Raw genomic sequence first — 103,193 nt, forward strand, 5'->3', positions numbered from 1 at the left:
CATATTTTTCCAGATAACGCATGGCAGAAAAATCTTCCAGCGCAAATCCGACAGAATCAAATACCGTGACTTGCTCAGCATGGCTGCGGCCTGTGGCATTACCTGCCAGAATAGTCCACAGCTCGGTCACCTTGAAGTCTGCCGGCATCTGCTGCAATTCACCTTCTATGCGCGATTGCGGTTCATATTCCACTACCACATGCGCGTTATTCAAAATATCGGCATGCAACTCTGTCTTGCCTGGGCAATCACCACCTACGCCATTGATATGCATGCCGGGTTCTATCATGTCCGGGGTCAGTATGATGGCATTGGTTTTGTCTGCTGTCACCGTGGTCACGATGTCCGCACCTTTGACTGCCTCTGCAGTGGAACTGGCACGTATCACCCTTAATTCTGGATACATGCGCAAATTATGAATTAATTTGTCGGTTGCTGCAGGGTCTATGTCATATACGCGCAACTCTTTGATGCCCAGCATGGCATGAAAAGCCACGGCCTGGAATTCACTTTGCGCACCATTGCCTATCAGGGCCATGACGCGGCTGTCTGGCCTGGCCATGTAAGTCGCTGCCAGGGCCGAGGTGGCGGCGGTGCGTATTGCAGTTGTCAGTGTCAGTTCTGACAGCAGGCGGGGGTAACCGGTATTTACATCAGCCAGTACGCCAAAGGCAGTCACGGTCAGCAAACCAGCCTGGGTGTTTTTGGGATGACCATTGACGTATTTGAATGAATATTGGCTACCGTCAGAGATAGGCATCAGCTCTATGACGCCCACGTCAGAGTGATTCGCTACCCGTGCTGATTTGTCGAATGACTGCCAGCGCAAATAATCTTCCTTGATCATGCCAGCCAGACGCGCAATGGCATCTTCAAGCCTGGTCTTCTTCAAATGGTTTTGCAGTTCTTTTGTGCCGATGAAGGTCACCATAATGTTCTCCGTATGTTTTTAAATATGGACTCTGGCAAAACTGCATAGCCATGTTGCAGCGACAATTTTGCTCAAATCCAAAAGGACTTGCGGGAACACATTTCAGAGGCTATTGCGAAATCACCCTGGTTTTCCTGATGTTGCGAGACTTCCATTCACTCTTTCAAAGAAGAATGATGTTTTGAAAATCCACCAGACCCATTTCGCATCAGGCTCTTGCGCACCTGTTGTGCTATGTATTCTGTTTACCATTGTAGCCAGCCGGGCAAAGAATTAGATTGCTAAATAAGATGTAAATTTCATGTAAATAGAAATTAAGTTTCATATGTATGAAAATTATGTGTTTTAATTTCTTATTTAATGAAAATGACAAAATATCCTGAAAATCAGGGTAAAGCCGGAGGAACAAAATGGATGTGTATGACCGCAGTATCTTGCGATATTTGCAACAAGATGGGCGCATGAGTAATTTGAGCCTGGCTGAACGCATACATTTGTCGGCACCGCAGACCCTGCGCAGGGTCAGGACGCTGGAAGAGAAAGGGGTGATACGTGCTTATGTAGCGCAGGTTGCGCCCGAGGCACTGGGACTGGGCGTAATGGCATTTGTGAATCTGTCGCTGGACCGCGAACAGTTTCGCAATGTGCGCGAGGTTGAGCGGCAGTTGAAGGCTTTCCCGGAAATCATAGAATGCCACACCATCTCTGGCGACTTTGATTACATCCTGAAGGTGGTCGCCAGTGATTTGAAAAGCCTGTCGCAATTCCTGACCGATACCCTGATGCAGGTGCCTGGAGTTGCCTCCTTGAGGTCTATGATCTGCATGGAAGAAATCAAGCCTGTCAGCGGACTGCCGATAGATTGATGAATTTAAACTTGCTTATCTCTGCTTGCGCAGATTGCGATAACGTTCTGCCCTGCTGGCGATAGTCGATATCAGTTTTTCCGGGTCTATGGGTTTGCCAAGAAAATCGTCTGCTCCGGTTTCTATGGCGGTCATTTCTTTTTGTATCTCTGTAGATAGAAAGACGATGGGAATGTCGATGTAGCGATTGTTTTGCCTGATGATTTGCGCCATCTCCAGGCCATTGCAGATGGGCATGTTCAAGTCTGTCAGCACCAGTTCAGGTTTGAATTTTTTCAGGGATTCAAGAATTTCACTAGGGTCGTTGATGGCTTTCACATGCATGCCAGCGCTGCTGAGTATGGCATCATAATAGGCGGCCAGCATTTCATCGTCATCAACCACCAGTATGCGGTAGGCCAGTACTTCATTCCTGGCGATTTTTTCATCTATCTTGGCGCTCAATGCTTCCACGTCCAGGGGTTTGAGAAAATAACCGGCTGCACCTTCCCTGACGGCGGTCAGGCGTTGCGTGAAATCATCTGTGGCTGAGATGTAAATGATGGGGAAATTGCTGATGACCCGGTTGCCCATTTTTTTCCGGGCAAGCATTCCTGCCGGACTATCCACGTCTATGACCAGGGCCTGCGGCATCCTGACCATGATGGCAGATTGCAGTTCATCCGCCTGATCAAAACAGATGACTTCATGATGATACATTTCCAGGGTTGTGGCCAGTTGCTGGCCCACATCAATATCAGAAAAGTACAAATACACCAGACTGCGATAGTCAGGGTTGTTCAATTCTTCAAAACTTTCTTCGCTGCTGATTTTTGCAGACTCAGGGAGATCATTATTCATGATAGTGGTTACTTAAATTCCGGTGAATGAAGCAATCGTCATTTGGCTTGCGCAAGCAGGGCTGGTGTATTCATAAGCGGGCGATATCGCCCCATAAATGACGCATGGTAAATTTGACTGATACCTGGTCGCGATGCAGGACTTCACGTATTGCCATCAGGGGTTTTTGCGTGTCGCGTCTGAGTGGTATGGATAGTGGTGTGCCGCGTGGCCCAAGCAGTGCATGTACATAAGGTGTTGTCGTGGTTTCACCCTTGCCAGTCACTACGGCGGTTTCACCACTCTCCAGTCTGACGAAAGTGCCTATAGGGTAGGTGCCCAGTTCCTTGATAAAAACCGTGACCAGCATGGGATCAATCTTGGATTTACCTTCTACCAGAATATCGCGCAACGCTGCATTCGGCAGCATGGATTTGCGGTAACTGCGTGCACATACGCGGGCGCAGTAACGGTCAGCGAGTGAAATGATCTTGGCATTTTGCGGGATATCTGCGCTGGTTTTTTTTGCCGGGTAACCTGTGCCGTCTTCACTCTCATGGTGATGCAAAACCCAGGATAACCAGTCTTCATTATCCACCCCGGCGGCACGCAGCATGGCGACCCCGGCTTCAGGGTGCTGGGAAATCAATTCCTGTTCTGCCGCATTCAGTGTTTCACTTTTCTCTTGCAGTTTCTCTTGCTGCCTCAGCATGGCGACATTCATGGTCAGTGCGGCAGCGGCCAGCAAGAGCATTTCATCGGCGGGTTTTTTGAGTGTACGGGCAATCAGCAGAGATACTACGGCAGTATCGACAGAATGCCGTGGGCCATAGTTGTCGTCCTGATTCAGCAAGATGCAACCCAGCGCCACATCGGGTGCCATGAAGACTGCTGCACCCATTTTTTTGGTCAGCGAGATAATCTGGGCTTGTACATCTGCTTCTGTACTGAGGTTATAAACCAGTCTGCGCAATTCTGTACGCACAGTATTGATGGTGCGCACTACGGAGGGGGCTTCGCTGGCTTTTTCTGCAGGTTTACCATCACGCAAACCACCTTCAGATTTGCCGGTATCGGCGAACAGGCCTCGTTCTATCAGCGACGATACCTGATTGGCACTGGTGACAATAAAGCCCTTGCGTAGTAACAGGCTACCATCACTGCCATAGACATCCCAGGGCAAGGCCTGGCCTATGACTATGTCAGACATCCCTATACGTCTGGTTGACATGCACACCTCGGACGGTGAATGATGCTGGGAATTAAGTTTGCAGGAGTACCCGATACACGTAATTATCCTAGCAGAAATCTTAGTCTGTACTTGTTATCAAATGTCAAGAATGGATGAATCCGTTGCAGCTTTGCAGCGCCGTACTTGTGTGTTGCAAAGCAATTTTGTGAAAAATGAGGGAATATTGATGGCGCGCTTGTATTTTGCTTATGCTCTGATTACACCGTACGCTTAGCTCCAGCCAGGGCGCAGCCAAAAAATACAAAAGTAGCAGCACCTATTTTATTCATATAAGAGCCTCCTTTGTCCGATGTGAGCCAGGTCTTGGCGCGCCCGGCAAAAATCGCATAGCTGCTATGGATGATGATAATCAGGCCACTGTAAGTCATGACCAGTACGGCAAACTGCAAACCGTAGCTCATGGCTGGGTCTATGAATTGCGGGAATATCGAAAGGAAGAAGAAAATCGCCTTGGGATTGGTCATTTGCAAAGACAGGCCTTCCAGAAAGCGTTTCTTGAAACTTGCTTCATAGGCGTTGCCTTCAGTAAAACGGAAAGCAGGTGCGCGCCAGAGTTTGATACCCAGAAAAATCAGGTAAGCCGCACCCAGCAGTTTAAGCACTGTAAACGCCGTAGCAGACGCAGCCAGAATGACACCCACACTGGTGGCAGAAATTGCCGCAACAATCAATGCCCCAAAAGCGATACCCAGGATGCCGCCAAAAGTGCCGCGCATGCCATAGCGCAAGGCATTTGTCAGTGTCATGACTACACCAGGACCAGGGCTGAACACGGTGGCTGTCGCCATCAACAGGAATAGTGGGTACAGTTTCATGGAATAGATTCCGTTTGTGCGGGGAGAGGAAATTGTACTCCCAAAAAATGCGACAACCAGGATACAGTTTTTTACGCAACAGATGGAAATGAGGGCGGTGACTAGCGATGGGAGATTTGGTATTGCAGGATGCTGCTCAAAGTGAGATTGCACTTAAGGATGAGCAATCTCACCCTCAAGCGCACTCTTCCTGGGCAACAGATACTTAATGTGCCTTGGCGAAACGCAGGGCAAATTTCTTGAAATGGCGATAGCTGGCACCCAGGTCTTGCAGCGAGTCTATGGACTCTGTGATGGATGCGCCTTGTTCGCTGAAATTGCTTTTGAATTCTTCAAATGCAGCTTCGAGAACAGCAGCCAGTTGGTGATTGTACAAGCGTCCAAAATTCAGATGGCGTCTTTTGATGCGCATTTTCATGGTGTTTCCTTTCAGTTGAAGGGCGGATTATAGAGTAATCCTTTTGAGACTGGTATTTACTTAAGGCCGGTATTTGCTTCATCTTGATATTTACTGTTTTTCTGGTCAAAAAAATAACAGATGAGTAATTTACTTAATCCTTTGTTTCTCTAACTTGCGCGCCAGCGTGCGCCTGTGCATGCCTAGCCTGCGTGCTGTTTCGGAAATATTAAAGTCGGTTTCGGCCAGTACTTCGTGGATTCTTTCCCACTCCAGATTCTTGATGGAAGTGGAGCGATTCGTGATTTCGACATCTGCTGTGCCAGCGACATGTCCAAAGGCGGCTTCGATATCATCAGTGTTGGAGGGTTTGGACAGATATTGGCACGCGCCCAGTTTCACCGCTTCCACCGCAGTCGCAATACTCGCGAACCCTGTGAGTACGACAATCAGCATGTCGGGATTGTGTTGATGTAAAAGCTGCACGCAGGCCAGGCCGGATGAGTGTCCATTCAACTTCAGATCAACGACGGCGTAAGCAGGCGTATGATCTGATAATAATTTTTCAGCATCTTCTTTGCTGTTGGCGTGCAAGACGGTGTAACCGCGCCGCTCAAACGAACGGCCCAGTGTACGGGCAAAAGCAGTATCGTCTTCGATAATGAGTAGCAGACGACTCTCTGACATAATAAAAAATTCCTGAAGTTAAACCGGGATGTCGATGAGATAGGGCAGAGCGGCTATTCAAGCTATTGCAGCTCTTGTGACATTGCAAAGTCTTTATTGATTTTCTTATCGGGAAAAAACTGCTTGATCAGAGGCTCCTAAAGCATGATCGCCGAAAGTGGCAAACTCAATTGTACTATGGCACCGCCATCTTCACGGTTGGATGCCGTGAAATGACCGCCCAGTTTACGTGCCACATTGACGACGAAAAATAATCCCAGCCCGCTGCCGGGACGACCCTTGGTCGATTGATACGGTTCTCCTATGCGTGACAAGATGGCTGGATCGAAACCAGGTCCGCGATCGACAACCCTGAATATCAGTGCGTCGCCCTGACGCCTGGCTTCCATGCGCAACCAGTCCGGGGAAGCTTCCAGGGCATTATCAAGCACGTTACAGACCATTTGCTTCAGGGCAGTATCAAAGACGATGGGAATGTCTTCCTGGATCTGGTTGTCGAAACCAAATGAGACTATAGTCCGGGTTGATGTAAATTCTTTGGTGAGATCATTTAAAAAAGTATTGATCGTCGTTTTGACCGCAGATTCTCCACGTGCTTCTCCGGCAGACAACAGGATGCCGCTGACGATGCTTTTGCAGCGTTGTAACTGGGTTTCCATTTCGCTGATTTCTTCGAGCAGCTCGGGATTTTTCTTGAACTCCGGCATCCGTCGCCAGTCACCCAGGATGACCGAGAGCGTCGCCAGTGGCGTACCCAGTTCATGCGCCGCACCAGAAGCCAACAGGCCCATGCGCACGATATGACCTTCTTCAACTGCACGCTGGTGCAGATCAGCCAGTTGAACATCCCGGGCATGCAGGTTGTGGCCGATGCGAGTGATAAAGAAAACCAGCAGGGCAGCATTGAGCATGAAGCAAATGATGAAGCCTGCTACGTACAGGCGCGATAGCCCGCCGGCTTCACTTGGTGGCAGAGGCAAAGGCTCAGAAAACAGTGATAGTCCGGCCAGGCAGGCGCTGGTGATGACGACGATGATCCAGGTAGACCAGGCTTCCAGCAAGACTGCGCTTAAAATCACTTGCAGTAGATAAAGAAAAGCAAACGGGTTTGAGGTTCCTCCGCCGAAGTACAACTGTGCTGTCAGGCTGAATACATCGATCAGCAAGGCAAAAACAAGCTCGCCATTGGTTACATACACGCGCTCATGCCAGCGCAAATGGCTGGCAATATTAAAGCCTATCAAACAAATCAAGACGACCAGCATTTTGACCAGGGGCAACTGTATGCCAAAGCCAAACATGACGATCAAAATGGTTGATAACTGTCCAAACACAGCAAGCCAGCGCAACTGAATAAGTTGCAACATGTTCTTGTGGCCTGCCGAGTTCTCGTACGCTATCGCAATAGCGGACTGTTTTTCTGGTGTTTTGTTTGCAGTTTTGGCCACTATCCCTTGCCCGATACTATGAGAAAGTACTTTTTTTATCATGCTTGCCATGTCCCGTTATTGTGCTTTTTTAGTGCATGCTAACAGATCATGGGCTATATATTAAATTTGCAATGCCAGCCTGGCTTATGCTGTGTTTCCTATGCTGACGGCGCTGACATTTTTCTATCCCGGATGACATATGCCCAGGCTGCGGCCGTCATGGCTGCCAGCGAAAACCAGACCAAGGCATAAATTAAATGGTTGTTGTGAAAATGAATCACGGTCAGGCCTGCGATGGGTTGGTTTGCCGATCCGTTACTTTGCTGCGCATAGTGTTTATCGGTTGTGGGGTTTGCATCGGCATCGATAAAGAAAGGGGCTGGCCTGGTCAAGCCAATTGCAGTAGCAATGGCGTTCACATCGCGTGAATACCAGCGATTGCCAGCAGGGTCATTTTTCCTCAAAAAACCTCCGCCCGGTTCAGTCATGCGCAACAGGCCAGTGACTTGAATGGTGTCAATATCAGATGCAGTGACGCGATCTCTTTTTGATGAAGCTCGATAAGACGCCGCCATTTTTTCCGGGATAAAACCACGGTTGATCAGGATCGTCGTGCCATCTGCTGTCGCCAGAGGCGTCATGACCCAAAAGCCGCCTCCCAATTCTGTCGTGGCTTGCGCCAGTACGGTTTTCTCATGCATAAAAACGCCACTGACCTGCACATGGCGGTACTCATCCGCACTTGTATTGATGTGTGGCCACAATGAAAAACCGGGAATTGGTACAGGTTCTGCGTGTACGCGCTGTTCAACCCGCTCTATCAAATCGAGCTTCCATTGAAGACGCAGCACCTGCCATGTAGCAAGTGAAATGAAGCCTGCAAAAATAACTGCCATGCAGGCCGTGAAGCTCAGTCTGAATAAGCGTGAATGACGAGATCGTGGGCTGAGCTGACCTGTCTTTGGTGTCAGGTCAGCCGCTTTTCCTGCAATTCCTTGTTCAGGTTCGTTCATTGCATGGATGGCATGGACTTGATATTGTCCGCAGCAGGCCGGGACATGGGCGCGGCATTGATCGATTGCGGTTTTGTTTCGGTCTCATGCATCATGCCGGGCATCATATTGTGATTCAGGTGATACATCACCCACAGCGATCCGCTCATCATGATAAACACCAGCATGCCGGTGAACAGCAATGCCAGCATGGTCCAGCCACCTTCGGATTTGCTATTCATGTGCAGGAAATACACCATGTGCACCACGATCTGTATCGCTGCAAATACCAGCAGGACGATGCCTGTCGTGCTCGACTTGTTCATGACTTTGCCCATGACCAGCCAGAAAGGGATGGCGGTCAGGATCACTGCAAGCATGAATCCGGTAGCGTATTCTTTCAGGCTGCCATGGTTGGCATGCGTATGCCCGTGGTGGTCATGGTGGTCGCCATGATGACCATCGTGACCATGCGGCGTGTGTTCTTGGTGTGCGCTCATGGCAAGACTCCCATCAAATAAACAAAGGTAAATACGCCGATCCAGATCACGTCCAGGAAATGCCAGAACATGGACAGGCACATCAGCCTCCTGCCATTCTCTGGTGTCAGGCCATGACGGCCTATCTGGAACATCAGGGTAACCAGCCAGATAATACCGAAACTCACATGCAGGCCGTGCGTACCAACCAGGGCAAAGAAGGAAGTCAAAAAGCCGCTGCGTTGCGGGCCTGCACCTTCGTGTATCAGGTGGGCAAATTCATACAGTTCAAGACTGATAAAACACGCACCCAGCAAGCCCGTAATAGCCAGCCAGATCAAGGTGGCTTTAACACGCTTGCGCTGCATTTCCAACATGGAAAAACCATACGTGATGGAAGAAAGCAGCAGCAAAGACGTATTGACGGCAACCAGTGGCAGGTCAAACAATTCTGCACCTGTAGGGCCACCTGCATAGTTACGGCCAAGTACGGCATAGGTCGCAAACAAACAGGCGAAGATCAGGCAATCGCTCATCAGATAAAGCCAGAAACCGAGCAGAGTGCCGTTTTCCGGATGATGTTCCTTGACATAAAAATCGCTGCTGACAAATTTGCCAGGCTGAGAAGTTGCACTGGTATTCAAGTTCGTGCCTTCATTTGGAAAAGTTGCGGTATTAGACATAGCTGGCACCTGATAAGCGGGTACGTTCATCTTCAGTACGGATGACATCGGCAACAGGAATATAGTAGTCGCGCTTGTAGTTGAAGGTGTGGACGATAATGGCAACCATCATCGCCACGAAACCGAGGACAGCCAGCAACCACATTTGCCAGATCAGGGCGAAGCCACAGACTGCACTCAACAAGGCGATGATGAAGCCAGCGCCGGTATTCTTGGGCATATGGATAGGTACAAAGCCGTCTGTTGGCCTGCTGTATTGCTTGCTCTTCATATCAGCCCAGGCATCGTTGTCATACACTTTCGGTGTAAAGGCAAAGTTATAAGCTGCAGGTGGCGAGGATGTTGACCATTCCAGCGTACGGCCACCCCATGGGTCGCCAGTAACATCACGCAGGGATGCACGACGCTTGAAGCTGACATACAACTGGATGATGAAGGAAGCGATGCCAATGGCAATCAGGACAGCACCGAAAGCCGCGATCTGGAACCAGATTTGCAAGGATGGATCTTCAAAGTGGCTCAAGCGTCTTGTCACACCCATCAGGCCCAGTACGTATAAAGGCATGAAAGCAAAGTAGAAACCGATAGTCCAGAACCAGAAGCAGCATTTGCCCCAGAAATCATCAAGCTTGTAGCCAAAAGCTTTAGGGAACCAGTAGTTGATGCCAGCGAACATGCCGAACAGCACGCCACCGATAATGACGTTATGGAAGTGGGCAATCAGGAACAGGCTGTTGTGCAAAACGAAATCGGCTGGTGGTACTGCCAGCAAGACCCCTGTCATGCCGCCAATAACGAAAGTGATCATGAAACCCATGGTCCACAACATAGGCAATTCAAAACGGATACGGCCACGGTACATCGTGAACAGCCAGTTGAATATCTTCGCTCCGGTAGGAATCGAGATAATCATGGTCGTGATACCGAAGAAGGAATTAACACTCGCGCCAGACCCCATCGTGAAGAAGTGATGCAGCCATACCAGGTAAGACAAGATGGTGATAACCACGGTTGCATACACCATGGAGGTATAGCCAAACAAGCGCTTGCTACAGAATGTCGAGACGATTTCAGAGAAAACACCAAACGCAGGCAAGACCAGAATATACACCTCAGGGTGACCCCAGATCCAGATCAGGTTCACATACATCATGGAATTGCCACCAAGATCATTGGTGAAGAAATTGGTGCCAAACATACGGTCCAGTGACAGCATGCCCAATACCGCAGTCAGTACCGGGAAGGCTGCAACGATCAAAATGTTGGTGCACAGCGCAGTCCAGGTAAATACTGGCATCTTCATCATCGTCATGCCAGGTGCGCGCATTTTAATGATGGTGGCGATCAGGTTGATGCCCGACAGCAGAGTACCCACACCGGCAATCTGCAATGACCAGATATAGTAATCTACCCCCACATCCGGGCTGGCCATGATGCCGGACAGCGGTGGATATGCCAGCCAGCCAGTACGCGCAAATTCACCCACGAACAGCGATACCATGACCAGGCCGCCGCCAAAGGCAGTCATCCAGAAACTGAAATTATTCAGGAAGGGAAATGCCACGTCACGTGCACCGATTTGCAGTGGTACAACATAGTTCATCAAACCAGTGACCAAAGGCATGGCCACGAAGAAAATCATGATCACGCCATGCGCGGTAAAGATCTGGTCGTAGTGATGTGGTGGCAGGAAACCTGCTGCATCACCAAAGGCGATTGCCTGTTGCAAGCGCATCATGAGGGCGTCAGCAAAGCCGCGCAGCAACATGACAATGGCAAAAATCACATACATGATGCCTATCTTTTTGTGATCGATGCTGGTAAACCAGTCGCGCCACAAAGTGCCCCATACACGGAAATACGTCAAAGCGCCAAGAAGGCCTATGCCACCGAGGGCGACAGCGATAAAGGTCGCCAGCAGGATGGGTTCATGAAAGGGAATCACGTCCCATGAGAGACGGCCGAAGATGAGCTTCGTCAAATCGAGTTGGTCTTGCATCATTTATTTCCGATGATAATGGGGGACACTTCGGGGAGCACTTTGGGGAACGCTTCCGGGAACGCTTTAGAGGACGCTTCGGGGGATGCTTTACAAAGGTCAGCGTCCAGATAGGCCAGCAAGCGTGCTGTGCGTGCGGCGTTATCTTTTTCCAGGCTTTGCGTGAATAGCCTGGTGAAATCCATTTTCGCGTCAGATGCTGCATAGGCTCTGGCATTTGCCTTTGCGTCACTCATCATCATTTTGTCCATGCACACTTCACCTGCACTGACGCAACGGTTCAGGATGGCGTGAAACAAACTTGCATCGACGCTGGCGTAGTGGCGCACCGGCTCACGCTCACTAGGCTTTTCCAGTTTCAGATAAGTTGCACGATCCAACGTTTGTTGCTTGCCTTTGGTCGCCTGTACCCACTGTTCAAAATTCTGCGCGCTCATGCCATGGAACTTGAAGCGCATGTCAGAGAAACCTGCACCGCTATAGTTGGCCGAAAAGCCATCGAACTGACCTGGCTTGTTGATGATGGCATTCAACGTAGTCTGCATGCCTGGCATCGCATAGATCTGGCCAGCCAGTGCAGGGATGAAGAAAGAGTTCATGACATTGGATGCCGTAATCTTGAAGCGCACAGGCACATCAATAGGGGCAGCCAGTTCATTGACTGTAGCAATACCAAGGTCCGGGTAAATGAACAGCCATTTCCAGTCCAGTGCCACAACCTCGACATTCAAGACTTTCGCATCAGTAGGAAGAGGGCGGTTTTCATCCAGGCGCGACAGTTTGCGATAAGGGTCCAGCGTATGCGTGCTGATCCAGGTGATCAGGCCCAGGGCGATGATGATCAGCAGCGGCGCACCCCAGATCACGAGTTCAAGCTGGGTGGAATGGTCCCAGTCTGGTTCATATTTTGCTGAAGTGTTATTTTTACGGTAACGCCAGGCAAAAAGAATGGTCAAAAAGATCACTGGTACAATGATCAGCAACATCAACAGCGTGGATACCCATATCAAATGGCTTTGTTGAGAGGCAATATCACCCGATGGATTCATTACTACCGTGTTGCAAGCCGTCAACAAAATTGCAGGAAAAACAGCAAGTCCGCGTCGTGCAAATAAGGGAATCATATTGAGATAGGTCAATGATTATAGAAATTTGTGCTAATGTACCTTTACAAAAAGGCCTTGGCGATTGGACGTTTTGTCCTAGTTTTCAAATAAGCATCAAAAATAAAGATCGCACAGGTGCCAGACTATAAATTTAGAGACAAGATTTGAGGGGCCATTATGACCAGCATCAGTACCAACGAGAATGAAATGCCTTCCAGCTATCTGACAGCTTCTGAAAGCAGGAATGTCAGAAACACTAATTCCGATCATTCTTCGATTGCCCCTGGTGAAATCGCGATTGGTGTAGTCATCGGCAGAGCGTCGGAATATTTTGATTTCTTTGTCTATGCACTTGCCTCGGTACTGGTTTTCCCCCAGGTTTTCTTTCCATTTGAACAAAGACTGGAAGGCACTCTGTATGCATTCGTGATCTTCTCGTTTGCATTTTTGGCACGCCCGTTTGGCACAGTAGCCTTTATGGAAATCCAGAAGCATCTGGGACGTGAAGCCAAGCTCACCATAGCCCTGGTTTTATTGGGGGCATCTACCGCTGGTATTGCATTCCTGCCAACTTATTCGCATCTGGGCGTAACTTCCATCATCTTTTTGTCCTTGCTGCGTATAGGGCAGGGTTTTGCGCTGGGTGGTTCCTGGGATGGTTTGCCCTCTTTGCTGGCTTTGAATGCACCGGAGAACAAGCGCGGCTGGTATGCCATGCTCGGTCAACTCGGTGCGCCGGTAGGTTTCATGATTGCTGCGGGCCTGTTTGCCTATATGCTCGCCAATTTGTCGACTGAAGACTTCCTGGAGTGGGGATGGCGCTATCCCTTCTATGTCGCGTTTGCGATCAACGTGGTTGCCTTGTTTGCCCGCTTGCGCCTGGTTTCTACTAACGAATACAAGCATTTGCTTGATGAACGCGAACTGGAACCAACCAGTATTGTCGAGATGACCCGCTCACAAGGCCGTAACTTGCTTATAGGCGCACTGGCGGCCTTGGCCAGCTATGCACTGTTCCATCTGGTCACTGTGTTCCCATTGTCATGGATCACGATTTATTCCAAACGCTCACTGAGCGAATTTCTGGAAATACAAATGTTTGGTGCCGTTTTCATGATCCTGGGAATCATTATTTCTGGTGTGATCGCTGACCGTATTGGCCGTCGCAAAATGCTATTTGCGCTGGCACTGATGATCGCCGTGCTGAGTGGTTTCGTACCAGCCTTGTTGGGTGGCAGTGAGTTTGGGCAGGATCTCTTTATCCTGTTGGGCTTTGGTGTACTGGGATTGTCTTATGGCCAGGCATCAGGTGCTGTAACTTCCAATTTTGCGCCTAAATACCGCTATACCGGCGCTGCCCTGACATCTGATCTGGCATGGCTGGTCGGTGCGGGCTTTGCCCCTCTGGTGGCGCTGGGCTTGTCGGCACATTTCGGGCTGGAATATGTCAGCCTGTACCTGCTATCCGGCGCAGCCTGTTCAATAGCGGCGCTGAGCCTGAATCGTGCTTTGGAGATCAGGAACTAGTTAGTGAGTTGATGATATTGAGCGCGCTGTTGTGCGCGCTCAGCGCCAACCAAACATCATCTGTTCTGCCAGCATCCGCTTTGCTGGCTTCACCATATCCAGTGCACCCAGCCCCAGGCCCAGCAAGGTCTGGCTGAATGAACCATCAGGGCTGCTGGCAAATACCCGGGCCATGCTGTCGGTGATGCGTATGGTCAGCTTCCTGTCAGCCTTGCGCTCTGCCAGATAGGCTTGCAAGGCGGTTGCAGTATCGCTGCTGGCAGCGTCATGTAAATGTCGTGTCAGTGCGCGTGCCAATACCATGCTGTCGCGCAAGCCAAGGTTCAGGCCTTGCCCTGCGACCGGATGCAGGGTTTGCGCGGCGTTGCCGATGGCGACTGTGCGTGCAGTGGCATGCGCCTGTGCATTCAAGCCCAATGGATAAGACAGGCGTGCCGATGTCTTGATGAATTTGCCCAGGCGGTCGCCAAAGGCGGTTTGCAAGGCTTGTTTGAATTGCTGATCATCCAGTGTCAGCAAGTGCTCAGCCTGCTCAGGTCGCACGCACCAGACCAGGGCATAGCCATCTTCTTGCGGCAACAAGGCCAGTGGCCCTTGTTCGGTGAAGCGTTCAAAGGCGCGTCCGGCTATCTGGGCATCGGTATTCACATGGGCGATGATGGCGGTTTGCTGGTAATCATGGCGCTGGCTACGCTGTTCCTGGTCGCCAAAAGTGCCGCCTTCTGCCTGTATGACGATGCTGGCGCTGACATGGCTGGTTTCTCCAGTGTCTGCATGGATCAGTGTCAGGCGTACATGGTCTGCAGTTTCTTCGATATTGCTGACACTTACCGGCCTCTGTATGCGTATGCTGCTATTGCCGATGGCCACTTGCAGTGGCCGTATGATGTCACCATAGCGGGCTACATATCCCAGGTCAGGCACTGCATAGTCATTCGCCCGCATCAGACTGCGGCCAAGGTGACCACGGCGTGACACATGGATTTCCTGTATGGCTGTTGCCTTGACCGGCCAGGCACCAGCCGCCTGCAGGATTTGCCTGCTGCCATAGGAGATGGCGATGGAACGGGCATCCTGTTCTGCCTGCCCGGCCGTCTTGGCATCAAACAGGGCTATGCGTTCAGCTGCATAACCCTGTTGCTGGAGCAGCAGGGCGAGAGCCTGGCCTACCGGGCCCGCGCCACAGATCGCGATATCGACATCATTGATGGTATGAGTCATTTTATTTTGCACCTTCAGCGCGTACGCATTTCGGCTTCAATCTCTGCTACGGTTTTTGGTGTGTCGCGGCTCAGATTCAAATGGCCACTAGCTGTGATCAGGATATCGTCTTCTATGCGTATACCGATGTTCCAGTATTCTTGCGGCACACCTTCAGCAGGCCGCACATAGATACCGGGTTCTATGGTGATGACCATGCCAGCCTGTAATTTGCGATAAGGTCTTATATCGCTATCGCCGGTTTTTTCTGCAGTCCGGTAATCACCAACATCATGTACATCCAGCCCCAGCCAGTGACCTGTGCCATGCATGTAAAACTGGCGGAAGGCTGCGCTGGTGATGGCATCATCAAGGCTGCCTACCTTGTTTTTATCGAGCAAACCGGTATCGAGCATGCCCTGGGTCAGCACGCGTACAGCCGCGTTGTGGCCATCCATATATTGTGAGCCCGGGCTGGCATATTCCAGAGCAGCCTGTTGTGACACCAGCACGATTTCATACAGACGTTTTTGAGCAGGGCTGAACTTGCCATTGGCAGGGAAAGTGCGGGTGATGTCGGATGCATAGCTATCGAATTCACAACCGGCGTCGATCAGTACCAGATCACCATCTCTGATCTGAGCCTGATTGCTCTGGTAATGCAGGATGCAGGCATTCGCACCAGTAGCGACGATGGATCCATAAGCAGGTGCCTGCGCACCATTACGGCGGAATTCATATAATAATTCCGCTTCCAGCTCATATTCAAATTTTCCAGGTTTGGTGCTGCGCATGGCGCGTGCATGCGCTTCAGCAGAAATGCTGGCAGCACGCTGCATCAGCGCGATTTCTGTCTCATCCTTGAACAGGCGCATTTCATCAATCAGCTCACGGACATCGACCGTGATGCCGGGTGCCTTGATGCCACTGCGGCTCTTGTCTCGCAGGGCTTGCAGGCTTTGTTGCACCTGACTGTCGATATGCGGCTCCTGTGTGGCGCTGTAAAACAGCGTGCGGGCATCACTGAGCAATTCAGGCAATTTTTCTGCCAGATTTGCGATGGGATAAGCAGCATCGAAAGCAAATTCTTTTGCTGCTGCCTCAGGCCCAAAACGAAAGCCATCCCAGATTTCACGTTCTGGATTTTTTTCGCGACAAAATAAAATCGATTGCTGTTTGTCTGTAGTGGCGACCAGCACGACGACCGCTTCCGGTTCTGTGAAGCCGGATAAATAATAGAAATGGCTGTCGTGGCGGAAAGGGAAATGATTGTCGCTATTGCGTATCCATTCGCGTGCAGTTGGTATGACTGCTACACCACCACCTTGCGCCTGCATTTGTGACATCAGTTGCTGGCGACGTGCAGAATAGCTAGTGGTGTTGATGCTCATGCTTATCCTTTGAAATTCAATGGCGCGTTCAGCGCTTCAAGTTGATCAGGTGTGCCCAGATTATGCCATTCACCGCGGTACAGCTCGCCGCCTATGCGGCCTGCATCTATGTATTCGCGTAGCAGGGGACCTAGCTTGGCATGGTCACCTGGTCGTATCGATGCAAACATTTCCGGGCGATACACGCCGATGTTGCCAAAAGTATGACGCGGCGTGCCTTCATTCGACAAACCCATCAGTGTCAGGGCAAAATCACCAGTCGGGTGGAAGCTGGGGTTCTTCACCATATACAGCCAGGCGATATCGCGTTTGTCTGCCGGATGTGGATTACCCCATGGGTCATTTTCTTCCAGGGTATTGAGGCATTCTGCAAAATTGAAGTGGGGGATATAGATGTCACCAGACACCACAATGAACGGGTCATCCCCCAGCAAGTGCAGGGCTTTGGCAATACCACCTGCGGTTTCCAGCGCCTGCTCTTCGGCTGAGTACTGTATCTTTGCGCCAAAGCGTGAACCATCACCCAGAGCATCTTCTATCATATGACCCAGGTGGGCATGATTGATGACCATCTCGGTGATACCGGCTTTCACCAGGTTCAGGATATGCCAGACGATCAGCGGCCTGCCGCGCACTTTCAATAAAGGTTTGGGGCAGGCATCGGTTAATGGGCGCATACGTTCGCCGCGCCCGGCGGCAAGTAACATGGCTTTCATGATTGTTATTACTCCGCCTCAGAAGGTATAGCCAACTTGCGGCGCATTGTCTTCCAGTTCATCGAGCAAACGGAGCAGCGGGATCAGTTCCTTGTAGCGGTGCGAAGTCTTGCGCACATATTCCATGACAGTAGGGATATCGCCTATGTAATGGTGCTTGCCGTCGCGGTGAGACAGGCGGGCGAATATGCCGAGGATTTTCAGATGGCGCTGCAAGCCCATCCATTCAAAATCGCGGTAGAAACTGTCTATGTCCGGTGCTACGGGCAAGCCGGCACGTCTGGCTTTTTCCCAGTAACGTATGGCCCAGTCGAGCACGATTTCTTCATCCCACTGTACATAGGCGTCGCGTAACAGCGACACCAGATCGTAAGTGATGGGGCCATACACAGCATCCTGGAAATCGATGATGCCGGGATTGCCCTTGTCCATCCACATCAGGTTGCGGGAATGATAGTCGCGGTGCACATACACTTGCGGCTGTGCCAGTGCGCTGGCCAGCAAATGATCAAACACCTTATCCAGCGTGGCAGTTTGCGCATCAGTCAGGGTGACACCCAGATGCTTGCCCACATACCATTCCTTGAAAATATTCAATTCACGCAGCAGGAAGGGGCGGTCATATTCAGGCAAGACATCGGCCTGGCTTTGCGCCTGGAACAGGATCAGGCTGTCTATCGCATCCAGATATAGTTTGTGGGCATTGTCGCTGTTCAAAATCTGGCCATAGGTATGCATGCCCATATCCGTCACCAGCATGAAGCCCTGCTCAAGGTCGTGTGCCAGTACTTCAGGCACAGTCAGGTTGATACTTTTCAAGAGATTCGCCATCTTGATAAAGGCTGCGGTATTCTCTGTTGCGGGTGGTGCATCAACTGCAATCAGGGTGCTACCATCTTCAGTGTCAATTCTATAATATTGGCGAAAACTGGCATCGGCAGATGCTGCACGCATGCTATCGAGCTTCATGGCATGACTGTTGATGCCCGCAAGCCAGTTTTGCAGCGCTTGCTTGCGGTGTTCTTTTTCGATGGAGATCGCTGCAGATGTTGCAGAATTCGCTGGGATTGCTGTGGAGGACATGTATAAAATTTAATGGAAGTTAGTTTGTCTGCATACTTCAAGTGGTTTTGCCAGCATTTAACCTATAATAGGCGACTGATTTCTGGCATATTGTCTGTATGACATCGTCCAGCATTGTTGGCAAAACGTTTATTGACCACTGAATTCATGCGCAGGAAACCCGTATTATCTCACTCACCGCTGTTGTTTCCTACTATCCCGGCAATTCTGGTGTCGGTTTTGGTGCCTGCCTACTTTTCTCAGGCGATGGCCCAGAACGTGATTACTGCCAAGCCGGAAGAAGTTCAGGCTCCAACTCAGCTGGTAACCCCGCTGGCAACTCCCCTACAGTCCGATGACAAGTCGTCCAAAGATTCCTTGCCCAGCCCGAAGCAACTTGAAAAACTGAGCGAAAAGCAAAAGCAGGACGACAAGAATGCACCAGTCACGGTTCGTGCTGAAAAGTTTACCGGCAGGCCAGAGCGCTTTATCAAGTTTGAACATGATGTTGAGGTCGTCAAAGGTGGCACCCGCATCACCGCAGACGAAGCCATGTACCGTAATCTGGAAGATGAAGTAGAAGCCAGTGGCAAGATACGCATGAATCGCTATGGTGATTGCTATACAGGTGACGCTTTGCGCATGCAGCTTGATGCCAGTTCCGGTTACGTTGCCAATCCCGTCTATAAACTCTTGCGCAATAACGCCCAGGGACATGCGGCACGTATTGATTTTCAGGACGAAGAGCGTTCCCTGATCACGCGTGGCACCTATAGCACTTGCGAAGGCCTCAACCCTGACTGGTATTTGCAATCTGATACCCTGAGCCTTGATACCGGCCTCGACAGAGGCGTGGCTGGCAAGTCTGTCCTGTATTTCATGGGCATGCCTATCCTGGCGACGCCTTCCCTGACCTTTCCATTGTCGGGCGCGCGTCACTCTGGCTTGTTGCCGCCCATATTTGGCGCTTCGTCCAAGGGCGGTCCTGAAGTGACGATGCCCTATTATTTTAATATTGCGCCCAACCGTGATTTGACTATCTATCCCAAAATGATCGCCAGGCGTGGTCTGCAACTGGGGATAGAGGGACGCTACCTGGGTGAAACCTATGCAGGTGAAACCAGTGTTGAAGGTTTGCTTAATGACCGTGTGACTGGCACTAACCGCTATGCGGTGGCCTCCATACACACACAGAAGTTATTACCGCAACTGGAATTGACCTGGAATATCAATTCAGCCTCGGATGATGATTATCCTGCCGATTTCTCGCGCACTATTACCAAAACAGCGCAACGCCTGTTATTGCGCGAAGCCAATCTGACGTATTACGGGTCATTCTGGAACCTGGCTCTCAGGACTTCAAATTATCAGGTTTTGCAAGATCTGGCGGCACCGATAGCGCGCCCGTATGACAGGCTGCCGCAATTGCAGTTGCATGCTGAGCAACATGATGTCGCTGGCCTGGACTGGTCCATGGATAGCATATTGACGCGCTTCTGGCATCCGACTCTGGTGCGGGGTGACCGGGCGGTGTTCAATCCTCAGGTTTCTTTGCCTCTGGTGCAGGCCGGGTTATTCGTTATTCCCAAAGTGTCGTTCCACGCGACTAATTATCATCTGGTCAATCCTGAGCCAGGCAAGGAATCTGATTTCCATCGCGTAGTGCCGACTTTCTCGGTAGATAGTGGTCTGGTGTTTGAACGCAAAACAGAGATGTTTGGCAAGGCGTTGACACAGACACTGGAACCCAGACTGTTCTATGTGAATACACCTTACCGCGATCAGTCGCGCATGCCTAACTTTGACAGTGCCGTTGCCGATTTTAATTTTGCCCAGATTTTCAGTGAAAACCGCTTTACCGGCCAGGACAGGATAGGTGATTCGAACCAGATTACCGCTGCCCTGATTTCGCGTTTTATCGAAGGTAATGGCGATGAAAGCCTGAAGCTGGCCATAGGTCAGCGTTTCTATTTTAATACGCAAAAAGTCACGCTTGATAACACCGTCAGCCCCAGCCGTTCGGATCTGTTGCTGGCAGCAACCGGGAAGCTGTCTTCTACCCTCAGTGGTGAAATGGCTTTGCAACTGAGCCAGACTGACAGGCAATCGGTACGTGCCAACTACGGCATACACTGGCAGCCTTCACCGAAAAAGGTATTGAACCTGGAATACCGTTATCAGCGCAACAGCCTCGAGCAGGTCGATGTATCTGCTCAATGGCCGATGGCAGATCGCTGGTATATGGTGGGTAGAAGCAATTACTCCATGATGGATAAAAAGATGGTGGATGGTTTGCTGGGCTTTGAATACAAGGCAGATTGCTGGTCTTTGCGCTTCCTGGCACAAAGGTTTGCGACGAACAGCGTCAACAATACATCCGGCTTTTCCATACAACTGGAGTTGAATGGACTGGCCAGGCTGGGCTTTGGTGCTAACCCCATCGATGCACTGAGAAAAAATATTTCAGGCTACCAGTCTGGCAACGAGCGCTAGCACGTTGCCGTAGGTAAATAATTTGCTGTACTAACAATAGACATGCTTTCCTCCGCAGTTTGTGAAACCGGAACGAACGTGTATATTGCAACTTTTGCCCGCTTTGATGCTCTCACGGGAATGGCTTAACAGGATTTTGGACCAATATGCGACATTTATTGCAAATGAAACAAAGTAACTTATTCACGGTACTGGCAGTGTCTGCTGGCCTGCTTGTCAGCTCGACAGCATGGTCACAAGTCAAACTCAGCCCTATCGTTACACCCAAGACGCAAAGCAGCAGAGCGCAACAAGTCAACAGTATCGTGGTCGTGGTCAATGACGAGGTGATTACTCGTCAGGAATTGAATGCACGCATGCTGGAAATAGAAATGCAGTTGAAAAAGCAGGGCACTCCCTTGCCAGATCGTGCCGTCCTGCAAAAGCAATTGCTGGAACGGATGATCACTGACCGTGCACAAATGCAACTGGCCAAAGAAAATGGCATGCGTGTTGATGATGTCATGCTGGATCGCACCATGTTGCGCCTGGCTGAACAAAACAAGATGACTCTGCAAGAATTCCGCAACCAGATCGAGCGTGAGGGTACTTCCTATGCGAAGTTCCGTGAACAAATTCGTGACGATATTCTCATGCAGCGCATACGTGAGCGTGAAGTCGATAGCAAGATACAAGTATCTGAAACTGAAATCGACAACTACCTGGCAGCAGAAGCCAACAACAAGGCAGCGGCCAAGCAGGAATTGAATCTGGCGCATATCCTCATCAGCATTCCTGAAAAAGCCTCTGCCGAGCAAATCGCAGCACGCCGTGCACGCGCTGAAGAAGTCTTGAAAAAATTGCGTGAAGGTGCAGACTTTGCCAAGACCGCCGTTACCTATTCAGATAGTTCAGAAGCATTGAAAGGCGGCGACATAGGCTGGCGTGAACAAGACCGCTTGCCACAATTGTTTGTCGACGCCATCAGCAAGGTCAAGGTCGGTGAATTTTCTGACATCGTGCGTAGTCCGAATGGCTTCCATATCGTCAAAGTGAATGGCAAACGTGCCGCCAATGACACCAAGGCTGCTGCAGCCGAGCAGCAAAGCCATGTGCGCCATATTCTCATCAAAGTCAGCCAGATCGTGACTGCAGATGAAGCACGCAAGAAATTGCTGGAATTCAAGCGCAAGATAGAAGCCAAGGAAGCCACTTTTGAAGAGCTGGCCAAAACTCACTCTGCGGATGGTTCTGCCTCCAAAGGTGGTGATCTGGGCTGGTTATTCCCTGGTTCTACTTTGCCAGAATTTGAACAAGCCATGGACAAACTGGCGATTAATCAACTGAGCGAGCCAGTGACCACGCAATTTGGTGTGCACCTGATTCAGGTCACAGAGCGCAAGACAGACGAATTGTCGAAAGACAGACAGCGTATTGCCGCTCGTCAGGCTGTGCGTGAGCGCAAATCGGATGAAGCCTTGCAAGACTGGCTGCGCGAAATCCGTGACCGCGCCTATGTTGATTTCCGTCTGGAAGAAAAATAATGCCGCAGCCCAGTTTGCCGGTCATCGCGGTAACCGTAGGCGAACCGGCTGGCATAGGGCCTGAAATTGCGATACGGGCTGCCTGGCAGTTAAGACATGAAATCCGGTCGGTACTGATAGGCGACACTGCCTATCTGTCCATGCTGGCAGCCGAGCTGGACCCTGCCATCAGCATGATGGGGGTGTCACTGCAAGCCTTGCGCCATCAGGGCCTGCCTGCTTCTGGCAATGAACGCCTGACCATCATCGATTGCCCTTTGAATGCCTTTGTCATTGCCGGTCAGCTAGACCCGCGCAATGGCCGTGCCGTTTTGCAGACCCTGGATGTGGCGATAGAAAGCGTGCAGCGCAAATGGTGTGAGGCTGTTGTCACCGCGCCACTGCAAAAAAGTACGATCAATGATGCCGGTGTTGCTTTCAGCGGTCATACCGAATATTTTGCCGAGAAAACCTATACTGGCCGCGTTGTCATGATGCTGGCCAGTGAAGCCAATGATCACCTGCCGCACGCTTTGCGGGTGGCGCTGGCAACCACGCACTTGCCACTCAGCAAAGTCGCTGCGGCCATACAGTTTGATGACTTGTGGAAGACCCTGGAAATCATCCATGCTGACCTGCGCAGTAAATTCGGCATAGAAAATCCGCGTATCCTGGTAGCTGGCCTGAACCCGCATGCGGGTGAAAATGGTTATCTGGGCATGGAAGAAATTGAAATCATTACGCCCGTCATCAAAAAAGCACAAGAGGCGGGCATGCAAGTCAGCGGCCCGTATCCTGCCGACACCTTGTTTCAGCAAAAATACCTGGAGCAGGCCGATTGCATATTGGCCATGTACCATGACCAGGGTTTGCCGGTACTCAAGTATGCGAGTTTTGGCTTGGGCGTAAATATCACGCTTGGCCTGCCTCTGATACGCACATCTGTTGATCATGGTACAGCCCTGGACCTGGCCGCCAAAGGCACCGGACATGCAGATGTCAGCAGCATGCTGGTCGCGATGCGCGTTGCTGCCAGTATGGTCAACAAGCAAGATAAGCAAAATACGTAAGAAAATAAGTAAAAAAATAAGTAAGAACCATTATGAAACATATCCCTCGTAAACGCTTTGGCCAGAATTTCCTTACCGATGAACTGGTCTTGAGCAATATCACACGCGTCATCAACCCGCGACCTGGTCAGACCATGGTGGAAATTGGTCCAGGCCTGGCTGCAATGACACGTCAGTTGCTGGATGGCTTGACGCAACTGCATGTGGTCGAGCTGGACAGGGACCTGGTGGCACGTCTGAAGAAAAACTTTTCGCCAGAAAAATTGATCATCCACGAGGGTGATGCCCTGCAATTTGATTTTGCCTCCATCCCTGTGCCTGAAGGCCAGAAGCTGCGTGTGGTGGGTAACCTGCCGTACAACATCTCCAGCCCTTTGCTGTTTCACCTGGCCGAGATAGCATCACTGGTAGAAGACCAGCATTTCATGCTGCAAAAAGAAGTCGTGGAACGCATGGTTGCTGAACCAGGCAGCAAGACCTATGGCCGCCTGTCGGTCATGCTGCAGGTACGCTACCACATGGAGTTGATGTTCATCGTGCCGCCAGAGGCCTTTGACCCGCCGCCAAGGGTAGAGTCAGCCATCGTGCGCATGATACCCAACCCGGGTGCCCTGCCTTGCGATATCAAAAAACTGGAAGAAGTCGTCACCAAGGCATTTTCACAAAGACGCAAGGTAGTGCGCAATTGCGTGGCTGGTTTGCTGACAGAAGCTGATTTGTTGGCTTGCGGAGTTGATCCTCAACTGCGCCCGGAAACTATCGCGCTGGAAGCCTATGTCGCCATGGCGAATTTGCTGAGTGCAAGACAAGCCTGATCTTGCTGGATCCTGTTTCATAGCAGCCCGCTGTTACGCCAGGCCTTCCTGCGGTCTATCAGGGTTTTCAACTGCTTGTGGGATTTGCTGACGGAATAATGCATGGATTGCAGCAAGGTCGCAGGGTTGAATGGCTTGACGATAAAACCATTAGCCCCGGCCTTGATGGCCTTGACCACAGTTTCCTTATTATTGCTGCCAGTAACCATGAGCACTACCGTGTCGGGTGATATTTTCTTGATATGTTCAAGAATTTCCAGGCCGCCGATGTCAGGCATCATGACATCCAGACACACTACTTCAGGTATGGTCTTTTCCAGCCAGTCCAGCGCTGCCACACCACTGGATGCCTCCCCTATGACATTGAACGCCTCACTATGCAGGATATGCCGCAGCATGGAGCGACTGATATCATTATCATCCACGATAAAGATGCCTATGTCCTGTCTGTCTAGCATGTCCATCTGTTTCCCCTGATTGTCAAAATTGCATTCAGAACTACATTCAGAGCTACATTAATTTTCTGTTTACGATAATTCGAGATCAGATTTTTGTCTGCAAAAACTTGAATAAGTTAATTAATGTTTATTTTAACAATAAATATGCCTGAAGCATGCATAATTGTCTGGCCTATAATCTGAGGCATACATATCAGGAATAATATGAACATTACGCACACACCCGAATGGCAAGCCCTGCTGGCACACCAACAAAGGCTGGAGCAGCAGCATCTGCGTGAATTGTTTGCCGCCGACAGTGACAGGTTCAGGCATTTTTCGGTGGAGCTCGATGGCTTGCTGGTTGATTACTCCAAGCAGCGCATAGACCAGCCTGCGCTGGATAGCCTGATTGCCCTGGCACGCCTGTCCAAAGTGGAAGGCTGGCGTGACCGCATGTTCGCCGGTGAAAAAATCAATATTAGCGAAGACCGCGCCGTCCTGCATACAGCATTGCGACATACTGACTTTACGCCTTTCCCGAATGAGGCAGAGGATGTCATGCCCAAGGTCAGAGCAGTGCGCAAGCAGATGCGCGACATCGTCGAACGGGTGCGCAGCGGCCTGTGGCGTGGCTTCAAGGGGGATGCGATACAGACTGTGGTGAACATAGGTATAGGTGGCTCTGACCTTGGCCCCAAGCTGGCGACGCGTGCCTTGTCAGCTTTCCAGCATCCCGGCCTGACGTTTTACTATGTCTCAAATCTTGATAGTGCCCACCTGGCCCCTTTGCTGGAAAAGCTGGACCCGCGCACGACTCTGTTCATCGTCGCCTCCAAAACCTTCACTACGCAAGAAACCAGCATCAATGCCCAGACAGCGCGCACCTGGCTGATGGCAGCTGCGATGGAGGAGTGGGCCGTTAGCAAGCACTTCATTGCCGTCACTTCCAGTCCGGGCAAGGCACATGAATTTGGTATCCCGGATGCGAATATCCTGGAAATCTGGGACTGGGTAGGCGGGCGTTATTCGCTGTGGTCGGCAGTCGGCCTGTCAGTGGCACTGGCGATAGGCATGAATGGTTTTGAACGTCTGCTGGCTGGTGCAGAGACCATGGACAAGCATTTCTGCAATGCGCCGCTGGAAAAGAATTTGCCTGTTCTGCTGGCCTTGATCTCGATCTGGAATACCAATTTTCTTGGTGCCGAGACTACGGCCATCCTGCCTTATAACGAATCGATACGCCATTTGCCAGCCTTTCTGCAGCAGCTGGAGATGGAATCGAATGGCAAGACCGTCAGCCGCGATGGCGAAGCTTTGACTTGCCGTGCCAACCCCATCGTCTGGGGCGAGATAGGTGTAAATGGGCAGCATGCCTTCTTCCAGCTTTTGCATCAGGGCGGCTGGCTCATCCCTTGTGATTTTGTGGTGGCGGCATCCAGTGATTACCCTTTGCCAGGCCACCAGGCACCTTTACTGGCAAATTGCCTGGCGCAGAGCGCGGCCCTGGCCTTTGGCAAGACTGAGGTACAGGCGCGTGAAGAATTGTCGCAAGCAGGGCTCAGCGACGCCAATATCGCCAAGCTCTTGCCGCACAAGGTATTTGCCGGTAACCAGCCATCCACCACCATACTCATGCCCAGCCTTGATCCTTTCCAGCTAGGGATGTTGCTGGCGCTGTACGAGCACAAGGTTTTTGTCCAGGGCGTAATCTGGGGTATCAACTCTTTTGATCAATGGGGAGTGGAGCTGGGCAAGCAATTGGCGAACCGCCTCTTGCCGGCGATTCTGGGCAACCAGGAATATGATTCGCATCTGGACACATCGACCAGCGGCCTGATTGCTTACTTCCGCAGGCATGGACATGTCTGAATATGTGTAGTGATTGAAAGGAATGGTTAAAATTCCTCGAAACCAACTTTGCAAAGTTGACGCACAGCATCTTGATTGATATAAAGAAACATCTTAAATCAATTCAGGATGCGTCTATGTGGACAGGAATTTTTGGTGTTGCCTCAATCGTCATCGTACTGAGCATGGTTGTATTGATACGCGCCATGAATAAGGAAGCACGTCGCTCTGATCATCAGAATTGAATAAAAAAACACAGACCAGGGTCTGCGTTTTTTTTATGTGAAGCCGGATTACCAGCTACCTGTATTCGGCATCGAAGCCCAGGGCTCAGCAGGTGCCAGCGGTTCGCCCTGTTGCAGCAACTCTATCGAAATATTGTCGGGCGAGCGTACAAATGCCATGTGGCCATCACGCGGTGGACGGTTGATCGTGACACCGTGATCCGCCAGGCGCTGGCAAAGTTGGTAGATGTCTTCGACACGGTAAGCCAGGTGGCCGAAATTGCGGCCGCCGGTATATTCTTCCGGGTCCCAGTTGTAGGTCAGTTCCACCTGAGCATCATGGTCGCCAGGGGCTGCCAGATACACCAGAGTGAAGCGACCTTTGGGATATTCTTTCTGATGTACCAGTTCCAGACCGAGCGCATCACGATAAAAACGCAGGGAAGCCTCAAGATCGGTGACGCGCACCATGGTGTGCAGATATTTCATGTTTGCTTTCAAAAAAATCCTGCCCGAGCATGCTTGCATTGCTTACCCAAAGCAGTGCAGAAGATAGGTTGGATTTTATCTGATTTTGCAGAAAACTATTTTATGCAGACTATTCTGACCTGCTTCATATCCGTTAGTCCCGAAAGCACTTTTTCTATACCGTCCATTTTCAGGGTCAGCATGCCATCCGCCAGTGCGGCAGTCAGTAATTCAGATACGCGCGCATGGTCTTGTATCAGTTTTTTGACCATGTCATTTGCTACCATCAGTTCATGCAAACCTAGCCTGCCTTTATAACCTTTTGAGCAATGCTCACATCCCACAGCCTTGTATAAAGTGAATTTGCCGGTTTTATCGGCATACTGGCTCTGCCAGGTGGTGAACACTTTTTTCCTGGCTTCCAGGGGGTTTTTGACAAAGTTTTCTGTATTCAGCAATTCCTGACAATACTCATCCAGCAATTCCATCATCTCTTCCTTGCCCGGATGATAAATTTCCTTGCACTTGCCACACAGGCGCTTGGTCAGGCGTTGCGCCAGTATGCCCAGCAAGGCATCGGCAAAATTAAAGGGATCCATGCCCATGTCCAGCAAACGGACAATGGATTCCGGCGCGCTGTTGGTGTGCAGGGTGGCGAATACCAGATGGCCGGTCAGTGAGGCTTCCAGTCCGATGGAAACTGTTTCCTTGTCGCGCATCTCGCCGACCATGATGATGTCAGGATCAGCCCGCAAAAAGGCCCGCATGACAGTCGCAAAGTCCATGCCGGCCTTGCGGTTAACCTGTACCTGGCGCAAGCCTTTCTGGGTGATTTCCACCGGGTCTTCGGCTGTCCAGATCTTGGTTTCCGGCGTGTTCAGATGGCTTAATACCGAGTGCAGGGTGGTCGTCTTGCCTGAACCTGTAGGGCCGCAGACAAAGAACAGGCCATAGGGCTTGCTGACCACATTTTTCAGGCGCTCAAGGTTGTACGGCAAGACACCCAGTTTATCGATAGGGATGGGTTCACCTGCTGCCAGGATACGCATGACCACATCTTCCATACCGCCAGAAGACGGAATGGTAGCAACCCGCAACTCTATGTCATAGGGGCCATATTTCTTGAACTTGATCTTGCCATCTTGCGGCTTGCGGCGTTCCGAAATATCCAGGTCACACATGATCTTGATACGCGCAAGTAAAGCACTGCGGTAGCTGGCTGGTATTTCAATATACGGTGACAGCGAGCCATCCTTGCGAAAACGTATCAAGGTTTTTTCTTTGCCTGGCCGCGGCTCTATGTGGATATCGGATGCGCCTTGCTGATACGCGTCGATGATGATCTTGTTGATCAGCTTGACCAGTTCATTTTCGACTGCAGCGGATACCTCGACGATAGCCTGGCCGCTATGTTCCTCGTCATCATCCTCCATGCCGGATAGCAGATCATCGACCGAACCACTATCAGAAACACCACCAAAAAACTGGTCTATGGTCTGGCGGAATTCTTTCTTGGTGGTGACCCGGTAATGGATCTTTGACGTAGCAAAGACATGGTTGACGACATGGGTGGTATTGGTATGTTCCGGGTCTATCGCCAATACCGTCAGGCCATTCTGGTCCTCCATGATGGGCAGCCAGGAATTCTGTTCTACATACTGGCGTTTGAGGCGCTTGACCAGGTCAACAGGAATAATACGCTCAGCCTTGTATTCTTCATACGGCACATTGAAATACTTGGACAAGGCCTGTCCCAGAATCCCACGTTGCACCTGGAACTCATCAATCAGTACATCTTCCAGGTCCAGCAGGTTGCGACGTGCCGACCTGACGGCCAATTCCATTTCCTGGGCAGACAATATGGCTTCCGACACCAGGAAATCAAATTTGGTGCGTGGTGTATTGGTTGGCAGTACCTTGCTTTTTTGTGCAAATGCCACGGCCAGAGTTTCGCACAGGGCTTGTACACCTTCGGCAGCGATGGCATTGAAAGCATCACCCAAACGATGGTTGATGAATTGCACCACACCCAGTAACTCATTGCTTTGTGCTTCTACTATGGGGGCCACCAGCATTTGCTTGGTGCGGTAACCGGTGCGCTGGTCAACGGCGCGCTGAAATTTCAGGGTCGGGGAGTGCGAGCGCAACTCATTGTCGTCATATACATCGCGCAGGCTGATCATGGTTTTGGTCAGGGCGACGTGACCAGCGATACTCTGGTCAGAAATGGACAGGCGCAAGTCTTTGAAAGAATTCAGGCCGGTCTTGATTTTGGAAATCAGGGTGAGCTTGTCCTGGGCCACGACATAAATGGTCAGGCGATCACATTCAAACAGATTGCAGATGTCGGGTGACACATCAAGCATGATCTGGTCCAAAGCATCTGCACCATGTATCTTGTTGGTCAGGGTTTGCAGGCGTTTAAAGAATTGCAGCCTGTGATCCAGACCATCCTGTGGAGCGTTTGCGACTTGAGCAGTTACCACCATTCGTTTTCCTTTGTTGCATGTCCTGCAGCCTGCTGCCTGAAACTTAAGCCGCAGCTTACTAGCTTAACTTAAAACTGCAGCTTAAACTCATAGCTGAATTATCAGCTTTAACAGGGTAGCCATTGCAAGATACTGTAAATTATTATTCTCTTAAGTCAATTTTTACAAAAATGTATCACGGAAGTCGAATGTCTGACCACAAAGTCAACTCTTTATAGCGTAAAGCGACAAATTAGCCTATCTTCAGGGAAGGAATAGCGTAGAAGATATTCTTGTCTTCAAAGAAAGTGTTAAGCTTGCTCAGAGGCTGGATTGATGCAATGTTGACCTCGGGATAACAAAGCCCTGGATGGACAGAGGCACACTATTTTTGTATTTATGAACTTACAAATTCTCGGCTGTGCAGGTGGTATCGGTGGCAGTGAGCCCTACACGACCAGCTTATTAATTGACGATGATGTCTTGCTGGATGCAGGCACGGGTTTGTCACGGCTCAGCCTGGAGCAATTGGTGGCGATAGACCATGTGTTTATCAGCCATAGCCATCTTGATCATGTCGCTGGCCTGGCATTGCTGATGGATGCCGTATTTGGCAAAAGGAGCAAGCCAGTCACTGTGCATGCCACGGCAGAGGTTTTGCGTGCCTTGAAAACCCATATCTTCAACTGGATTATCTGGCCAGATTTCAGCACTTTGCCAAATACTGAGCAGCCATCCTTGCAATATCAGGAAATGCTGCCTGGCAGTACCCTGACACTGGGTGAGCGCGTGATTACATCACATACGGTAGACCATGTCCCGGGTTCAGTTGCTTACTGGGTGCGTTCTGCAGATAAGGGCTTTTTGTTTACCGGTGATATGGCAAGTACGCCAGCACTCTGGGAAAACCTGGCCGGGCAGGCTGCCTTGAACATGGTGATTGTCGATTGTTCTTTTCCTAATGCAGAAGCTGAGCTGGCGCTGCTTTCCAAGCATTTTTGTCCGGCTGCACTGATCAATGACATTGCAGCAGTACCTGCAGGGATAATGTTTTACATCTATCACCTGAAGCCAGGGCAAGAAGCGCAAATCATGGCAGAACTGGGGCAAAATAAGGACAGGAATTTTAAAGCTTTGAAAATTGGTGATCACTTCAATTTTTGACATGCTATTTGAAATGCGACTGGAAATGAGATGGCTGAAATCATACATTGTTCATATGGCGGAAATAATGAAGTACCAGTATGAGCGAATACGGTTAAGCAAGAATTTGAATACGATCTGGAGAAAGTGTTTATGACTGCACTAAGCAGTAGTGAAATTGCACAGCGCCTGGAAAAATTGACGGAATTAAGCCTGGAGTTGAGCAATAATCACGACACACCATTATTGCTGGAAAATATATTGCGCTCGGCAAAAAGCATTACCTATGCCGACGGTGGCACCCTGTACCGTACCAGTAAAGACAAGCAAAGCCTGTGCTTCAATATATCCCTGAATGACACCCTGAACATGTACCAGGGCGGGGTAAAAGGGCATACGGTGGACATCCCCAACATTCCCCTGATTGATGCCAATGGCAACAGAAACCTGAATGCGGTTGCCGCCTACGCCGCCAACTACAAGCTGTCGGTCAATATTCAGGACGTCTATACCGTTGGGGTCTTCAATTTTTCTGGCACCCGCAATTTTGATCAGCAATTCAACTACAAGACCAAATCCCTGTTGACCGTGCCCATGCATGATCATGAAGGAGAGCTGATAGGTGTACTGCAACTTATCAATGCCAAAGACCCGGAAACCGGGGAACTTTGCCCATTCACCGAGACTGACCAGCGCTTTATCGAGGCCCTGGCTTCGCAGGCTGCCATCGCGCTGACCAACCAGCAATTGATATCGCAACTGGAAAACCTGTTCGTCTCGCTGGTACACCTTATCAATATCGGTATTGACGAAAAATCCCCCCACACGGGCAGACATTGCCAGCATGTACCCGAGCTGACCATGTTGCTGGCCAATGCCGTGCATGAAACGCAAGAAGGGCCGCTGGCACATTTTTCCATGACCGACAAAGACCGCAAGGAATTGTGGATGGCTGGCATCCTGCATGATTGCGGCAAGATTTCAACACCCGTGCATGTCGTTGAAAAATCCACCAAGCTGGAAACTATTTTTGACCGCATACAATTGCTGGATACCCGTTTTGAAATTTTGAAACGTGATGCAGAAATCAGAGTGTTGAAAAGTAAATGCGCCCTATATCAGGCCAGCGTCAATAATGACAACTTGATCGCCGAACTGGAACAGGGCTTGCAGGCCGAGCTGGTCAAAATCGAAGATGCCAGAAACTTTTTACACAAATTAAATATAGGCTCGGAAAGAACCAGCCCCGAAGATTTGCAGCGCGTGACCGACATCGCCGCATGGCAATTTACGGATGCCAACGGCGCAACACAGCCTTTCCTGAATGCCGACGAAGTTGAAAACCTGTCCGTGCGCGCTGGCACCCTGAATGCGCAAGAGCGCGCCATCATCAATAACCATATCTCCACCACCATCAAGATGCTGGAAGCCTTGCCCTGGCCCAAGCATTTGCAAAACGTACCTGAATACGCTGGCGGTCATCATGAACGAATGGATGGCAAAGGCTACCCACGTGGTCTGCGCGGCGAACAAATGTCAGTGCAAGCCAAGATCATGGCGATAGCTGATATTTTTGAAGCCCTGACCGCCAAAGACCGCCCGTACAAAGATGGCAAGACCCTGACAGAATCCCTGCACATCCTCGGTAGCTTTGCACTGAACGGACATATTGACCCAGACTTGTTTAATATCTTCGTCAAGAAAAAAGTCTACCTGACTTATGCTGAGCGATTCATGGACAAGAGTCAGATTGATGAGGTTGATCTGAGCAAGGTGCCTGGATACAAAGTGTAGCGGTACATGATCAAAGCCGCGCTTGATCCCGATGAGGGTTAACCCCATCAATATCTAAACTTGATACAGCTTCACAGGGAGAGGCAACTTGCGTAGACAAGTCAATAAAATGGTGCGGTGGCTGGCCTGTCTGACAGTGACCTTTGTGGCGGTGTTACAGGCAAATGCCATACTCCCCGTGACTCTGGTGGACAGGGTGGATAATTTTATCTACGACATGCGTATGCGGGTGCAGCCTACCAGGTTCAATAATGCCATTGTCATCGTCAATATCGATGAAAAAAGCCTCAAGGAATATGGACAATGGCCATGGAAGCGCAGCGTTATTGCCAGCATGATAGAAAGGCTGACGGATGATTATCATGTAAGAGCTGTTGGCGTCGATGCAGTTTTCCCAGAGTCGGATGGTAGCTCCGGGCTGCAGGTTCTGGAAGAGCTGTCGAAGAAAGAACTGAAGGGCGATCAGGGTTTCGTGACCCAAATGGACAGCCTGAGGACTCAACTTGATTTTGACGACCGTTTGGCCAAGACCTTGACGGGACGGCCGGTTGTCCTTGGTTTTTCTTTATCAAATGAGGTAGACGATCTTTCCAAGGGGCTGCTACCCACCCCGGCTTTTACCGATGAAGAACTGGGTGGGCGTCATCTTGAATCAGCAGTGTTCAGCAAGTACATCAGCAATCTTCCCGTATTACAAAAAGCGGCTATTGCAGGCGGCTTCTTTAATCCTTCGCCTGATTCAGATGGGGTGATCCGCCGAATTCCCCTGTTGGCTAAATTTGGTACAGCTTATTACGAGTCATTGTCCCTGGCCACAGCCAGGGTGGCGCTGAATGCCAGCAAGGTGAAACCAGTTTTCCTGCAGTCAGATGGGGTGAACTCGCAAAATTACCTGAACGAATATGGCAATATCGAAGCCATCAAACTCAATTCTTCCCCCAGGCTGACTGTTCCTTTAGAGCCATTGATGACTGCTTTAATTCAGTACAAGAGCAAAGGCGGTCCTCGAGGAGGAGGCTTTGTGTATGTATCTGCAGCCGATGTCATAAAAAAGCAGCTTCCAGAAAATAAGCTGGCTAATAAAATTGTATTGATAGGTACTACATCAGCGGGCTTGAAAGACTTGCGCACAGCACCTGTGGGCCTGGATTTTCCTGGGGTAGAGATGCATGCAAACGTGATTGCTTCAATACTGGATGGCGACTTCAAGCAGCGGCCAGACACCAGCCGTGCGTTTGAAGTAGTGCAGGTGATCTTGCTGGGATTGCTCTTGACATTTGCACTGAGCAGGTTCAAGGCCCTGGCGGCAATCTTCTTTACTTCGATTACCTTTATCGTCGTGATCGGATTCAATTACTGGATGTATCTATCCTTTGATCTGGTACTGCCACTGGCATCGGCATTGTTGCTGATCTCAGCCCTGTTCGTGTTTAATCTGGCATGGGGATATTTTTACGAATCGCGTAAATTGCGTGGCGTGATTAACCGCTTCGGTGAATATGTGGCCCCAGAACTGGTGGCCGAAATGGCGGAGGCACCCGATAGCTACACCATGGAAGGCGAAAGCAGGGAACTGACTATCATGTTCTCGGACGTGCGTGGCTTTACCACTATCTCAGAAAGCCTGGAAGCTGCCACTCTGCGAGAATTCACGAATATCTACCTGACTGCGATGTCAGAAGATATACGGGGCAATCGTGGCACTCTCGATAAATACATAGGTGATGCTGTCATGGCATTCTGGGGGGCGCCTGTACGCTTCGAAGATCATGCCAGGCTGGCCGTCACAACGGCCTTGAAAATGCAGGTCACAGCACGCAGGTTGAGCCAGGAATTTGTCCAGCGTGGCTGGCCAGAACTGCGCATAGGTATAGGTATCAATACTGGTGAAGTACGTGTCGGTGACATGGGTTCCAATATACGCCGTGCTTACACGGTCATGGGTGATGCAGTAAACCTGTCTTCTCGCCTGGAAGGGATCACTAAAGTGTACGGGGTAGGCATCGTGGTCGGTGAAGCGACAAAAGCTGCCACGCCGGAATTCGCTTATAGAGAGCTGGACAGAGTCAGGGTCAAAGGCAAGACCAAGCCCATATCGATCTTTGAACCGATTGCCGATGTGACCGTGCTTGATGATGCACAGTCTGCCTTGCTGGAACTCTGGCATCAGGCACTCGATGATTTTCGTGCCCAGCAATGGGATGCGGCGGAAAAATCCTTCCGCTCATATCTGGAAGTACGCGGAGAAGACCTGGCTGCCCAGGTCTTTCTTGAGCGTATCGTCTACTGCAGAGAAAATCCGCTGCCTGCTGATTGGGATGGTGTCGCTACCTTTGTCAGCAAATTCAGCGAATAGTGTAACGAATAAGTTCGGTAGCTTATTTGGTTTTTACCCGCAGCAGGTAGTAGCTGATCACGCCAAGAACTATGCCCCAGCAGGCAGAACCCAGTCCCAGCAAGCTGATATTCGATGCAGTAACGATAAAGGTGATCAGTGCAGCTTCACGTTCTGTTGTCTCCTGCATCGCATTCACCAGGCCATTCTGTATTGCACCCAGCAGTGCCAGACCAGCCACCGTGGTCACTAGTGCGTGTGGCAGGTGCAGGAACAGGGCAGTCAGGGAACCGGCAAAGCTGCCTATCAGCAAATAGAAGCCACCGCAGGCTACCCCGGCAACCCAGCGTTTTTCTGGCTGCTGGTGCGCTTCTGGCCCTGTGCAAATCGCCGCAGTAATCGCTGCCAGATTGACACCATGTGAGCCAAATGGTGCCAGCAAGATACTGACAAAACCGGTAGCGCTGACCAGCTTGCTGGTTGGTGCCTGTTCGTAACCTGCTGTGCGCATGACAGCCACACCTGGCACTTGCTGACCAGTCAGACACAGTAACGCTAATGGCAAACCAAGGCTGATGATGGCGCTCAAAGAAAATTCAGGCGCGGTCCACACTGGCATTGTCAAACCCAGATGCACGGCAATAGCCTGACCCTGATTGCTGCCACCCCAGCCAAGAACACTCCAGAGCATGACACCGCTCAGCAAGGTCAGGACGATGGCATAGCGGGCGCTACGGCGCTTGAATATCAGGTAAGCCGCGAACATGGCAGTCACCAGCCAGGGCGCGCCAGCAATGTCGCTGCGGGCATTGGCAAACACATCAACGCCAAAGCGGAACAGGATACCCGCCAGCATGGCAGCACATAGGCTCTTGGGTATTTTTGCCATCAGTTTTTCAAAAATACCGGTAATGCCTATCAGCCATATCGCTGCTGCCGCAACCAGGTAGGCACCTATGGCCTGGTGATAAGGCACCGTCGCCAGACCCGTCACCAGCAAGGCAGCACCGGGCGTGTTCCAGGCACAGATCACCGGGATCTTGTGCCGCCAGCTCATCCATACGCCCACCAGGCCCGAACCTATCGAGATCGCCCATATCCACGAGCTGGTCTGCGCTGTGGTCAGTTTTGCGCTTTGTGCTGCCTGCAAGACCAGCAGCATGGGCCCGGCATACGAGATCAGTACAGCAATCAAACCAGCCAGCACCGCAGGAAAAAAATCTGCCGCCGTAGCGGCAAAACCCGGCTTGATGGCATTTGCCGGGGCAAGGAGAGGGGGAGAGTGTGGTGTATTCATGTATCTAGTCTAGTTCAGTGCAGGCCGGCATTTACTTACAGTGCTTGTCTGTCTTATGCTATACAGATTCACATTTAAGGTATCTGTTATGCAGCACAGTTACAGACAACTGGCAGACGCCATCGGCGCAGACATCCGGGCCAGCCGCTATCAGGTAGGGGAGCGTTTGCCATCGGTACGCCTGATTGCAGAGACGCAGCAAGTCAGTGTTTCTACTGCGATACGCTGTTACCGTTATCTTGAAAGCCAGGGACTGGTCGAGGCGCGCAATAAGTCTGGTATCTATGTCGCTGACTGGAAAGCAAGGCAAACGACAAATACAGGTGTGCAAAAAAAAGCCAGCCAGGCAGCACCGGTAGTCGAGTACGACAAGCTAATGTCGCTGCAGCACAGGATGACTGAACTGTATTCTTTGACAGCGCAACCCCTGCATCTGGGGCTACATCTCGCCAGCGCTGCGCCAGAATGGTATCCCTGTGATGCCCTGGCCAAAATCGCCCAGCGCCTGCTGCGGCAAGATCCCATGCTGATCGGTGTCTATCCCGGCGGCACGGGTTTGCCAGCCCTGAAAACCAGCCTGATACAGTGGCTAAAAAACGCAGGCATGGATTTGCAGGCCAACGATCTGCTCATCACCAATGGCAGTACAGAAGCCTTGAGCGTGGCCTTGCGTGCGGTTGCCCAGCCAGGTGATGCTGTCATTGTTGAGTCGCCCGTGTATTTTGGTTTGCTGCAAATGTTGGAAAACCTGGGTATCAAGGCCATAGAAATCCCCTGTGTGCCAAGCCAGGGCATCAGCCTGGAAGCGCTGGAATATGCGCTCGAACACCAGGGTACGGTACGTGCCATCGTCGCCATGCCGAATTTCCAGAACCCCCTTGGTTGTGCCATGCCGGATAAAAACAAGAAACGCCTGCTACGTCTGGTTGAGCAATATGATTTAGCCCTGATAGAAGACGATGTCTTTGGCGATCTTTCGCATCAGCAGGAAAGGCCGCAAGCCATCAAGGCCTGGGACAAGCAGGGCAGGGTCATCTATTGCGGCTCTTGTAGTAAAAGCCTGGCACCGGCATTTCGCATAGGCTGGATAGCGGGTGGGCGTTATCAGGCCAGGATCAATTCATTGAAGCTCAGCGCTTCCTTGATCACGCCCTTGTTTGAGCAGGCGGTATTGGCTGAGTTTATACAGTCGGGCGCCTTGCCATCTCACCTGCGCAAGTTACGCGAACGTCTCGCTGCCAATATCCCATTGGCGACTGCAGCCATAGCGCGCTATTTCCCATTCGGCACGCAAGTCATCAGCCCTGCAGGTGGTTGGTGGTTATGGCTGGAAATGCCTGAGCATGTAGATAGTCTGGCTCTGCTGCGCCAGGCAGTAGAAAAGGGCATAGCGTTTACGCCGGGCAGCCTGTTTTCTGGTTCGGGCAAATACGCAAATTATCTACGCATGAATATAGGGCGGCCATGGGGCCGTGAGATGGAGCAGGGTATCAAAACCCTGGGCAGGCTGGTTTCAGAAATGTAGATGAAATACAGCTTACTTTTTAAGCCGGTCAAATAAATCCTGAGCTATCTTGTCTGCATCTTGCTCTTCAGTTTTGTTTTCAGATGGTTGCTGGCGTTTGGCAAATCTGGACAAGATGCCCGCTTTCCTCGTGCGGATTTTCAGTAAAACGAAAGGGATGATCCGCCACGCGACCACACCATCCAAAGGTTTCACCGGGATTAAATTGAAGGCGATGATGATCAGATTGGTTTTGGTCAACACATCGAACACCGGGGACAATTGAAACATCCACATGGGTGAGAAATGGAACAACAGATATTGCACGATTACCGTCAACACAAGGAGCAGCAACTGCCCAAGTACGCCTCCCCAGGCAATTAAAATATCCTCTGATTCGTAATACGGTGTCTCATGCGCGCATTCACCATGCATCAAAAATAGCTTGATGGCATAAACTTTGGTGTCTGTATATCTTGCAGCAATCGCATGGCCAAATTCATGGAATAGCAGTATCGTGACGAATGCCAGAAAAGTGGGGAGTAACCAGGTCAACTTCATTCCCTGTATCAAAGCCCAGGGAAACCAAAGCAGGATAGTCCAATGTGCATAAACTGGTATCCTCCTCCAGTGCGCGAGCTTCCAGTAACCTGAGTCCATATAGCCAATTTTTTTGATCGATACACTATTTTACAAGAGCTTGGCAGCGAGCAAGGCCTTATCCCATTCAGGCACAGGCTGATACTCTTCCACCAGAAAATCAATCAGCGCCCGCACCTTGGGGCTGACCTTGCGGGTGGCCGGGTAAAGCGCGGTGAAGTCATTCAGTGGCAAGGTCCAGTCTGGTAAGACTGTGACCAAGTTACCGTCAATTAAATCACGCCATGCCAGAAAAGTCGTGTCATACACTATACCTAGCCCACGCAGGGCTGCCTGGTGCAAGACCTTGCCATTGTTTGAGGCAAAGCCAGGCGTGATATCTACCGCCAGGCTTACGCCGTCACGCTCAAAATGCCAGGTATTGCCCTGGGTAAGGTGGCTGAAGTGCAGACAGCGGTGCCGGTTCAATTCTGTCGGGTGGGCTGGCATGCCGTGCTCTGCCAGATATGCCGGGCTGGCGCACAGCAGGCCGCGGCAGGGGGCCAGCCTGCGTGCGTGCAAGCCGGGGCTGTCAGGTATACCACCTACTCGTATGCTGAGGTCAAAGCCATGCTTGAACGGGTCCAGCAGATTGTCATCCACATGCAGGGTGGGTTGCAGCATGGGGTGTAGCAAGGTAAAGCGGGCCAGGGCATCGGCCAGCCACTCACTGCCAAAGCTATTCGGTGCCTGTATGCGTATGCCTCCAGCCAGCTCATTGCCTGCCTGAGTGACCACCAGCCGCGCCTGCCGTGCATGTTCCACACTGGCGCTGCATGGTTCCAGATAAGCCTGCCCAAGTTCGGTCAGACTGACTTCGCGGGTTGATCTGTGCAGCAGGCGTGCGCCCAGTTCAGTTTCGAGTTGCATGATGTGCTTGCTGACCATGGCCCGGCTGATGCCCAGATGGCGTCCGGCCGCGCTAAAACTGCGCTGCCTTGCTACTTCGACAAAGATTTCCATTGCTTTGAGTTGATCCATCTTCCTATTGTCTTCAGATTGGCGACAATCTGTCAACTATTGTTAGTATTGTGAAAGACAAGCTAATTTAGCTACACTTGACGCATATCAAGCTGAAGCCTAAAAAAAGGGATGGGCTTTTGCTTCCCCCGCATATACAGCCAGGAGTCAGCATGCTCAGCAAAGAACAAATCGTTCAATTTCAACAAGACGGTTACGTCGTTGTCCCCAATTTCAAAAATGCCGATGAAATCGCTGCCCTGCGTGAGCGTGCAGCAAAAATCGTTGATGAATTTGATCCTGCTTCTTCCAAATCCATCTTCACGACCAAGGAGCAGGAAAAGAAGGTCGATCATTACTTCCTTAACTCTGCCAACAGCATCAGTTGTTTTTTTGAAGAAGAAGCCTTTGATGAGCAAGGCAATTTGCGCCAGGCCAAGTCTCTGTCCATCAACAAGATAGGCCATGCGATACATGATCTTGATCCTGTTTTCAGTGCGTTTTCTCGTGGTACTGCGCTGGCGAAAGTGGCAGAACAATTGGGCTTGCAACAGCCACAAATTTACCAGTCCATGTATATCTTCAAGCAACCCGGCATAGGTGGTGAAGTGCGCTGGCACCAGGATGCAACTTATTTTGAAACTGACCCTGTCAGTGTCACCACCTTCTGGTTTGCACTGGAAGATGCGACGCTGGAAAATGGCTGCATGTGGGCAGAACCGGGCGGCCATCGCACGCCCATGCGTGAACGTTTCGTGCGTGAAGGCGATCAGGTGCGGGTAGAAAAACTCGACAGCACGCCCTGGCCAGATGACAGCACGGCTATTCCACTGGAAGTCAAGGCGGGCAGCCTGGTGTGCTTCCATGGCCTGCTGCCACATTACAGCGCACCAAATCGCTCGGCAGTTTCACGCCATGCCTACACCCTGCATGTGACCGATGGAACGACCAATTATTCGCCACAAAACTGGATACAGCGCGATGCCAGTTTCCCTGTCCGTGGTTTTATTTAAGTAGCTAATGATGAGTTCTGAAGTATTGATTTTCGCCCCGCACTGGGGCAGTGCTCACCTGAGCCGTGATGCTTTCATTGGCAAGGTGCTGGAAGCCGGTTTTGATGGAATAGAAATGTCCCTGCCCATGGACGTGGCTGAACGCGATGCGTGGACCAATGCAATTGCTGTAGCAGGTCTTAAGCTCATCGCCCAGCAATGGGAGACGGTTTTCCACAGTGATTTTGCCGCGCACAAGCAAGCGCTGGGTGACTTGTTACGCAATGCCTGCGCCGCAATGCCCCTGTTCGTGAATACCCATACCGGCAAAGATTTTTACAGCCAGGCACAAAACAATGAATTGCTGGATCTGGCTGATGAGATAGCGAATGAAACTGGTGTCGCCATCGTCCATGAAATCCACCGCAGCCGCTTCAGTGGTCATCCCATGTTGCTCTTACCCTATTTGGAACAGCGCCCACAATTGCAACTCAATGCAGACCTCTCACACTGGTGCTGTGCCTGTGAATCGCTACTGGAAGATCAGGCGCAAATACTGGAAAAAGTATTTCCTCATGTGCGCCATATCCACGCCCGCGTAGGCCATAGCCAGGGACCACAAGTCAATGATTTCCGCGCACCTGAACATGCAGCGGCCTTGCAACAGCATCTGCTTTGGTGGGATACCATCATCAGTCAGCAACGCGCTTCGGGCAACCAGCAGATCACATTGACGCCGGAGTTTGGCCCTTCACCTTATACGCCAAGTCTGCCGTATACTAATCAGGTTGTATCAGATGCCTGGCAGTTGAATGTGGCGATGCTGCAATTGCTGCGACAGCGCTATCAGTTGTGAGTAAGAAGTCATTGAATGATCAGGTCTTCTTGTAAAGGAATCAGTTTATACATGACATCCGTACGCAAGACATATTTAATACCGGCATCGATAGCTGTGCCCTGATGCGGTATCAAGTGAGGAAATAGCAGTGCCATACCAGGCTCAGGTTTGATGTCGGCAAAGCGGAATGCAGTATGGCCGCCAACATAATCGGCATTCAGGTAAATCAGCAAGGTAAAGAAGCTACTCTCAGTTTCTGATCTTTTGAAATTGAGATCATGATGCCATTTGAAATACTGACCAGCTTCGTAGCGATAAAAACGGAAACGCTCATTCAGACCTGATAAAGTCCATTCCTTTAATTGAGCTGGCAACACCATGCGGGCACGTTCAAAAATCGAAGCTGCAAGCGCGGTGTCGTCGAAAGTGATGCGGTCATTATTGCGTACCTGATCTTTCCCGCTTATCCCAGTTTCGATCTGTATAGCAGCTTTTTCATATTGCATCTGTTCGCTGCAAGCTATCATGTGCCTGCATTCTTCTTCAGTGAAAAAGCCTTTGATGCTATGCACGCCTGAGCCATGATCATGAATTTCCATGCGACCGCCATTATGCTGCAGGTGCATCTGTAGTCGCAGTGTTACGGTACATGACATCCGTACGCAAGACATATTTGACGCCGCTTTCCACAGGCGCCCCCTGGTGCAACATCATATGCGGGAAAACCAGCGCCATGCCTTTTTCTGGCTGTATGGTTTCCCAGCGAAATGAAGTGCTGCCGCCCGTGTAGTCGCCATTGAGATAGATCAGCAGGGTTAAAAAGCTGACTTCGTCTTTTGTGCGGGCATAGTTTCCATCCTTGTGCCATTTGAAGTATTGGCCTTCTTCATACCGGTAAAAGCGAAAACGTTCATTCAGGCCCAGCAGAGTCCATTCCTTCAATTCTGCAGGCAGGAACAGTTTTGCTCTTTCAAATATGGCAGCTGCCAGGACTTTGTCATCAAAGATAACGCGGTCATTATTGCGCACATCTTTGTACATGCGCATGCCTGTGCCAGTCTGTATCATGGCTTCTTCATAGCCCATCTGTTCACTGGTAAAGATCATGCGTTCGCATTCTTCTTCAGTGATAAAGTTTTTGATGCCAAAGACGCCTGCGCCGTAGTTATTGAGTTCCATGTCGTTCTCGGTTTTGTTTCGCTCTGACAGTAATATAAGATACTTTGTTGTAAATATCAACTAAGTTAGTTTTAAATATTTACGAACTTAGTGACGGATTTGTACTAAATGCTGCTATCGCTTACAATGGTGGTATTGAATACTCAGGGGAAAAGCATGGCGACTGCTAAGCAAAGCGAAAAAGAATTTCTGCTCAATTACAATATCCATGACTATGATGTCCCCCTGACCAGCGTAGATCTGGTAATTTTCACGATCAGGGATCAGGCCTTGCAAGTCTTGCTGGTCAAGCGGGGTGATCATCCTTGCAAGGGGCAATGGAGTTTGCCTGGCGGCTTTATTGATATCCACAATGATATAGACCTGGATGGTGCAGCCCTGCGCAAGCTCAAGGAAAAGACAGGGGTCGAGGCACCATATCTTGAGCAATTGCAGGGTTTCGGCAGCCGCAACCGTGATCCGCGTGGCTGGTCTACTACCTTTGCTTATTTCGCCCTGATTTCTTCTGACCGCATTACACTCAGTCATGGTGGCAATGCAGATGCCGTGCGCTGGTGTCCGGTTGAGTCGGACGAGGGTCTGCCCAAGCTGGCTTTTGACCATGCGCAGATACTGGATGTTGCAGTCCAGCGCCTGCGCAACAAGGTGGAATACACGTCCCTGCCTGCACATTTGTTGCCGGAAGAATTCACCCTGTCAGAACTGCAGCGCGTGTACCAGATTTTGCTCGGGCGCCTGGTAGACAAGAGCGCGTTTCGCAAGCGCATCAGGGAAGGTGACTTCCTCGAAGAGTTACCCGGCAAATGGCGTCTCGGCAGTAATCGCCCGGCGCAATTGTATGGTTTGCGCAAAGGACAGGGTACGGTCTATTTCAATCGTCTGATGACGGGTGAAGTCGGGGCGAAATAGTTTTTCCTGCATCTTTAGTTTGGGGCGTTTTGAGCTAATGCCCCAAACCAACATCGTCAAGTTTTGTCAAAAGTGCACATCTGCGGCCATCTGAACTTGACGAAAATTCAATATTATCAAATAATCATCCTGCATTCCTGATTTTCATGTTTGCTGGACTCGCTTGCTATGTGCGTCCGGCAAATGTCCGTGTCAACGTGCGCACCAGCCAAAGCCAAAGTCCGCATTCAGTACAAAAAGGGAGACAGTGTATGAGCAAAGATCAAGACCCCATTCCGCCATGTTTTGACCAGGCCAATCAGGCACCTGAGCGTTTGACCGAAATGTTCGTCGGGATAGCGCAAGGAAACCGCATCAAACTGGGCCAGCGTCCGGCGGAGCGTGCGGTGTTCCGCAAATTGCATGGGGTTGCCAGCGCCAGACTGGTGATGGAAAAGAAAATACCTGCCAAACTCAAGGTCGGCGTTTTTGCGCATGACAGCCTGGATGCCTGGGTCAGGTTTTCCAGCGACACTACGCCGACTTCACCTGACCTGTATTCAACTCTGGGCATAGGTATCAAACTGTTTGGCGTGCCTGGCCCCAAGGCGCTGGGTGATGATGGCGACACGGCTGACTTCATCATGCAAAACTTCCCGGTCTTCTTTGTCGATAACGCCAAGGAGATGGTGGAGTTTACTTATGCTGGTGTGGTCGCACAGGACTATCCCGGCTATCTGAAAAAACATCCCAAGACTGCAAAAATACTGGACCAGATGGAAAAGGTCGAGGGTAGTACCCTGACCACGACTTACTGGGCCATCCTGCCTTTCCAGGCTGGAAAGAAAGAATACGTCAAATACCGCCTGGAGCCTGTCACGCCGCCAGAGAATGTGCCAAATGATGAGCGCGATTATCTGGCAGTCGACATGTGCAACCGTCTGGCCAAGCGTGAATACCAGTTCCGCTTCATGGTGCAACTGCGTACCAATCCCAAGACCATGCCGCTGGATGAGGCAACGGTGGAATGGCCGGAATCAGAAAGCCCTTTCATCCATGTAGCCACTCTGATCTTGCCGCAGCAGGATATCAGCGTGCGTGGCCAGTCTGAATATGGCCAAGGCCTGGCTTTCAATATCTGGCGTGTGCCGCCAGCACAGGCGCCGGTGGGTTCTATCGCCGAGGCGCGCAAAGTCGTGTATGCAGCAGGCGCAGATGCCAGGCATGAAGCCAATGGACAAAGCCTGCAAGACCCGCGTGAACCGCGCTCCCCGACTGCAGGCTGTCCCTTTCACTCGGTAGCGCAGGCAAAAGCAGAACCAGTCGTCAAAGACACTTGCATCGTCAAGGCAGCGATTTACCCCTCCATAGGTGTGGCGCGTGTAGGCACCAGTGAGAAGGAATGGTTTTTGGGGCCGGAAGTGCCTTATCCAAAACCAGAGGCACCAGGTTACTACCGCGACGCCCACAAAAAACTCAAGCGCCAGGGAGCCAGGTTCCGTGTATATGGTGTGAATGCCAAGGGCGAGATCGTCAAGGAACTCAATGCCGACAATGCCAAGGTAGAGTGGCAGGTGCAACTGGCCAATACCAAGTCTGCCTGGTATGGCTTTCAGCTGGCGCTGGATATACCTGAAGCTGCATCTGCCCCGCAAACTACCTTGCGCAATGCGGCTGTGCCGGACAGAGGCATGCTGTCCATCACGCCCAAGCAAAGAAAAGTCAGCGGCAAAAAAGCCAAGCCGCAGCGTTTTGATGATGGCAAATTCATGGGCAAGCCTGTGTATCTCGGTGAGGCATTTACTGATGAGCAAGGCAGGCTGATTGTGCTGGGTGGACATGGTGTTTCCGCCTCTTACGATAATAGCCGCGCCATCACCTTTGCCAATAATGAAGGCTGGCATGATGATACTTCTGATGGCCCTATCAATGCCAAGGTCGTGTATGAGGGGCTGGAATTGATGGTAGAACCAGGCTGGGTTGTCGTCGCACCACCCAATTATGCGCCACAAAGAAAATCTGTACGCACCATGTGGGACTTGATGCGCGATGTCGCCATCACCGCTGGCACCTTGCCCAAACCAAAACGCCCCAGTTTCACTTTCGACATCCTGCCCCTGTTTGAACGCCTGAATGGCTTGCAATGGGTAAATGCTGGCTTCAATGCAGGCTTTGGCTGGAAGGGGGCTATCGACCTCACCAGTGCAGATGCTTTATCACGTCTGGCCAGCAATAACACCGCCTATGTAGAATTGCGCCGTACCATTGCCAACCAGTTCCGTAACTATGAAGTCGATGCCTGGTCACCCAAGCCCTGGCCTTGGTTGTATGGCGATGCCATGGCTATCCCCGCAGCGCAAACACCAAGGCAAAATGCCTCGCTGACAGCCACCCAACTGGCCATGTTGATGGAATGGGCAGAAGGTAATTTTGTAGAAGATTACGACCCTGATCGCAAGCATGCAGAGCGCATAGACCAGGTGCCGTTGGAGCAGCAAGGTGATACCCTGACGCAGGCAGCACTGGATTTTTGCCTGGCCGATGCCTTCCACCCAGGCTGCGAAATGACATGGCCAGTGCGGGCCAGCACCATGTATATGGCACCTTTCCGCTTTGCCCATGCACTCGATGGCTGGATCGCACCTGGCTTGGGTGAGATACTGACCAGCGATGGTGTCACCATACCTAATGGCCCCTTGTACGGCCAGCAGGCTGGCGGCATCACCCGCTGGATGGCCGTGCCCTGGCAGACAGATACTGCAAGCTGCCGCTCCGGTTACGATAAGTCGTATGATCCTTACGTGCCGAGCTTCTGGCCAGCGCGCGTACCCAATCAGGTCCTGACCAAGCAAAACTATGCTGTCGTCATGGATGAGAAAAAGCCGCTGGGTGAAAGGCTGGCCGCATTTGCCAACCGTGCCTCCTGGATCAACCCACTGGGCAGCACCAGTTATACCGACCAGATCAATAATATGATCCATCATTTTGATCATCTCGGTGTGGTTGAAGTGCATCCTGGCCCGGCAGATCATGCACACTTCCCGGCGGAGTTTGAAGTCGAAGACCAGCATATACCTATTGCCGACATGCCTGCACCAAATGCTCAGCACGTAGCACATGAGGAGCACGCCAGGGTAGGGGCCGCAGAAGTGACGAATGCTGAATCTGTCGATATCATGACGATAGAAAAAGTACGCCGCTTCCCGCGTGGCCTGCATCGTTAGACGTGGGAACTTTGCAGATAGATGCCTTGGTACTGGGGGCAGGGCCTGCGGGCTCTGCCTTTGCCTTGAACCTGGCACCGTTTCAAAAAGTAGTGATGCTGGAAGCAGCACCTCCAGCAGCCATGCGTATAGGTGAATCCCTGCCAGCCGCAGCCGGCAAGCTGCTGGCTGACATGGGTTTGTATGAGGCATTTTTGCAGCAGGGCCATCAGCCTGCGCATTTGAATGTCAGTCACTGGGGCAGTGATCTGGCGACCGAGCAGGACGCCATGCGCAATCTTGATGGCCATGGCTGGTATCTCGACCGTCACCGTTTTGATTGCTGGCTGCAGGATATCGCGCAAGAGCGTGGCGCGGCTTTGCTGAGGCAAAGCAAGCTGCTTTCTTTTGCACCGGCAAAAAGCAATCCTGAATATTGGGATGCTGTCATCGAGGTGCAGGGCAAGACGGTGCAGGTGGAAACCAGAATGCTGATCGATGCCAGCGGTAGAAAATCACTGTTGACGCGGCAGCTGGGCATTGCCCGCAAAGCCATGGACAAGCTGGTTTGCAGCTGGCTGGTCGGCAGGGATACTGAGAATATTGCAGCCTCCAGCCACATTAGTGCCGAGGCGGGCGGCTGGTGGTATAGCTCATCCCTGCCAGGGCAGGGCCGCATTGTAGCGTTCTACACCGATGCCGATTTACCAGCAGCGGCAGCCTGCAATCATCAGCAAGGGCTGTTGCAGCGTTTGCGCCAGAACACGCAATTGTCAACCTGTCTTGATGAATATGGTTTTGTGCCAGGACAGCAGCATGGATATTGTGCTGCCCACACCGCAGTGCTGGAACAATTTGCCGGGTCCAACTGGCTGGCCGTTGGTGATGCCGCTTTGAGTTTTGATCCTCTGTCTTCACAAGGCATATTCAATGCCTTGTACACAGGTCTGGCAGCGGCAGAAGCGGTGTCTCATTATGATGGTGATGCACAAGCTGGCTATGTAGCTGAACTGAACTCCATCCAGGCAGCTTACCTGCATCATCTGCAAGTCTGGTATCAGCAGGAGCAACGCTGGGCAGATCAGCCGTTCTGGCAGCGGCGCAATGCTACTTTCATTGCCGCCTGAATTTCTTTGCTGCAAAATTGTAAGCAGACGTGAAGCGCCTGTATGCATTAAAAACCCTCGGCTAGAATTGTCGCTTTCTTTGCCTGGGATGGTGTCAGTGTCTTATTTCTTGCGATGCATATTCTTGTCCATGCTCTTGTTTGTGGCTGCATGTTCCAAAACAGAGTATGCCGATACTCTTGAACCTGATGCACTAATGAAGCTGGTTTTCAAAGGTTGGCAGAAAGAGGGGGAAAACTCTATCGTCAAACCGCCCATACTGAAAATCCGGGATGGAGACGTCTCAAAGAAAGGTATGGCGCTTGCACCCTTAAGGGTATTTAAGCTGGATGTGGACAGGGCAATGATGTTGGTGAAGGCTACGCCGATCAGTGTCGATCAGGTCAGTCGCGACGTACTGGCGGCCTACTGGTTCAAGCGCGATGGAGAAAAATGGTTGCTTGAAGCCAGGCAAGATGAGATTGATACCCTGCTGTCCAAACATGAAGTCAAGCTGGTCAAACTCGTCGATCTGACGACATCCACGCAAGGGCTACTGCTTGAATATGGTGGCTACCAGCATCAGGAAAAAAGTACGTGGACCAGGTTGTACAAATTGGGACAACATCAGCTCATCAGCATGCTTGCTGAAAATGAAGATTTTTTATCTTCCATGAATGCCTTCAATAATGCAGATTGTCTTGCGCGCATGAAGAAGGACTTAGGTAAACCGGAACGTCTACGTCTGAATGACAGGGACGGGAAGTCCGGGAATTGTCTGGATATCAAAGTCAAATTACAGATCAAGCCAGGCAAAACTACACCTGGTGAAATCGTATTGAGTTCAAATGCAAGGATGGTTGAGTACCGTGAAATTACACCGGAAGAAACCACCAACAATGGTGATGGTGGTGAGTCTTATACAACTTATGAAGTCATCCCCAGTACACCGCGTTCAAGCATGGCGTATCGCTTTGATGAAGCCAAAGGCAAGTATCAGTTAGTCAGCGGTAGCAAGAGCCTTCTGCCGGATTGGTATCGCGAGTAAAACAATACAAGCCCGGTTATTTATGCCGGGCTTGTGAACTACTTTTTAATCAAACCGCATCTAGCGCAGACTGCAAATCCTGCCTCAAATCTTCCACATCTTCTATGCCTACCGACAGGCGTATGAATGAATCGGTGATACCCAGCTTGGCCCTTTGTTCTGCCGGGATCGTTGCATGCGTCATGATGGCTGGATGTTCTATCAGGCTTTCTACGCCACCCAGGCTTTCGGCCAGTGCGAATACTTCGCAACGTTCGAGGAAGCGGCGTGCGCCTGCCAGGTCAGTATCAAGCTCTATGGAAATGATGCCGCCAAAGCCATCCATCTGTTGTTTGGCCAGCTCATGTTGCGGGTGGCTTTCCAGGCCAGGGTAATACACTTTCCTGACCTTGGGCTGCTTTTCCAGCCAGCGTGCCAGGTCCAGGCCATTCGAGTTATGGCGTTCAACACGGATGTTGAGTGTCTTGATGCCGCGCAGGGCGAGGAAGCTGTCGAAGGGACTGGCTATTGCACCAACAGAGTTTTGCAAGAAGCCCAGACGCTCGCGCCAGTCTGCCTGATGGGCTTCGCCACCAACGATAGCGATACCACCGATGATATCGGAGTGACCATTCAGGTATTTGGTCATTGAGTGGACGACGATATCAAAACCCAGTTCTAGCGGACGCTGCACTTTGGGGCTGGCAAAAGTATTGTCAGCTACGGCGATGATATTGTGCTCGCGGCAGATTTTTGCAATCGCCCGCAAATCGGCCAGTTTCAGCATGGGGTTGGTCGGTGTTTCTACCCACAGCATTTTGGTGTCGGGGCGTATCGCAGCCAGTACTTCTTCTGGCTTGGTCATGTCCACATACGTGAACTGCAGGCCAGCGCTGCGTTTGCGTACGCGTTCAAACAGACGATAGCTGCCACCGTACATATCGTCACCGGCGATGATATGGGCGCCGCTGTCGACGATTTCCAGCACTGTGGCAATCGCTGCCAGACCGGAGGCAAAGGCAAATGCCTGCGCGCCGCCTTCAAGGTCAGCTACTGCACGCTCCAGCGCCCAACGGGTGGGATTGTGTGAGCGGCCATAATCGAGGCCCTTGTGTACGCCAGGGCTGTCCTGGACGAAGGTGGATGTCGCATAGATAGGCGGCATGATGGCGCCCGTAACCGGATCGGGGAATTGCCCGGCGTGGATGACACGCGTGCCAAAGGCTTGCGGATGAGTAGGCTTCTTGTATTCGGGATAGCTCATGAAAGTGTCCTGCGCATATGGTTAAGAAGATCAAAGCGGGTAATCAGGCCATAAAACTGCTTTTCCGGTTTGTTGGCTGCAATGATGGCGACCAGACCTCGGTCCAGTGTGCTGCGCAATGCGGCGATGCTGGCATCCGGTGCCAGGGTTTCTATCTGGCTGGTCATGGTGTCTTCTACGGCACTGCGGAACAGGCTGGCATCGGCTGATACTTTCAACAGCAGGTCTGATTCATCAATGATACCGATAATCGCGCCATCGCGTATGACAGGCAATTGCGAGATATCGGCACTGCGCATACGGTTGAACGCCACCATCAGGGTGTCGCTGGCATTGACGCTGATGACGCCACCTTCATCGAAGCGGCGGCTGATGATATCGCGCAGATCGTTGTAGTTTTTACGCTTGAGCAAGCCCTGGTCTGTCATCCAGTTATCGTTATATACCTTGGACAGATAGCGTGTGCCAGTGTCGCAGACAAAGGTGACTACGCGTTTGGGCGTAGTCTGGGCGCGGCAATAGCGCAGTGCTGCGGCCAGCAGGGTGCCGGTGGAAGAACCTGCCAGTATGCCTTCGGCGCGCAGCAGTTCACGTGCCGTGCCAAAGCTTTCAGCATCGTCGATGGTATAGGCGTGCTTTACAGCGCTGAGGTCGGCAATGCCGGGGATGAAGTCTTCACCTATGCCCTCGACTGCCCATGAGCCGCTGACTTCATTGATATTGCCTGTCTCTACGTACTCAGTCAATATCGAGCCTTTTGGATCGGCCAGTACAAATTCCAGCTCGGGCTGGACCTTGTTGAAATAACGCGTCAGGCCCGTCAGCGTACCGCCAGAACCTACGCCGACGACGATGGCATCGACTTTGTGGTCAGTCTGTGCCCAGATTTCTGGTCCTGTCGTGGTTTCATGCGCGAGCGGGTTGGCCGGATTATTGAACTGGTCGGCAAAGTAGGAGCCGGGTATTTCCCTGGCCAGGCGTGCAGCATAGTCCTGGTAATACTCTGGATGCCCTTTACCGACATCAGAGCGTGTGATGTGGACTTCTGCACCCATGGCTTTCAAGTGCAGGATTTTTTCTGTGGACATCTTGTCCGGTACCACCAGCACCACGCGGTAACCCTTGGCACGCGCCACCAGTGCCAGGCCCAGGCCGGTATTACCAGCCGTTGCCTCGATTACGGTACCGCCTGCCTGCAGGCGGCCTTCACGTTCTGCAGTTTCTATCATTGACCTGCCTATGCGGTCCTTGATGGAGCCGCCAGGGTTTTGTGATTCCAGTTTGAGGAATAATTCACATGGCCCTGTGTCAAAGCGGGTAACCTTGACCATGGGCGTATTGCCAATCAACGCAAGTACTGCGGGATCAGTTTGTTTTGTCATCTTAGTGTGCTCCTGGGTGCATACAATAGGGGTGCAACAGGTTTAGCATTTGTTTATGAGGCAGCTATGCTAGCTATTTCATCTCCTGAGGCTAAGGAATTTTTCCAACTAAGCATAGTTGGAAAATGGTTTACTTGCATTTTGGCAAGGCTATTTTGAGGTCAAAGTGGCAAGTATGGGGATAGTATAGCCATAGTTTGGGAAATTGTTGGGGTATATGCGGTTTGCTTATATCAAAGCCTTGTGTATTTATGTTTGGCGTGGATTCTTTATTGAGGCACTGAGGATTTACTGTAGTTTTATGTTATTTGTCAAATCGCTCTGATATGAAGTTGGAGGGTGCCTGGCTTTGGTGGGTAGATTGATCAGTGCATAACGGCAATCTATATAGCGTCATTCCAGCGTGTTTTTGGCTGGAATCCAGTGGCGTTATTAGTGTACCGGGAGGTCTATTAATTTCAGGCTTGAGGGAGTTTATGGATTAGATTTTTAAAATCCGTATACGTAATTTGCGATTGCAGGCCGGTGGTAGACCGGCAGCTACACACCTTTTTGCTTCGCCAAAAAGTTGTGCCAAAAAGGCGACCCAGGCGTCGCTGCCCCTGTGGGGTTCCCTTTGCTGCATGACAAAAAATGGGAAAGTCCGAAAACTCGCTACGCTCGAACATCGGACTTTCTATTTCCATTTTCTGTCATGCAGCAAAGGCATCGACACATGGGAACTGCGAACTTCAAAAGCAACGGCAGCACCAAGATCAACGGCAACACCAACGCGACCTTGATTTATATTTCTTTGATACTGGTGAAGAGTCTATATAAAGTGAATCTGTTCACTTTATCCACAGCCCGCAAAAGTAAATGCCGCACGAGGCGGCATTGAAAGTGGGGGACTTGTTACGTTAAAGCGTGAACGGTTGGGACGAGCCGCTTTTATTTTATTGTGTGCTGATCATTTCAGGATCCTGGTGACTCTTCCTCTTGATGGAAAGGCGCAAACCAGCATACCGCAAAAGAGGGGATAGTAGCCAGCATGACGAAGATGAAATAATTTGTATAACCCAGCAATTGCTGTAAATGGCCGCTGATGACGCCTGTGACCATCATGCACAGGCCCATGAGACCGGTACCGAAGGCATAGTGTGTCGTGGTGTATTTGCCAGGGGCTAACTGCTGCATCAGGTAGATCATGAAGCCGACTGAGCCAAAGCCGAAAAAGAATTTTTCGATGGCAACACCGACGGTGATCAGCCACAGGCTTTCTGGCTGGAAGATGCTCATCACCAGAAAGCTGGCGTTGGGTATGTTCACGGCGCAGCAAAGGATGAACAGGGTAGGTTGCAAGCCACGTTTGGCGACAAACCAGCCACCCAATAAAGAGCCCAGTAACACGGCGATCAGTCCGTAAGTGCCATAGGTCAGACCTAGCATTTCATTCGACAAGCCCAGACCACCTTTGGCGACAGGATCAACCATGAAGAAGGGGCCGATTTTTTCGAGAAATCCTATGCTGAGACGGAACAGGAAGGCAAAGCCTATCATCAGCCAGACATCGCGTTTCTGGAAAAAAGTGACGAAAGAATCGCGCAAGATGAACAGGGCTTCGCTAACATTGGTTGGTGTGTTTTCTGCCTTCGCACCATCAGGCATGGTACGTAAATGCCAGGCTGCCATGAGGGCGATGATGCCTGCCACAATCAGGAAGATGACGCGCCAGGCATCCATCCAGTCAGCGCCGAAAACCTTGGGGTCATGATGAAAGAAATCGGTATGCAGTTTGCCACTTAAATAAACCAGTCCACCTGCCGCAACGATGGGGCCTATATTCCAGCTCAGGCTCTGGATACCGCAATATAGTGACTGCGCCTTACTATCAAGCGAGGTGACGTATACACCATCTGCAGCAATGTCTTGGGTAGCGCCGAGGAATGAAATGATCCAGAACAGGCTCATCAGTATCAGCATGTAGTTGGGCAAGGACATGACCAGGGTGACGCCGACAAAACCGACAGCAATAATCAACTGCGTGCAGATGACAAAGAATTTCTTGGTCTTGTACATTTCTACAAAAGAAGCGAACAAGGGCTTGATGGTATAGGCGAGGATAAGGTAACTCGCATATTCAGCGGCCTTGCCATTGTCCATGCCCATGTTCTTGAACATGATGGCGCTGACATTAGTCAGCATCATATATGCCAGTGCCATCGTAAAGTAGGTCGTTGGCACCCAGAACAACGGGGATTTCCGGACGGGCTTTGTCGGGGGAATATTGATTTCTGTTTCAGTAATCATGGGCTGCACGCTTCTTTTCAAGTGGGCGGCATGCCTGCTGGTCTTAATTATTTCATCGCCCCAATGTATGCGATGCATAGTTTTTTGACGCTCACTCGCAGGTCTGCTTATGCCAAATTATTCTTATAGACGATTTGGCTAAAACTTACTGACAAAGGAGTTGGCAGGCTGTCTCGTTAATTTTGTAATTGAGTTTTAATGGAATCAGTATTCAGTTTTATTTATGAAAACCTTTTCAAACGCAGAATAGCATGAATTTTTAATGTGACACACGCCATAAACAAAAAATTTTATAAGCACATAAAAAACTGTCCCATGATTTGAGCAGCTAATATCCACAAAACATACATGTTTGCAGGGCTTTTCTAGCTATGAGGCTTAAGATTTTTGACTTGAAATCATGTTGTAAGCGAGTCAGCGCAAAAAAGTATCTTTAACTCAGTTTGTGAAATCAGTTGAAACTGATTTCAAAATAAATTGTGAAAAAATAATGGGAATGGCATTTTGAAAATTTCATTTTTCACATTAATCCAAGATATTTTCATAGGAAAAGATATAAATTGAAAGAGCAAGACGTTGACAGGCTAAATATCCGGTGATAAATTCCGGTTTGTGAAAACGTTTTCATTTGATTGGTAAAAAAAATCTTTATTTTGATTATTTTGGTGATCAGGCTGAAATTTGGATTTTGGCCCTGATTGATGATCAAAGAATCAGTTTTTATCTTGATTTGAAAACGTTTTCAGTTTAAATGCATGCTTCGTTGAATTTGGGCGCCTGAGTTTGGCTCAAGCTGCAAAAGAAGAATGGCTGACCAGCAGGTCAGTTCCTCAGCTACGAGGCATAGCGATATATAAAAAGAGCATGAATGCTTAAAGCGAACCTATCCAAAAACCAGACCATGACTAATCTATCAACGATGCCTGAATTTTCCTCCGCTTTTACCTGGGGCGTTGCCACCAGTGCCTATCAGATAGAAGGAGCTGCCAATGTTGATGGTCGTGGACCCTCGATCTGGGATACCTTTACCAATACACCCGGCACTATCATTGATGGCAGCACAGGTGACGTGGCTTGCGATCATTACCACCGCTATGCTGAGGACGTTGGCATCATCGCTGATCTGGGATTAAAGGCTTATCGTTTTTCAGTATCCTGGTCACGTGTGCAACCGTTGGGTTATGGTGACTGGAATGAAAAAGGTTTTGAATTTTATTCTAACTTGCTGGATAAACTGGAAGAACATGGCATTGCTGCCCATTTGACTTTGTATCATTGGGATTTGCCCCAGGGCTTACAAGATCTGGGTGGCTGGTTGAATCGCGATACCTGTTTGCGCTTTGCTGAATATGCGGCAGAAATAGCGCGCCGCTTTGGTCACCGCGTTGCCAGTATCGCTACTCATAATGAACCCTGGTGCACGGCAAATCTTGGTTATGGCAATGCCCAGTTTGCGCCGGGTGTGGCTGACACTGCGCTGGCGATACAGGTGTCGCATCATCTTTTGCTCTCGCATGGTCTGGCCCTGCAAGCCATGCGCGCGATAAATTGCCCGGCGAAACTGGGCATAGTTTTGAATCAGTGGCCAGCCATGCCCGCTACGGATTCGCCAGCAGATATTGCCCAGGCTGAGTGGGAATATGCACGTTCTGTAAAATGGTTCATGGACCCCATATTCAAAGGCTCTTACCCACAAAAAGCACTGGATCGCATGGACATGAGTAAGTTCCATGTGCATGCAGAAGACATGGATATTATCCGTCAGCCCCTGGATTTTCTTGGTGTGAATTATTATTTCCGCGCTTTTGTCAGCACCGATAATCCACCCAAGCAGCCGGACGGCAAGCTGGGCTTTAGCGACATGGGGTGGGAAGTTTACCCATCCGGCATGACAGACTTGTTGCTGAAGCTGCGTGCTGAATATCCTGCCTTGCCACCGATTTATATTACTGAAAATGGCATGGCAGTTGCCGACAAACTTGAGGGGGGCAAAGTTCATGATGAGCAGCGTATCAAGTACCTGCAACTGCATTTTCAGGCCATGCATGATGCGATAGCTGGTGGTGTCGACGTGCAAGCTTATTTTTACTGGAGCCTGCTTGATAATTTTGAATGGAACTCAGGTTATGCCAAGCGCTTTGGCCTGGTCTATCTGGATTATGCGACACAGCAGCGTACCTTGAAAGACAGTGCATATTGGTACCGTGATTTTGTCAGTGTGCAGTTGCAGGATAAATGAGTTCTTGCCTATTTTTCCGGTAAAAAGTAAATAGCCAGATCTGGTTTTTCCTGTTAATTTCTGGTTTTCGAAAACGAATACCTGAATTTCATATGGATGAAGGACTGGAAGAATCAGATGAGCTTGAATGCGCACGGCATGGCAAGGCGCACACGACTTATGTATGTGAGCACTTGATAGCCCAGGCTGTGCAAAAGTGGCATTGTGATTACCCTGATGCTGACAATCCCTGGCCGGATGCCTGGTGTGCAATATGTGACGTACATTACCAGGCCGAGGGTGAATGGAATGAACGTAATGAAGACCTTGTGCCCATCAAATTGCTGTGTCACGGCTGCTATGAAGATGCACGCTCTGCCAGTCTGAACAGGATTGAGGGAGAGGCACTCGCTACATGGAATAATTTTCTTGATACCTGTTATGAAGACTTGCAAAAGAAAACTGAGCAGTTGAATCAAGAATTTGACCTGGGTTCTCATCAGCGTTATGACTGGGATCAGGTAAAAGGGGAGCTGGTCTTTTCCAATGATGGCGTAGCAGCTGTCGTCGCCAAAATAGATTTCATAGGTTCTTATTCCTCCAGGACAGACACATGGCTGTGGGCTTGGGCAAACTTCCATTTGCTTGAAAATGTAAGAGCCCGTGTGCAGGCAGTGCGTGACTTTGGTGAGGTGCATGACTATCCATGCCTGACTACACCGAAATGGACAGCGGAAGAAGTGAATGCCTGGGAAATGGCTGCAGTTGCTGCCCATGTACTCAATGCTAGAGGTATTTACCGCAGTCCACGTGAAGGCGGTGCCAGCTTTTTACTGATACGTGAAATCTCAACAGCCTGAGATAGTTACAGATGAGAATGGCGATGAGATTGCTGAGGCGCATTTATACTTGCGCCTCAGACAGAAACAGTTACTTGTAAATTCCGCAACCGATCAAGACATCACCCACACGTTCAATATAGGTTGATTTGGGTTCCATCATCTTGGTGGTGGGATTTGGCCATTTATAGTCTACCCAGCCGTGTCCGGTTTTGCTGTTGGCAACATCCAGAAAGCTTTTGACGATGGGCATGCCATCGGCATCTTTTAATTCCAGTAAATTCTTACCCACCATCTTGGCATTGGCACCATGTGCACGGTTGATACCGTCGCCATTGGTGTTGTAGACAAATACATATAAATCTTTGACGACAAATTGACCGGTGGGGTTATTGAATTCGGCATAGGCCTTGTCTTTGCCATTTTCTTTCAAATAGGTTGCAGCGCGTTTCACCAGGGCTATAGCTTCATCTGCAGTTCCCTTGTCAGCGGCGACAGAGACTTGGCTCAGTGCCAACATGGAAAACCCGGCAACTGCAAGCAAGGATTTGATAAATATTCTTCGCATCTTGATCTCCTGTTATTAAAAAATACATGGCAAGGGGAAGCTTTGTGGTGCTTGGCCAGAATTCATTCTAATGGTGAATTTACATAATGCAATGTTTGTAATTTGCACTTGTGTTAAACAATGCTAAAACGTCTGTTTTTAGGGTGGATAAAGAAAAACCCCGGCCACTTGCGTGGGTCGGGGGATTTACAGGTTTGAGTTTAGAGTTCGCGATCAGTATTGGTATTTAGAAATCAATACCAACATTGACGCCAAAGGTACGCGGCGGCAGATACTGCGCTTGCCATGGACCATTTGCATTCATGGCGCTGGTCTTGACTTTATTGTCACCAACATTGCGGACAAAGAAGTCTGCATACCAGCTGGATTTGCCTGTGGCTTGATAACGCATGCCAAGATCAGCGCGGGCATAGGCTTCCTGTTTGTCGCCGTCTCCATAATTGAAGACGCTTAACCAGGTTTCTGTCTCATAATGCAGGCTGATGCGTGGTGTCAGTGTGCCTTCATTCAGATGGAAGGTGTGCTGGTACAAGACCTGGGCAGAAAACTTAGGCGTATGCGGCATGGTATTGCCTGATACATCCAGGCAATTGCTGATGCCAGGCACTTTACATGCGGGCAGCGCATAGTCATTCGAGCCGCCTATCAAGTTGCCAAGCGTAGCCTTGGCGATGGCAATAGTGACTTGCAACTTGTCATCCTTGCTGAGTTTCGCTGCCAGCTCGGACTCAAAACCATACACCGTTGCGCCATCGGCATTCGATGTCTGCAAGCCGCGGGTGCCATCCGGTGCGGTGACTGGCGCACTGAACTGGAAGTCCTTGAATTTGCCATAGTACAGCGCGTTATTCCACCTGACTGTGCCACCCAGCAAAGTGCTCTTGGAACCAAGTTCAAAGTTGGTCAGCGTCTCAGGTCCGTAGGTTTTGCCGCCATCTTGCAAGCCACCAGATTTATAGCCAGTGGAAATGCTGCCGTAGACCATATTGTCTTTATCGATGTCGTGTGAGATGCGCAGCAAGCCTGTCACCTTGTTGCCGCTATAGCTGCCATCATTGAAGGAATAGGGTGCAAAGTTGGAGTTGGCAGAAGCAGGATTGACATTCGGTGTAATAGCCGCCTGGCTCAGCTCAGGCTTGCCCGAGAAGCCATAGCCGCGGCCATCGACATTGGTGCGCTTGTCCTGGGTGTAACGCAGGCCGCCAGTGATATGCGTGTCATTGCTGGCATTCCAGGTTGCCTGGCCAAAGGCGGCAGCTGTTTCTACTGTTTCCTTAGGCTGGATAAAGGAACCCTGCCAGCCTACTGTGCCCTGGTAAGTACCATTCAGGATAGGAATATCAAAACGGATATCATTGGTTTCTGAACCATAGTACAAACCCAGTTGCCAATCCACATCACGCGTGCCCATGGATTGCAGTTCTACTTCATGGCTAAAGTTTTTATAGTTGGATGAAACGGTATTGTTTGCCTGCATGCTGCCACCAGAGGTAAAGCTGGTAGGTGCATTGGCACCACCGTCCTGATCAAAGCGGGACGAGCCACTGAACTTGGAATAACCACCGATGTAAGTTAGTTGCATATCCTTGTTTACGGCATATTCTATGCGGCCCCGGATAGCATCGCTGTCGCGTTCAGTGAAAGGGGCTGTATCGATCAATGCTGACCAATGGTTTTGTCCTGCACGTGGCGTTTGCAGCAAGTTCATCGAGGGCGTGCCACGGTCTATGAATTTTTCATATGACAGATCGATCTTGGTGGCAGCGTTAGGCTTCCACAGCATGCTGATACGTGCAGCAGTCTGGTCTTGCGCGCCATATTTGGGGCCATCCTGCACAAACAAGGCGTAGTTGATAGGCTGGAAGGGAACTACCGTGCCGCCGTTTTTCAGATAGGTGGCGAAGGCTGTTTTCTGGCTATCCAGTGACAGCATGGTCGGGGCCTGGTAATCGACATAACCATCATGTTTCTCATGCGCATAGGCAAAGCGCAAGGCCATTTCATTGCTGACCGGGATATTGAAAGTGCCACGGCTGCCAAAACGCTTGTAGCTGCCCAGACCACCTTCTACCGAGCCAGAACTTTCGCCAATTTTTGGTTTGGCAGTTTGCATATTAACTGCACCAACTGTGGCATTACGCCCCCACAAAGTCCCTTGCGGGCCGCGCAAAACTTCTATGCCTTCCAGGTCAAACAGGAGGGACGTCGCTCCTTCCGGGCGGGGTGCATAGATGCCGTCAATAAACAGCGCAACTTCGGGATCGGCGTATTCAGTTTTGGCGCTGTCATTACCAATGCCGCGCATGGTCATGGTAATCACACCATGATCACCCTGGCCAGTGGCCTGAAAGCCTGGTACCAGGTTGACCACGTCCTGTACATTTTGCACGTGTGCGTCTTCCAGTGCGGCAGCGTTGATAGCTGTGATGGCAACCGGGGTTTTTTGCAATGACGTGGCGCGCTTGGTGCCGGTGACGATGACTTCAGAAATGGTCGTGCTTTCGCTATTGGCCTTGGTTTGGCTGGCGGTCGTTGGTGCCGGTGCAGGCGCTTGTGTTTGCGCCTGGGCAGCACCCATGCTGGTGATCAGGGTAATGATCGCCAGTTGTATAGGTGTAGTCGCGACTTTACGAGTCGCAAGATTGCGGATTTTCATATGTCTCCTGTTACAGGTTGGATTGGTTTTTTTGCTCTGATTAAACCATGACGTTTTTGAAAACGTTTTCTTATTGGTGTTTCTTTAATTTTCTTTTGAAACCGTTTTCATAATACATAAAACTTGAATTCTGTGTCAAACAGAAAATGATAACGTTTTCAAAATGTTGTAATATAAGCCGGATTGAGATGAAAACCATTGTGCAATGCGTAGTCTGCATCCCTGATTGATTTGCAATAAACGGGAATTGATTGCCGTCCAGCCAGTTGGTTTTCAAGGTGTTTGCATGTCACTGCCGCTGATATTGCTACTGAAACATACCTGAATGCCATGAAGCTATTTACTCTTGACCGCAGCTAAACTGAGGAGCTTGCTCAAATGAAAGCCATAAAAAGTGTATTGATCGTAGGTGGTGGCACAGCTGGTTGGCTGACTGCATGTTTCATGGCCAGACATCTGTCATCTTCCAAAGAGGGGGAGGGTATACAGATACGCCTGGTCGAGTCAAAAGACATAGGCATTATTGGTGTTGGTGAGGGCAGCTTTCCTTCGATACGAGGTACGCTGGCGGCGATAGGCATAGATGAGGCGCGCTTCATACGGGAGTGTCACGCTACCTTCAAGCAGGGCATACGCTTTGATCACTGGGTCAGGCCAGCTGGTAGCCCGGGTGTTGATCATTACTTCCATCCTTTCAGTCATCCCAGCCAGCGGGGTCCGGAATTATTGCCGTACTGGCTCAAAGGTCTGGCTGCGCGCGATGGTCAACAGCCAGCTTTCGCTGATGCAGTGACCATGCAAAAATGCATAGCAGATGCATCACGCGGCCCCAAGAGATTTGCCGACAAAGACTTTTTGGGACCGATGAATTATGCCTACCATTTCGATGCTGGCCGTCTTGCTGCATTATTGTCTGAGCATGGGCAGTCACTCGGGGTGAAACAAATACTGGGAACAGTAGAGCATGTGCAACTCAATGATGATGGAGCCATTGCTGCCGTGCATACGCAAGATGGCCAGGTGCTGGCGGCAGATTTGTTCATTGACTGCACGGGTTTTAGCGCTGGCCTGATTGGCAAGACCCTGGGGTCGCCATTCAAGTCTTTGAATGATGTGCTGTTTGTAGATCGCGCCCTGGCCTTGCAGGTACCTTATGCAAAGCCCGATGCGCCCATAGCTTCTTACACCATTTCAAGTGCGCAGGAGGCAGGTTGGATATGGGATATAGGTTTGCAGCAAAGACGGGGTATCGGTTATGTGTTTTCCAGCCGTCATACTGACGAGGCGAGGGCAGAACAAGTCTTGCGAAAATATATAGGCCCGGCTGCTGAAGGCATGACGCCAAGATTACTGAAGCTCAATGTTGGTTACCGTGAAACCCAGTGGATAAAGAACTGTGTGGCCATAGGTTTGTCGGGTGGTTTTATAGAGCCGCTGGAATCATCAGGCATAGGCTTGATAGAAACAGCTGCATACTTGCTGACCTATCTGTTCCCATTCAATGGTGAGTTTGATGCTGTGGCAACCCAGTTTAATCAGCATATGAAAGCGCGTTATGAGCGCATCGTTGATTTCGTCAAAATGCATTTCAGCCTGAGCCAAAGAGCAGACTCTGCATTTTGGCGTGATAACAGGGATGTGGCATCCATTCCTGAGAGCCTGCAGGAAAAACTGAAGATGTGGAGTTGCCGACCACCGCACCGTATGGACTTTATCGCAGACCTGGAAATGTATCCGCCATCAAGCTGGCAGTTCGTTTTATATGGAATGGAGTTTCAGACTGACATGGCTAATAACAAATTCGTGTATCCGCAAGAGCAGGAGGCCGCCCAGGAATTTCAGATGATAGCCCAGATGGCGCAGCGCGCCCTGGCTGACTTGCCTGATCACAGAAAACTGGTTGAGCACTTGTGCAAGGCGGCATCTCCGCTTCCTTCTGTACTGGCAAGAAGGGCTTGATGGCGTTCAATACTACGCTTCTATGGCTGGCAAGGTAAAACCAAAGCGCAAGCACAAAAATCCATGATATGCTAATTGTGAAAAGCTTTTCACTGAATTGTGAAGATAAGTTGTCAATACTAAAATAATTACCCTGCTTGGGAAGGCATTGCGTGGTTGAGAGAACGAAAAGAAAAAACGAGCCAGTCACCTTATTGGATGTTGCGCGTGAGGCGGGTGTGTCGCCCAGCACGGTATCGCGCATCCTGAACGGCACGGCCAAGGTCTCTGATGACAAGCGCAAGGCAGTAGAAACTGCCATTGCAGAAATGAAGTTCGAGCCCAATCAATTGGCGCAAGGGCTGAAAAGTGGTCGCTCCATGACCATAGGCATCGTCGTGCAGGATATTTCCAGCCCCTTCTTTGACGAAACCCTGCACGGGGTTGATGATGGCTTGAAAGGCACAGGCTATGCGTCGGTGATCGTCAGTGGGCACTGGAATGCCGATGAAGAAGCTGCACGCATCAAGCTTTTGCTGGCCCGTAAAGTGGATGGCATCATCTTGCTGTCTGGCCGTATCGCTGACAAAAAAGTGCTGGAATTCGCCCTCGACAAACCCATAGTGGCTACTGGCCGCAGCTTGAACAGCAAGACTGCAGTTGGCTTCAAGCTCGATAACGTTCATGGGGCGTACCTGGCAACCCGGCATTTGATAGAACTGGGTCACAGGCGCATCGCTTTTGTTACTGGGCCGGCAAACAATACTGATGCAGCTGAACGACAAGAGGGCTATCAAAAAGCCTTGCGTGAAGCCAATATTCCATTTGAAAAGAACCTTGTGGCTGAAGGTAATTTCCATGAAGCCAGTGGCCTGCTGGCGATTAACCGCTTGCTGGAAACCCAGCAGCAATTCAGCGCCGTTTTTGCAGCTAACGATCTTTCTGCCTATGGCGTCAGGCTGGGTTTGTATCGCAAGGGCATACGTGTGCCGGAAGATATCTCCCTGATAGGCTTCGATGACTTACCTAGCTCACTGTATACCACGCCACCGCTGACCACCATACACCAACCCCTGTATGACATGGGCTTGCTTGCCACCAAGACCCTGCTAGGTCTGATAGCTGGTAATGAAGTCGATACGACTTTGCCGGGTCTGGAACTGATTGCCAGGGAAACCACCAGACGGATACGTTAAGTAGGGAAGGTGTGCTGGACATATCTTTGCGGCAGTAAAACATGTAAAAGATATGTCTGCATGGCTGTTCATCTGTAAATAATGTACAGCCATGTAGAGACAACACGCAGCAATCAGAAATCAACCATGAATCCCGCACCGATTGATTTTTGCGAATAATTATAGTCAATCAGGCTCTGACCATATCCCGAGAACATCTGGAAATAAGCCTTCAGATTGGTAGTAATAGGCATAGCGAGGCTGGCTTGTAATGCACCATGGCCGGTATTGAAATTACGGCGTGCGGTCAGGGAAAATTCGCGCCCGCCTTTTTCGCGATATGTGGCATGTATGTCGCCATGCCCCAAGTAATCAACGATATCGATATTGTCATTATCTGACCTGGCATTATCGAGACGACGCCAGACTCTGGTGCTGATTGAAAAATTGCCGTGTTCAACACCCAGCTCAGCATAGATGCGGTTCCAACTGCGTGATAAAGTCGAGGTCTGACCATTTGACTGATGTACCAGGCCAAAATTAAGGTATCGGATATTGAAATCACCTATGCTTTTATTGACAGGGATCATTGCCATGGCTTCTGGCTGGTAATTGGTCTCGCGGAAAGGGCTGGATGCACTGCGGTTATACGCCTGCCAAAAACTTTGCTGGGTGTAGGCCACCCACACATCAACAGGCGAGCTACCCACTTCTTCAGCCAGTTTCATTTTCATGCTCAGTTGATAAGTCAATTCTACATGCTTGGATTTGACGCCGGCAGGTGTGACGTTCTTGAACGGTTCATCGTTCGAGGCATTGCTGTAATTTGCCACCAGCAGATAATTATCATGATGAGGCCGAAACACGAATTTGCCGCGCTTGGATGCTTCATCGAGTTCCCAGCGTTGCACCATGCGCGACATTTCGGGTGCTGCTTCTGGTGGCTTTTCAGGTGCCACGGTCTCTTTCAAATCTTGCAGAGCTTCTGCCTTGGCAATTGGTTTGTCGGCCTCCACTGGGGTAGAGGCCTTGGCGAGGGCATCAAAGCAACTAAGACGGACACTCGCGTCGCCGAGCACGGAACAACGCAGCATTTGTTGTTCCATCTCGCTAGCCTGTGCCTGGCTAAATAACGCAGGCGAAAGTATAAACAGAGGTAATATTATTTTTTTGAGGTGAGCGAGCATATGCGCTTTAACTGTCAAGTTGCGAGTCGGTAACACATCGCGTGGTTAAGTTAACCAGTCGATATGCTTGTTTTATTAGAACTCATTTCGTAAATAGGGTGAGATGCGTTTGCCCCATAACGTGGGCTGGCAAGGGTAAAGCAGGGGTATCGTGTGGCCCACATTGGGCAACATGTTGCACGTCTGCGTACGATGTGCGCTTACCAGCGCACATGCGTCCTGCAAGGAGACAAGGCAGTGAGGCAAACCCTTCGGGAACTGACGATTTGGGCGCATAGCAGCGTTGCGCCCTTTACTAAGGCAGGAGTTTTAGCTGCACGGGGTACGCACCCGAGGCCTTGCATTGCATCCCAAATCGTCTTGTTCGCACTCACCCTATTTATGAAATGAGTTCTATTGACGAGGATAAGTGGGCTTCGTCAAGTCGTATGTTCGGTAGCAAACATAATTCTGGCTAATTGCTGACTGCATAATTAAATGCACAAAAACAGACGGATGAAAATTTGAATTCGCGATTTATTGTGAGCAGAGTCGTTTCGATGGCTTTCCGCATTAGTTGCCGATTTGAGGAAAAAATCAATGATGGTGACAAGCTTATAGAGGAGTTCTAAGAAACGAGCAATGATGGGAACAAATCCGCAACATGAGCCATCCTGCCTGCTAATGCAAAATAAGTCCTAAAAATAACTGACTGCTTTAAGAAGTTTTGGCTAATAAAATTTCTCGCAAATTGACGGACTTTCTTTGTATTTTCTAAAGGCCGGCTGTTATATATCTGCAGCCTGTTCCGAAATTCTTATGTTTGATCTACTAAATTTTGCATCCTGTCGCATAGCGATTGTAATAAGTGAAGCTGCTAGGCAAAGTAGCTGAAGATCAGTTGGGAATGTAGGTATAGCAAAATTTCAAAGCCAGCTCAATTTGCATGATAGATACAATGGCTTCTAATTTGTGGTTGCTTAATAAGCATCTTCGGATGGTTTCAACTGCAGACTAGCGATTGTTTAAGGTTTTATTGTTTGACTATTGCTTGATATTTAAGAATTTACTGTTTCGTTCAAGACTTTATTCGGACGTAACAAGTGTTTATCTTGACGCTGATCTGGGCGCAGACTATATTACTGACTCAAAAGTAAGTTAATTGAGTTGTTGCTAATATGTCATGCCCTTTTAAGCCCAAGTGGGAGCGCCGCAAGGATGCACGCCCGCAAGAATTACTCGCTGCTGCCCTCGATTTATTTGTTGAGCGCGGTTTCGCGGCAACACGTCTGGACGACGTGGCGCGTGCTGCCGGTGTCTCCAAGGGGACTTTGTACCTGTATTTCTGCAGTAAGGAAGAGTTGTTCAAGGCCGTAGTCAGGGAAAGCATCGTTCCCCTGATAGGTGAGGCTGAGGGTGTCATTGATCAGTTTGAAGGAGGGAGTGAAGAATTATTCCGCCTCATCATGACTACCTGGTGGGGCAGTGTAGGTAAAAACAAATTGTCTGGCTTGCCCAAGCTGATGATGGCAGAAGCCGGCAATTTTCCTGAACTGGCCAGGTTTTACCAGGAAGAGGTCATCGACCGTGGTGAAAACCTGGTCGTGAAGATGCTAAAGCGCGGTATGGCGCGCGGGGATATACGGGAAGTGAATCTGGAAATCGATTCCCGGCTCTTGATTGCGCCGATGATCATGATGATGATCTGGAAACATTCGCAAGGAGTTTGCAAGGTAGATCCAGATCAGCTCGATACCTATATTGAGCACTATATAGAGATGGCCCTGCATAGTTTGTTGAAAAAATAGATTTCTTAGAACGTGTTTACGATCTGTAGCGAGCGGGCGTCAGCGGGGTGAAGAGCAGCGCAAAAAGCGGAATGTACTTCTAGTACATGAGCATTTTGAGCAGCACATGAGCCCCGATCACGCTCGCGCAGTAAGATCGTAGGCAGGTTTTTACTTATTGGAGAGTATGCGCTGCTTGACCCTCACCTTGTGTCAGGCTTTAAAGTCAGGGTTTCTTATGACCTGGACAGTTTATTGACCGTCTTAGCCCCAGGTCCTGAAACAATTACTTTTGGAAAACAATCATGTTAAAGCGCAAGACTTTCTGGATCATTGCTGTCGTGCTGTTGCTGGCTACTGGCATGATAGTCATGAAAAAAAAATCTCAGGGTAATGTCGTTCAGGCATCAGCCACTGCATCGGCAAGTTCAGTAGCGGTGTCTGGGCAAGCAACTCCTGCAGTGCTGGAATTTCTACCTGCCGACATCGTAGAAGTTGGCAACACAGAAGTCAGAAAACTCCTGGCCTTGTCAGGGGCTTTGCGGGCCATCAATCAGGCAGCTGTCAAAGCCAGGGTGGCTGGTGATATTACCGAAGTGCTGGTGCGTGAAGGCGAGGCCGTACAGGCTGGCCAAGTCCTGGTCAAGATGGACAGCAGTGATTATCTGGCGCGACAAGAGCAAGCTAAAGGCGCTTTGTCCGCTGCCCAGGGACAAATGGAAATCGCCCGTCTGGCGCGCGACAACAACAAAGCCTTGCTGGAAAAAAGTTTTATTTCCAAAAATGCCTACGACAATACCAACAGTCAGTATGCCATTGCCCTGGCCAATGTAGACAGTGCCAAAGCTGCGTTGAATGTCGCGCAAAAAGCGCTGGCAGATACTGTCATACGCGCGCCCATTTCAGGGATGATCAGCAACCGCATGGTGCAACCTGGTGAAAAGATTTCGCCAGATAATCGTTTACTGGATGTCGTTGATTTACGCATGCTGGAAATGGAAGCACCGGTGCCAACGCAGGATATTGCCAGCATCAAAATTGGTCAGGCCGTGCAACTGAAAATAGAAGGTGTGCCAGCAGCTGTCGATGGCAAGGTAGTGCGTATCAACCCGGCCACAACAGCAGGTTCACGCTCCATCATGACCTATGTGCAGGTAGCAAATCCAGAGGCTATTTTGCGTGCAGGCATGTTTGGTGAAGCGCAACTGGTGGTTGATAAAAAATCTGAAGTATTGACCGTGCCTGATACTGCCATACAGTACGAAGCTGAACAGGCTTTCGTGTATGCGATAGAAAACAATGTCTTGCAACAAAAGCCGGTGAAGCTGGGCCTGCGTGGCGAAAGCCAGGGCAAGCCTGTGGTTGAGGTAGTTTCTGGCCTTGCACCGCAAGCAAAGATAGTCAAAGCAAATCTGGGTCGCCTGCGTGCAGGCGTGGCTGTGAAGCTGATTACAACGACAGGCAAGGTGTAATCATGTGGTTCACACGTATCAGCATAGGCAACCCGGTGCTGGCGACCATGATGATGGTGGCCTTTGTGGTGCTGGGTTTGTTCTCTTACAAACGTTTGCGGGTAGACCAGTTCCCCGATATTACTTTTCCTGTGGTGGTGATCCAGACCGATTATCCCGGTGCAGCGCCTGAGACCATAGAGTCCGACATCACCCGCAAGGTTGAAGAGACTGTCAATACCATCAACGGTATCAGCGCCCTGACTTCGCGTTCTTACGAAGGCACCTCTGTCGTCATTCTGGAGTTTGACCTGACCGTTGATCCTGCACAGGCAGCACAGGATGTGCGTGAAAAAGTGGCCCTCATCAAGGCAGGCTTTCGCAAAGAAGTCAAAGAACCAAGGGTGACTCGTTATGACCCTTCTGACAAACCCATCTTCTCGGTCTCGGTGACGAATGACGACAAGATCAAGAAGCGCGATTTCCGTGAACTGACCACCATCGGTGATCAACTGGTGAAAAAGCGTCTGGAAAATGTACGTGGAGTAGGCTCGGTTACCCTGGTCGGTGGCGTCAAGCGCGAAATCAAGATTTATCTCAAGCCTGGTGAAATGGAGTCGTTGGGTCTGGGTGTTGATCAGGTCATCAATGCCTTGCGCAATGAAAACCAGGAGTTGCCTACCGGTGCCATCCGTGCACTTGATAATGAAAAAGTCGTGCAGATACAGGGCCGCATCAAGAACCCGCAAGACTTTGCCCGCATCATCGTCGCCCGCCGCGGTGGCCAGCCGGTACTGCTGTCGCAAGTTGCCAGCGTGGTGGATGGTCAGGAAGAGCAAGAGAGCCTGGCCCTGTACAACGGCCAGCGTACCGTGGCACTGGATATTTTGAAGGCGCAAGGGCAGAACACGATTGAGGTTGCGAATGGACTGACCGATGCACTGAAGGCACTGGAACCGCAATTGCAGGCACAGTTTCCTGGCGTCAAAGTACAAGTCATCAAGGATGGTTCACGCCAGATACGTGTAGGTGTTGAGAATGTGCGTCGCACTCTTATCGAAGGTGCAGCACTGACCATCTTGATCGTCTTCCTGTTCCTGAATTCGTGGCGCTCAACGGTCATCACTGGCCTGACCTTGCCGGTGGCCTTGATAGGCACTTTCCTGTTCATGGACATGTTTGGCTTCACCATCAACATGATCACCCTGATGGCTTTGTCGCTGTGCGTGGGTTTGCTGATTGATGATGCCATCGTCGTGCGTGAAAACATCGTGCGTCATGCTGGAATGAAGGTCAACGGCAAGTTCAAGGATCACCATACGGCAGCGCTGGAAGGTACGGCAGAGATAGGTCTGGCGGTATTGGCGACGACTTTCTCCATCGTTGCCGTGTTCTTGCCTGTGGGTTTCATGGGCGGGATTATCGGCCGCTTTTTCCATCAGTTTGGTATTACCGTCACCGCCGCCGTATTGATTTCCATGTTTGTCTCTTTCACGCTGGACCCTATGCTGTCGTCGATCTGGCCTGATCCGGATGCCCATGGCCATCCTACGGTAGATGAAAACGGCAAGTCCATTCGCAAGGGCTGGTATGCAAATAGCATAGGCCGTGTGCTGGAACAGTTTGAACGTGGCGTGCAATGGTTTTCGCGCGGCTATCAGGTGATGCTGCGCTGGTCGCTCAAGCACCGCATCAAAACCTTGCTGATCGCTGTACTGACTTTTTTCCTGGGCCTGGCAATACCGGGCACAGGTCTGATCGGTTCAGAATTTGTACCGCAGGCTGATTATTCTGAAACGGGCGTCAACTACTACACACCAGTAGGCTCGTCACTGGAATTGACTGAGACCAAGGTGCATCAGGTAGAAGCGGTAGTAAAGGAATTCCCTGAAGTGCTGGATACCTATAGCACAGTGAATACCGGCTCGGCACAGGGCAAGAATTATGTGACCACCTTTATCCGCCTGGTACCACGCAAGGACAGGGCGAGGACGACCAGCCAGATGTCAGTACCACTGCGCACCCGCCTGAGCCAGATAGCCGGTATCACGGTCACGCATATCGGTGCGCTGGATGGCGTAGGTGGTGATAACAAGAATTTGCGTTTCAGTTTGCAGGGCAGTGATCTGGCTGAGCTGGCGAAATTGTCGGAGCTGGTGCAGGACAAATTACGCGCTATTCCTGGCCTGGTGGATCTGGATTCCAGCCTGAAAGCGCAAAAGCCGACGATCTCGGTGCAGCCGCGTCGTGATATTGCTGCTGACCTCGGTGTGGGTGTAGCCCAGATAGGTGGCGCCTTGCGGCCTTTGCTGGCAGGTGAAATTGCCACTACCTGGCGTGCACCGGATGATGAAAACTATGATGTTACCGTGCGCCTGTCACCGAATGACAGGAATAATCCTGAAGATCTTTCGCGCCTGATGCTGAGCAGTACGCAAACCAATGCAGACGGTTCACCAAAAATGGTGCCTTTGCGTCAGGTGGCAGACATCAAGCCATCAACAGGAGCGAACCAGATCAACCGCCGTGACCTCAACCGCGAAGTTGAATTGTCAGCCAATGTGGTGGGCCGCTCAGCTGGTGAAGTTAGTGCCGAGGTCAAAAAAGTGTTGGAAGGCATGCAATGGCAACCTGGCTATCGCTACAAGATGGGTGGTGCCACCAAGAATATGACTGAGTCTTTTGGCTATGCCTTGTCTGCCCTGGCCCTGGCGGTGATTTTCATTTATATGATTTTGGCATCGCAATTCGCCAGTTTCTTGCAACCGATAGCCATCATGTCAGCTTTGCCCATGACTTTGATCGGTGTTTTCCTGGCTTTGATGTTCTTCCGCTCTACGCTGAATATGTTTTCCATCATTGGCTTCATCATGTTGATGGGATTAGTTACCAAAAATGCGATTTTGCTGGTAGATTTTGCTAATCAGGCAAGAAAAGAAGGTATGGACCGCATGGAAGCCTTGCTGGAAGCCGCCCATGTGCGCCTGCGCCCCATCCTGATGACGACGCTGGCGATGGTGTTTGGCATGGTGCCACTGGCATTTGCCTTGTCTGAAGGTTCCGAGCAGCGTGCCCCCATGGGCCAGGCTGTGATAGGCGGGATTATCACGTCTTCATTGCTGACTTTGGTGGTGGTGCCAGTGATTTATACGTATTTGGATGATCTTGGTCTATGGATTACGCAAAAATGGCGCGGTAATCGTCAAACTGCCCAAGCGCTTTGATAAAATGCCGTTTCCATCAATTTTGCAATCGAGTATAGAAATGAATATCGAAAAAGCACGCTTCAACATGATAGAGCAACAAATCCGCCCCTGGAATGTGTTGAACCAGGAAGTACTGGATATGCTGATTGTGGTTAAACGCGAAGATTATTTCCCGGCAGAACAAAAAAGCCTGGCGTTCTTTGATACTGAATTACCTTTGCCCGATGGCAGCAAGGCCATGACACCCAAGCTGGAAGCGCGCATCCTGCAAGAGCTGGCGTTGAAGAAACAGGAAAATGTCTTGCTGGTAGGTGCTGGCACTGGTTATCTGGCGGCCTTGCTGGCTTACTCTGCCCGTCACGTGACTGTGCTGGAATCATCCAAAGTTTTGCATGAACTGGCGACCGGCAATCTGCATCGCAATCATGTCAGCAATGTCGATGTGGTTCTGGCGGATGCCTTCAGTGATAAAAATACTGGCAGCTATGATGCCATCGTCATTGCTGGCGGCCTGGAAGAATTGCCCGAACATTTGCAGCAGCAATTGAATGTGGGTGGCCGCTTGCTGGCTTTCGTCGGACAACTGCCGGCATTGACAGCACAGTTATTCACGCGTACTTCCGCGTCTGCGGTGAACAAGCAAAACCTGTTTGAAACCGTGGTTGAGGCAGCACCAGGTGCCAAGCCGGTTTCACATTTCAGCCTGTAATCCTGAGAACAAAACGGGAGACATGTCATGGAAAACATTACTGCAACAGAGTTGGCGCAATGGTTAAACGATAGTAGTAAAAAAGCCCCGGTTTTACTCGATGTACGGGAACCTTGGGAGTATGAAACTTGTCATATCCCGGGTGTGCAATTGATGCCCATGCAGACAGTGCCAACTCGCTTTCATGAGCTGGAACCGGATGACGTGATTGTCTGTATTTGCCATCACGGCGGGCGCAGTATGCAGGTAGCAAATTTTTTAGAGCGTCAGGGCTATACCCAAACAATTAATCTGACTGGTGGTGTGCATGCATGGGCACAACAAGTTGATACGGGTATGCCCACTTATTAATTTACTTTTTTTCGGAGCCTTACATGCGTAATCCTATTCTTGCCACACTGCTGGCCTCTGCTTTCTTGACGATGAATGCAAATGCGACTGATTTGCTGCAAATATACAAGGATGCTTTGGCAAATGATGCGCAGTATGCAAGTGCCCGCGCCAGCCTGACAGCAGGTCAGGAAAAACCTGTGCAAGGTCGTGCAGGTCTGTTGCCCGGTATCGCTCTGAAAGGTAGTGACACCAAGTCGAGTACCGATGCCGAAAACGACGTGGTTTCCGGTTCCCGCACTTTAAAAGGTGTGACCAATATGTGGACCCTGGCCCTGTCCCAACCCTTGTTCAACTGGGGTAACTGGCAGCAATACGAACAGAGCAAGTTATCCCTGCTGGTCAGCGAAGCGCAGTTTGCACAAGCCAGACAGGATTTGATCTTGCGTGTTGCCCAGGCCTATTTTGATGTACTGGCAGCTCAGGATACGCTGGAAACCTTGCGCGCACAAAAAAGCGCGATCTCCGAACAACTGGCTTCTGCCAAACGCAATTTTGAAGTGGGTACCTCGACTATTACTGATACCCACGAAGCGCAGGCTCGTTATGACCTGGTAACGGCGCAGGAATTTGCCGGTCAGAGTGACTTGCAAGTCAAGCGCGCGGCTCTGCAGCAAATTATCGCCAAGGATGCTGGTGAACTGGCTACCCTGAAAGTTGGCGTCAAACTGAGCGAGCCACAACCAGCTGTGATTGATGACTGGGTATCTTCTGCAGAAAAACAAAATTTTGGTGTGGTGGCTTCGCAAGTGGCAGTAGAAATTGCCAAGCGCGAGATACAAAAAAATCGTGCTGGACACTATCCTACAGTTGATCTGGTCGCCAGCACTGGCCGTACTTCAAATGCAGGCGCAACTAATCCTAACGGTACTGGCGTCGTCAAACCGACTACCATAGGTGTGCAGTGGAATATTCCGATTTTCTCTGGCTTTTCTGTTGACAGCCGTGTCAAGGAAGCGATTGCGCTGGAAGACAAGTCACGCAGTGATTATGAAAACGCCCGCCGTACTGCTGCACAGGGTGCACGCCAGGCATTTGTCGGTGTGAATTCTGGTCTGGCACAGGTGAAAGCCTATGAAGCGGCTGAAATTTCCAGCCAATCCGCACTGGATTCCAACAAGCTTGGTTATCAGGTTGGTGTGCGTATCAACATCGACGTACTGAATGCACAGCAACAGTTGTACACCACACGTCAGACGCTGGCGAAAGCGCGTTATGACACTATCCTGAATGGCCTGCGTTTGAAATCTGCGGCAGGTACCTTGAAGGAAGACGATCTGGCAGAAGTGAATACTTTGCTGCAGCATTAAGCTAAGCGGTTTGTCAGGACTAGAACTGCGTTCCTGAATGTAATCTCCAAAGAAAAAGCTCGCCGACGGCGAGCTTTTTCTTTGGGCGCAGGCTTTTCAAGATTCAACAGGTTTGCCGATCTCACGGTAAACAGGCTTTTGTTCTGCCAGCCATTGCTCGGTCAGATACAGATTCTCGCGTTCCCAGGGCTGGAAGCCAGGTTTGAAATAAGCCAGGTAATGTGGCAGTGAAAACCACAGCAAGCCACGTGGACGCAGACAATATTTAAGCGCCTGCCACCAGGTCCTGAGTTTGAATAATTGGTCATCGCGATACAGGCAATGCAAGGTTTGCACCGTGGTATCAAAACTGAACAGCATGGTCACATACAAAAACCAAGCTATGCGTCGCAGATAACCGCCACCTATCGCATGATAAGTGTCAAAGGCCACGGATTTGTGTTCTGTCTCTTCTATGGAATGCCAGGTCCACAAGGTTTTCAACGGTTCTTCTGCATCACCTATCCAGCATGGCTCACTCAATGCACCATCGGCAAAAATGGCGGTGAAGTGCTCATACGCGATCGTGATGGCGAGATTGCTTTTGACGCTGACACTGGCGGCACTGCGTATGCGCCACTTGACGAATGGCTCGATAAAATAGCTCAATCCCTGTGTATTCAAATGCTGATTATATTGTGCATGGATATGGCGGTGACTGGCTTCCTGGCCTATGAAACCCTTGATCTCTTCTTTCAGTTGCTCATCCTTGAGCAAGGGCAGGGCTGCTTTGACGCTGTCGATGAAATATTGCTCACCGAGCGGGAAGCTGAAGGACTGTGCATTGAACAAATGGGTGCGGAAGGCATCACCTCCCAACCAGTGACGTGAGAATCCCTGGGATAAATCGATTTTTAATTGACGCACTTGCAGCGGTTTTCGAATGTTGTTTTTGTCCTGGCTCATATTCATCACGTTTCTCATGTCTGTAATGAAAAACAGTTTAAATAATTAGCCTGATTCTTACTTGTACCAAAGCGTCAAATTTGTACCGACCCGTCAATCTATCATCAGAAAAAGATTATTGAAGTCTTTATCTGAGATCAGATAAATCCAGTAGGCAGGATCACGGGCACTGATTTTTTGCCTGAGCTGCGCCGGTGGTATGCCTGCCAGTTCCAGATATTCGCGGTGCATGTGCGCCTGGTCGTAATAACCGGCATCCTGGGCAATTTGAGTCAGGTCACCCCAGGCGACATCGGGCTTGATGATGTATGGCAGGGAAAAACCAAATCGGACTATGCGCCTGACATCGCGCAGGGTGACACCAAAATTTTCACGCACTCGTCGCTCCAGTTGCCTTTGACCTATGCCAAAATACTCGGATAATTCCAGCAAGGGAAAGAAGATTTTTTTGTGGGCTGCCAGAAATGCCGCACCCATACTGCTTCTGGGCCTGTGATCCAGCACATCAAGTAAAAATTCCTGAAATAGTGCAACGATGGCACTGACATCCCGCAGATCGTCCAGCGTTTGCAAGAAGGCCTGGACACGCTCTGCGCTTACCAGTTCATGAAAGGGCAGGGCATTCCCCGCAATGCTGGCAACATTGATGCCCGTGGCTTGCTGCAACATGCCAGGGCGAAAACATACTGACAATGCCAGAGATTTTGCTTCATATCGAACGTGCGTAGACTCCATCACAGGGCCGCGTAAAAAGAAGCGCTCGGCGACTATCTCGGATTGATCCTCCTGTATCACTACCCCTCCGCCATGGGCAAACAGCATGATGGCAGGACTTAAGCTGGCAGGTAAAAATGCTTCGCAAGCATCCAGTTCCACCACCATGACATGCATGAGTAATGGAGATAATTTGGGGTGGGAAGGAAAAACCTGATAATTGATAGGAGTATGCAAGGTAGTCCGGTTGGTCACTATGTTTCAGAGTCAGGCGCTATTTTACTCAAAGCTTCTGACACTTTGTGATTTCAAACAAGAGTTGGTGAGCACAACTCGTTTTATTTTTGATCGTGAACTGAATTCTGCCTAAACAAACAGGCTTGCCGCTTCGTGCTGCAAAGCTAACGCTCATACATAAAGTGACGATCACATTTTATACATGAGCTGCAGATAAAAACTGCGTTTCGCCAGTGGTATGTCATTCGGGATACTGCCCGGCGCAAAACTGGGTTCACGGGCGTCGGCATTTGTCAGATTGCGTATGCTGCCGGATATTTCCCATGCACCGGCATTGGTGCGCAGACTGAGATCAAGAGTCTTGTAGTCAGCCACTGGTGGGCGCAAGTCGCCAACGGTGCGCTTGCGTCCTGCCACCCAGTTGAATTGCGGGCTCAATAACCAGTTTTGTGCAAGTTGCCAGTCGGCGCGTGCGAAGACATGGTGGTGCGGCGCATAACCGGCATCCTGATTGGTGATCTGGTCTGTATTGACTTGATAGCTGTAATTACCGCTTAATCGCAACTGGCGGCCGGCTTGCCAGTTCAATTCCATTTCCATGCCATGCCCTTCCTGGCTATTGGTATTGGCATAGGAGCTGCCAGTTCCTTTGATCGCATTGGGCACGGTGCGTATCAGGTTTTTCATCTTGAACTGGAAAATATTGAATTTTGCCTGCAAGTCACTGCGCGCCTGCCAGATCAGGGCCGCCTCCAGCGTTTTGATGCTCTCAGGTAGTATGGACGGGTTGCCACGCTGGGCTGGATTATTGATGCTGTACAGCTCGGCAAAAGACGGCGCACGGAAAGCTTCACCATACATGAGTTTGCCGGTCAGGTTATAGGCTGCATCCCACACCAGCGCCAGACGCGGGTTGGTGGTGCTGCCGACATCAGAGTAACGGTCATGCCTGAGCCCTGCGGTCAGGTTCCAGTCGGGAGCGAATTGCCATTCATCCTGAATGTACACATAGTCAATCTTGCGCCGGTGTGGCTCGAGAAATGCCAGCGTGCCGGTATACGTTTGTACTGCCCCTGCTGGTTGGGGTAGCCCAGCCGGGGTAATCAGGAAATTTTTGAATTCATAAGTATCGTACATGTTCAGGTCATCATGCCCGACACCGATACGTAGCTGATGCTCGCGCCAGCCTGAATACATGGCATAAGCCGAAACACGTATTTGCCGTTCTGAAGTATTTGGTGATCCTATGATGCCATTTGGAAAACTGCCCGTGGGGAAAGTAACACCTGCCGGATAAAGCACAAGAGGCATTGGCAGACGCTGCAAGTATTGCACGTAGCTGAGATTGAAGCCCAGGCCCCAGTCCTGTCCTATATGGTTGTCACTCCAGGAGATGTCTGAAGTAAGGCGTTGGCTTTTCAGTTTACCAACCGGGTCGAGGGAAGAAGAAACGCCAGTACCCGTACCTATGTTGTCACGCAAGATGAAATTGCTGCGCCAGCGCCATTTTTCGTAGCTTAAATCAAGATTGGCATCAATTGCATCGTGGCCGTTATTCATGGGGCCAGGTGCCAGGCTGGCATGCGTGCCAAACACGCGGTCCAGCCCGGTTTGTGCATCGGCTTCAATGATGCTGGCACTACCTGTGGTTTTACCTGTCCGCAAATAGGCAGCAAAGTCCATGCTGCCCAATTTTCCGCCATGCTGTATCCAGACATCACGGGTAGAAAATGAACCGGCGGTGACACCAAATTCTGTGCCCTGTATTTCCGTGGAATTTTTGGTGATGATATTGATCACGCCACTATAGGCATCTGCTCCATATAAGGCAGAGCCTGGCCCGCGTATGATTTCAATGCGCGAGATATGCTGCAAGGGGTAGCCACCCCAGAGTCGTGACCTGTTACCGGTTAGCAGCACCGTCATTGGCACACCGTTTTGCAACACCAGGATTTGCGAATTGAGTTCATTGATAATGCCACGCAATACATAGGCGGAAAAATAGTTGGCACCTATTTTTTCGACATGCATGCCAGCCACGGTTTCCAAAACCTGATCCAGATCAGTAGCCCCCATGGCACGGATATCAGCGGCAGTGATGACACTGGTGACGGCGGGAGCCAGTCGCAAGGATTTTTGGCTGCCTGTGGCAATGCTGACGGTCAGCTTGTCGCCATAAATGGCCTTCAGATCATCGTCTTCTTCATTATTGTCTGCACTGGCATGGGCTGCCAGTGAAAATGACAAGAGTATGGCTGTCAGCATGGCTGTATGTGGTGGCAAGTACATCATTCCTCCCGAGGTCAGTCATTGCTTTAATGCATTCATCATAAATCTGCTGGCAAGGACTGTCACCGGTTTCCGCATCCTGCTGCTGAAAGTATCAATGCTTTACAAGTCTCCTGCCATGCAGTGTGGCGGGAATGCCGCATCCTGTCTTGTATTTTTTGTGGAATTACATTTTATACATGACTTGCAGGTAGATGGCTCTGGGTGCCATGGGCAGGTCATTTGGAATGGCCAGTCCGGGAGCGATACTGGGTTCACGTATGTCGGCATTGAAGAGGTTACGGACCGTTGCTGTCCATTCCCATTTACCCCTTCCACGCAGCGAACGCAAACTCAGGTCCAGGCTGGTGTAGTCGGCGATAGCGGGGCGTAGATCACCAGCCGTACGGCGGCGGTCTGCTACCCAGTTTACTTGCGGGCTGACGGCCCAGCCGGAACTGATTTGCCAGTCTGCCCTCGCATACAAGTGATGGTGCGGGGCGTAGCCTGCATCGGTTTGCGTGCTTTCATCGACAGAATGTTGATAAGAATAATTAGCCAGCAATTTCAAGTCTTTATTGACATCCCAGCGCAGCTCTGATTCCAGGCCTTTGCCGTTTTGATTGCCAGTATTGAAGAAAGTCGAACCAGTGCCTGGTGTGGGATTGGCAATTGAGCGAATGATGTCCTGCATGTTGTAGCGGAATACGTTCAGATTCAGCAAGACATCTTTGCTGGCTTGCCAGGAAAGGGCCAGCTCTGTAGTAGCTATGCGCTCAGGTTTTAGGTTCGGATTGCCGTTGGCGACAGGATTGAGTCCACGTGATTCATTGAACGCAGGGGCGCGAAAAGCACGACCATATAAAAACTTGGCGGTCAGATCGTGTCGCGCATCCCAGACAAGAGCCAGGCGGGGATTGGTAGTGCCACCAAAATCGGAATAACGATCATGGCGCAGGCCAACTGTGATGGTCCAGTCCTTGGCCAGGTTCCATTCATCCTGCAGATACAGGTAATCATTTTGCCTGCGCGTTGGCAATATATGAGGTTGTAGCTGGCTGTAGTCCATGACTGGCCCGGTCGGTATCGGGATGCCGGCAGGGCTCAGCAGGAAATTCTTGATTGTTTGTGTGCGGTACAGATTGGTATCATCATGCCCAAGTCCTATGCGCCACTGATGATCGGCCCAGCCTGTGTAGCTGGCAAAGGCAGACAGACGCAATTGTCTTTCCCAACGTGAAGGACCGCCTATCATCCCATCCGGGAAGACGCCAGTAGGTAACCTGGTCCCGGGCGGCAAGAGTTGCAGGCTGCTTTTTTCAGTGTAATACATGAAGCTCAGCGTACTGCCCAGTGCCCAGTCCTGTGCAAAAGCCGGGTCCGTCCAGGACAGGTCAGAAGTCAGTCTTTCTGTCGTCGCCGTATCACCACCAAAATCAAGTGCCGAAGATACTCCTGCGCCAGTCTGCATATTCGTCCTGCTCAATAAACTGGAGCGCCAGCGCCAGTTACCCATGCTGACATCCAGATTCGCATCGACAGGATTGAGGCCGGTATGTACGCTGCCTGGTGCCAGGCTGGCATGGGTAGCAAACAGTTTGTCATTCCTGGACTGGGCATCAGCCAGCAGGACTTCTTTCTGACCATCTGTGGCACCGACGCGCAGGTAAGCGGCGAGCTTGAATGGACCCCATTGCCCGCCATGCAATGCCCAGGCATCACGGGTGCGGAAAGAGCCCAGGCCAGCTCCCGCAAAAGTGCCAGCTATTTCGTCGGCTGTCTTGGTGATGATATTGATGACGCCGGAATAGGCATCTGCGCCATACAAGGCAGAACCTGGACCGCGAATGACTTCAATCCGGGAGACATTTTCAACCGAAATGGCGTGCCACAGCATTTGTCCCTTGTCACCAGTGTACGAGGTAGTCATGGGTATGCCGTTTTGCAATACCAGCATGTGCGGGTTAGTGACACCACCACCACCTATGCCACGCATGATGTACGCCGGAAAATATAAAATGGCAGCATGACTGACATGCATGCCGGGTATGGTCTCCAGCACCTGGTCGATGTCGGTGAAACCCTGTGCGCGTATATCCTCTGCCGTTATAACCGAAGCCACGGCAGGTGCCCGCCGCAGGCTTTGAGGTTTGCCTGTGGCGATGCTGATCATGGATTTGTCACCATATACCAGAGCCAGGTCTTCTTCTTCATTGGAGTCAGCCGCCAATACACTATGGCTTAGCAACAGCAAGGGTAAGATAACGCAAAGAGGCAGGCGTGACAGCGAAGGCAGAAGGGACATGGTTTTATTTTTTATTCTGAAACACATCGAGTCCAGAATAATTCAGTCGAACCGGACTATCAAGCCATGTAAGGTTAAATCTTCAAAAACAACGCGGTTTTACAACGACTGCAAGAAATCACAGAAATCCGGGTGTTATGATGTCCCTTTGATGCCTGACTTTTTGTCAGTATTTGCTTTCTCTTTTCTGGCTTGACAGATCATGTTAATCACTATCTTTGTAGCTGCCAGTTTGCTGGTGTTGGCAGGTTCTTATAGTCTATGTAGCAACCTGTATCTGTTGTTTTCAGGTGCTAGTCCCGGAAACTGGCGAAAACACTTTTACCTCAGCTTATTGGCCGGGGTGTTGTTGGGTTTAGCATCGTGGCTGGGCACTTTCTGGATGCTGTTGCCGTATCCAAATATAGCGGGTGAAGGCTGGTTCGCCGGTTTTCCGTATGTGGCGGTGTATATAGATGATACTGCTTATCACTACCATTTTGGTTTCACCAGAGTCAGTGTGATTGCTAATGGGCTGTTCTGGTTTTTATTGCCCATGACGGGCCTGCATTTATATGCCAGGCACTGGCAACGTCAACAAAAGAAAACTGGCTGAGAATTTGCCTGGTGCCAAAGATTTTTTGCCTATACTGGTGACATGGTTCTGAACTGGAGCTGCCAAGGGAGCAAAAAGTGAAAAAACAAGTTTTCCCATTTACCATGGTGGATGTCTTTGCCAGGCAGACGCTGGCAGGCAATGGCCTGAGTATCTTTGTGCTCGAGCAAACCTTGTCAGCCTATATGATGCAGGCCATGACACGGGAAATGCGCCAGTTCGAAAGCATCTTCCTGCAAAAACTGGAAGGGCAGGACAGGTGGCGCACCCACATTTTTACCATGGAAGAAGAACTGGGTTTTGCAGGCCACCCTATCATCGGTGCAGCAGCCTGCCTGCATCAGCGTTACCAGCCTGAAAGCAAGACTGCAGAATTTGAGTTTGTCTTGAATGAACGCAGTGTATTTGCCAGCAGCAGGCAAGAGAACGGTAATTTTTTTGCTGAAATGAATCAGGGTAAGGCCAGCTTTGGTGAACCCCTGACAAGCAGTATTGCTGAAAATTTCCTGAAAGCCCTGAACCTGCACGCCCATGACCAGGCTGCAGGCTTGCCTTTGCAAGTAGTATCGACGGGCCTGCCTTATCTGATCGTGCCGATCCAGCAACATCTGGACAAGGCACGCATATGCCATGAGAAATTTGAATCCCTGCTGGCAAGCGTGGGTGCAAAATTTGTTTACGTGCTTGATGTACAGCGCCGTGAAGGGCGCACCTGGGACAACGAAGGCAAGGTTGAAGATATCGCCACTGGCAGCGCCGTCGGGCCTGCTGGCGCATATATGGTCAGGCACCAGCGTGCACAGGCTGGCGATGCGCAAATTTTCACTCAGGGTGCATATGTGCACAGATCCAGTGAATTACATGTGAACCTGAATGCCGAAGATGAAACTGTTCTGGTACATGGACAAGTCTGTCTGGTTGCCCAGGGTGAGCTTTACGTATAAAACCTGATTACGAAACCTGGTCGCTTGAATGATGTAAGAGCCGGGGCTTATTGGTCCGGCATGAATGTCTCTGTCTCACCATCTGCAAAAAAACGCAAAAACACAAAATTCCCTACGACCTGCGGCAATAGCGGCACGACTCTTTTGACATGGCAGCAGAACGATACCGTGACAAATCCTGCATGTCTTAAGCCTGCCATCCAGGCCCGAGCATAGCCTTGATACTTCAGTTTTTCCTTGAAGGGATAGCGTTTGCCAGTGTTTTTGCCTGGCCTTGCATATCAAATCTTTTTAATTTAATAAGTAGTCTAATTACATAAAGTAGTCTAACTACATTGATCTATTGCCCGCTTGTGGGGCATACACAACACATTTCAGTGCATAGAGCACGACTTACTATAGTGGGCACATCTGGTGCATGTATTTTCTTTGTAGTATTTTGTAGTCTCCGTTTGACATTGAATCTAGTTTTAGTACAAAATTCATCTCGGAACGTTGGGTTCTGATTGCCAGACTGGAATGTTGGGTTTCTGTCTGGTGACTCAAAGAGTGCAAGTCAAATAAAAGTGTGAGGGGACATTACATGAAACAAGCTACGCAAAAGCGTCGGCAGGGCGAAGCTCTGCACCGTTTTTCTTTTAAGTTGAGTCCGGTTGCAGCTGGATGTGCGGTGTTGATATTTGGTATGACCGACATCGCTACTGCGCAAGAGGCTGCAAACAATACTGTGGTCGTGACAGGCATCCGCAAGGGTATAGAAGAAGCCATCTCGATCAAGAGAAATTCCAATTCCATCGTCGAGGCAATTTCTGCTGAAGACATAGGCAAATTGCCCGATGCCAGCGTGGCAGAATCGATCGCCCGTTTGCCTGGTGTTACTGCACAGCGTAGCCGTTCATCCGGCAAGGCAGCAGATGTCAGCGTGCGTGGCTTGTCCCCAAGTTTCAATGGCTCCTTGCTGAATGGTCGCGAACAGGCTTCCACGGGCAATGCCCGCAGCCCTGAATTTGATCTGTTCCCGGCTGAACTCATGGGTTCCGTATTGATCTATAAAACACCAGACGCAGCACTGGTTGGTCAGGGTCTGGCCGCAACTATTGATCTGAATACACTCAAGCCGCTGGATTTTGGCAAGCGTGTACTGGCAGCCAGCTATCGCAAACAACGCACGGGCGTACAATCAGGCTCCGAAGAGGGCACAGGCGACCGTGCATCTTTCTCTTACGTAGACCAGTTTGCCAATCGCACTATTGGTATTTCACTCGGCTTGACCAAGTTCAAGGAAGATGGCGGTGGCCAGCAGAAATTTGATTCCTGGGGTGGCTGGGTACCAGATGTGGATTACAACGGTAGCCTGGTCAAGGCACCGGGTGGCTTTAAGGCCGATACTGAAACCAGTAAAAACAACCGCGATGGTGCATCTCTGACTTTGCAATATAAGCCAAGCAAGAATTTCAAGTCAGCAGTTGATGTCTTCTATTCTGCCGGTTCTACCAGTCTGAAAAAGACCGGTCTGGAAGGCGCAGTCGCTGGCTCCGCCGGTGGTTATGATCCAAATGGTGTGTTGACCAACGCAACGATAGTTAATGGCGTTGCTACTTCAGGCACTTTCAGCAACTACAAGGGCGTGGTGCGTAATCACAAAGAAAGCGCGGACGACAAGCTGACCTCGGTAGGCTGGAATAATGAATTGAAGCTCGATGAGTGGACGGCAATAGCTGACCTGTCTTATTCCAAAGCTATCAAGCATAGCAAGCGCTATGAAACAACTGCTGGCCAGCCTGGTGATGCAGCATCCCTGGGTTCCATCTCTTATACCGGCTTTAACGGTGGTAATTTTTCTGACGTCAAATACACAACCAGCCTGAACTATGCAGACCGCGCAGTCGCTAAACTGACGGACGTGGATGGCTGGGGTGGTGGTCCCAATACACCTCAGGCAGGTTATGTTGCCCTCCCTGATATCAATGACAAGGTGAATAGCATACGTCTGATCGCCAAACGCGACGTGAGTTTTGGCCCTGTCGTGGCAGCGCAATTTGGCTTTAACTATACTGACCGTGAGAAATCACGCACTGGTCAGGAAGGCCGCCTGGTAGTCAAAGGTGGTGGTGGCTATGCAGCCGCGACCATGCCTGGCAGTGCAACTTCGATAGCTGGCACGGTTGGTTTGCCAGTCGCCTCATTTGATCCTGATGGTTCTTTGGGGTCGATTTATGAGTTGTCGCGCTGGGTTGATGCATCTGTGCTGGCTAAAGACTGGTCTGTCAATGAAAAAGTCACGACAGCCTATGCCATGGGCGATCTCGAAGGCCAGTTGATGGGCTTTAATTACCGCGGTAATTTCGGCGGTCAGTTTATTCATACCAATCAGCAATCTACAGGTAACCAGGTTGATCTGGCCAAGTGTACAGGTATCACTGTTGACACTTGCCCTTACAAGACTGTGGCTGGTGGCAAGTCTTACTCTGATTTCTTGCCTAGCCTGAATGTGTCTTTCGATCTGGGTAAAGAACAATTCCTGCGTCTTGGTATGGCTAAAGTTTTGTCACGCGCAAATATGGATGATCTGCGTGCCAGTCAGGAATTCGGCGTCAAAACCAGTGGTCCATTCCCTATCCTTGGTGGCAGTGGTGGTAATCCGGAGCTGAAACCTTTCAGTGCCAAGGCCTTTGACCTGTCGTACGAAAAATATTTCGGCAAGAAAGGTTATTTCAGTGTTGCCGGTTTCTATAAGCAACTCGATACGTATATTTATCGTGCGCCACGTACTTTCGACTTTAAACCATTCGTCAGTGCGAACACACCTTTGCCTCTGTCTGGCCCATATCAGGGTTCTACCGTTGGTTTGTTGACGACGCCACAAAATGGAAACGGTGGCAATATCCATGGCTTTGAAGTTGCCCTGAATATTCCTTTCTCGCTGATCACTCCAGTTCTGGATGGTTTTGGTGTGATGGTGAATCATTCTGATACTTCCAGCCAGATCACTTTGCCTGCATTCGGTTTTGGTACTTCCAATATCAGTGCCGAGACGATTCCATTGCCAGGTTTGTCCAAGCGCGTCAGTAACCTGCGTTTGTACTACGAAAAAAATGGCTTCCAGGTGGCAATTGCCGGACGCAAGCGTTCTGACTTCCTTGGTCAGATCAGCGACTTCCAGGATAACCAGCAACTGACTTTCATCAAGGGTGAAACCATCGTTGATCTGCAATTGTCGTATGAATTCCAGACTGGCTACCTGAAAGGTTTGTCGATACTGGCGCAAGCGAATAACTGGAACAATGCACCGTTCCAGCAATACAATACTGATCCTAATGTGATCACAGATAAGATAGTGTATGGCAGGACTTATCTGTTTGGTGTGAACTACAAGTTCTAAACCAGATTGCAATACAGCCCCTGTCAGCTTTATGCTCACAGGGGTTTTGTTTTATAAGGCATCGGCCAGTTTCAGTTGGACGTCAATCCTCCTGAAACTGGTCGGTGCTTTTTGGCAGTGTCAGCAGGAGGGGACAAAATGCAAAATACAAATATAAAAAATGTAGTGATTGTTGGTGGTGGTACGGCAGGCTGGATGACGGCAACTGCCCTGGCTACTGTATTGCAGGGGCAATATCAGATACGTGTAGTAGAGTCGGATGAAATTGGTATTGTCGGCGTGGGCGAAGCCACCATACCGATGATACAAAGATTTAACCAGGTCGTCGGCATCGATGAAAATGAATTCCTGCGTGAGACACAAGGTACGTTCAAGCTGGCGATAGAATTCGTCAACTGGGGTAAGCAGGGTGAGCGCTATATGCATGGCTTTGGCACCATAGGCCAGGATTTTGGCAGTGTGCGTTTTGATCAGTATTGGCAAAAAATGCGTAAGCTGGGCAAGGCCGATAACCTGGCCGCATATTCAATTACCCGCATGATGGGCAAGGAAAATAAGTTCATGCCAGCGCGGCAAGATATGCCTGATTCACCGCTGCATCAGATTGCCCACGCCTATCATTTTGATGCCAGTCTGTATGCGCGTTATTTGCGCAAGATAGCAGAGTCCCGTGGAGTGGTACGTACCGAAGGCAAGATAGTCTCGGTCAGTCAGCGCGAAGCTGATGGCTTTGTCGATGCCATCGTCCTGGAAAATGGTGAGTGTATCGTCGGCGATTTATTTATCGACTGTTCCGGCTTCCGTGGCTTGCTGATAGAGCAGACCTTGCAGACAGGGTATGAAGACTGGTCGCACTGGTTGCCCTGCGACCGGGCGCAGGCCGTGCCTTGTGAATCTGCGCCGGAACTCTTGCCTTATACCCGCGCCACCGCGCACCGCGCTGGCTGGCAGTGGCGCATCCCGCTACAACATCGCATAGGTAATGGCCATGTGTATTGCAGCCAGTATGTCAGTGATGATGAAGCTGCTTCTGTCTTGTTGTCCAATCTCGATGGCAGGCCATTGGCTGATCCGCGCGTCATCAAATTCAAGACCGGCATGCGCAATAAAACCTGGAACAAGAATGTGGTGGCAATAGGTTTGTCCAGTGGCTTTCTCGAACCGCTGGAATCCACCAGCATTCACCTCATACAATCGGCCATTGCAAGGCTGATCGACTTCTTCCCTGATCAGAGTTTTAATGCTGTCGATATCGCTGAATACAATCGTCAGTCACGTTTTGAATATGAACGCATCCGCGACTTTGTGATCCTGCATTACAAACTTAATCAGCGCGATGATTCTGCCTTCTGGAAAGCCTGTGCCGATATGCCTGTGCCAGATAGTCTGCAACATAAGATCGACCTGTTCCGTGCAAGCGGGCGCTTGTTGCGCGTTGATACTGAATTGTTTACCGAGGTGGCCTGGTTGCAGGTTTTCGAAGGTCAAAATTTAATTCCTGAAAACCTCAATCCTCTGGTAAATTTGCAGACCGAAGCGGACACGATGGAATATCTCGATAGTGTGCGTGAGGTAGTGCAGAAATGCGTGGCCATCATGCCAGAACATGCTGCCTATATTGCCCGGTATTGCAAAGCCAGAAGCTGATTCAATACTGAGTGGGGGGAGGCGCCACTGCAAGATTTCACCAGCAGTGGGGCATAAAAAATAAACTCAAAAAAATATAAATTATGCATACTGGTATGAGCACTACCGAGATCTTTCTGATCGCGATGTTTGTGATTTTTACGCTGCCTTACCTGATCTGGCGTGTAGGTAAAACCGACTATTACGCACCACTGGTAGTAGTGCAGATTATCACTGGTATTTTACTGGGGCCTGGTGTGTTGGGTGCGATTTATCCCGACTACTACAAGTTTGTCTTTAATCCCCAGGTAATACAATCATTGAATGGCATCGCCTGGTGGGCTGTCATGATTTTTGTCATGATTGCCGGAATAGAACTGGACTTGAAGAAGGCCTGGGAATACAGACGCGAAAGTACCATCACTGCCGGCCTCGCTTTAGGTATGCCTTTGCTGTTTGGTTGTGTAGCTGGTCTGGGTCTGCTCAGCATGGATGGGTGGATGGGGGCCAAGGCCATGAGCTGGCAATTTGTACTTGGCGTGGGCATGTCTTGCGCAGTAACTGCCTTGCCTATCCTGATTTTGTTGATGGAAAAGCTAGATATCCTGCGCCAGCCCATAGGCCAGCGCATATTGCGTTACGCTAGCCTTGACGACATTGCCATCTGGGGTGTGTTGGCGGTGATCTTGCTGGACTGGACCAGGGTAGGCCGACAAGTCGGCTTTTTGGTTGTGTTTGCGGTTGCTACCCTGTTGTTCCGCAAACTCATGGTCTGGCTGGAAGAACGTGACCGCTGGTATGTCGGCCTGATCTGGCTGGCCGCTTGCGCTTTTGCGGCTGACTGGGCTGGCCTGCATTATATGGTGGGTGCTTTCCTGGCGGGTGCTGTGATGGATGCCCACTGGTTTAATCAGGAAAAAATGGACCTCATGCGCCACCATGTCTTGCTGGCCATCATGCCAGTGTTTTTCCTGAGCACGGGTTTGCGCACCAACTGGGCTGTAGGCGGCGCTGCGGTGTTCATAGCTGCTGCTGTGCTGCTGGTCGCATCTGTCACTGGCAAGCTGATAGGCATACAGGTCGCAGGCAAGATACTCAAATGGGAAAAAGGCGAGGCATCCATCATAGGCTGGTTATTGCAAACCAAGGCTTTGATCATGATTATCTTCGTCAATATTTTGCTGGATAAAAATATCATCACCAGCGAAACTTTTACTGCCTTGTTATTGATGGCCATCGCCAGCACCATGATGACCGTGCCTGTGGTGTATCCGAAATTGCAGAAAATGAAGGAACTGATTTTCAGGAGTAAATAAGATTTTTGAATTCCTTTTTTGCAGGTGAAATGCCCGCTGCTTTTGTAAGAGCAGTGGGCATTTTCTTTATGTGCTTGGTACGTCCGGATGTGCCAGTATAAGTCTGGGAAAGCCCAGAGAATGATGGGTAGTATTGCTACAGATTGCTATTTTTAAGTTGAGGTTTTAAACGATATTCCCTTTTTCATCAGACCTGATCGTCGTTTGTAGTTGTCCTTGAAAATTTATGTAGTTTGATTACATTTCGCTGTGGTAGTATTTCAAAATGCGGACATTCTTAATATGGTGACTTTGTTGGGAAGTCGTTTTTAGCCAATAAGTAATACCGCAATAAGTAGTTCATAATAAATTTGGGGACAAAACACCATGCAAGTATCTGCATACAAACCACGTCTGTCGTTCTGGCAGTTGTGGAATATGAGTTTCGGTTTCTTTGGCATACAGTTTGGCTTTGCGCTGCAAAATACCAATACCAGCCGCATATTCTCTACCCTGGGTGCGAATCCGGATGAGCTGGCCCTGTTCTGGCTGGCTGCGCCCATTACTGGCTTGCTGGTGCAACCCGTCATTGGCTACCTGAGTGACAATACCTGGCACCCTTTCTGGGGACGCCGCCGTCCTTTCTTTTTTATCGGCGCGATACTGGCATCGATTGCCATGTTCCTCATGCCTAATTCCAGCGTCTTGTGGATGGCAATAGCGGTGTTGTGGATGATGGATAGCGCCATCAATATTTCCATGGAGCCATTCCGCGCCTTTGTCGGCGACAAGCTTGATGTTTCGCAACAAACGGCGGGCTTTGCCATGCAAACTTTTTTCATCGGTTGCGGTGGGGTGATTGCCTCTTTGTTGCCGACGATATTTACGGATTATCTGGGTGTCAGCAATGTACCAGTGAATGGCGCGATCCCCGACACAGTGCGCTACTCCTTTTATTTTGGTGGTGCCATATTTGCCTTGTCTGTCATGTGGACAGTCTTCACCAGCAAGGAAATTCCTCCGGCCGATCTGGAAAAATTCAAACAGGAGCGTAAAAACAACCAGGGCATAGGCAAGGCCGTTGGCGAAATCCTCGGTGGTTTCCTCAGGATGCCCAAGACCATGGTGCAACTGGCGCTGGTGCAGTTCTTTACCTGGGTAGCCTTGTTTGCCATGTGGGTGTACACCACGCCTTCGATTGCGCAAACTGTTTTCCATAGCAGCGATGCGCAGTCAGCTGCTTTTCAGGAAGGTGGTAACTGGGTAGGCATCATGTTTGCCGTCTATGGTGGTGTGTCGGCACTGGCGGCTTTCTTGTTGCCTGTACTGGCTAAGATCACCAGCCGCAAATTTGTTCATATGCTCTGTCTGGTGATAGGCGGTGTCAGCCTGATGAGTATCTTCCTGATTTCATCGAAGCAAATGTTGCTTTTGCCCATGGTGGGTGTGGGCATTGCCTGGGCCAGTGTGCTGACCATGCCTTATGCCATTCTGGCAGGTGCATTGCCAGCGAACCGTATGGGTTATTACATGGGCTTGTTCAACTTCTTCGTGGTGATACCACAGATCATTGCCGGTGTTGTGCTGGGGGCGATCTTGAAGCATTTCTTTGATAATCAGTCAGTCAAGGTGTTGATGTTGGGTGGGTTTTGCATGATATTGGCTGGCTTGCTGACCTTGCTCGTAAAAGATGAAGCTGCAGAGGAAGCATCCGCTGCATCAAACATGGATAAGACTGCAGCTAATGCTGCTACCGTTTAAGCAATCAGCATTAGCCGGAATCTCATCATGCAAGTAAAAGCAATCAGACTGGGACTGGCAGCACTGCTGGCCGCGTCTTGTAGTTCTATATCGCTGGCTGCACCCAAGCTAAAAACAGCCCAGCCATTTTTATGGGAAAACGCCACTGTCTATTTTTTACTGACAGACCGTTTTCATAACGCCAACCATAAAAACGACCTTGCCTATGGCCGCAAGAATGATGCGGCACCCCAGCGTGGTTACGCTGGCGGCGACCTGGCTGGCATCACAGCCAAGATCAAGTCTGGCTATTTCAAAGACCTGGGTGTCGATGTCATCTGGCTGACGCCGCCGGTTGAGCAAATCCATGCCGGTACCGATGAGGGCACTGGCAAATCATATGGTTTCCACGGTTACTGGGCCAAGGACTTCACTCGTGTCGATGCCAACCTGGGCACAGAAGCTGACATGCGCGAGTTTGTCGATACAGCCCATGCACATGGCATGCGTGTCTTGTTGGACGTGGTCATGAACCACCTGGGGCCAGTGACGGAGCAAGACCCGGTCTGGCCAGATGAATGGGTCAGAACATCGCCCACCTGTACTTATAAAGATACTGAAACCACGGTCAGTTGCACCCTGGTGAAAAACCTGCCGGATATACGAACAGACAGCAAAGCTACAGTCAGCTTGCCGCCAGTGCTGGTAGAAAAATGGAAAGCAGAAGGGCGCTACGATAAAGAAGTCAAAGAGCTGGATGATTTTTTCCAGCGCACGGGTCTGCCACGTGCACCACGCTACTATCTGATGAAATGGCATGTGGACTGGGTGAAGAAATACGGTGTTGATGGTTTTCGCGCAGATACGGCCAAGCATACCGAGCCAGAAATCTGGAAAGAATTGCATGGCCTCGCCAGTGTCGCTTATGAAGACTGGAAGCATGCTAATTCCAAAAAGAAGCTCGGTAGCCAGGCTTTCTTCATGACGGGTGAAGTGTATAACTATGCGATTGGCCATGGTCAGGGCTTTGACATGGGAAGCGGCCAGACCGTCAATTTTTACCAGAATGGTTTTGACAGCCTCATCAATTTTGGTTTCAAGTCAGATGCCAACAAGACTTATGAAACCCTGTTCAGTGATTATGCCACGCGTCTGCATGGGCCTTTGGCTGGGTATTCCGTACTCAATTACATCAGCTCGCATGATGATGGCGGGCCCTTTGATCTCTTGCGTCAGAAGCCATTTGAATCTGCCAATAAACTTTTACTGAGCCCCGGCGCGGTGCAAATTTATTATGGCGATGAAACTGCACGTCCATTGAATGCCGCTGGTGCGCAAGGCGATGCGACACTGCGTTCGTTCATGAACTGGGATGAGCTGGCAAAGAATATCAGCGGTGATGGCTACCGCATTGCCGATGTTCGCCAGCATTGGAGTCGTCTCGGTTTGTTCCGGCGTGCCCATCCCGCCATAGGTGCAGGCGTACATGAAAAACTGGCGGATCAGCCTTATACCTTCAAGCGCACTTATGACAAGAAGGGTATCAGCGACAAGGTGGTGATAGCACTGGATGTACCTGCAAACAGCAATCCTGCCATCAGCGTCGCAGGCGTGTTTGCCGATGGACAAAAACTGCATGACTATTACTCTGGAAAGACGGCCACAGTCGTCAATGGCAAGGTGCAATTCAATAGCGGCTTGAGCGCGATATTGATCGCGCCCTAGTATGCTCTGACAAAAAATAATTAGAGACACATGAAAAAAACATCCATAGTCAAACTGAATATCTTTGTTGCTGCAATCTTGTCACTGGCGACTAACGTGCATGCACAAAATCCTGCGCGCACTATCGTGTCAGTAGTAAAGCTGGCTGATCATCTGGAAATCAAGACCAATGATGGTCGCTATATCCTGAAGCCGTATAGCGACCAGATCATGGAAACCAGTTTTATTCCTGCGACTGAAAAATTCAATCCGGCTTCGCATGCCGTCGCCTTGTCACCTGCGCGCGTCAAGACCAGTTTCAAAGAAACGGCAAGCAGTATGCTATACCTTGCCGGCGACATCAGTGTCAGCATCAGTAAATCACCGTTTCAAATTGCCTATGCTTACAAGGGCAAGCCTTTGTTGTCGGAAAAAAATGGTTATAGCAAAACCAGAGATGCAGACGTGCTGGATTTTAATCTGGATGCAGATGAAGCTTTGTATGGTGGTGGTGCCCGCGCACTGGGTATGAACAGGCGCGGCAATCGCCTGCCTTTGTATAACAAGGCACACTACGGCTACGAAGAGCGTTCAGAGCAAATGAACTTTGCCATGCCGCTGGTATTTTCATCGAAGATGTATGGCCTGCATTTTGATAATGCCGCGATAGGCCAGCTTGATCTCGACAGCAAGAGAAACAATATGCTGGCGTATGAAACCATCAGCGGGCGCAAGACTTACCAGGTCATCGCTGGCGACAGCTGGGCCGACATCGTCAGCAATTACACCAGTCTGACCGGGCGCCAGCCTTTGCCACCGCGCTGGATTTTTGGTAATTTTGCCAGCCGCTTTGGTTATCACAATGAAGCAGAAGCGCGCAGCATACTGGATAAGTTTCGCGCAGAGAAAATTCCTGTCGATGCCATCATCTTTGATCTTTACTGGTTTGGTAAAGACGTCAAGGGCACCATGGGTAATCTGGAATTCGATAAAGACAGCTTCCCCAATCCCAAAGGCATGATTGCTGACTTTGCGCAACAAGGTATCAAGACTATCCTGATTACCGAACCTTTTATTTTAACGACTTCAAAAAAATGGAAGGAAGCCGTCGATAAAAATATACTGGCAACCGACAAACAGGGAAAGCCGTTTACCTATGATTTTTATTTTGGAAATACCGGCCTCATCGATATCTTCAATCCACCTGCGCAAGACTGGTTCTGGGCTATCTATAAAGACCTGAAAAATATGGGCGTCGCTGGCTGGTGGGGTGATCTGGGGGAGCCGGAAGTGCATCCGTCTGACTTGCAACACAAGTCCGGCAGTGCCGATGAATTGCACAATATCTATGGTCATCACTGGGCCAGGCTGATTGCTGATGGCTACAAGAAAGACTACCCCAATCAGCGACCTTTCATCCTCATGCGTTCCGGCTATTCAGGTTCGCAAAGGCTGGGCATGATACCGTGGTCGGGTGATGTTAATCGTACCTGGGGGGGGCTGCGTTCACAGCCTGAAATAGCCTTGCAGATGGGCATGCAGGGCATGGCTTATATGCATTCTGACCTCGGTGGTTTTGCCGGTGCCAATCTGGATGATGAGCTGTACACGCGCTGGTTGCAGTATGGCGTATTCCAGCCCGTATTTCGCCCGCATGCGCAAGAAGAGGTGGCATCTGAGCCGGTCTTGCGCGAGGCTAAGACCAAAGCCCTGGCCAAGGCAGCGATAGAAATGCGTTACCGCATGCTGCCGTATAACTATACCCTGGCATTTGAGAATAACCAGCATGGCCTGCCTTTCATGCGCCCGCTGTTTTATGCTGAGCCGCTGAACCAGAAACTGCAATCTGTGGCTGACACTTATCTGTGGGGCGATAGTTTCCTGGTGCATCCTGTCATGAAGGCAGGAGAAAACGAAGCCAGCGTGTATTTTCCGGCAGGTAGTACCTGGTTTGATTTTTACACTGGTCAGCAGCATCAAGGTGGTGCGACTGACGCAGTAAGCGTGGAGCAAGACCATATCCCGGTGTTTGTGCGTGCCGGTGCTTTTGTCCCCATGAGCCCGCTGGTCCAGAATACCCGAGACTATTCAGCAAAAAAACTGGAACTGCATTACTACCATGATGCCGCTGTCAAAAAGTCTGCAGGCAAATTGTATGATGATGATGGCGAAACCGCGAATGCTTATGAGAAGGGGGCTTATACCCTCATGTATTTCAACAGCCAGGCGAATGCAGCGCTGTTGAAAATCAGCTTACGGACACAGGCAGGCTCACATGCCGAAGCTGTTGACAGGGAAATTGCTCTGCATATACACAATATTGCCAGCAAGCCGACACGGGTCAGCCTGCAAAATAAGGACCTGCCATTTAGCTGGGATGAGGCTAAAAAACAGTTGAATATAGACGTGCACTGGCTGAAAAACAGCAAGGCAGAGCTATCAATAAAGTTGAGTAAATGATATTGTCATGCCCAATCAAAGCCAGGAGCAAGCTGGCTGCTGCGGACTTTTGCCATGGCCGCCACTGATTTCGGGCATGAAATTGCAGGCGTTTGTGGTAAATTGCGGGATTGTATTCTCTGTAAGAACCTGTTTACGATCTGTAGCGAGCGTCAGCGGGGTTAGGGTAACAAAAACGCAGCGCAAAAAGCGGAATGTACTCTGGTACATGAGCATTTTGAGCAGCACATGAGCTCCGATCACGCACGCGCAGTAAGAACGGAAACAGGTTCTGAGAAAATAGGCAGCAAACCGTATATATGAAGACAGCATGACGACAGAACACGCACTTGTAGAACATGGTAACGCGGCGGGCTTTTCCAGTGGCCCGCGCTTGTTGGCAGATATAGGCGCAACCCATGCGCGCTTTACACTTGAGTCTTCGCCGGGTGTGTTTGAATCCGTCAAGGTGTTGAAGTGTGACGAATACACCGACATCATCGCCTTGCTGCGCGCCTATTTGTCCACTGTACCCGCCAGCAAAGTACATCATGCCGCGTTTGCGCTCGCCAATCCTATCGATGGTGACCAGGTCAGGATGACCAACCGTGACTGGGCTTTTTCCATAGAAGATGTACGTCGCGAATTTGGCTTGTACACGCTGCTTATCGTCAATGATTTTACTGCCCTGGCTATGTCCTTGCCGGGTTTGCAGGCTAAAGACCTGATGCAGGTGGGTGGTGGTACACCAGTACCCAAATCCGTTATTGGTGTTTTGGGCCCAGGTACGGGTCTGGGTGTGTCTGGCCTTATCCCTACTTCTGATGGCTTCGTCACTCTCGGCAGTGAAGGCGGCCACGTCAATTTTGCGCCGGTAGATGAGCGCGAATATGCCATCCTGCAATTTGCCTGGAAAGAATGGCCACATGTTTCTACCGAGCGTCTGATTTCTGGTCCTGGCATGGAATTGATTTACCGTGCCCTGGCCGACAGGAATAACAAGAAAGTCCAGACCCTGCCAGCGCAAGACATCATGCGTGGAGCATTGGCGGCTGATGCTGAGGCCGATGCGCTTTGCCTGGAAACCCTGGAGTGCTTTTGCGGCATGCTGGGTAGTTTCAGTGCCAATCTGGCAGTGACCCTGGGCGCTTTTGGTGGTATCTATATCGGTGGTGGCATCGTCCCGTTGATGGGCGATTATTTCGCCACTTCCGCTTTCCGCACACGCTTTGAGGCCAAGGGACGTTTCACCAGTTATCTGGCGCAAATCCCAACCTTTGTGATTACGACGCCCAATCCGGCGTTTTATGGCGTGTCAGCGATTTTGTCTGAGCACTTGCGTGGCCGCAGTGGTGACAGCTCACTGATGGACCGCATACAGCAAATCCAGGCTGAACTGACGCCAGCAGAGCGCCGCGTCGCTACCCTGGTGCTGGAAAACCCGCGCACCGTATTGAATGAAGCCATTGCTGAGATCGCCCGCCTGGCCGATGTCAGTCAGCCTACCGTCATCCGCTTTTGTCGTTCGCTGGGCTTTCTGGGCTTGGCTGATTTCAAACTCAAGTTCGCCAGCAGTCTGACCGGCACTATTCCTGTACGCCATAGCCAGGTACGCATGAGCGACAGCACGCATGATCTGAGTGCCAAGGTGATCGATAATACTGTGTCGGCTATTCTGAATTTCCGTGACCAATTGGATGTACGTTCACTGGATCAGGCGATCGCCCTGTTACGCAAGGCAAACAAGGTCGAGTTTTATGCCATGGGCAATTCACGTGCGGTGGCTCTGGATGGCCAGCATAAGTTCTTCCGTTTCCGCATTCCTACAGCATCCTATGGTGATGCACATTTGTTTTCCATGGCGGCAGAATTGCTGAACCCTGGCGATGTTGTTATCGTCGTTTCCAATTCCGGCAAGCTGCCAGAATTGTTGAAGGCTGTGGATGCCGCCCGCCTGGCAGGAGCGGACGTGATTGCGATTACACCCAACCAGTCACCACTGGCGAAGAAGGCCACGGTTTGTCTGGCAGTCAATCACACCGAAGACAATGCCACCTTCCTGTCCATGATTTCACGCATTCTGCAATTATTGCTCATCGATATTATTGCGGTAGGTTTGTCGGTCGATGCACCTGAAGCCGAGGGAAATGGTGATGACATCAAGCGCAAGGAATTATCGCGTTTCAGTAACTTGCTGATTTCTCACCTGGATAGTTGATTACCTCCTGGTCAATGAAACTTGCCTGATTAGTCTGGCTGCTGTTATTGTTTTGCCTTTCATCTTCATGGACTGGCATGTCAGCTTTTGATCCCTTGGTCTTGCTTGATGCAGCTTTGCGCGGCACGTTGCTGGCTTTGCTGTTACTGCTGTCTGCCATACTTGGGCGTGACCGTCCGCAATTGCTGGTCGTGCGTGCAGGCATCGCACTTTGCCTGGGCCTGGCGGTACAGGTAATCAGTGCCACTCCCTGGTTTGAAGCGATGGCGCCGCGTTTGTGGCAAGCGCCGCTGGTTGCCATTTCTGTTGCAAATGCTGTGCTGTTCTGGGTATTTGTACAGGCGCTGTTTGACGATGATTATCTATTACGGTCCTGGCATGTACTGATCTGGTTTGCGGTCGCCGCCCTGAGTGGGCTGAATTGCGCCGTGGTGGCTGGCAGTGCCACTATCTTTGCTCCGCTGACGATGGGTGCACAGCGTGCCATCCCGCTGTTATTCGCTATCCTGGCAGCACTGGCGGCAGCGAGGAACTGGCGTACAGACCTGGTGGAACAACGCCGCCGCTTGCGTGCTTTTATTGTTATTGCTGGCAGTATTTATACCGTTTTATTATTGGTAGCCCGTTTAAGTTCGCCGCAGGGCAGGCTTGCTGGCGGTACTGCCATGGCTGATGTACTTGTTTTGTTGCTCATTATCGTCATCGTGACATTCAAGATGCTAACGCTCGCACATCAGGATTTGTTTCCACTTGCTGCAGTTGGGCCAAAAAAACAGCCAGTTCTGCCATCTGATCCTTTGCCAGCTGTCGAGATAAACGCAGTCGAAGACAAATTGCTAAGCGCCTTGCAAAAACTCATGCAGGATGAACATCTGTATCGCGGCGAAGACCTGACGTTGGCTGGTCTCGCCAGCAAAATGCAAATCCCTGAATACCGTTTGCGCAAACTCATCAACCAGCAAATGGGATACCGCAATTTCAATGCCTATATCAACGCTTTTCGTCTGGACGAGGCACGCGCTGCCCTGGCTGACCCGGCGCAAAGTGATGTGCCTATTCTGACCATTGCGCTGACTTCTGGCTTCCAGTCCATAGGGCCATTTAACCGTGCCTTCAAGGCGGCCACCGGGCTCACGCCTAGTGAGTACCGTAAAGAAAATATGGCCGATTCCTGAAATCGGCTAACCGAAATCTGCAATTTGCAGTCTGTGGCAAGACATCATTCGATTTTTTACGCATAGTCAGCTTCATCCGGAGCATCGTCTCCGCATTAACTGACTGGAGTTTGAATGATGAAGGCCATACGCATATCTGGTTTTAAACGATTATTGAACTGGTTCAGCTACTTGCTGCTGAGCCTGCTGTTTTTTGCAACTGGAGTAGTGAATGCCTCTGTTGGTTTAACAGAAATAGCGCCCACTGCAACTGACGGAACTATCACCCTGTATTACCCCAGCAATGCACCAGAACAACAAGTACGCCGTGGCCGCTTTTTTTTCAATCTGGCAGAACAGGCTGAGCCCGTACGTGGCAATGGGCACCTGATTATCATTTCTCACGGTTCCGGCGGTTCCCCCTGGGTGCATGCAGACCTGGCGCGTAGCATGGTTGAAGCAGGTTTTATTGTTGCCATGCCTGAACACCACGCTGACAACTATAAGGATGACAGCCACCCCGGCCCGGATAGCTGGACTTTACGGCCCGCCGAAGTATCACGGACCATAGATGCCGTTGGCCGTGACCCGCGCTTTGCACCCTTGCTGACACTGGACAAGGTGGGCATGTATGGCATGTCGGCAGGCGGCCATACCGCGCTCAGCATGGCGGGTGGGCGCTGGTCACCGGCTGGTTTCAAGCAGCATTGTGAAGAAGATCTGGTCAATGATTTTCACTCTTGCGTGGGCCTGATTACCCGCCTTAACGGCGGCTTGCTGGATGGATTAAAAAAATGGCTCGCTCTGACGATCATCCGTAGCCGCTTCAGCGATACCACCATGCGAGAACACCATGACCCCCGCGTGACTGCGATAGTCGCCGGAGTACCGGCAGCGGCTGATTTTGATATGGCATCACTGCAAAATCCACCTGTACCACTGGGCCTGGTCACTGCCGGGCAAGACCGCTGGCTGGTGCCGCGCTTTCACAGTGATAAAGTATTGGCAGCTTGCAAGAGCTGCGAGCATATTGCGAATATGCCAGAAGCTGGTCATGGTTCCTTATTATCACCCCCACCACCAAATCTGACCGGTCTGGTGGGGGACATGCTGAATGACCCGCCTGGCTTTGATCGCAAGCAGATGGGAGCCGTAGATAAAAAAATTACGGTTTTCTTTGAAAAACACTTATTGCATTGATTTGCTGAAGCCTGATCAGAAACCTCAGGTTTTACTCTGATAATATGGCTTCAAATTTCTTTGTTTCTTGCAGCCCTTCCGGGCTGTCACGCATAGAGCGCATCCAAAGGCTCAAGTAAGAGCATTCTGGATTTGAATAAGCTGGTTTGTATTTACCGGCTTCGGACGAAGCTCTATTTTTGTGTTGACTGACTTTGGCAGCATAGTAAGGCGATGCTGTCAGCAATGACATGAGCCTGGTATTGGTTGACGCGAAAAGCGCAAGTTCCGTCTTGTATTCTGCGGCGACAGGCGGGTCCGCCAAAGCACAATCTTCCTTTGCCTCGACTGTAATTTGATACAGACGGGACGCAAGTTTTTTGTGGTCTGCAGCTTTGCGTTCTTCTACACTCTCAGCGCAAGCAAAATTTGTCAGAGACAATAAAATCAGGGAAGAAATAAAACGTAATTTCATGAAGAAGGAGTTCTGATTAATAATGGAGCTGGATAATACCCTATCCATATCCACAATTTATCTGATTAGAACCGGCTCTGAACGCTGGCCCGGACGTTTTAGTGTGCCACTTGTTTGTCGCAAACAACTTCCAGCTCAGGATATTCTGCATGCAATTGATTGAGCAGGGCCCTGGCTATGCCAAGCTCGCGATAGCTGGGTTTGACATACAGAACATGGATGCATACCTGCCCGGCGAGTATGCTGCAATCAAGTGCACCTACATGCTGCTGATCCAGAAATGCCGACAACAGGACATGCCTGCAATTAGTTTGCTCATCTTGCTTGTATATGCGCAGCGCTGCTTTCACGGCTTCGCCGGTAGTGATCTCTGTCATGATTTCACTGCTCCCCATAAGTAGTGGACGCCCAGAGCAAACAGGCCGATGAAAAAGCAGCGCTTGAATAGAATAGGCTGCATTTTATTGCGCAAAATTTGCCCCAATTGCATGCCTGCCAGCGCGGGCAGCAAGGCCAGCAAAGAATCACCGGCAATATCCCATTGCAAAGTGCCACTGCCATACAGATTGATGCCCAGTGCCAGTGTCGATACCGTGAAGGACAAACCCATGGCTTGTATCAATTTGTCCTTGTCGAGACTTAATGCCTGCAGGTAGGGGACCGAGGGCAAGACAAATACACCGGTAGCGGCAGTAACCATGCCAGTCGCAATACCTATGGCAGGGGCGAGTCTGCGTTCTGCCTGGCCGGGCACTTGCCAATGTACCGATGCCAGCCCCATTACGCCATATAGCAGCAGGGCCACGCCCAGGCCTGCACTTGACCAGACCGTATCAAGTTTGCTGAACAAGAGACCGGATACAAAAGTACCAAGGCATATGCCCACCAGCATGGGGCTAAGACGGAGCAACAAGGGCAACAACCTGGAACCACTGCCGAGTTGCCATATATTCGTTAAAAGCGAAGGTAAAAACAATAAGGCAGCGGCTTGCATGGTCGTCATGGACAGACTCAGCAAGGCAATCGCCACGGTAGGCAAGCCCAGGCCTATGACACCTTTTACCATTCCTGCGAGTAGAAAGATAAACGCTATCGCCAGCCACTGTGTGCTGTTGCCATGAGGGATAAATAGGGGGATCAGCGTTTCCATATAGACAGTTTGCCATTGCCAGCATGAACTGAAAATGTGGAATATACTCAGTAAGGCTTCGTATTTTACGTAGTCTAAACTTGTTTGCCTTTATTCTCATGCGCTTTGATCTGGTCGATTTGCAGTTATTTGTCCACGTAGTGGAGGCGGGTAGCATCACTGCCGGGGCTGACCGTTCCCATCTGGCACTGGCGTCGGCCAGTGCACGTCTGCGCGGCATGGAAGATTTGCTGGGCGTACCCCTGTTGCTGCGGCAAAGGCGTGGCGTGGAAGTAACCGATGCTGGCCGCACCTTGCTACACCATGCGCGCATGTTGATGCAGCAAATGGAAAGGATGCGTGGTGACCTGGGGGATTATGCCAAAGGCCTGAAGGGGCATATACGCATGTTGTGCAATACCTCGGCGCTGACTGAATTTTTGCCGCAGGCGCTGGCTATTTACATGCAGGCACATCCACATATCAATATTGAAGTCGAGGAAAAACTCAGCAATGACATCGTGCAAGCCATCATCGCCGAGCAGGCGGATATAGGCATTATTGCCGATACGGTAGATAGTGCAGACTTGCAGACATTTTCATTCCGCCAGGATCAACTGGTGCTGGTGACTGCTGCCCGGCATCCTCTGCAAACCACTGCCACTGTCAACGGCAGCCTGAGCTTTGCTGATACTCTCAGCTATGATTTCGTCGGCCTGGCCGGTGACAGCGCGCTGCAGCAATATCTGAATGAACATGCGGCGCGGCTAGGGCAGCGTTTGCATTACCGCCTGCGCTTGCGCAGCTTTGATGGCATCTGCCGCATGGTGGAAAGTGGGGCGGGCATCGCCATCATCCCTGAGACGGCAGCGTTGCGCTACGAGCAACTGATGAAGATACACAGGCTGTATCTGACAGATACCTGGGCAGTCAGGAACTTGCTGATCTGCGTACGGCAATATGATGAATTGCCAACTTATGCACGTGAACTGATCAATGCCATCAAGGCTTGATTTCTTTTGTGAAACAATGCAATTGTCTTGACCTGCCCGCCTTCTTGTTACAATGCAGGCCTGTCTTCATCTTCACACTCAGTTTCCATGTCAGTCACCACATCCATAGGCAATGCTTTCAAGAGTTTCAGGGATAAGTTTGTATCCGGTTCCGTCAGTCAGCCTGCAAGCACGATATTTACCCATTTGAATATTGATGCAGATTTAACGCTGGCCTTGTTTGAAGTCTTGACGGCAGAAGCAATCAAGCTGAAATGGCAAGACAATTACCTCGCTCTGGATGAGGGCTTGTTACTGGCTGTGGAGCGTGTTGAAACCGTCGTGCTCGCTGAAGATAAGTGTCGTACCTGTACACGTATCTATGCCAGTCACACAGAGTACTTTCCGCAAGGCCTGAGTGAGTATCAACATGCCATGGGGGCGACTGAGTCAGAAGCCGTGCTTGAAGGTTTGCGCACCTGGGCGAAGATGGATTTATTGGTTTTGCTGGATGCCACACGTGAGCAGCCAGTCAATTGCACAGTCATAGAAATGAATACCAGTGCAGAGCCGGACAAGGGGGCCAGTTTCCGCCAGGTGATACTTGGCCCTGTCGCCCATCTGGCCAGCCAGCCTGAGTCCAGGAAAAAAGAAGAGCATCCATTTTGCCCATGCTGCCTGTTCACAGAAAGCATGCCCGCTTTCCATGATTTATTGCAGACCAGCGATTTCCTTGGCATACGCCTGTTTGCCTCCCGCGATAATGAGGGCAAGCTGGCTGCTGATTGTCGCGTCAATGGTGAAGATTTTTTGCCGGCTGTTGAATACCTGAAACAATATGCAGAAAAATGGCCGCAACGCGGGCTGGAGTTCCGCAAGCAATATGTGGTCGTACGAACTAGCAGCCACAGCGTCAATCAGGTGCAGCTAGTGCAAGCGAGGCAAGCGCAGCTTTGATCTGTCTTTATTTGCTGCAATGACGAATGTGATACATTTGAAATTACCGTTTGCGATGCGTCGCCAATTTACTATCAATGAGTGAGGAATATTATGTACCGTAGCTACTTCAAGGGACAATGGAGTGAAGGCAATACGCCACTGTTTGGCGCCATGGATCATGCTGTCTGGCTGGGCTCCTCTGTATTTGATGGCGCGCGTTCTATCCGTGGCCTGACACCAGATCTGCGCCTGCATCTTGCGCGCGTCATACAGTCGGCACAGCGTCTGGGTTTGCAATGCCCTTACAATGTCGATGAGCTGGAAGCACTGTGCCGCGAAGGTATAGCCCTGTTCCCTGCTGATGCCGAGTTATATATACGCCCGCTGGTGTTTGGCACAGACGGTTTGCTGATCCCTGAACCATCAACTACTGGCTTTGCGCTGACCTTGTTTGATGCAGCCATGCCGGCGTTTACCGGTTTCTCTGCCTGCCTGTCCAGCCTGCGCCGTCCTGATCCTTCCATGGCACCGACAGATGCCAAAGCTTCCTGCCTGTATCCAAATACCACCAGGGCTTTGCGCGAAGCCAAAGAGCGAGGTTTTGACAATGGTGTCGTATGTGACGTGCATGGCAATGTGGCGGAGTTTGCCACTGCCAATCTCTTCTTTGTGACTGCAGACGATGAGATAGTCACGCCTGTGGCAAACGGCAGTTTCTTGTCCGGTATCACGCGTGCGCGTGTCATTGGCTTGCTCAAGGAAGATGGCAGGCAAGTGTCGGAGCGCACTGTAAAGCCGGAAGAATTGCTGGCGGCAAAAGAGATTTTCAATACAGGCAATTTTGCCAAGGTGACGCCTTGCACCAGATATGAAAACCGCGAATTGCCTATAGGTGTAGTGGCAACACGCGCCCGTGATTTGTATTTGCAATTCATGCAAAATACCTGATTCAGACTGAACGACAGATCAATGCTCAAGCGCATACATCATGTAGCCATCATTTGCGCTGATTATCAGGTGTCCAGGGATTTCTATACCCGGATTCTGGGGCTAAGCATTATTGCTGAAACCTATAGGGCAGAAAGAGCTTCGTACAAGCTGGATCTGGCCTTGCCAGATGGTTCGCAAATAGAATTGTTTTCATTTCCTGATGCACCGCCCAGGGTATCTCGACCTGAAGCACAGGGTTTGCGTCACCTGGCATTTGAAGTTGATGATGTGTCAGCCTGTAAAGCGATGCTGGAGGCAAAGGGGCTGGAAGTGGAGGATGTCAGGTTAGATGAATTGACCGGGCGGCGCTTTGTCTTTTTTGCTGATCCTGATGGCTTGCCTCTGGAGTTGTATGAGGCGTCGCCTTGATAATTTTACCAAATGATCTGAGAGCATGGGTCGAAAAAAAGCCGGGGAATAAAATCCCCGGCTTTTTTTGACGTACTTTGGTTTACTTCAAGAACTGCTCATTCCCGACCATACCGATCTTGGTGACACCAAGACGCTGAGCCGCCGCCATGACCGCAGCCACAGACTTGTAAGGCACAACAGCAACCGGACGCAGGTGGATCTCTGGCTGGTCACCTGCTGGCATCGCTGCCGATTCAGACAACTTGGCTTCCAATTGCGTATGATCTACTGCCGTACCATTCCAGGACACCGTACCATCAAAGTCCACGTCGATATTCACGACGACTGGCTCTTTCAACGGCGGTGGTGGCGTGCCTGTCGGCATATTCAGGTTCACTGCGTGATTCTGAATAGGAATGGTAATAATCAACATGATGATCAATACCAGCATGACGTCAATCAGCGGCGTCATGTTCATTTCTATCATCACTTCCGGATCGGCTGAACCTCCACCGGAGCCTATTTGCATACCCATAATGCTTCCTTTTTAGGGGCTGGCGAGAAAATCGCCCTGACTGCGTTGCAGCTCCTCGCCGTGCTATTCGCACTGTCTTCGTCGCTACGCCTTGTCAGGACAAT

The 103,193-nt window shown here is 50.5% G+C and carries 80 protein-coding genes (1 of these 80 only partly in view); 42 read left to right on the plus strand and 38 right to left on the minus strand.

What is annotated here, in order from left to right:
* Positions 1-931 carry the 5' portion of an ornithine cyclodeaminase gene (gene ocd / locus AC07OI_RS15175; RefSeq protein ID WP_495257806.1) on the minus strand. It extends 149 nt beyond the left edge of the window, so the window shows 931 of its 1,080 coding nt (coding positions 1-931); its start codon is at positions 929-931; its stop codon lies off the left edge, out of view.
* Positions 932-1,341: 410 nt separating this feature from the next.
* Between ocd and AC07OI_RS15180 the strand changes: the two genes are divergently transcribed.
* Complete coding sequence (locus AC07OI_RS15180; protein WP_495257807.1) at positions 1,342-1,797, plus strand: Lrp/AsnC family transcriptional regulator; 456 nt, start codon at positions 1,342-1,344, stop codon at positions 1,795-1,797.
* 15 nt (positions 1,798-1,812) lie between these two features.
* On the opposite strand, the gene AC07OI_RS15185 is transcribed toward AC07OI_RS15180, so the two are convergent.
* The 11 genes from AC07OI_RS15185 to cyoA form a co-directional block, all read right to left on the minus strand.
* The gene (locus AC07OI_RS15185) at positions 1,813-2,637 is read right to left on the minus strand and encodes a response regulator (RefSeq protein ID WP_492703564.1); all 825 of its coding nucleotides are present in this window, start codon (positions 2,635-2,637) and stop codon (positions 1,813-1,815) included.
* A gap of 70 nt (positions 2,638-2,707) precedes the next feature.
* A complete protein-coding gene (locus AC07OI_RS15190; protein ID WP_492703565.1) occupies positions 2,708-3,847 on the minus strand; it encodes an HD-GYP domain-containing protein in 1,140 nt (379 codons plus the stop codon).
* 218 nt (positions 3,848-4,065) lie between these two features.
* Positions 4,066-4,683: a LysE family translocator gene (locus AC07OI_RS15195; RefSeq protein WP_495257808.1), complete on the minus strand. Its 618-nt coding sequence runs from the start codon at positions 4,681-4,683 to the stop codon at positions 4,066-4,068.
* Between the two features lie 205 nt (positions 4,684-4,888).
* On the minus strand, positions 4,889-5,101 hold the full coding sequence (locus AC07OI_RS15200) for a hypothetical protein (protein WP_422949406.1): 213 nt from the start codon (positions 5,099-5,101) through the stop codon (positions 4,889-4,891).
* A 129-nt stretch (positions 5,102-5,230) separates the two neighbouring features.
* Complete coding sequence (locus AC07OI_RS15205) at positions 5,231-5,767, minus strand: response regulator transcription factor (protein WP_492703567.1); 537 nt, start codon at positions 5,765-5,767, stop codon at positions 5,231-5,233.
* Positions 5,768-5,904: 137 nt separating this feature from the next.
* Positions 5,905-7,257, minus strand: coding sequence for an ATP-binding protein (locus AC07OI_RS15210; protein WP_492703568.1), 1,353 nt, complete (start codon positions 7,255-7,257; stop codon positions 5,905-5,907).
* Positions 7,258-7,355: 98 nt separating this feature from the next.
* Positions 7,356-8,210: an SURF1 family protein gene (locus tag AC07OI_RS15215; protein ID WP_492703569.1), complete on the minus strand. Its 855-nt coding sequence runs from the start codon at positions 8,208-8,210 to the stop codon at positions 7,356-7,358.
* Positions 8,207-8,689 carry a cytochrome o ubiquinol oxidase subunit IV gene (cyoD, locus tag AC07OI_RS15220; RefSeq protein WP_495257809.1) on the minus strand — a complete coding sequence of 161 codons (483 nt, stop codon included), beginning with the start codon at positions 8,687-8,689 and terminating at the stop codon, positions 8,207-8,209. The genes AC07OI_RS15215 and cyoD overlap by 4 nt, the downstream gene beginning before the upstream one ends.
* Positions 8,686-9,351 carry a cytochrome o ubiquinol oxidase subunit III gene (gene cyoC, locus AC07OI_RS15225; RefSeq protein ID WP_495257810.1) on the minus strand — a complete coding sequence of 222 codons (666 nt, stop codon included), beginning with the start codon at positions 9,349-9,351 and terminating at the stop codon, positions 8,686-8,688. The genes cyoD and cyoC overlap by 4 nt, the downstream gene beginning before the upstream one ends.
* Positions 9,344-11,350 (minus strand): cytochrome o ubiquinol oxidase subunit I, encoded by a 2,007-nt coding sequence (gene cyoB / locus AC07OI_RS15230; protein WP_495257858.1) that lies wholly within the window; start codon positions 11,348-11,350, stop codon positions 9,344-9,346. The genes cyoC and cyoB overlap by 8 nt, the downstream gene beginning before the upstream one ends.
* Positions 11,350-12,474: a ubiquinol oxidase subunit II gene (gene cyoA, locus AC07OI_RS15235; RefSeq protein WP_495257811.1), complete on the minus strand. Its 1,125-nt coding sequence runs from the start codon at positions 12,472-12,474 to the stop codon at positions 11,350-11,352. The genes cyoB and cyoA overlap by 1 nt, the downstream gene beginning before the upstream one ends.
* Positions 12,475-12,663: 189 nt before the next feature.
* On the opposite strand from cyoA, the gene AC07OI_RS15240 reads away from it, so the two are divergent.
* Positions 12,664-13,983 carry an MFS transporter gene (locus AC07OI_RS15240; RefSeq protein WP_495257859.1) on the plus strand — a complete coding sequence of 440 codons (1,320 nt, stop codon included), beginning with the start codon at positions 12,664-12,666 and terminating at the stop codon, positions 13,981-13,983.
* A 39-nt stretch (positions 13,984-14,022) separates the two neighbouring features.
* Here AC07OI_RS15240 and AC07OI_RS15245 read toward each other — a convergent pair whose 3' ends face one another.
* The 4 genes from AC07OI_RS15245 to AC07OI_RS15260 are packed head-to-tail and all read right to left on the minus strand — an operon-like array spanning position 14,023 to position 18,259.
* Positions 14,023-15,204, minus strand: a complete 1,182-nt coding sequence (locus tag AC07OI_RS15245) for an FAD-dependent monooxygenase (RefSeq protein ID WP_495257812.1) — start codon at positions 15,202-15,204, stop codon at positions 14,023-14,025.
* Between the two features lie 14 nt (positions 15,205-15,218).
* Positions 15,219-16,574 carry a Xaa-Pro aminopeptidase gene (gene pepP, locus AC07OI_RS15250; RefSeq protein WP_495257813.1) on the minus strand — a complete coding sequence of 452 codons (1,356 nt, stop codon included), beginning with the start codon at positions 16,572-16,574 and terminating at the stop codon, positions 15,219-15,221.
* A 2-nt stretch (positions 16,575-16,576) separates the two neighbouring features.
* Positions 16,577-17,290, minus strand: a complete 714-nt coding sequence (gene murU, locus AC07OI_RS15255; RefSeq protein ID WP_492703576.1) for an N-acetylmuramate alpha-1-phosphate uridylyltransferase MurU — start codon at positions 17,288-17,290, stop codon at positions 16,577-16,579.
* Between the two features lie 18 nt (positions 17,291-17,308).
* Positions 17,309-18,259 (minus strand): aminoglycoside phosphotransferase family protein, encoded by a 951-nt coding sequence (locus AC07OI_RS15260; protein ID WP_495257860.1) that lies wholly within the window; start codon positions 18,257-18,259, stop codon positions 17,309-17,311.
* 261 nt (positions 18,260-18,520) lie between these two features.
* Here AC07OI_RS15260 and AC07OI_RS15265 point away from each other — a divergent pair, with 261 nt between their 5' ends.
* The 4 genes from AC07OI_RS15265 (at position 18,521) to rsmA (ending at position 24,232) form a co-directional block, all read left to right on the plus strand.
* Positions 18,521-20,845: an LPS-assembly protein LptD gene (locus AC07OI_RS15265; protein WP_495257814.1), complete on the plus strand. Its 2,325-nt coding sequence runs from the start codon at positions 18,521-18,523 to the stop codon at positions 20,843-20,845.
* Positions 20,846-21,009: 164 nt separating this feature from the next.
* Complete coding sequence (locus AC07OI_RS15270) at positions 21,010-22,368, plus strand: peptidylprolyl isomerase (protein WP_492703578.1); 1,359 nt, start codon at positions 21,010-21,012, stop codon at positions 22,366-22,368.
* Positions 22,368-23,417 (plus strand): 4-hydroxythreonine-4-phosphate dehydrogenase PdxA, encoded by a 1,050-nt coding sequence (pdxA, locus tag AC07OI_RS15275; protein WP_495257815.1) that lies wholly within the window; start codon positions 22,368-22,370, stop codon positions 23,415-23,417. The genes AC07OI_RS15270 and pdxA overlap by 1 nt, the downstream gene beginning before the upstream one ends.
* Positions 23,418-23,449: 32 nt before the next feature.
* On the plus strand, positions 23,450-24,232 hold the full coding sequence (gene rsmA / locus AC07OI_RS15280) for a 16S rRNA (adenine(1518)-N(6)/adenine(1519)-N(6))-dimethyltransferase RsmA (protein WP_495257816.1): 783 nt from the start codon (positions 23,450-23,452) through the stop codon (positions 24,230-24,232).
* Positions 24,233-24,249: 17 nt separating this feature from the next.
* Here rsmA and AC07OI_RS15285 read toward each other — a convergent pair whose 3' ends face one another.
* Complete coding sequence (locus tag AC07OI_RS15285) at positions 24,250-24,696, minus strand: response regulator (RefSeq protein WP_492703581.1); 447 nt, start codon at positions 24,694-24,696, stop codon at positions 24,250-24,252.
* 198 nt (positions 24,697-24,894) lie between these two features.
* On the opposite strand from AC07OI_RS15285, the gene pgi reads away from it, so the two are divergent.
* On the plus strand, positions 24,895-26,541 hold the full coding sequence (gene pgi / locus AC07OI_RS15290) for a glucose-6-phosphate isomerase (RefSeq protein ID WP_492703582.1): 1,647 nt from the start codon (positions 24,895-24,897) through the stop codon (positions 26,539-26,541).
* 272 nt (positions 26,542-26,813) lie between these two features.
* On the opposite strand, the gene AC07OI_RS15295 is transcribed toward pgi, so the two are convergent.
* Together AC07OI_RS15295 and AC07OI_RS15300 are read right to left on the minus strand one after the other, a co-directional pair.
* Positions 26,814-27,233, minus strand: a complete 420-nt coding sequence (locus AC07OI_RS15295; RefSeq protein WP_492703583.1) for a VOC family protein — start codon at positions 27,231-27,233, stop codon at positions 26,814-26,816.
* 95 nt (positions 27,234-27,328) lie between these two features.
* Entirely contained in the window at positions 27,329-29,701 is a 2,373-nt protein-coding gene (locus AC07OI_RS15300; protein WP_495257817.1) for an ATPase, T2SS/T4P/T4SS family, read from the minus strand.
* A gap of 378 nt (positions 29,702-30,079) precedes the next feature.
* Here AC07OI_RS15300 and AC07OI_RS15305 point away from each other — a divergent pair, with 378 nt between their 5' ends.
* The 3 genes from AC07OI_RS15305 (at position 30,080) to AC07OI_RS15315 (ending at position 34,973) form a co-directional block, all read left to right on the plus strand.
* Positions 30,080-30,844: a 3',5'-cyclic-nucleotide phosphodiesterase gene (locus AC07OI_RS15305; protein WP_495257818.1), complete on the plus strand. Its 765-nt coding sequence runs from the start codon at positions 30,080-30,082 to the stop codon at positions 30,842-30,844.
* 132 nt (positions 30,845-30,976) lie between these two features.
* Positions 30,977-32,617: a GAF and HD-GYP domain-containing protein gene (locus AC07OI_RS15310; protein WP_495257819.1), complete on the plus strand. Its 1,641-nt coding sequence runs from the start codon at positions 30,977-30,979 to the stop codon at positions 32,615-32,617.
* An 88-nt stretch (positions 32,618-32,705) separates the two neighbouring features.
* On the plus strand, positions 32,706-34,973 hold the full coding sequence (locus tag AC07OI_RS15315) for a CHASE2 domain-containing protein (protein ID WP_495257820.1): 2,268 nt from the start codon (positions 32,706-32,708) through the stop codon (positions 34,971-34,973).
* A 22-nt stretch (positions 34,974-34,995) separates the two neighbouring features.
* On the opposite strand, the gene AC07OI_RS15320 is transcribed toward AC07OI_RS15315, so the two are convergent.
* On the minus strand, positions 34,996-36,249 hold the full coding sequence (locus tag AC07OI_RS15320) for a benzoate/H(+) symporter BenE family transporter (protein ID WP_495257821.1): 1,254 nt from the start codon (positions 36,247-36,249) through the stop codon (positions 34,996-34,998).
* Between the two features lie 88 nt (positions 36,250-36,337).
* Here AC07OI_RS15320 and AC07OI_RS15325 point away from each other — a divergent pair, with 88 nt between their 5' ends.
* Entirely contained in the window at positions 36,338-37,774 is a 1,437-nt protein-coding gene (locus AC07OI_RS15325; RefSeq protein WP_495257822.1) for an aminotransferase-like domain-containing protein, read from the plus strand.
* 12 nt (positions 37,775-37,786) lie between these two features.
* Here the strand turns inward: AC07OI_RS15325 and AC07OI_RS15330 are convergent, their stop codons facing one another.
* Both AC07OI_RS15330 and AC07OI_RS15335 read right to left on the minus strand, forming a co-directional pair.
* On the minus strand, positions 37,787-38,314 hold the full coding sequence (locus AC07OI_RS15330) for a hypothetical protein (protein WP_495257823.1): 528 nt from the start codon (positions 38,312-38,314) through the stop codon (positions 37,787-37,789).
* A 129-nt stretch (positions 38,315-38,443) separates the two neighbouring features.
* Positions 38,444-39,373, minus strand: a complete 930-nt coding sequence (locus AC07OI_RS15335; RefSeq protein WP_495257824.1) for a LysR family transcriptional regulator — start codon at positions 39,371-39,373, stop codon at positions 38,444-38,446.
* Positions 39,374-39,525: 152 nt separating this feature from the next.
* Between AC07OI_RS15335 and AC07OI_RS15340 the strand changes: the two genes are divergently transcribed.
* Together AC07OI_RS15340 and AC07OI_RS15345 are read left to right on the plus strand one after the other, a co-directional pair.
* Positions 39,526-40,365: a phytanoyl-CoA dioxygenase family protein gene (locus AC07OI_RS15340; RefSeq protein WP_495257825.1), complete on the plus strand. Its 840-nt coding sequence runs from the start codon at positions 39,526-39,528 to the stop codon at positions 40,363-40,365.
* A 7-nt stretch (positions 40,366-40,372) separates the two neighbouring features.
* On the plus strand, positions 40,373-41,200 hold the full coding sequence (locus AC07OI_RS15345; protein ID WP_495257826.1) for a sugar phosphate isomerase/epimerase family protein: 828 nt from the start codon (positions 40,373-40,375) through the stop codon (positions 41,198-41,200).
* Positions 41,201-41,208: 8 nt separating this feature from the next.
* Here the strand turns inward: AC07OI_RS15345 and AC07OI_RS15350 are convergent, their stop codons facing one another.
* Both AC07OI_RS15350 and AC07OI_RS15355 read right to left on the minus strand, forming a co-directional pair.
* Complete coding sequence (locus AC07OI_RS15350) at positions 41,209-41,781, minus strand: prolyl hydroxylase family protein (protein WP_495257827.1); 573 nt, start codon at positions 41,779-41,781, stop codon at positions 41,209-41,211.
* Positions 41,782-41,791: 10 nt separating this feature from the next.
* Entirely contained in the window at positions 41,792-42,361 is a 570-nt protein-coding gene (locus tag AC07OI_RS15355; RefSeq protein WP_492703595.1) for a 2OG-Fe(II) oxygenase, read from the minus strand.
* A 156-nt stretch (positions 42,362-42,517) separates the two neighbouring features.
* Between AC07OI_RS15355 and AC07OI_RS15360 the strand changes: the two genes are divergently transcribed.
* From AC07OI_RS15360 to AC07OI_RS15375, 4 genes are all read left to right on the plus strand, one after another.
* A complete protein-coding gene (locus AC07OI_RS15360; RefSeq protein WP_492703596.1) occupies positions 42,518-43,270 on the plus strand; it encodes an NUDIX hydrolase in 753 nt (250 codons plus the stop codon).
* 251 nt (positions 43,271-43,521) lie between these two features.
* Entirely contained in the window at positions 43,522-46,473 is a 2,952-nt protein-coding gene (locus AC07OI_RS15365) for a LodA/GoxA family CTQ-dependent oxidase (RefSeq protein WP_495257828.1), read from the plus strand.
* Positions 46,474-46,475: 2 nt separating this feature from the next.
* Entirely contained in the window at positions 46,476-47,579 is a 1,104-nt protein-coding gene (locus AC07OI_RS15370; protein WP_495257829.1) for a tryptophan 7-halogenase, read from the plus strand.
* A gap of 130 nt (positions 47,580-47,709) precedes the next feature.
* On the plus strand, positions 47,710-48,606 hold the full coding sequence (locus AC07OI_RS15375; RefSeq protein ID WP_495257830.1) for a hypothetical protein: 897 nt from the start codon (positions 47,710-47,712) through the stop codon (positions 48,604-48,606).
* 49 nt (positions 48,607-48,655) lie between these two features.
* Here the strand turns inward: AC07OI_RS15375 and AC07OI_RS15380 are convergent, their stop codons facing one another.
* The 3 genes from AC07OI_RS15380 to AC07OI_RS15390 form a co-directional block, all read right to left on the minus strand.
* Positions 48,656-49,849 (minus strand): trans-sulfuration enzyme family protein, encoded by a 1,194-nt coding sequence (locus AC07OI_RS15380; RefSeq protein ID WP_492703600.1) that lies wholly within the window; start codon positions 49,847-49,849, stop codon positions 48,656-48,658.
* Entirely contained in the window at positions 49,846-51,231 is a 1,386-nt protein-coding gene (locus AC07OI_RS15385; RefSeq protein ID WP_492703601.1) for a pyridoxal-phosphate dependent enzyme, read from the minus strand. Before AC07OI_RS15385 ends, AC07OI_RS15380 begins: the two co-directional genes overlap by 4 nt.
* 954 nt (positions 51,232-52,185) lie before the next feature.
* The gene (locus AC07OI_RS15390) at positions 52,186-53,520 is read right to left on the minus strand and encodes an MFS transporter (RefSeq protein ID WP_495257831.1); all 1,335 of its coding nucleotides are present in this window, start codon (positions 53,518-53,520) and stop codon (positions 52,186-52,188) included.
* A gap of 901 nt (positions 53,521-54,421) precedes the next feature.
* Between AC07OI_RS15390 and AC07OI_RS15395 the strand changes: the two genes are divergently transcribed.
* Positions 54,422-55,759 carry a GH1 family beta-glucosidase gene (locus AC07OI_RS15395; protein WP_495257832.1) on the plus strand — a complete coding sequence of 446 codons (1,338 nt, stop codon included), beginning with the start codon at positions 54,422-54,424 and terminating at the stop codon, positions 55,757-55,759.
* 92 nt (positions 55,760-55,851) lie between these two features.
* The gene (locus AC07OI_RS15400) at positions 55,852-56,598 is read left to right on the plus strand and encodes a DUF6882 domain-containing protein (RefSeq protein WP_495257833.1); all 747 of its coding nucleotides are present in this window, start codon (positions 55,852-55,854) and stop codon (positions 56,596-56,598) included.
* Between the two features lie 70 nt (positions 56,599-56,668).
* On the opposite strand, the gene AC07OI_RS15405 is transcribed toward AC07OI_RS15400, so the two are convergent.
* Positions 56,669-57,145: a cache domain-containing protein gene (locus AC07OI_RS15405; protein ID WP_492703605.1), complete on the minus strand. Its 477-nt coding sequence runs from the start codon at positions 57,143-57,145 to the stop codon at positions 56,669-56,671.
* Positions 57,146-57,371: 226 nt separating this feature from the next.
* On the minus strand, positions 57,372-59,801 hold the full coding sequence (locus tag AC07OI_RS15410) for a TonB-dependent receptor (protein ID WP_495257834.1): 2,430 nt from the start codon (positions 59,799-59,801) through the stop codon (positions 57,372-57,374).
* Positions 59,802-60,179: 378 nt separating this feature from the next.
* Between AC07OI_RS15410 and AC07OI_RS15415 the strand changes: the two genes are divergently transcribed.
* Together AC07OI_RS15415 and AC07OI_RS15420 are read left to right on the plus strand one after the other, a co-directional pair.
* The gene (locus AC07OI_RS15415) at positions 60,180-61,760 is read left to right on the plus strand and encodes a tryptophan halogenase family protein (protein ID WP_492703607.1); all 1,581 of its coding nucleotides are present in this window, start codon (positions 60,180-60,182) and stop codon (positions 61,758-61,760) included.
* Positions 61,761-61,912: 152 nt separating this feature from the next.
* A complete protein-coding gene (locus AC07OI_RS15420) occupies positions 61,913-62,935 on the plus strand; it encodes a LacI family DNA-binding transcriptional regulator (RefSeq protein ID WP_492703608.1) in 1,023 nt (340 codons plus the stop codon).
* Positions 62,936-63,048: 113 nt separating this feature from the next.
* Here AC07OI_RS15420 and AC07OI_RS15425 read toward each other — a convergent pair whose 3' ends face one another.
* Entirely contained in the window at positions 63,049-64,008 is a 960-nt protein-coding gene (locus AC07OI_RS15425) for a phospholipase A (RefSeq protein WP_495257835.1), read from the minus strand.
* Positions 64,009-65,258: 1,250 nt separating this feature from the next.
* On the opposite strand from AC07OI_RS15425, the gene AC07OI_RS15430 reads away from it, so the two are divergent.
* From AC07OI_RS15430 to AC07OI_RS15455, 6 genes are all read left to right on the plus strand, one after another.
* Positions 65,259-65,888: a TetR/AcrR family transcriptional regulator gene (locus AC07OI_RS15430; protein ID WP_492703610.1), complete on the plus strand. Its 630-nt coding sequence runs from the start codon at positions 65,259-65,261 to the stop codon at positions 65,886-65,888.
* A 284-nt stretch (positions 65,889-66,172) separates the two neighbouring features.
* A complete protein-coding gene (locus tag AC07OI_RS15435; protein ID WP_495257836.1) occupies positions 66,173-67,339 on the plus strand; it encodes an efflux RND transporter periplasmic adaptor subunit in 1,167 nt (388 codons plus the stop codon).
* A 2-nt stretch (positions 67,340-67,341) separates the two neighbouring features.
* Positions 67,342-70,542, plus strand: coding sequence for an efflux RND transporter permease subunit (locus tag AC07OI_RS15440; protein ID WP_495257837.1), 3,201 nt, complete (start codon positions 67,342-67,344; stop codon positions 70,540-70,542).
* Positions 70,543-70,582: 40 nt separating this feature from the next.
* Positions 70,583-71,233 carry a protein-L-isoaspartate O-methyltransferase family protein gene (locus AC07OI_RS15445; RefSeq protein ID WP_492703613.1) on the plus strand — a complete coding sequence of 217 codons (651 nt, stop codon included), beginning with the start codon at positions 70,583-70,585 and terminating at the stop codon, positions 71,231-71,233.
* A 27-nt stretch (positions 71,234-71,260) separates the two neighbouring features.
* A complete protein-coding gene (locus AC07OI_RS15450) occupies positions 71,261-71,584 on the plus strand; it encodes a rhodanese-like domain-containing protein (protein WP_492703614.1) in 324 nt (107 codons plus the stop codon).
* 23 nt (positions 71,585-71,607) lie between these two features.
* Positions 71,608-72,933, plus strand: coding sequence for a TolC family outer membrane protein (locus AC07OI_RS15455; RefSeq protein WP_492703615.1), 1,326 nt, complete (start codon positions 71,608-71,610; stop codon positions 72,931-72,933).
* Between the two features lie 96 nt (positions 72,934-73,029).
* Here the strand turns inward: AC07OI_RS15455 and AC07OI_RS15460 are convergent, their stop codons facing one another.
* From AC07OI_RS15460 to AC07OI_RS15475, 4 genes are all read right to left on the minus strand, one after another.
* Positions 73,030-73,884: a metal-dependent hydrolase gene (locus AC07OI_RS15460; protein ID WP_495257838.1), complete on the minus strand. Its 855-nt coding sequence runs from the start codon at positions 73,882-73,884 to the stop codon at positions 73,030-73,032.
* A gap of 87 nt (positions 73,885-73,971) precedes the next feature.
* On the minus strand, positions 73,972-74,847 hold the full coding sequence (locus AC07OI_RS15465; protein ID WP_495257839.1) for an AraC family transcriptional regulator: 876 nt from the start codon (positions 74,845-74,847) through the stop codon (positions 73,972-73,974).
* Positions 74,848-75,018: 171 nt separating this feature from the next.
* Complete coding sequence (locus AC07OI_RS15470) at positions 75,019-77,118, minus strand: TonB-dependent receptor plug domain-containing protein (RefSeq protein ID WP_495257861.1); 2,100 nt, start codon at positions 77,116-77,118, stop codon at positions 75,019-75,021.
* Positions 77,119-77,284: 166 nt separating this feature from the next.
* A complete protein-coding gene (locus AC07OI_RS15475) occupies positions 77,285-79,402 on the minus strand; it encodes a TonB-dependent receptor plug domain-containing protein (protein WP_495257840.1) in 2,118 nt (705 codons plus the stop codon).
* A gap of 202 nt (positions 79,403-79,604) precedes the next feature.
* Between AC07OI_RS15475 and AC07OI_RS15480 the strand changes: the two genes are divergently transcribed.
* The 11 genes from AC07OI_RS15480 to AC07OI_RS15530 all read left to right on the plus strand — a co-directional run bounded on the left by AC07OI_RS15480 (position 79,605) and on the right by AC07OI_RS15530 (position 97,699).
* Positions 79,605-79,997 (plus strand): hypothetical protein, encoded by a 393-nt coding sequence (locus AC07OI_RS15480; RefSeq protein ID WP_492703619.1) that lies wholly within the window; start codon positions 79,605-79,607, stop codon positions 79,995-79,997.
* A gap of 77 nt (positions 79,998-80,074) precedes the next feature.
* On the plus strand, positions 80,075-80,941 hold the full coding sequence (locus AC07OI_RS15485) for a PhzF family phenazine biosynthesis protein (RefSeq protein WP_492703620.1): 867 nt from the start codon (positions 80,075-80,077) through the stop codon (positions 80,939-80,941).
* A gap of 583 nt (positions 80,942-81,524) precedes the next feature.
* A complete protein-coding gene (locus tag AC07OI_RS15490; protein ID WP_492703621.1) occupies positions 81,525-84,323 on the plus strand; it encodes a TonB-dependent receptor in 2,799 nt (932 codons plus the stop codon).
* Between the two features lie 138 nt (positions 84,324-84,461).
* Positions 84,462-85,970 (plus strand): tryptophan halogenase family protein, encoded by a 1,509-nt coding sequence (locus tag AC07OI_RS15495; protein ID WP_495257841.1) that lies wholly within the window; start codon positions 84,462-84,464, stop codon positions 85,968-85,970.
* Positions 85,971-86,065: 95 nt separating this feature from the next.
* A complete protein-coding gene (locus AC07OI_RS15500) occupies positions 86,066-87,265 on the plus strand; it encodes a cation:proton antiporter (RefSeq protein WP_492703623.1) in 1,200 nt (399 codons plus the stop codon).
* A gap of 366 nt (positions 87,266-87,631) precedes the next feature.
* Complete coding sequence (locus AC07OI_RS15505) at positions 87,632-89,005, plus strand: MFS transporter (RefSeq protein WP_495257842.1); 1,374 nt, start codon at positions 87,632-87,634, stop codon at positions 89,003-89,005.
* 27 nt (positions 89,006-89,032) lie between these two features.
* Positions 89,033-90,709 carry an alpha-amylase family glycosyl hydrolase gene (locus AC07OI_RS15510; RefSeq protein WP_495257843.1) on the plus strand — a complete coding sequence of 559 codons (1,677 nt, stop codon included), beginning with the start codon at positions 89,033-89,035 and terminating at the stop codon, positions 90,707-90,709.
* 30 nt (positions 90,710-90,739) lie between these two features.
* A complete protein-coding gene (locus AC07OI_RS15515) occupies positions 90,740-93,148 on the plus strand; it encodes a glycoside hydrolase family 31 protein (protein WP_495257844.1) in 2,409 nt (802 codons plus the stop codon).
* A gap of 310 nt (positions 93,149-93,458) precedes the next feature.
* A complete protein-coding gene (locus AC07OI_RS15520) occupies positions 93,459-95,345 on the plus strand; it encodes a glucokinase (protein WP_492703627.1) in 1,887 nt (628 codons plus the stop codon).
* Between the two features lie 77 nt (positions 95,346-95,422).
* Complete coding sequence (locus tag AC07OI_RS15525) at positions 95,423-96,520, plus strand: AraC family transcriptional regulator (RefSeq protein ID WP_495257845.1); 1,098 nt, start codon at positions 95,423-95,425, stop codon at positions 96,518-96,520.
* A gap of 114 nt (positions 96,521-96,634) precedes the next feature.
* Positions 96,635-97,699 carry an alpha/beta hydrolase family protein gene (locus tag AC07OI_RS15530; protein WP_495257846.1) on the plus strand — a complete coding sequence of 355 codons (1,065 nt, stop codon included), beginning with the start codon at positions 96,635-96,637 and terminating at the stop codon, positions 97,697-97,699.
* A 31-nt stretch (positions 97,700-97,730) separates the two neighbouring features.
* On the opposite strand, the gene AC07OI_RS15535 is transcribed toward AC07OI_RS15530, so the two are convergent.
* Genes AC07OI_RS15535 through AC07OI_RS15545 form a run of 3 tightly spaced genes read right to left on the minus strand, consistent with a single transcriptional unit; the run spans position 97,731 to position 99,303 of the window.
* Positions 97,731-98,207: a hypothetical protein gene (locus tag AC07OI_RS15535; protein WP_495257847.1), complete on the minus strand. Its 477-nt coding sequence runs from the start codon at positions 98,205-98,207 to the stop codon at positions 97,731-97,733.
* Between the two features lie 44 nt (positions 98,208-98,251).
* Positions 98,252-98,530 (minus strand): GNAT family N-acetyltransferase, encoded by a 279-nt coding sequence (locus AC07OI_RS15540; protein ID WP_495257848.1) that lies wholly within the window; start codon positions 98,528-98,530, stop codon positions 98,252-98,254.
* Positions 98,527-99,303 (minus strand): sulfite exporter TauE/SafE family protein, encoded by a 777-nt coding sequence (locus AC07OI_RS15545; protein WP_495257849.1) that lies wholly within the window; start codon positions 99,301-99,303, stop codon positions 98,527-98,529. The genes AC07OI_RS15540 and AC07OI_RS15545 overlap by 4 nt, the downstream gene beginning before the upstream one ends.
* Positions 99,304-99,401: 98 nt before the next feature.
* On the opposite strand from AC07OI_RS15545, the gene AC07OI_RS15550 reads away from it, so the two are divergent.
* From AC07OI_RS15550 to gloA2, 4 genes are all read left to right on the plus strand, one after another.
* Positions 99,402-100,295, plus strand: coding sequence for a LysR family transcriptional regulator (locus tag AC07OI_RS15550; protein WP_492703655.1), 894 nt, complete (start codon positions 99,402-99,404; stop codon positions 100,293-100,295).
* A gap of 87 nt (positions 100,296-100,382) precedes the next feature.
* Complete coding sequence (locus AC07OI_RS15555; RefSeq protein WP_495257850.1) at positions 100,383-101,231, plus strand: DUF6348 family protein; 849 nt, start codon at positions 100,383-100,385, stop codon at positions 101,229-101,231.
* A gap of 93 nt (positions 101,232-101,324) precedes the next feature.
* A complete protein-coding gene (locus AC07OI_RS15560) occupies positions 101,325-102,161 on the plus strand; it encodes a branched-chain amino acid aminotransferase (RefSeq protein ID WP_492703634.1) in 837 nt (278 codons plus the stop codon).
* A 21-nt stretch (positions 102,162-102,182) separates the two neighbouring features.
* Positions 102,183-102,572 carry an SMU1112c/YaeR family gloxylase I-like metalloprotein gene (gene gloA2, locus AC07OI_RS15565; RefSeq protein WP_492703635.1) on the plus strand — a complete coding sequence of 130 codons (390 nt, stop codon included), beginning with the start codon at positions 102,183-102,185 and terminating at the stop codon, positions 102,570-102,572.
* A gap of 82 nt (positions 102,573-102,654) precedes the next feature.
* Here the strand turns inward: gloA2 and AC07OI_RS15570 are convergent, their stop codons facing one another.
* The gene (locus tag AC07OI_RS15570) at positions 102,655-103,089 is read right to left on the minus strand and encodes an ExbD/TolR family protein (RefSeq protein WP_495257851.1); all 435 of its coding nucleotides are present in this window, start codon (positions 103,087-103,089) and stop codon (positions 102,655-102,657) included.
* Between the last annotated feature and the right edge of the window lie 104 nt (positions 103,090-103,193).

Source organism: Undibacterium sp. GW821-FHT07F11 (assembly GCF_059418665.1).

Bases quoted from the DNA above. Each gene is read 5' to 3' on its own strand.
- AC07OI_RS15570 (WP_495257851.1), bottom strand. From the start codon at position 103,089: ATGGGTATGCAAATAGGCTCCGGTGGAGGTTCAGCCGATCCGGAAGTG.
- AC07OI_RS15340 (WP_495257825.1), top strand. From the start codon at position 39,526: ATGCTCAGCAAAGAACAAATCGTTCAATTTCAACAAGACGGTTACGTC.
- AC07OI_RS15430 (WP_492703610.1), top strand. From the start codon at position 65,259: ATGTCATGCCCTTTTAAGCCCAAGTGGGAGCGCCGCAAGGATGCACGC.
- AC07OI_RS15305 (WP_495257818.1), top strand. From the start codon at position 30,080: ATGAACTTACAAATTCTCGGCTGTGCAGGTGGTATCGGTGGCAGTGAG.
- pgi (WP_492703582.1), top strand. From the start codon at position 24,895: ATGAACATTACGCACACACCCGAATGGCAAGCCCTGCTGGCACACCAA.
- AC07OI_RS15210 (WP_492703568.1), bottom strand. From the start codon at position 7,257: ATGATAAAAAAAGTACTTTCTCATAGTATCGGGCAAGGGATAGTGGCC.
- AC07OI_RS15475 (WP_495257840.1), bottom strand. From the start codon at position 79,402: ATGTCCCTTCTGCCTTCGCTGTCACGCCTGCCTCTTTGCGTTATCTTA.
- AC07OI_RS15405 (WP_492703605.1), bottom strand. From the start codon at position 57,145: ATGCGAAGAATATTTATCAAATCCTTGCTTGCAGTTGCCGGGTTTTCC.
- AC07OI_RS15495 (WP_495257841.1), top strand. From the start codon at position 84,462: ATGCAAAATACAAATATAAAAAATGTAGTGATTGTTGGTGGTGGTACG.
- AC07OI_RS15550 (WP_492703655.1), top strand. From the start codon at position 99,402: ATGCGCTTTGATCTGGTCGATTTGCAGTTATTTGTCCACGTAGTGGAG.
- AC07OI_RS15270 (WP_492703578.1), top strand. From the start codon at position 21,010: ATGAAACAAAGTAACTTATTCACGGTACTGGCAGTGTCTGCTGGCCTG.
- AC07OI_RS15410 (WP_495257834.1), bottom strand. From the start codon at position 59,801: ATGAAAATCCGCAATCTTGCGACTCGTAAAGTCGCGACTACACCTATA.
- AC07OI_RS15335 (WP_495257824.1), bottom strand. From the start codon at position 39,373: ATGGATCAACTCAAAGCAATGGAAATCTTTGTCGAAGTAGCAAGGCAG.
- AC07OI_RS15425 (WP_495257835.1), bottom strand. From the start codon at position 64,008: ATGCTGCGTTGTTCCGTGCTCGGCGACGCGAGTGTCCGTCTTAGTTGC.
- AC07OI_RS15395 (WP_495257832.1), top strand. From the start codon at position 54,422: ATGACTAATCTATCAACGATGCCTGAATTTTCCTCCGCTTTTACCTGG.
- AC07OI_RS15285 (WP_492703581.1), bottom strand. From the start codon at position 24,696: ATGGACATGCTAGACAGACAGGACATAGGCATCTTTATCGTGGATGAT.
- AC07OI_RS15360 (WP_492703596.1), top strand. From the start codon at position 42,518: ATGGCGACTGCTAAGCAAAGCGAAAAAGAATTTCTGCTCAATTACAAT.
- AC07OI_RS15545 (WP_495257849.1), bottom strand. From the start codon at position 99,303: ATGGAAACGCTGATCCCCCTATTTATCCCTCATGGCAACAGCACACAG.
- pdxA (WP_495257815.1), top strand. From the start codon at position 22,368: ATGCCGCAGCCCAGTTTGCCGGTCATCGCGGTAACCGTAGGCGAACCG.
- AC07OI_RS15350 (WP_495257827.1), bottom strand. From the start codon at position 41,781: ATGGAAATTCATGATCATGGCTCAGGCGTGCATAGCATCAAAGGCTTT.
- AC07OI_RS15265 (WP_495257814.1), top strand. From the start codon at position 18,521: ATGCGCAGGAAACCCGTATTATCTCACTCACCGCTGTTGTTTCCTACT.
- AC07OI_RS15520 (WP_492703627.1), top strand. From the start codon at position 93,459: ATGACGACAGAACACGCACTTGTAGAACATGGTAACGCGGCGGGCTTT.
- AC07OI_RS15325 (WP_495257822.1), top strand. From the start codon at position 36,338: ATGCAGCACAGTTACAGACAACTGGCAGACGCCATCGGCGCAGACATC.
- AC07OI_RS15205 (WP_492703567.1), bottom strand. From the start codon at position 5,767: ATGTCAGAGAGTCGTCTGCTACTCATTATCGAAGACGATACTGCTTTT.
- AC07OI_RS15400 (WP_495257833.1), top strand. From the start codon at position 55,852: ATGGATGAAGGACTGGAAGAATCAGATGAGCTTGAATGCGCACGGCAT.
- gloA2 (WP_492703635.1), top strand. From the start codon at position 102,183: ATGCTCAAGCGCATACATCATGTAGCCATCATTTGCGCTGATTATCAG.
- AC07OI_RS15490 (WP_492703621.1), top strand. From the start codon at position 81,525: ATGAAACAAGCTACGCAAAAGCGTCGGCAGGGCGAAGCTCTGCACCGT.
- AC07OI_RS15560 (WP_492703634.1), top strand. From the start codon at position 101,325: ATGTACCGTAGCTACTTCAAGGGACAATGGAGTGAAGGCAATACGCCA.
- AC07OI_RS15330 (WP_495257823.1), bottom strand. From the start codon at position 38,314: ATGAAGTTGACCTGGTTACTCCCCACTTTTCTGGCATTCGTCACGATA.
- murU (WP_492703576.1), bottom strand. From the start codon at position 17,290: ATGAAAGCCATGTTACTTGCCGCCGGGCGCGGCGAACGTATGCGCCCA.
- AC07OI_RS15555 (WP_495257850.1), top strand. From the start codon at position 100,383: ATGTCAGTCACCACATCCATAGGCAATGCTTTCAAGAGTTTCAGGGAT.
- AC07OI_RS15310 (WP_495257819.1), top strand. From the start codon at position 30,977: ATGACTGCACTAAGCAGTAGTGAAATTGCACAGCGCCTGGAAAAATTG.
- AC07OI_RS15440 (WP_495257837.1), top strand. From the start codon at position 67,342: ATGTGGTTCACACGTATCAGCATAGGCAACCCGGTGCTGGCGACCATG.
- AC07OI_RS15445 (WP_492703613.1), top strand. From the start codon at position 70,583: ATGAATATCGAAAAAGCACGCTTCAACATGATAGAGCAACAAATCCGC.
- rsmA (WP_495257816.1), top strand. From the start codon at position 23,450: ATGAAACATATCCCTCGTAAACGCTTTGGCCAGAATTTCCTTACCGAT.
- AC07OI_RS15375 (WP_495257830.1), top strand. From the start codon at position 47,710: ATGCTCTTGTTTGTGGCTGCATGTTCCAAAACAGAGTATGCCGATACT.
- AC07OI_RS15470 (WP_495257861.1), bottom strand. From the start codon at position 77,118: ATGTACTTGCCACCACATACAGCCATGCTGACAGCCATACTCTTGTCA.
- AC07OI_RS15525 (WP_495257845.1), top strand. From the start codon at position 95,423: ATGTCAGCTTTTGATCCCTTGGTCTTGCTTGATGCAGCTTTGCGCGGC.
- AC07OI_RS15515 (WP_495257844.1), top strand. From the start codon at position 90,740: ATGAAAAAAACATCCATAGTCAAACTGAATATCTTTGTTGCTGCAATC.
- AC07OI_RS15415 (WP_492703607.1), top strand. From the start codon at position 60,180: ATGAAAGCCATAAAAAGTGTATTGATCGTAGGTGGTGGCACAGCTGGT.
- AC07OI_RS15450 (WP_492703614.1), top strand. From the start codon at position 71,261: ATGGAAAACATTACTGCAACAGAGTTGGCGCAATGGTTAAACGATAGT.
- AC07OI_RS15245 (WP_495257812.1), bottom strand. From the start codon at position 15,204: ATGACTCATACCATCAATGATGTCGATATCGCGATCTGTGGCGCGGGC.
- AC07OI_RS15460 (WP_495257838.1), bottom strand. From the start codon at position 73,884: ATGAATATGAGCCAGGACAAAAACAACATTCGAAAACCGCTGCAAGTG.
- AC07OI_RS15365 (WP_495257828.1), top strand. From the start codon at position 43,522: ATGAGCAAAGATCAAGACCCCATTCCGCCATGTTTTGACCAGGCCAAT.
- AC07OI_RS15540 (WP_495257848.1), bottom strand. From the start codon at position 98,530: ATGACAGAGATCACTACCGGCGAAGCCGTGAAAGCAGCGCTGCGCATA.
- AC07OI_RS15260 (WP_495257860.1), bottom strand. From the start codon at position 18,259: ATGAAGCTCGATAGCATGCGTGCAGCATCTGCCGATGCCAGTTTTCGC.
- cyoA (WP_495257811.1), bottom strand. From the start codon at position 12,474: ATGATTCCCTTATTTGCACGACGCGGACTTGCTGTTTTTCCTGCAATT.
- AC07OI_RS15295 (WP_492703583.1), bottom strand. From the start codon at position 27,233: ATGAAATATCTGCACACCATGGTGCGCGTCACCGATCTTGAGGCTTCC.
- cyoB (WP_495257858.1), bottom strand. From the start codon at position 11,350: ATGCAAGACCAACTCGATTTGACGAAGCTCATCTTCGGCCGTCTCTCA.
- AC07OI_RS15380 (WP_492703600.1), bottom strand. From the start codon at position 49,849: ATGAGCTATCCCGAATACAAGAAGCCTACTCATCCGCAAGCCTTTGGC.
- AC07OI_RS15435 (WP_495257836.1), top strand. From the start codon at position 66,173: ATGTTAAAGCGCAAGACTTTCTGGATCATTGCTGTCGTGCTGTTGCTG.
- AC07OI_RS15530 (WP_495257846.1), top strand. From the start codon at position 96,635: ATGATGAAGGCCATACGCATATCTGGTTTTAAACGATTATTGAACTGG.
- AC07OI_RS15390 (WP_495257831.1), bottom strand. From the start codon at position 53,520: ATGATTACTGAAACAGAAATCAATATTCCCCCGACAAAGCCCGTCCGG.
- AC07OI_RS15180 (WP_495257807.1), top strand. From the start codon at position 1,342: ATGGATGTGTATGACCGCAGTATCTTGCGATATTTGCAACAAGATGGG.
- AC07OI_RS15500 (WP_492703623.1), top strand. From the start codon at position 86,066: ATGAGCACTACCGAGATCTTTCTGATCGCGATGTTTGTGATTTTTACG.
- AC07OI_RS15300 (WP_495257817.1), bottom strand. From the start codon at position 29,701: ATGGTGGTAACTGCTCAAGTCGCAAACGCTCCACAGGATGGTCTGGAT.
- AC07OI_RS15190 (WP_492703565.1), bottom strand. From the start codon at position 3,847: ATGTCAACCAGACGTATAGGGATGTCTGACATAGTCATAGGCCAGGCC.
- AC07OI_RS15240 (WP_495257859.1), top strand. From the start codon at position 12,664: ATGCCTTCCAGCTATCTGACAGCTTCTGAAAGCAGGAATGTCAGAAAC.
- AC07OI_RS15455 (WP_492703615.1), top strand. From the start codon at position 71,608: ATGCGTAATCCTATTCTTGCCACACTGCTGGCCTCTGCTTTCTTGACG.
- AC07OI_RS15480 (WP_492703619.1), top strand. From the start codon at position 79,605: ATGTTAATCACTATCTTTGTAGCTGCCAGTTTGCTGGTGTTGGCAGGT.
- AC07OI_RS15195 (WP_495257808.1), bottom strand. From the start codon at position 4,683: ATGAAACTGTACCCACTATTCCTGTTGATGGCGACAGCCACCGTGTTC.
- AC07OI_RS15200 (WP_422949406.1), bottom strand. From the start codon at position 5,101: ATGAAAATGCGCATCAAAAGACGCCATCTGAATTTTGGACGCTTGTAC.
- AC07OI_RS15185 (WP_492703564.1), bottom strand. From the start codon at position 2,637: ATGAATAATGATCTCCCTGAGTCTGCAAAAATCAGCAGCGAAGAAAGT.
- AC07OI_RS15505 (WP_495257842.1), top strand. From the start codon at position 87,632: ATGCAAGTATCTGCATACAAACCACGTCTGTCGTTCTGGCAGTTGTGG.
- pepP (WP_495257813.1), bottom strand. From the start codon at position 16,574: ATGAGCATCAACACCACTAGCTATTCTGCACGTCGCCAGCAACTGATG.
- AC07OI_RS15510 (WP_495257843.1), top strand. From the start codon at position 89,033: ATGCAAGTAAAAGCAATCAGACTGGGACTGGCAGCACTGCTGGCCGCG.
- AC07OI_RS15320 (WP_495257821.1), bottom strand. From the start codon at position 36,249: ATGAATACACCACACTCTCCCCCTCTCCTTGCCCCGGCAAATGCCATC.
- AC07OI_RS15355 (WP_492703595.1), bottom strand. From the start codon at position 42,361: ATGGAACTCAATAACTACGGCGCAGGCGTCTTTGGCATCAAAAACTTT.
- cyoC (WP_495257810.1), bottom strand. From the start codon at position 9,351: ATGTCTAATACCGCAACTTTTCCAAATGAAGGCACGAACTTGAATACC.
- AC07OI_RS15345 (WP_495257826.1), top strand. From the start codon at position 40,373: ATGATGAGTTCTGAAGTATTGATTTTCGCCCCGCACTGGGGCAGTGCT.
- cyoD (WP_495257809.1), bottom strand. From the start codon at position 8,689: ATGAGCGCACACCAAGAACACACGCCGCATGGTCACGATGGTCATCAT.
- AC07OI_RS15215 (WP_492703569.1), bottom strand. From the start codon at position 8,210: ATGAACGAACCTGAACAAGGAATTGCAGGAAAAGCGGCTGACCTGACA.
- AC07OI_RS15385 (WP_492703601.1), bottom strand. From the start codon at position 51,231: ATGACAAAACAAACTGATCCCGCAGTACTTGCGTTGATTGGCAATACG.